A 110,919-nucleotide genomic window follows, 5' to 3' on the forward strand; every position below is an offset into this window, starting at 1 on the left:
GTCCTCGATCACGGGTTGCGGCTGGGTGTCCACGTCCTTCTCGTCGACGCGCGGGTGGACCAGGACGTCGGTCGGCTTGATCCGGTCGCCCCAGCGGACGGGGCGCGTGGGGCGGCGCTCCGGCGCTTCTTCGTTCTGCACGGGCCACTCCGCCACCTGCGCCGCCACCGGGACCTCGGCAGGGGCCTCGGCGACCTCCTGGACGGGCCTGGGAGCTTCCTGGACGGGTCTGGGGGCTTCCTGGGCGGGCTCGGGGGCTTCTTCCTGGACCGGCGGTGCCGGTCGCGGCGTCTCGGAGAGCCGTTCCGAGTAGATCTCGACGGGCGGCCGCTCCGGATCCGGATGGAAGGGGACGATGTCCTGCTCGGCCGCGGTCTCCGTGCTCTCCGCCTGATGCGCCTGCACGTGCTTGATCAGCAGCAGCCAGAGCCACAGCGCCACGGCCAGCATGACCCAGGGAGCCAGGGCCACGCCCACGGCCGTCGCGCGCACGTCGAACGCGAACCGCACCGCCGTCGCCACGTTGGCCGCCGCTGCCGCGACGATGAGCACGACCAGCACGAACGCCGCCTGCACGCGTACCAGCAGCCGCGCGGAGCGCAGCAGCAGCACGTCGAGCAGCGCGATCACCAGGAGCGCGTCTAAGGCCGCCGGATAGAGGAAGGCGAGATCCTGGCGCGCCTCGCCGGTGATGGCCAGCGCGCGCAGGTCGTCGAAGGAGAGCGCACACGCGGCCCCGGTCAGGGCGGCGACCGCGAGCCCGGCCAGGGCGATGCCCAGGCGGCGCAGCATAGAGGGGGGAGTCACGTCCATGGCGGTTCGAGCCTACAGAAGAATGAGGGTCAGGACCGATCAAGGGAGATTCATGGCCGAGCTGTCGGAAGATGCGCGCAAACTCTTGGATGCCCCGAATTATGCGACGGTGACCAGCCTCAACCCCGACGGCGGGCCGCAGTCGACGGTCGTGTGGGTACGCACGGACGGCGACGACGTGCTGTTCTCGACCGTGCGGGGGCGCAGGAAGCCGCGGAATTTCGAACGTGACCCGCGGACGAGCCTGCTCGTCATCGATCCGGAGAATCCGTACAGGTATCTGGAGGTGCGCGGGCGCGTGACCATCACGCCCGACCCGGAAGGGGCGCTCATTCAGGAGCTCTCGCACAAGTACCGAGGGCTCCCATGGGAGGACAAACCGGGCGTCGAGCGAGTAATCGTACGGATCTCGCCGGACAGAGTGACGTTGCGAGGCTGATTTATCGACGTGACGGCGGGATTTATCGGCGTGACCAGCCCTCTGAGGCGTTAGCCTTGCCTTCGTGAGCCTGCACATCTACGACACCAGCACGCGCGCCATCCGTGAATTCGTTCCGGTCGAAGCCGGCCGGGCGTCGATTTACCTGTGTGGGGCGACCGTGCAGGCTCCTCCGCACATCGGGCACATCCGCTCGGGCGTGAACTTCGACGTGCTCCGGCGCTGGCTGACACGATCCGGCTATGACGTGGCGTTCTGCCGCAACGTCACCGACATCGACGACAAGATCATCAGGGTGGCGGCCGAGGAGGGCGTGCCCTGGTTCGTCGTGGCCGAGCGCAACCAGCGTGCCTTCACCTGGGCGTACGACACGCTCGGCTGCCTCCCGCCGACCGTCGAGCCGCGCGCCACGGGTCACGTGCCCGAGATGATCACGCTGATGGAGCGGCTGATCGCCCGCGGCCACGCGTACGCCTCCGGCGGTGACGTCTACTTCGACGTGCAGTCCTACGCCGATCGCTACGGCGCGCTGTCCAACCAGAAGCTCGACAACATGCGGGCCGCGGCCGACACCGACGACGAGTCCTGCAAGCGCGACCCCCGCGACTTCGCCCTGTGGAAGGGGGAGAAGCCGGGCGAGCCGACCTGGCCGACCCCTTGGGGTCCCGGCCGCCCCGGCTGGCACCTGGAGTGCTCGGCCATGGCGACCAAATACCTCGGCCCGGCCTTCGACATCCACGGCGGCGGGATCGACCTGATCTTCCCGCACCACGAGAACGAGATCGCCCAGTCCCAGGCGGCGGGCGACGGGTTCGCGCACTACTGGATGCACAACGGCATGCTCAAGATCGGCGCGGAGAAGATGAGCAAGTCGCTCGGAAACTCGCTGCTGATCCCCGAGATGGTGCAGAAGGTCCGGCCGGTGGAGCTGCGCTACTACCTGGCGGCGCCGCACTACCGCTCCTCGATCGACTACTCCGAGGAGGCCCTGCTGGAGGCGGCCGCCGCGTACCAGCGCATCGAGGGCTTCGTCACGCGCGCCGCCGAGGTCATCCACGACGTCGACGCGGACGCGCCGCTGCCGCAGGCGTTCGTGGACGCCCTCGACGACGACCTCGGCACGCCGCAGGCGCTGGCGGTCGTGCACGAGGTGGTGCGCGAGGGCAACGTGGCGCTGTCGCGCGGCGACAAGGAGGCCGTGGCCCGGCTGCTCGCCGAGACGCAGAACATGCTGGACGTCCTGGGCCTCGACCCCCGCTCACCGCAGTGGCGGGGCGCCGGCTCGGACCTCTCACCGGTGGTGGACGCGCTGGTGGCGGTCGCACTCGAACAGCGCAAGGCGGCCAGGGAGCGCAAGGACTACGCGGCGGCGGACGCGATCAGAAACCAGCTGGCGGCGGCGGGGATCACGGTGGAGGACACCCCGCACGGGGCCCGCTGGGAGCTCACCCGCTAGCCGGGCGTTCGGTGGCAGCGGTGGTCCTGTGCGGTGTGCACGGGGCCGCCACTGCCGCGAAAGCCTGGCCTCCGCCAAGACGCCGGCCGCGCAACCCGGGTGTCATGCGGAAGAAAAGTGGTTTGTCTCGGGGCCAGAGCTCATGTTGGCTGGGCAACATGGCCGAACTGCGTACCGATCGCCTCATCTTGCGCCGATGGCGTGACTCCGACCTTGAACCGTGGGCGGCGATGAATGCCGATCCCGAGGTCCGGGAGCACTTGGGCGACCTGCTTACCCGCGAACAGAGCGAGGCCTCCGTGTCGCGCTTTCAGGCCGAGTTCGACCAGCGAGGCTACGGGTGGTGGGCGGTTGAGGTGGAGGCCACGGGCGAGTTCATCGGCTTCGCAGGCTTGGATGAAGTGGACGACTACATGCCGTTCACAGGAGTGGAGATCGGCTGGCGGCTCGCCCGTTCGGCCTGGGGCCAGGGCTACGCTACCGAGGCTGCGCTGACAGTTCTGGCCCATGGCTTTGACGCTCTTGAGCTTCCTGAGATCCTCGCTGTCACAACGGCCACCAACCTTCGTTCCCAGGCAGTGATGCGCCGGATCGGCATGACCCGGGACCCGGCCGACGACTTCGACGACCCCACCGAGCCCGAAGGGCCACTGCGTCCGAACGTGCTGTATCGCATCGCCCGTAGTGCGAGAATCTGACGTTCTCCGCTGGGGTCGTTCGATCAGGCTGCGGCGGCGACGGAGCGTCCGGCGGCACTGGGCGTTCTGTACGGAATCTTCCGCATCCCGGCCCCGGAGGAACGCGGCATTCCCGGTGTGGGATAAGGCGCCCGGCGGTCCGAGTACCCTTGTTGGCATGGCAGCAGGCGGTAGGGCTTCGGGCAGGCCCGCGAAGAAAAAGGGCCCGTCCAAAGGCGCCGGAGGGCAGGGCCGCCGGTCGCTCGAGGGCAAGGGCGCGACTCCGCCTGCCGAAATGCGGCATTGGTACAAGGAGAAGGCCCGCACCGAGCGCATCGCCCGCGAGGACCGCGGCGGCGCCCGACGTCCCGCTCCGGCGCGGCAGCGGCGCTCCGAGGACGCGCCCGAGTACATCGGCGGCCGCAACCCCGTCCTCGAGGCCCTGCAGGCGGGCGTCCCGTCCAACGCCCTCTACGTCGCCCAGCGCGTCGACAACGACGACCGCGTACGCGACTCCATCAGGATCGCGGCCGAGCGCGGCATCGCCCTGCTCGAAGTCTCCCGCGACAAGCTCGACCGCCTGACGGAGGGCGCCGTCCACCAGGGCGTCGCGCTCCAGATCCCGGCGTACGACTACGCGCACCCGTCCGACCTCGTGGAGCTCGCGCAGGACGCGGCCGAGGTCCCGCTGATCGTGGCCCTCGACTCGGTCACCGACCCGCGCAACCTCGGCGCCATCGCCCGCTCGGCCACCGCCTTCGGCGCCCACGGCCTCCTCATCCCCTCCCGCCGCTCGGCCGGGGTCACGGGCGGGGCCTGGAAGACCTCCGCGGGCACCCTCGCCACCATGCGCGTGGCCCGCGCGGCCAACTTGACGGCGGCGCTGCGGGAGTACCGCGAAGCGGGCCTGTTCGTCATCGGCCTCGACGGCGCCGGCGAGACCGACATCGGCGACGTCGACCTGCTCGCCGAGCCGCTGGTGGTGGTCGTGGGCTCGGAGGGCAAGGGGCTTTCGCGGCTTGTCCGGGAGCAGTGCGACGTGGTGACCCGGATCCCGATGCAGGCGGCCGCGGAGTCGCTCAACGCGGGAGTGGCGGCCGGAGTGGCGCTGTACGAAGTCGCTCGTCACAGGCGCCTCTAGCGTCTACACTGGTAGGCCGCGCCGACGTAGCTCAATCGGCAGAGCATCTGTCTTGTAAACAGAAGGTCAGGGGTTCGATTCCCCTCGTCGGCTCTGCAACAGGAAGCCCCTGAACAGGCGATTCGCCGTCAGGGGCTTCCTGTTTGTCAGGACAATATCGCGATCTTGCTAACGGGAGATCTCGTGGCTCTGGAAGAGCACCCGGGTACATGGACCTACGATCCTGAGGCCAAAGCTGCGTACGTCTACCTGCGAGGTCCGATCGCCGAGGGTGGGGTCGCGAGGACGGTCACGATGGATGAAGCGATGGTCAACTTGGACCTCGATGCCGATGGGCGTGTGATCGGTATCGAGATCCTTGCTGAGTGGCCCGGACAATAGAAAAGAGGGCCCTTCCAAAGGTGGAGAGCCCGCTTTGTGCGTGACATCAGGCGGTGCTTCTGAGTGCTTCGGCGAAGACGTCCGCGGCGGTCGCCGCTTGCTTGGTGATGACGTGCGCGTAGACCCGGAGCGTGATGGCGGGATCGGCGCGGCCGAGGCGGGCCGCCACGACGTGGACGGGGACGCCGGCCAGGATCAGGGTCGTGGCGTGGATGTGGCGGGCCATTCTCGGCACTGAGCAGCCCAAGCGCATCCCCGGGAACTGGGCGGCTCAGTATGCCGTGGGTTTTATGCTCGCCCGAGTAGTTCTTGCGGTTGTCTTTCCCGCTGCGGCGCTCCGTGCGGATCAGGGTGCCGTAGATCAGCACGACCTCGCCGCCCTGTCTGGCGATTTTGGTCATGGCGCAGCACGGCGAGCACGATGACCGCGATCTTCCCCGCAGGCAGCTTGCGCCGGCGCGATCCGATCGCCTTGAGGTGGCCGCGCAACAGGTCGGCGACGAAGGCGAGGGGAGGATGGCAGTGCTTCTCGCCGCCAGAGGGAAGTCAGGAGTCGGCTGTCGGACGGCTCCCCTCAGGCAGGCTCTCCCAGAGCGCGTAACCGTGGGTAACGAACTCATCCCTAAGCGGTGACCTTATAGGCCCATAAAGGTGGACCATTAACCAAATTTCGGGCATGCTTGTCTAGATCTTCAGTCAAATCGAAGGGACATCACGTGCGAGTTCCTCGCAAGGCCATCCTCTTCACGACGGCACTGTGCCTGAGCGGCGTCTTGGCGACTCCAGCGAACGCTGCCGCCCAGAGCCCAGAGGGCATCTGCGGGGCGGGTTTCGGCCGCGTCACCGGCGGTACGAAGGCCGTCACGACACCCAGCGGACGCCGGTACGGCACGGTCTACCTGCTCTACAACAGCAGGACCCAGCAGAACTGCGTGGTCACGATCAAGTCAAGCTTCACCGGTACGAAGACTCCGGTGAGCGCCGAGCTCACCGTCATGCCCAAGGCGATCAAGGACACGAAGCAGAGCCCGACCGTGCGCCGGGACAGCGGCAATTTCAAGTACTATGCCGGACCGGTGAAGTACTGGGCCAAGCAGGCCTGCGTGAAGTTCTGGGGCACGATCAAGCCACTCGGGCACGACCCGGCCGTGGCACGGGGCGGACGTCAGAGCTGGGGTAACTGCGGCGGATAGGCGGGCGTTCGATCCCGCCTGACCCGAGTTCAGGTGCCGCGCCATGCGGGGGTGTTCTTGCCGGTGAGGCGGCAACCTCATCTCTCACACTCAGGCGTCACCGGCCGGAGGTAACTGGCGAGGCGCCCGCCCTGCCCTTGTAAACAGAAGGTCTGGGGTTCGATTTCCCTCGTCGGCTCTACAAGCTGAAGGCCCCTGAGCAGGTATTACGCTGTCAGGGGCCTTGCGCTTTCCGATCTTCAATCGGTTGCCGGCGTCTATGGAGCCTGTGCGAACGTCGCGGGCATGGGCCCTTGGATTGCCGGCGTGCTCGCCTCGGCGCATAAGGGGTCAGCTGCGAAGCAGCTCCGTGAGTGGCCCGCGCACATCCACGGGGTACAGGTTCAGCTGCTCGAACTCGGCGGCCGTCGCCCATCTGAGCTCAAAACTGTTGTTCGGTCCGTGTTCCGTGGCCTCCTCGCCGGAGAGCAACGGGGCGCCGTTGACGTCACGCATGAGGAAGTAGAAGGCCGGCCGGCCATTGTGTGAGCCGGCGAAGAGCAGCCGGTCGATCGTCCCGGTGAGAGTCGTCTCCTCGTGGAGTTCGCGAACCGCCGCGGTCTCTGGTGACTCGCCGTCCTCCACATGGCCTCCGGGAAGGACCGCGTAGTGGTGCCCGGGGCATGCCGGCCCTTCCCAGCCTCCGGCGTCGCACATGACGCAGGTGACGCCAGGGCCGCGCCGGAGGAACCGCTTGATGACCAGGACGCGGACACCGTCGACGACCACGGCGACCGCTCGGGGGATCGGCATGAAACGGATCATACGATTCGGTCCGGCGGAGTCGGACGAGTTCCGCCGGGCCGTCGAACTCAAGACCGGCTCACTAGGGCTGACTGGTCGGGCAGATGTCGCGGTAGGGCACGTCCTTGAGGAAGGCGGCCCAGTCGGCCGGGGAGAGAGTGTGCCCGGCACGGCGGCACACGTCCTGGACGATCCGCTCGGCACCGATCGGGATCTCGTGGACGGAGCCCCAGTCGGCGGCATAGAGGGTGGAGTCGTCCGGGCTGAAGGCGAGCGAGGTGATCTGGGAGCCGTGCAGGTTGAACGCGCCGCCGAGCCGCCGCATGGCGTTGACGTCCCAGACCTGGAGGATGCCGTCCGTGGTCACGCTGGCGAGGAGATCGCCCTTCGGGGAGAAGGCCAGTTCCGCGATCTCACCCGTCGTACCGCGCAGAACCGGCGTGATCTGGTCCGGCCCCTGGACCGTCCACATCGCGATGCGGCCGGCCGGACCGGCGCTGAACGCCAGCCGCCCCTGGTCGCTGACGGCCAGTGCCGAGGCACCGCGTACGACGTCGAAGGCCGCGTCGACCGGCCTGCCGGCGGTGAGGTCGATGAACCTTCCGAAGGTCGAGGCGAGGCGTCCGTCCGGCGTGTACGGCCCGCCGTCGATCTGCGAGCTGAACGTGCGCAGGACGCGCCCACTGGCGGAGTCCAGCACGAGTAGCCGGAAGCTGCCCTCCTGGGAGGATGGCTGGAGTGTGAGCGCGATCGTCCTGCCGTCCTGGCTGAAGTCGGCACGCCCGGGGTTGTTCGTGTTCGTGTGGGGTGTGGAGATCTGCCAGAGCTTCTCGCGTGTCGCGAGGTCGATCAGCCGCACGCTCTTGATGTCGGCGATGAGCATGCGTGTGCCGGTCCGGTCGAATCCCCATGCTCCGAATTCGCCGAGCGGGAACGTCGCCACCTCCTTGCGGCCGCGCAGGTCCCAGAGCCCGAGGCGGTTCTGATCGGGATCCTCCATCGCCACCCACCGTCCTGCGGGACTGAGTTTCGCCACTCCCTTCCGGACATGGGTGGCGTCGGCTCTCGGCGACAGGTCGAGGCTGATGACCATGTTGTCGTAGAGGTAGCGCAGGGTTTTGCCGTCGGGGCCGAACCGAAGGTCGGTCAGTTCGTCCTCGGCCCGGTAGGTGAGGATCGGCTTCCGGCCGGCGACCTTCCACACGCGCAGCTCGCGTTCAGCGAAGGCGGCCAGGTAGCCGCCGTCCTGGCTGAAGCGCAGCCGGGCCCCGGACTTGGTGCAGATGTCGCAGGCCCAGTCGTCATCGCCCTCTTTGCGCTCACGACCGGTCGCCGCGTCGACGAGCGCGATCGTGGCGTTCGCACAGGCGATGGTCTTGCCGTCCGGGGTGAAAGCCGCCACGTCCGAGTGAATCCGGCAGGGCGCCAGGCGCCGCTCCGGGGTCCAGCCCGGCAGCGCCAGCTCGTCGAAGCGCCCACCCGTCAGCAGCAGGTGTTCGCCTGTCGGATCGACGAGCGGAGGCTGCGACGGGACCATGCTGCCGTCCGTGTACGGAGTCTTGCCGAACTGCTTGCCGGTCGCCACGTCCAACAGGTAGACGATTTCGCCTTGGTACATCACGGTGAGGATGGATTCGTGCTCACCCCAGATCGCGCTGAACCCGCCGCGTTCCGGCAGGGAGCGCCGCACCAGTTGCTTGCCCGAGGCGAGGTCCCAGACGCCGAGCTCTGAACCGATGGTCAGGGCGAGCAGGCGGCCGCTCTTGTTGAGCGCCGGCTCCTGGAAAGTCTCGTCCTTCAGCCTCAGCCCGGCCCAGCCACCGGTGCGCTTGCCGGTGCGGACGTCGTAGACGTTCACGCCGGCCTCGCTGACGCTGACGAGGGTGCGGCCGTCATGACTGAGGGCGCGATGGGCGATGCCCTTGACCGGGGGATCGCGGAAGACCGCCGTCTCCTGCTGCTGCAGGGAGGCGATGAGACTGGATCGGGTCTCCAACTGCGGTGAGACCCGCCAGGCGGCCACGCTCAGCAGCATCGCCTTGACCGGGTCGGTCGTGCGCATCCGGTCGGCCTCCGTCGCCACCTGCTTGGCGGTGAGGATGTCGCGCTGTTCGGTGGCCTGCTGCCGCTGATAGACGGCCAGCCCTCCGGCGACCATGGCCACGACCAGCAGCCCGGCCAGCGCGATCGTGGTCAGCGTCCTGCGACGGGTTCGCTTCCTGGTCAGTTCGGTGCCTGCCCGCAGGAAGTCCCGCTCGGCGGGGGTGAGCGTCACGTGACGGCGGCCGGTCGCCGCCCAGCTGAGCACCTGCTCCAGACGGCTGCCCTGGAGCAGGTCGCCGTCCCGTCTGCCGTTGTCGGCCCAGTGCCGTGCCGCCGCGGAGACCTGGCCCAGTACGGCCAGGCCGTCGCGATCGGCGTCGACCCACATGCGTAACCGCGGCCAGGCCCTCAGCAGCGCGGGCCTGGACAGCGCGACCGAGGTGTCCTTCGTGGTCACCACGTACGAGAACGCCCGCAGGATCCGCTCGACCGCCGCCGCCTCGCGCTCCGGACGCCCGCCGTACAGCTCCTCGTGCGAGGCCCGCCGCCCGCTCTCGTACCCGTCCTCACCCACGGTCACCATCCGCAGGAACACCTCGGCGGCCAGCTCGCGCTCCTCTGGCGTGAGCGCCGCGTAGGCGTCCTCCGCGATCGTCCCCAGCGCGGGGTCACCCTGGTCGAGCCCGTGTACGCCCTGCGCCGAGCGGCTGCCCGCGGCCAGCAGGCCCTTGGTGTCGGCGGCGTTGCCGCTGACCAGCGCGAGCAGCAGGTCGCGTGCCGCGGGCCGGGCGGCGGGATCCTTCGCCATCGCGGCCGCCACCAGCGGGGCCAGCCGCGGCGGCAACCCCCGCAGATCCGGTGCGGAGGACAGCACCTGGTGCATCATGCCGCCCAGGGTCTCCGCCTTGAACGGGTCCTGCCCCGTGGCGGCGAACACCATGACAGCCCCCCACGCGAACACGTCGGCGGGCGCCCCCGCGCGCTCCCCGATGAACACCTCGGGCGCCATGTAGCTGGGCGTGCCCGAGACCTCCCCCGTCTTCGTCAGCGACATGTCCATGGTGCGGGCGATGCCGAAGTCGATCACGCGCGGGCCGTCCGGGCCGAGCAGCACGTTGTCCGGCTTCAGGTCGCGGTGGATGACGCCCGCGTCGTGGATCGCGGTCAGTGCGGTGGCGATCGCGGTCGCCAGCCGGTGGAGGTCGTCCTCGGTGAACGTACGCCCCTCCATCACGGCCTTGCGCAGGCTCGGCCCCGCCACGTACTCCGAGACGATGTACGGCTTGCTCGCCTCCAGGTCGGCGGCGAGCACCCGGGCCGTGCAGAACGAGGCCACCCTGCCGGCCGCGGTCGCCTCCTTGGCGAAGCGGTCGCGGCTGCCGTTGTTGTCCGACGCGTGCAGCACCTTGATGGCGACCCTGTGTCCCTCGGGGTCGTAGGCCTCGTACACGACTCCCTGGCCGCCCGAGCCGAGGCGTCCGGCGAGCCAGTAATCCCCGATGTGCTGCGGATCCCCCGCGCTCAGTGCGTCCACGGCGCGTTAGATGAGGATTCTTCGCCCAAAGTTGTTATCGCCGACCGCCTTGCCCCGTCTTGTCGGCGTAACCCGCTCGCCGCCGAGCTCTACGCCTGTCGGGGTGATCGACTGCCGTGATCGGAAGGTCACTCTCCGCTCCAGCCCTTGCTTCACCTATCGAGATTCGATAGATTCTCATCGTAACTCGATGGAAGGGGCGGGTCATGGGGAATCTGGCAGTGCGTGCGCTGCGCGCCGTGCTCGTGGTGGTGCTCGCCGGCACCGTGTTCGTACAGGCGTTGACGGCGTGGGTGTTGGTCAGCGGGAGCGACCCGGAGGACGGGTCGCTCCCGCTGACCGCGATGCGCGTGATCACGATCCTGGGCATGGTGTCGGCCCAGGTCGCCCTGGTCAGCGTGTGGCGGCTGGTGGCGATGGTGCGACGCGGGACCGTGTTCTCCCACGCCGCCTTCCGGTACGTGGACGCCGTGATCGGCGCGATCGTGGCGGCTGCCCTCCTGTGGTTCGCGGTCACGATCCTCAACGCGCCCGGTCAGCGGGACGACCCGGGTGTCACCCTCATCATGGGCGGGATCGGCGTGGCCATCCTGGGGGTCGCGCTCATCGTGTTCGTGCTGCGGATGCTGCTCGCCCAGGCCGTCGCCCGCGACGTCGAAGCGGCGCAGATGCAGGCCGAGCTGGACGAGGTGATCTGATGCCGATCGCCGTCGACATCGACGTGATGCTGGCCAGGCGGAAGATGTCCGTGGGCGAGCTCGCGGACCGCGTGGGGATCACGCCCGCCAACCTGGCGGTACTCAAGAACGGCCGCGCCAAGGCGGTGCGCTTCACGACGCTCGCCGCGCTCTGCGAGGTGCTCCAGTGCCAGCCGGGCGACCTGCTGCGCTGGGAGGCCGAGGACGCCGCGGACGTATCACGTACCCCAGAGCGGGCGTGACAACGCCTGGCGCCACCGGCCTGACACGGTACGTCGACCGAAAGGTGAGCCGGGTCCAGATCATGCGCATTCGGCGGAGTTGTTGGGAATCAGAGTCCGAGCGGGTGTGTGGAGAGCCAGTCGGCATGAGCGTTCTTCAGGGCGTCCCGTTCTTGGGGACCGGCGAGGATGACGTCGGCACCGCCGTCGTAGGGAAGGTAGAGGCGTCGCAGGTCGGTGTCCATGATGATGACGCCGGCGCATTCGTCATCGGCGACCGCCCGCAGCAGGGGGTCCAGGATTCGTGACTTCCAGCGCTGCTCGCTGACGTGTAGGTGCAGGGTTCCGCCGGGATCGGAGTCCTCATCTTCGCGGAGCCTCATCCACGGGCGTGAGCCGGGATTGAGGGCGTGCGGATCGGTGGAGGACCACACCTCGATGCCTTCGTCGGGGACGAGGCTCATGGTCACGACGTAGACGGGTTGGCCGGCGAACAACTCGGTGAGCACAGTGTTGTAGCGGTTGAGCAGAATCTCGTATTCAGCGGCGGTGTCGGCGTACCGCTTGGATTCCGGCAGGCTGTGAAAGCGCACCCAGCAGTCCGTAGGGCAGCGGAGTTCATAGCCGATGGGCGGACTGTCCGGCCAACGCGACCACCACAATGCTGACAGCTCAGGTAAGGCAGGGGTCGGGAGTTCCCGGTAAGGCATCTGGCCAGAGTAACGCCGGCGGCCGCCGATGAATGCCCCCGCGGCCAGGTCACCGCGCTCCAGGCCGACCGGCCGATGCGGATGCGGATGCGGATCGAGCACCACCTCACTCGAACTGGCCCGCAATACATCGGCGGAATTGTCGGAAGTGATGGCTAAGGTCGCGGCCATGGCTTCGTCGCCCCGTTACCCCTGGCTGGACCGTCTCCGCGCCGTGAACGACAGCGCTCAGGAGTACTTCGCGCAGTTCAGGGCTTCTCTTCCGCCCCACCAGGCGCAGTTCGACGATGGATTCGGCCGTGCTTCCTGGCTCGGCGCACCAGGGGCCGCGCAGGCCGAGATCGAGCAGCTTGAGGAACGTCTCGGCATGCGGCTGCCGCCGAGTTACCGGGAGTTTCTCCAGGTCACCAATGGCTGGGATGAGTACAGCCACGCGACTCTCCGGTTGCTGACGACAGCCGAGGTCGGCTGGACCCGTGACGTTGACCCGGAGCTCGGCCAGATCTGGGATGAGCTGGACGGCCCTTCCGGACCGCAGGGGCGGGAGTCCGTGTCGGACAGCCTGTTCATCGCCGAGTACATCGAGGGGCAGGTCTATCTTCTCAACCCGTACGTGGTCGGGCCGGATGGCGAATGGGAGGCCTGGGATTTCGCGACGTGGCATCCGGGGGAGTTGCGGTTCAGATCGTTCTGGGATCTCATGGAGCGGGAATTCAGCCAGTACTTATCGGGGCGTTGACGTGCCTCCATCGAGCCGTTTCCCGTGCAGGTGGTGCGGGTGGCCGGCCATTCCTGCCGGAGCCGCTCTTCTCGCGCGGAGCGGAAGACGCTACGCTGATCACGATGAATACCTCCTACATCAGATTGGGGGCCCCGTTCACGCAAGGTGAGTGCTGATGCCGCACTCGACCTCGAACGAGGATCCCCGCCTTACTCTCTGGCTGCGCGTGCGCGAGTTCGCCGTGCCGCCCTCCATGATCGAGTCAGCGACCGCCCGCCGTACCACCGGAGATTGGGCAGCAGCGTGTGCGGCAGCACACGTGGACGTCGATCTCAACCTGCGCCACATAGCGCGCCTCCACGGCCAGGAACTGGCCACCCACCTCCGCACCGACCTCCGCCATCTGGCACCTGACCTGCTGCGCTGGCACATGCCGAGGATCGCCCCCAACGGTCTGATACGTCCGGGCCTGACCTTCTCGCTGGCCCGGTACCGCGAGGGCGACGACACGGTTCACCTCGTGGCCAGAACCCCGCCGGCCTGGGCGGATGCCGGTCAGCGGATCAGCCTGGCGCTCTGGGACGGCTCCCGGTCCGGGCCGCATCCGCACCCCCATCCCCATCCGAACCGACGCTTCCGCCTCGACCTGCATCGCCACTTGTGGGATGCGCGCAGGGCCGGTGAGCTGCGTACACGTTCCGAGACGGCGCCGCACGCACGGGGCTGGGCCGTCGATCGGTGGCCGGCCGAGGCCCGGTTGCTGCTCGGCGCCGAGGGGCAGGACGCGGGTACGGTCGCCGTCCGCGTCGGCGGGCGGCGACAGCTGCTCCTCGACGTGGGCGCGTCCCAGGTCGGCGACGAAGGCCCCGCGCCGCCGCCGATCTTGCCTGATGCGGCGACCTGGGTGCTGCCCGACCTGGCGTTGCTGCGTGCCGGGCTGATCGAGGCCGGCAGGCTGCACCCGCTCGTCGCGGCGGCGCTCGTACCAGGGCATTCGCCGGACGCCAAGCCATCCGGCCACCAGGGCGAGAACGGGCCGCGCATGGTCGAGTGCCGCGGCGCCTGGCACAGGATCGCGCTCGTGAACGGCGTGCTGGTCGCCCTCGATCACGACCCGGCCGAGATCCGGCGCGAGAAGCTGCTGGCCGAGTTGACCGGCACCCCGTTGCCCTGTTTGCGGCTGATCGAGGAGGCCCACCGTTCCCCGGAGTGCCTCCTCGACGTCCGCGCGCGGCTGGAGCACGGCGACGCCGCCGGTGCTCAGGCCACCCTCGACGGTCTCCTCGGACCTGGTGCGCGGCTGCCCGAGGGCGCGCTGCGCGACGTGCTCGAGGAGGCGGCGCTGCGGCGGATCGACCACGGGCTGTTCCGCGCCGGGCTCGGGCCGGAGCCGGGGCCGGCCGAGCGACCGGACCGCCGCTCCCGTAAAGGCCGGGCGCGCCCGCGCCACGCCACACACCGCTGACTCTTTCCTAGACCTCCAAGGTGATTCATCATGCTTTCGTCCGTTCACGCCTCGCGCCTTGAAGTCGCCGGCGATCTGCTGTCCCTGCTCCGCGACACCACCACGGAGCCACGTACCGACACGCAGTTGGAGGCCCTGACCCTGGCCGTGGCGGCCGACCTGCCCGTCCTGCTGTGGGGGGAGCCGGGGATCGGCAAGACCGCGGCGCTGCAGCAACTCGCCGAGGCGCTCGACCTGCCGCTCACGACGGTGATCGCGAGCGTGCACGAGCCGTCCGACTTCTCCGGCCTGCCGGTGGTCGGTGACGACCCTGCCGCGCAGGGCGTCCCGATGGCGCCGCCGGACTGGGCCGTACGCCTGGCTCGCGGGGGCCGGGGACTGCTCTTCCTGGACGAGCTGTCCACGGCGCCGCCCGCCGTACAGGCCGCCCTGCTCCGCCTGGTCCTGGAACGGCGGGTCGGGGCCCTGCGGCTCCCGGCAGGTGTCCGGATCGTGGCGGCGGCCAACCCGCGTTCCTCCGCCGCTGATGGCTGGGAGCTGAGCCCGCCGCTCGCGAACCGGTTCGTCCACCTGCAATGGCGTCACGATCACGATGTCGTCGTACGCGGCCTCGGCGGGACCTGGCCGCGCGCGAGCCTGCCGTGGCTCGACCCGGAGCGGCTGCCCGAGGCGGTGACGTTCGCCCGGCGCGCGGTGTGCGGGCTGCTCACCGCCCGCCCCGATCTCGTCCACCGGCTGCCGAACAACGAGGCACACCGGGGCGGCCCGTGGCCCTCACCTCGCAGCTGGGAGATGGCGTTGTGCCTGACCGCCTTCGCCACCGCGGCCGACGCGTCCAAGGACGCGCTGTCCATGCTGGTCAGGGGCACGGTGGGGGACGGGCCTGGGCTGGAGCTGCTTGCCGCCATGGATCGGATGGACCTCCCCGACCCCGAGGCGCTGCTGGCCGACCCGGCGACGGCCGAGCTGCCCCAGCGGGGTGACCTGCGCCAGGCCGTACTCGACGGTGTGGTCGCGGCCGTGCGGAAGCGGCCGGAGAAGGAGCGGTGGGACGCGGCATGGGCGCTGCTGGTGCGAGCGCTGGAGACCGGCGCCCCGGACCTGGTGGTCGTGCCCGCCTCCACGCTCGCCGCGCTGCGCCGCCCGGACTGGAAGGTCCCGGCCGCGATCGAGCGGCTCGCCGGGGTGGTCTCCTTGGGCAGGAAGGCGGATGAGGTCGCGGCGCGGGTGGCGGGCTGATGGACCTCGAGAAGCTCTTCACCGCCCGGCTGTACGCCGCGCGGGCCCGGCCCTATCTGGCGACGGCGCTGTTCGCGCTGCACCCGGTGGAGTCGCGGTACGTGCCCACGATGGCCGTGGACCGGCACTGGCGATGTTATGTCTCACCGGCGTTCGTCGCACGAACCCCTGTCGAGGAGCTGGCGAGCGTGTGGGTGCACGAGGTCTCCCACCTGCTGCGCGACCATCACGGCCGCAGCGACCGGGTCGCCCGGCAGCAGGAGCTGACGGGACGGGGAGAGCGGCTGCGGATGAACATCGCCGCCGACTTCGAGATCAACGACGACGTGTACGGTGACGGGCTGGCCTGGCCTGATGGCGCCGTCCAACCGAAGATGCTGGGGCTGCGCGAAGGCGAGCTCATGGAGGACTATCTGCGCCAGTTCCGGCTCGGGCCGTACATGCAGGATCTGGTCTGGCTGGACTGCGGCAGCGGCGCCGACGGACTCGAGCGGGAGTGGGATCTCGGGCCGGAGGGCGCGAACGGGCTCAGTGACCACGAGCGGGAGGCGGTCCGGTTCCGGGTGGCGCAGGGCATAAACGCCCATCCGGGGAACGTGCCGAAGGGATGGCGACGGTGGGCGGAGGAGGCCTTCCACCCGCCGCAGCCGTGGCGGGAACTGCTCGGCACGGCCATCCGCTCGGCGGTGTCAGGACCCGGCGTGGGCGAGGACTACACCTACGGCAGGCCGCCGCGGCGCTCGGCCGGCCTGCCCGGCGTCATCCTGCCGAGCCTGCGGCGCAGGCCGCCGCGGATCAGCGTGGTCATCGACACCTCCGCGTCGGTCAGCGACGCCGAGCTGGGGAGCGCGTTGCTGGAGGTCGCCGCGATCGTCCGCGCCGTGGGCGGCCGGCGCGACCTGGTCAGCGTCCTGTCCTGCGACGCGGCGGCCCGGGTCGCGCAACCGCTGTGCCGGGCCGAAGGGATGACGCTGGTGGGCGGCGGCGGCACGGACCTGCGTGCGGGCATCGCCAAGGCGCTGCGGGCGAGCCCGCGGCCGAACGTCATCGTGGTCCTGACCGACGGACAGACCCCGTGGCCGCGGGAACGGCCGGCGTCCCGCATGGTGGTGGGGCTGTTCTCCCGGCCCAAGCGGTCGTACGAGAGCGATCCCGACTACGTGCCGGACACGCCGCCTTCATGGGCACGGACGGTCGAGATCGGCTAGGCAGGCCGGCCTTGGTGGTCCTACGGCCCGGGCGCCACCGAGCTACGCGGGCCCCGTCGGCGGTCCCTTCTTGGCGCGGGTCAGAAGGGGCCGCTCTCCGGATAGCCGGCCTTTATGACGGCCTTGCGGGTCTTCGGGTCGAGCTTCTTCTCGCTGATGACCTTGCCGGCCGCCGGTGCGGCGATCTTCACCTTGGCGCCCCAGCCCGAATACCTGGTATCGGTGTGGAAGGCCATCTGGTCATAGGCTGAGGTGTCGTCATCCGGGTAGGTCGTCGTGTCGACGACCGAGCGGGTGAGCAGGTTGCGTGCATCGAAGTACAGGTGAAACTCGACGTCGCCTTCCCCGGCGGACTTGTCGTGCCGGAAGTCGGCGAGTGTGGCGGTGCCCTTATAGTGGCCGGTCGCTACTTCTGACGCATTGTCCACCATGAACTGCAGTTCTGCCGGAGTGACGCCGCTGTTGAGCAGGGTGTTTTCGCGCGCGCTGGTCTTCGACCGGATCCAGGAAAGACCGGAAGGCAGCGCCTTGGCGATGCCGGCGTTGGTCACGTAGGCGTTTCTGCCCTCGGCGATGACGCGGTAGGGAGAGTTGGACTCTTTCTGGCGTGAGGACATGCGAACACGCAGGTCAGCAGCCGCTACGTTGCCTTTGCCGAAAGCCAGGGTGCCGGCCGTGTGGGTGTTCACCTGTACCTGCATTGCCTGGTCGTCGGCGGTGAAATCGAGAGTGATGCCGCTTGATTCGGTGATCTTCACGCCTTTGCCCGGGACCAGTTGGGCTTTCAGGGCTTTCACCGGGTTCACCGGGGCGGCCTGCACGGATGCGACAGAGGCCGCCTGAGCGGGTACGGCCACCGTGCACACGGTCGCGGCCGTTGCCGCGAGGCCTGCGAAGAAGAGTTTCATCGGTTTCCTTGCTCGGGGGATATAGCAGGGAAAAGAGTAAGAGGGTGGTGTTGGCGAGATAAGGGATTTCTTATAACAATCTGTGCATCCCCGTGGTGACAGTTCCCGATGAAGGCGGGCGGGATACTCCTTGCGCCGCTCTCGTATTTTCCGCCGCCTCCTCGCTTTGCGGCTTTCAGACCTGGGCCAGGCCGCCGTCGACGAAAAGCTCGGCGCCGGTGGTGAACGAGCCCTGGTCGCAGGCCAAGAAGACCGCCGCGGCGGCGACCTCGTCGGGATCGCCCATGCGGCCAAGGGGGATTGGCCCGGCGAAGGCCGCCTTCATTCGCCGCTGGGCATCCAGGTCCTCGCCGATCAGACCATCCGTGCCTGGCGTCTGGATATAGCCGGGAGCGATGGCGTTGACCCGGATCCGGAGGCCTGCCGGCCCGCTCCAGCGGCCAGTACATGGCGCCCGCGTGCACCTCGGAGATGGGGAACAGGCCGAACTTCAGCTCGGTGACCACCGCGAAGCTGCCGTCGCCACCGCGGATGGCCCAGAACAGCTCCGGTGATCCACGGCCAGTTGCCAGGCAGAGCGCCCGGCATCCCAGCCCGGATCGCCGGGCAGGATCAGCGCGCCGTCGAGATACCGGGCCAGATACACCAACTCGTGAGAGGAACCGTCAGGCACCTTGATCGTCCGTTCCGATCGGGTTCGTTGTCCCGATCGAGCGTGCCGGGGTGCATGAGTGGGGCCCATCCCACGGGTGGAGGGTTCTCCGCCCCGCCCACCCCGCAAATGAGGGACGCGCCCCGCAGCCCGGCCGGCGAACCGTGGGACCTTTCGAACCCGGAGGAGATCCGACGCCGTGCTCCCCGGCTTGCCGCGCTCTTCCTGCACAAGGTGAGATGAGGCGCAGGGCACGGTGAGGTGTCGAGCGATCTAGGTGAAATCGGCGTATGCCAAATGAGATCCGCATTTTCGGCACTTGAACAGGTAGGCCGTGGGATTGCCATCCTTGTCGAGGGCCGCGAGGAAGTCGTCCACCTGCTCGGGCGACCATCCGCCGGTGGAGTGCTCAAAACGAAGCATTTCCCGCGCATCCGGGAAGGCCGCCAACTCCGGCGCCCCGATCGGCCCAAGGAACGCGGCGCCGTCACCGCAGTGGAACAGCCAGCGTTCCTGCTGCCACCCAGAGAAGCCAGGGGTTCTCCGGCTGACGGTCTCGATCGTGTCTTTCGGCACGTTGGCGGGGGCGTCGCAGACGTCTACGAGTTCGGCGTCATAGCGGGCTGCCAGGCTCCCGTCGGCAATGCACCAGGGGCATGGTTCGCTCTCAAGGGTCTCGACGCAGTAGACCGGTCCCGTGTACACGTAGCCTCGCCGTTGACCGCAACACGCGCATGCCGCATCGGAGGCCTTCACCGACCCCGTGCTGAGCGGATCCGGATGGTAGTCGAAGCCAGGCAGCATGGCGGCAGAATACACACGCACCTGCTCGGCCGGCTCTCGGAGCCGGAGCGCCCCCGCCGGAGGCGCTCTTGGCGTCGCCCTCAGGCGAGCGCATCGGCCTCATCGAGCAACGCCGACAAGCGAGGATAGCGGCGGCTCATTTCCTCGACGTCGCCGAAGTCTGGCCGTCGAATGCGACAATATCCGGCGGGGACAGCCGGCTGAGCGTTGAGATCAGTTCGTCGCAGTAGTCGTCAGGGCCTGTCGGCGGCGGGCATCCTGCGAGAATCGCCCAGAAGTCGTCGGGAGTCATGGTCGGCATTCTGGCGGTGGCGCCGGAGCACCGTCTATCTACCCCTAACCGTCCTGCGGAACAAGAGCGGCGTGAGCTCCCGGGGCCGCCGCCGGGTGGGGAGAATGGGGCTGTGGCCAACACCGTCAAGGCACCCGCGATGCCGGGCACCATCAAGGCGGCTCAGTTCATCATCACGCTCGACGCGGCTTTCTGCCTCGTGGGCCTGGCGCTCACGCTCGTGGGCTTTTTCTCCACCTTCGATTCGGGCATCCTGCCTGCCCTGATCTACGCCGCAGGAAGATCCGCTCTTCTCGGGTGGTTGTTGAGCCGATGGTCGAGCCGCCGGAGGTACTTACGCTGGGCGATCGTCGCCGCGCAGTTGCTGGTGATCGGCGCCACCGTCCTCGACTCGGCGCTCTTCTCCACTGTGACGTGGAAGGCGATATTCGGCTCTCAGCTACTCACTTGGGCCGTCATCGTTCTGCTCCTTCTGCCCTCGGCTGGGCGCTGGTTCAACGAGCCCCGCGCCTGATGTAGCGGCAGGTGGTGGCGGTGTAGAGGCACTGGGCGGGTCGCGTGCAGACGGTCCCGCAGGTGGCGCATCGCCCGTACCGTCGCTGGATATGCGGACAGTACTGGTCGTGGGGACTGCGGGACGCCCAGGGCCTTGACGACGGCCGGGCGTCCTGGCCGCCCCTTCGCCTTCCCGGCCGTGCTCGCAACGCCGACACCTGTTAGGGTCACGGACCATGGTCTACATGTTCGTCCGTCTGCGGACTTTCTAAGACGGTGTGCTCCGCCGGTCGCTCAGCGACCAGCGGCAGTTGAGGCGAGCCCGCCAGTAGGTGCTGCGATCTGGAAACCGCACACCGTCCGGGTTCCGCTCGACCTGACCCGTCGACTCCGTATGGCCGCCGGCCGCCCTGTTGCCTTCTGTCCTTGGTAGCCATCACGGGCTGAAACAGCGCCGCCGGCGAGTTCCGACTGCCTGTGTCATCGCCGGACCTGTGCGAGCTCATGGGCAGGTCGGCCCAGCCACTCCCATCACCAGCGGCCCCGCGTCGCCCCTGACATCAGGCATGTTGCCATGCCTCAATCCGAACGGACTGTTCCGTATGCCATCCACCTCAAACAACTCATCGATCTCTGGACCCGCGTCCGGTGCCGCCCCGACGTTCGTGCTCGTTCACGGTTCCGGCTCGAGTTCCTTCATGTGGGCTCCCGTCCAGCGCGAACTGGCGTTGCTCGGTCACCGCAGCTACGCCGTCGATCTCCCAGGACATGGCCTCGACGCGCAATACCCGGTCGCCTACCAGGCGCCGCAGGACCTCGACGCGTGGGCGGTCGAGCCGTCCACATTGGGCGGGGTCACCCTGCAGGACAACGTCGACCTGGTCGTCGACGTAGTCCGCCGCCTGGCGGAACACGGGCCGGTGGTGCTGGTGGGCGCCAGCCTCGGAGGTACGACCATCACCGGGGTCGGCAACACGATCCCTGAGCTGGTGAGCCGGCTCGTATACATCTCCGCGTGGTCGTGCGTGCAACGGTCGAACCCGATCGAATACATGCAGGAGCCCGAGTTCGCCGACAACCTGATGGCCCCGCTCTACGCCCTCAACGTCGGAGACCCGTCTCAACTCGGTGCCGGCCGGGCCAACTACCGCACCGCCGACCCGGCACTGCTCGCCGCTCTCAAGGCGGCGACCATGGCGGATGTCAGCGACGAACAGTTCCGGGCCTTCCTCAACATCCTGCAGCCGGACGAATCGATAGCGGTGATGATGGCCAACGCCCGGGTGCAGGCCGACACCTGGGGCACGATCGCTCGCACCTACATTCGCCTCACCGAAGACCGGTCCCTCCCGGTGGCCATGCAGGACAGGCTGATCGCCGAAGCGAACGCCCTGACGCCTGACAATCCGTACGACGTTCACACCTTGGACACATCACATGTGGGATTCGTGTTCAGGGCCGGAGAGGTGGCCGCCATCCTCGACAAGCTGACAATTTAGCGGCACTTCAGAACGGCTCCGGGTGGCCGGCGTGCGACCCGGAGCCGGTCCATCAGAATGGGGCTGTGACGACCACCGTCAAGGCAGTCACCTGTCGGCGAGAGCGGCGGAGCGGTCCGCGGGTCCCGAGTGTGGTGACGGTGTAGAGGTACTGGGCGGGTCGAGTGCAGATGCTCCCGCAGATGGCGCATCGCCCTTAGCGTCGCTGGATATGCGGACAGTGGATGTACTGGTCGTGGGAGCGGGACTGGCCGGTCTGCGTACGGCTCGGCTGCTCGCGCTGCGAGAGCTGGATGTGATGGTGGTCGACCGGCGCAGGTCGCTGTCGGCGGGCATCCGTACGACCGGGATCTTCGTGCGTCGTACCCTTGACGACTTCGACCTGCCGGACCAGCTGCTCGGGCCCGGTGTACGGGACGTCCTGCTGTATCCGCCGTCGCGGCGGGCGCCGATCCGGCTGACCAGTGAGCGGGACGAGTACCGCGTGGCTGACATGGCGGGCGTCTATGAGCACGCGCGCCGGGCGGCGGAGTCGGCCGGGGCGCGGGTCCTCCTGGGCGTACGGTACGTCGGCGCGTCGATGGGATCTGTGCAGTTCGAGGGTGCCGAGCCGGTGAGGGCCCGGTTCATCGTCGGCGCGGACGGTGCCCGCTCCCGGGTGGCGCGTGATCTCGGTCTTGATGTCAACCGGCGCTTCTTGGTCGGTGCGGAGATCGTCCACCCGATCGCGTCAGGCACGAGCGCCCCCGCTTTTCACTGTGTGCTGGACCCTCGGGTCGCTCCGGGGTACCTGGGGTGGGTCATCGACGACGGCCGGCACGCGCATGTCGGCGTCGCGGGATATCCGGGAGCGATGCGCGCCGGCATCCGTCACCTGCTGGACGCCTTCGCCGCGGACGCGCCCGGCCGGGCGGCGCCGACCGGGCCGGTCGAGCGCCGAGGTGGTCCGATCCCGGTCGGCGGTGTGCTGCGTCGGTTGGCGTGCCCCGCCGGGCTGCTCGTCGGAGACGCGGCGGGCGCGGTGTCGCCGCTGACGGCCGGTGGGCTGGACCCGTGCTTACGCATGTCCGAACTGGCCGCGGCGGTCGCCGCCGGGTACCTGCGCACTCGCGATCAGCGCATGTTGAGCCTGTACGACGGGGGCGCGTTGCGGAGCCGGTTCCGAGGCCGGCTGTTGTTGCGCCGGGTGTTCGGCGGTATCCGATCCCGCGCCGTGGCGGAGGCGGCGGTGGGCGTGCTGCGTGGTCGTGCCGGTCGTGCCGTGGCGGCGCGGATCCTGTTCGGTGACGGTTCGTTTCCGGGGGTCAATCCACACCTTGTGGACGCTGCGATCGACCGTGCCTGGGGGTGACGCGATGAAGCCGGTTCGAGGTGCGAGTGGCGGGGTCATCTGGGCATTTCACGGCACGCCCGGCACCACCTCGCGGTCGTGGGTGCCGGTCCAAGCCGGCTGGCTGGGTGCCGCCGACGGGGTTATCGTCCTTGGGCATGACTGAGTCCGCCTACCTGCATGCCACCCAAGTGGCCTACGACACCGTCGCTGTCGACTACGCCGAGCTCCTCAGGGACGAACTCGATACCAAGCCGCTCGATCGCGCCATGCTGGCGGCGTTCGCCGAATACGTGCGGGCGCCGGAGGCCGGGGAGGTCGCCGATCTCGGCTGCGGCCCGGGGCGCGTCACCGCCCATCTGCAGTCTCTCGGGGTGAACGCCTTCGGCATCGATCTGTCGCCGAAGATGATCGCTGTCGCGCGCCGGAGCTATCCGGATCTGCGGTTCGAAGAGGGGTCGATGACCGCTTTGGACCTGGCGGACGAGGCCGTCGGCGGTGCCGTCGCGTGGTACTCGACGGTCCACACCCCGCCAGAGGTGTTGCCGACGGTGTTCGCCGAGATCCATCGGGTGCTGGCGCCGGGCGGCCGTTTCCTGATCGCGTTCAAGGTCGGTGACGAGCGTCGCCACCTGCCCAGAGGCTACGGCCATGAGATCTCGCTCGATGTCTACTGGATGCCCCCGGAGCGCATCGCCGAGCTGCTGGGCAGTGCCGGGCTGGTCCTGGACGCCCAGCTGATCCGCGAGCCTGACGAGAGCGAGAGGCCACGCTCAGGCCGGCAAGCCTTCTTCCTGGCCCACAAGCCCGACAAGTCGTCTTAGCGGTCTGATGGTCAACGTGTGGTCTGCGGAGAGTCGTCGTGGGGGCGTATGACGATGGTGCTGATTGTGCCGTTGCCCCAGACAGTGGTGTTCAGCATCATGCGAAGAGCCCATATTCGGCCGCCGTCCGGAACCAGCCCGCATTGACCTTGTCAGGGTGTCGTCGACATCGGGTATCTCGTCCGGACGGGAGTCGAACCGGCCGTGCTCGGGGCCCGCGCTCGCGGCTGAGTGTCCCGGTGGCAGCGGAGGCAGCCGGACGTCCTCCTGGTTCATCCGCTTGATGAAGCGCAGGCCGGCGGGGGCGAGCAGAGTGGCCATGTCGGCGTCGGTGAGCGTCACAGCCGCACGAGAGGGCAATATCTGCGGATGGTTCCGGAGCTCTGCCATGGTGTGAGCATGGAACCCACTCCACCGGCTCGAGGCCCAGGACGCGTCATCATTCTCAACGGGGCCTCCAGCTCCGGGAAGTCGACCCTGGCCAAGGCGCTACAGCGCTCACTCGATGAGCCGTTTCTCTATGTCTCTTCCGATCAGTTCGTGGAGAGCGGCATGCTCCCGGAGCGGCGTGACCCCGAGGGCCCCTTCTCGTGGTGGTACGAGATGCGGCCGCGCTTCTTCAAAGGCTTTCACCGGTGCCTGCCCGCCCTCGCGAGCGCGGGTAACGACCTCATCGTGGAGCACATCATCGAATTCCCGGCCTGGCGTGAAGAACTGTCACAGCTGCTGGCGGGTTTCGATGTGTTTCTTGTCGGGGTGCATTGCGACCTTGGGGAAATCGACCGGCGAGAACGCGAGCGCGGGGACCGCCATATCGGGGAGGGGCGGGGGCACGTCGAGGTTGACGGGATCCACACGTTCGGTCCGTACGACTACGAGCTGGACACCAGCCAGGGCGTCTCGGACGCACTTGTGCGGTCGGTGGTGACCGCCTGGCGATCGAGGGGCCCGCGGCGCGTGCTGACCTCGGGAGGGTACGTGCCTCACGAGATGGCCTGAGCCAGCGCGTTGCCCCCTTTGGGGTCACCGGTTCGGTCAGGAAGACGGGCGTCTGGGCCATGAACCCCGGCTCGTCCCTGGACTGCGACGGCGCCGGCCCGGTCGCCGACTCGGTGTCCTACCGGCAGGGCACGCTGTGGCTCAGCCCGGACGAGCTCGCCGAGATGCTCACCGATCTGCTCACGGTGCTGCGGGAGCGGGTCGGCAACGCTCCCGCGCCGGGCCGCGCGCCGTACCTGCTCAGCGCGATCCTCTTCCCGCCGAGCAGCCGCCCCCGGACGCCTCCAGCCGCTGAGGGTGGCCGAATGGCCTACTTCCCGAGGGGGAGACCGCCGGCCGACATCAGGGTTTCCGCGGGTGCCTTCTCCGATGCCGTACCACCCCGCCATGGCCGATCTTGATGGGGCGGAGGCCGAGAGGCGGGCTCCGGGAGGAGGGCGACGTGAAGGGGAAGAAGTACGTCAGCGTGGTCGTCGCGGCGGGTCTGGTCACGGCGGTGGCGGCGGCGCCCGCCGTCGCCGGGACGGTGGGTCCTCGTGGTCGGGCGGATCTGCAGGCGATGCTGGACAGGATCGTCGATGCCGGCGCGGTCGGGGCGATCGCCGAAGTACGCGACGGGAGCAGGACCTGGCGCGGCACCAGCGGCCGGGCGAGGATCGGCAAGGGCCAGGCGGCTCCCGTGGACGGGCGGTTCCGGGTGGGGAGCGTGACCAAGTCGTTCACGGCGACCGTGGTGCTCCAGCTCGTCGGCGAGGGCAGGCTGGAGCTGTCCGACAGCGTGGAGCAGTGGTTACCCGGGCTCGTGGACAAGGGGGCCGACACCACGATCAGGCACCTGCTCCAGCACACCAGCGGCCTGCCCGAGTACACGACGGACATGTTCGACGAGGCGGGCATCCCCAAGGAGCGCTTCCGCTCCTGGACGGGGGAGGAGCTGGTGGACAGGGTGCGGAGGCTCCCGCGCGAATTCCCGCCCGGGGACAAATACAGCTATTCCAACACCAACTACATCGTGCTCGGCCTGCTGATCGAGCGCGTCACCGGCAGGCCGTACGCGACGGAGGTCAGAGAGCGGATCCTGCGGCCGCTCGGCATGGTGCACACCCGCGTGCCGGGCGCCTCGCCGGAGGTCCCCGGGCCGCACGCCCACGCGTACGTGCCGGTCAGGAAGGGGGGCAAGGTCGTCCCGGTTGACGTCACCCGGTTCAATCCCACGATCGCCGGTGCGGCCGGTGAGATCATCTCCACGACGGAGGACCTCAACCGGTTCTACCGCGCCCTGTTCCAGGGCAGGCTGCTCCCCGCTGCCCTGGTGAAGGAGATGCAGGACCCCGGCATGACCAACAAGGCGTACGGGCTGGGCCTGGAGCCGGCGCCATTGCCGTGCGGCACCGCGTGGGGGCACGGCGGGGGCGCCCCGGGCTACCTCACGGTGGCGTTCAGCTCGGCCGACGGGTCGCGGCAGGTGGCTCTGTCGATGACCCCGTACTCGGGGGATCCCGAGAAGGCGGCCGTGGCCCTGCTGACCTCCGCGCTGTGCCCATAGGCCGGGGATTCACCAGGTGACGGGGAGCCGGTGTACGCCGTAGATGGTCATGTTCGTACGCATGGGCACCTCCTCCGGCGGCACTGCCAGCCGCAGGGCGGGGAAGCGCTCGAACAGCGCCCGGTACGCGATGCGCATCTCGAGCCTGGCCAGCTGCTGGCCCAGGCACTGGTGGATGCCGTGGCCGAAGGCCAGGTGCCCGGTCGAGGACGGACGGGTGACGTCGAGGGTCTCGGGATCCGGGAACCGCTCGGGGTCGCGGTTGGCGGCCGGGATCGACAACGTCACCACCTGGCCCTTCCTGATGGTCCGGCCGGCGATCTCCACGTCCTCCAGCGCGGCCCGCATCGGCCCGAGGTGCGGGACCGAGAGGTATCGCAGCAGCTCCTCGACCGCGCCCTCCATCAGGGCCGGGTTCCCGCGCAGCGCGGCGAGCTGGTCCGGGTTCTCCAGGAGGACGTACGCGCCCAGGCCGAGCATGGACGCCGTGGTCTCGTGACCGGCCACCAGGAGCAGCAGGCCGATCCCGGTGATCTCCTCCAGCGTCAGCTCGCCACCGGTGACGAGGCCGGAGAGCAGGTCGTTCGCCGGGTGTGCCTGTTTGGCCGCCGTGAGCTCGTACAGGTAGCCGAACAGGGAGGCCGCCGCGCCGGCGACCTCCTCCTTGGTCGATCCGTCGCGCAGGACCGTGGCGGAGTCGTGCTGGAACCGTGCGCGATCGGCGGGCGGCACGCCCAGCAGCTCGCAGATCACCAGGGACGGGACCGGCAGGGCGAACTCGCGCACCAGGTCGGCGGGCGCGCCGCCGCCTTCCATGGCGTCGAGCGTCTCGGCGGTGATCTGGGCGATCCGCGGCTCCAGGGCCTGCAGCCTGCGCACGGTGAACTGGGCGGTGAGCCGGCGGCGCAAGCGGGTGTGGTCGGGCGGGTCCAGCTGCAAGAAGAAGCCGGGCGGCTGGACGAAGCTCGCCAGGTCGATCCCCTCCCAGGCGACGGGCCAGCGCAGGTGCTCCAGGCGGCTGCTGAACCGGGCGTCGGCCAGCACCGCCCGGGCCGCCGCGTGGCCGGTCACCAGCCAGCCGTCGTGACCGTCGGGGTAGCGCATGGGCTGGATGGGCGCCTCCTCGCGCCACTGGCGCAGCTCTAGCGGAGGGTCGAACGGGGTCGGGCGTTTTGTGGGGAAGGTGATGGTCACGCTCTTACTCCTCTACACCTATAGAGCCTCTACGAATGTAGAGTAGCGAGGGAGCGTGGCGGTCCTGATTTCAGCCCTCGCCGACGGTGGCGAGCAGCGCGCGGATCTTGGGGCGCAGGTCGGGGAGTTCGCCCGGGTCGCTGAGCAGGTGGTCGAGGAGCAGGCCGTCGCCGTACGCGATGAGGTCGCGGGCCCACAGGTCCGCGTCGGGCACGCCGGAGTCGGCCAGCAGGCGGGTGATCAGGGCCCGCACGCGAGCGCCGCCGGCCAGGAGTACCTCCCGCAGCTCGGGCCGTCTCGTGGCCTCCAGGGACAGCTCGTACCTGGCGAGCTGGCGGTCGCGGCTGGTCGTGAGCCACTGCCCGAGGAGCCAGGCCGCGGCCTCGACCAGGTCGTCCGCGCCGGTCATGGACGGCGCTCGCTCCTGCAGCGCGGCCAGGTCGGCGGCGGTGTGGTCGGCGAGCCGCTCGACCGTCGCCTGGAGCAGCGCCTGCCGGGTCCTGAAGTAGTAGGAGGTCGAGCCTTCCGGCAGCTCGGCCACCCGGTCGACGGCGCGGTGGGTCAGGCCGCGCATGCCCTCCGCGGCGAGGAGCCGGATCGCCGCGTCGGCGATCTCCTGTCGTCTCGACACGGGCCGAGTCTAGTGACGACCCGCCGAGCCCAGTGATGGCCCGCCGGGGCGGCGGGCCGGTGGTTCACCGTACGGGGACGCCGAGTTCGCGGCCCTGGTAGAAGCCTTCGCGCTCCTCGAGGACGTAAGGGCTCATGATCTCGCGGCGCCGGTTCTCGGCCTCGGAGCTCCGCCAGGAGTCGCAGGCCTCCTTCGAGTCCCAGAACGACACCCCGGTGATCTCCTGCCCGTCCTCCGACCAGTACGCGTACGCGTGGCGCAGGCCCTCCGGGTACGGGTCCGGGCGCCAGGCCCTCTCGAACTCCTCCAGCGCCCCCGGCCTGATGCGGCGCGTCGTCACCCAGACGAAGTGCTCTCTCATCGCAGCCTCCTCAGCGGCTTTCATTCCACCATAGGCGCCCCGGGCGGCGATATAAGGGAAAATATCGGCGGGAAAGGCTGCGGTTTCCATGCCGCGGCTTGGGATTACCTTGACGATCTCGGGTGACCGACGTCATCATTGATCCAAGCGATGACACGACGCCCGGATTGAGGCCCGCAGAGATGCGGGCCTCAATTCTTTCACAGGTCGGTGGCGATGATTTTCTCGATGTTCCGCTCGGCCAGGGCCGTGATGGTGACGAACGGGTTGACGCTGGTGTTGCCCGGGATCAGCGCCCCGTCGATGACGTACAGGCCGGGGTAGGCGGTCAGCCGCCCGTAATTGTCGGTCGCCTTGTTCAGGACCGCGCCCCCGAGCGGGTGGTACGTCAGATGGTCGCCCCAGATCTTGTAGAGGCCGAACAAATCGGTCCGGTAAATCGTCCCCTCTTTCGCGTTGATTTTGTCGAAAATGGTCTTCGCCATGTCGATGGCCGGTTGTTTCCAGGCCGTCTGCCAGTTCAGCTCCACCTTTCCCGTCGCGGCGTTCCAGGTGAACTGGGCGCGGTTCGGGTTCTTGGTGATGGAGAGATAGAACGACGCGAAGGTCTCGATCCCGGTGGGGAGCGGGGCGATCTCCGCGAAGGCGCCGCCCGCGGCCCAGTTGTCGATGCCGCTGCACGGGATGGACGACTGGAGCGATCCGGTCGGGTCCCAGAGGTGGTTGGCGCGACCGCACATGACGTTGCCGTTGTCGCCCCAGCCCTTGCCGATCTCGCCGTTCAGGTTGGGCAGCGCGCCGGTGGCCTTCAGCCTGACCAGTAACTTGCTGGTGCCGACGCTGCCGGCCGCGAAGAACACCCGGTCCGCGGTCACGGTCTTGGTGGCCGTGGTGTCGCCGCTCGTGTTCAGCTGCTCGATGGTCACCGTGTAGGCGCCGCCGGACGCGGGAACGACCGAGGCCACCCGGTGCAAGGGGGAGACGGTGACCCTGCCGGTGGCCGCGGCCCGGGCGAGGTACGTCTTCTGCAGGGATTTCTTGCCGTAGTTGTTGCCGTAAAGGATCTCGCCGGCCAGGGCCGACTTGGTGACCGTGCCGGCGGCCTCCTGCTTCATGTAGTCCCAGTCGTACACGTCCGGCACGAAGGTGAACGGGAAGCCGGAGCGCTGCGCGTGCTTGCGGCCCACGCGGGCGTACTGGTAGCAGTCGGTGGAGTCGAACCAGGCGGGGTCCACGGTGCCGACGCCGAGGCCGGAGTTCGCGCGGGGGTAGTAGGTGTCGTACATCTCGGCGGGGTTCACCGAGGGGAGGATGGCGGCGAAGTTCTCGCGCTTGGGGGTGACGGCCATGCCGCCGTTCACCAGCGAGCCGCCGCCGACGCCGCGGCCCTGGTAGACGGTGATGCCGCTGAACTCCTCGGCGTCCAGCACGCCGGTGTAGCGGGTGATGTCCCGGTCGATGGGGAAGCCGAGGAAGTAGTTGAGCGGGGCTTTCGTCCGGGTGCGGAGCCAGTAGGAGCGGTTGTCCGGCTGGAGCGTGTTGCAGAAGATCTTGCCGTCGGAGCTGGGGGTGTCCCAGGCCATGCCCATCTCGATCATGTGGACGTCGACACCCGCCTGGGCCAGGCGCAGGGCGGCCACGGAGCCGCCGTACCCGGTGCCGATGACGAGGGCCGGCACGTGGGCCCCGTCGGCGATCGGACCGGCAGCGGCGGCGGCCGGCCGGCCGAGGGCCGCCGCGCCCAGGAGGGACCCGGTCCCGATGAGGAAGCCGCGGCGGGAGAGGTCGGAGGTCGAGGTCTTTCCGGTGCTGCGCATGCGGTCCCTCACTTCTCATAATCGGGGGGTGGGCGATGAGCCGCCGGTCAGCGTGCATGCGGTGTCGAGGCCCAGGACGTGGTTGAGGCGGCCGAACGCCAGCCACGAGCCGAGGCACATGCTCAGCTCCACGATCTCGAGCTGGCTGTAGTGCGCCGTCATCCGAGCCCAGAACTCCTCGTCCAGGCCGTGGTGGTCCAGGGCGTACCGCTCGGCGTACTCGGCCGCCAGGCGGGTGCGGTCGTCGAACGCGTCGGTCGTGCGCCACTGCGTGACCGCGTCGTCGAAGGTGTCCTCGACCTTCTGCCCGTCCCGTTCCGTACGCCAGTCGAGGCAGAAGGCGCACCCGTTGATCTGCGCGATCCGCAGCCGCGCGGCCTCGAACTCGCGCAGTCCGAGGGTCGTGTGGGTGTAGACCGACATCGAGAACTTCGAGGCGGCGATCCCGATGCCGGGGACCATCTCGCCCCACACGTACGAGATCGGGTCCTTGCCTGCGGGAATGTCGATGTTCACGGTCGTTCTCCTCCGAGTCTGCCGGGTCGCAGGGGGACGTCGAGCGCGTCGTACAGACCGGGTCCGGCGTCCGCGAGCCAGTCGATGGCGCCCACCAGGCGGGCGACCGCGGTGGCGTTCCCTCCGGCGGACAGGTTGCCGCCCTCGTCCGTGGCCTCCACCGTGACCTCGATGCGCGGCCGGCCCTCGATGATCACGCGGTGTGCGCCCACGCCGTTCGGAGGCATCGGCCAGTCGGGCGCGCAGGAGGGGTGGATGCGGGTGACGTGCTCGACGACGATGCGGGGCTCGCCCCCGACGACGCCCTGCACCTCGAACCGCACCGCGCCCTGCGTCCCCGCCTCGAACTCGCCCACCGTGGCGTCGAGCGCGCGCCGCTCACAGGTCTCGCGGAGCTCGTCGAGCTCGACGCCGAGCGCCCTGGCCATCAGCCGTACCTGGCCGCCCCACACCATGGTCGGGACGGTCGGCGCGATCATCGGCGGCTCGTAGTCCATCGGCTGGCCCATGCCGACCAGGTAGCGGACGGAGTCGGGCTGGTCGTACGTGGAGTAGTCGAAGATCTCCTGGCAGCGGATCGCGTCGATGGCGGAGCCGAGCCCGCTGACCAGCAACGGCAGCACGTCGTTGCCCCAGCCGGGATCGATGCCCGACACGAACAGCGAGCCGCCGCCCTCGCCGATGGCGGCCAGCACCGGCTCACGCAGCTCGGGCGGGGCGTTGCGCTGGTCGTAGAGCGCGTAGAGGGAGGGGGTGACGACGACGGCTCCGGCTCGGATCGCCCTGGTCACGTCGGCGAGCGCCTCCTGGGGGCGCAGGTCGCCGGAGGCGGCGTAGACCACCGCGCGGGGGCTCGCGCCCAGCACGGCGTCGACGTCGTCGGTGGCGGCGACCCCGAGCTCGTGGCCGAGCCCGCCGAGGTCGCCGGCGTCCTTGCCGACCTTGTCCGGATCGTGGACGAGTACGGCTGTGAGCTTCAGCCCCGGATGGGCCTCGACCGCACGGATGGCCGCGCGGCCGACGTTGCCCGTGCCCCAGACAACCGTGGACATCATGGGCGGAGCGTAGCAAGCGCTTGGTTAGTCGTATAGGGGTCAGCTCCGTACGGCGCACAGCAGGCGGTTGTTCCCCCGCTGCCAGAGCGTGCCGACCTCCGCGAACCCGGCCTCCCGGAGCGCCTCGACGTGATGCGAGAGCAGGTGCGACTCCGAGCCGTGGTGCGAGGCCCCGGCCGTGGTGCGGCGCGCCTCGTTGAGCTCGGCGAAGGCCGGGTCCGCCTCGATCGCGTCCCACCAGGCCCGCCAGTCCTCCGGCGGGTTCGCGCCGAACGCCCGCTCCGTCTCCCTGTCGTGGACCGCGCGCTCAAGGCGGGACAGGGTGGGGGCGGTGTCGTCGGTGTCCATGTGGTCGCCGTTGAGCAGCAGCCCGCCGGGCCGCAGCACGCTCGCCACCTCGCCGTACACGCCCTTGAGGTCGGCGGCGGAGATCCAGTGCAGCGCCGTCGTGCTGATCGCGGCGTCGGCGGGCCCCTCCAGCCCGAGCAGCTCCGTCCAGCCGCCGGTACGCAGGTCCGCCGAGACGAACGTCAGTTGCGGGTACGCGGCCCGCCCGAGCCCGAGCAGCAGCGGGTCGGCGTCCACCGAGATCACCCTCGCCTCGGGCAGGCGGTCGAGCAGCCGGGCCGACAGGGAGCCGGGGCCGCACCCCAGGTCGATCACCACCGGATCCGGCCGGTTCAGCGCCTCCACGGCGTCGATCAGGGCGGTGAAGCGCTCCTCGCGGTCGGGGAGGTAGCCCTCCTGCTGGCGGTCCCAGCGCGCGAGCCACTGCGATGCGGCATCGTGAGTGAGCACGTACGTCTCCTTGTGACTGTCATTTATGCTTTGGGCAGTTACAAGCTAGAACATGAAGGTGTAACCGGTCAATTGGATTACAACAGTCACACGGATGGCGTGGTCAGAACCACGGTGGCCCTCGTCAACGCGCTGACCCCCGGCGAGCAGCGGGGACGCGCTTATCCGGCGCCGAACGCCCCCGGTGTCGCCGCCGCCGAGAGCCTGCGTACGGTCTATCCCGATCACCGCGAGGTCACCGACGCGGAAGGCGCCGAGCTGGCCGAGGTGGCCGCCCGCCTGCGCACGGTCTTCGCCGCCGTGGCCGCCGACGACATCGACGCCGCCGCCACCGAGGTCAACGCACTGCTGGAGGAGAGTCACGCCAGGCCGATGCTGGAGCGGCACGACGGCGAGCCCTGGCACCTGCACTTCCACGGCCCGGGCGGCACGCTGGCGGGCGAGTGGGCGGCGAGCTGTGCCACCGGGCTGGCGATCGTGCTGGGCAGCGAGTTCAGCGACCGCCTGGGGGTCTGCACCGCGCCGCACTGCGACCGGGTCTACGTGGACGTCTCGCGCAACGGCACCCGGAGGTTCTGCTCCACGGCCTGCCAGAACCGCGTCAAGACGGCCGCCTTCCGCGCCAGGAGCCGGGCCGACTGACGGGTGGCAAGCCGGCCCCCTGCTCCAGCTCCCCGGCACGCCGGGGAGCTGGAGCCCGTTCATTGGGCAGTGAGCTGCTCTGCCTCTTCGTGCAGCGCCAGGATCAGGAGCAGCTCAAGCTGGAGCTCCTCCAGATCGGGCGCCGTGAGCCCGTGTAGGACGCGCATGTCGGGCCTCCCTGACCATAAGACGTCCCACACGTCACAACGGTTCACCTGTCAGGTCTCGCTCCTGAACCGTTCCCACGCGGACTGCCGCGTCATGCCGAGCGAGACGCCGATGCGTTCCCAGCTGACGTCCCTGCCGCGAAGGTGGGCCACCCAGTCGCGCAGGTTGTCGTCCACCTGTGCCTGCACGGCGGCGATTTTCGGAAGATGCTCGAGTATTTGCTCCTCTGTCATGGACTCCCACATCGGGAGACGGGGCTCGGTAGAGGTGGCGAGGCGCTCCTGCGCGAGGATTTCATTGCACAGTTCGATGCATTGGTCACAAATGTGCACACCGGGACCGGCAATCATCTTCTTCACCTCCGCGCTCTTCTTGTGGCAGAAAGAGCAGCGGATCTTGTCCTTCCAGTCGTCAGGCATGCCCTGACACTAGCCCGTCAGGACGCACCTGACAACCCCAACTGCTCCTGCAGGATGGCCTGACGCTCTTCGGCGATCTTGCGACAGATCGTCACGTAGGCGTTCAGCACCTTGCCGTACAGCCCGCGCGCCTGTTCGAGCTGGGCGCGCAGCTCCAGGACGCGGCCGGTGTCGCCGCGTTGCTCGGCCTCCGCCAGCAAGGTCCGTGCCTCGTCCACGATCTCCTCGGCGCGCAACCTCGTACGGCGAAGCACGGCGGAGCACTGATGCAGCTCTTCCAAGCGAGCCGCGGAGACGATGAACTCAGCAGAGTGCACGGGCGAGTCGTCCGACGCCCGCCTGCGGAGATCCGATGCCATTTGCCGCCACCTCCCGGTCAAGGTTGCCTAACTGTAGACGCGCAAGCCCCTGGAGAGGATCACCGGGCGAGGTCCGGGGGTGGCTGAATGATCCTGGCGGAGAGGTTTCTATTCCTCGGTAGGAAAACCTCATTCCTGAAACGCATTCGGTCGCAGGATAAATGTGGTACTGCCAGGGCCTATTGGTGGAATGCCGTATATCTCCGTTGGCTGCAAAAGCCGGGGATGAAGACATACGATCGGCCCTCGCGGAGGCCGGGGCTCGTCACATACTGAAGCGATACGGCAGCGCAACGTGACTCTCTCTAGTGGTGGCGGTGGTGGCGATGTCTGCAACGGGGAACGGTGACGACGCGGTCGATGTGAGCGTCGTCATCCCTGCCCACAACTGCCGGGCCTACCTCGACAGATGTCTCACCTCCGCGCTCGTGCAGCGCGTGAAGAAGGAGATCGTCGTCGTCGACGACGGCTCCACCGACGGCAGCGCCGAGCTCCTCGACCTCTACGCCGCCTATCACCGGGCCAGCGTCAAGGTCGTCCACATCGACGGCAGCGGCGGCGCGGGCCGGCCGCGCAACATCGGCATCGAGCACGCCTCCGGCCGGTACGTGTTCTTCTGCGACGCCGACGACTACCTCGGCCCCGAGGCGCTGGAGCGCATGGTCGCCATGGCCGACAGGAACGGCTCCGACATCGTCCTCGGCAAGATCGTCGGCCATGGCAGGCGGGTGCCGACGTCGATGTTCCAGCAGAGCGCCGACCGGGTGACCATCGGCGACAGCAACGTCTACAACAGCCTGTGCTGCTTCAAGCTGTTCAGGAGGGAGTTGCTCGAACGCCACCGCATCAGGTTCGGCGAGGGCATGCTCGTGGGCGAGGACATCCTCTTCACCGTCCACGCCTACTGCCACGCCGGGACCGTCTCCGTCGTGGCCGACTACGACTGCTACCACCTCGTGTCCAGGCCCGACGGCACCAGCATCATGCAGCAGCGCGACAGCAGGGACCCGCTCGCCTGGCTGGCCATGATCAGGGCGCCGATCCGGCTCATGGCCCGGCACGTCGAGCCCGGCCCGCTCCGCGACCACCTGCTGCGCCGGCACTTCAGGCTGGACGTGTTCGCCCAGCTCGGGCAGGTGTTCCTGGAGAGCGACGACGTGCGGCGCAAGGACATCGCGCGGGAGGTGGCCGCCCTGTGCGACGAGTGGTACACCCCCGGCGTCCACGACCTGCTCGACGGCGTCGACAGGCAGCGGGTGGCGGCGCTCGACGACATCGACCGCCTCGTGCGCCTGGCCCGCATCGAGAACGCCGCCGTGCGGCGCAGGCTGACCGGGCTGAGCTGGGACGGCGACACCCTCGTGGTGACGGGGTCGGCCGGGCTCGACGGCATCGGCGGGGACGACGGCCTGGCCGTGGTGCTGCGCGCGCGGCACGACCCGGCCGCCGAGGTGGTCGTCCAGGCCGAGCACAAGGGGGGCGACTTCACCGCGCGGGTGGAAGTGCCCGCGCTCGGCTCGGGGATCTGGGACCTGCGGGTGGCCGTCGAGGTCGAAGGCGTGGTGCGGCTCGGCAGGCTCGGGGCCGAACGCGACAGTGGCGTCAACCGCCCGCCGCCCCGGCTGATCGGCGACGCCGTCGCGCTGCCGTACTTCACCAGGGACAACGGCAACCTCAGCATTGACGTCGGCGGCCACGTGGTCGGGGTTCCCGGCTCGGTGCGGCTCATCAGGACGAGGTGGGCGCTGGGGCACCGGCTGCTCGTCGACGGCGAGGTCCGCGTCGCGGGCGCCGCCCCCGCCGCCTCGGCGGTCAAGCGGGTCGTCTGGCGCGAGCGGCGCAGCGGCCGTGAGCGGGCCGAGCCCGCCGTGGCGCTGCCCGGCGGCGGTTTCGTGGCCAGGCTCGGGGTGGGCTGGCTGCCGCCCGGCACCTGGGACGCGTACCTGGAGCTGGACCTGGGCGGGCCGCCCGCGCGGTTCAGGATCGAGACCGACGCCGAGACGGTGGCGGCGCCGCGCCGGTGGTGGGCCGCGGCCGTGCTCAGGAGCGTGCGGCCGTACGCGACGTCGGGCAAGGGCCGGCTGAGCACCGTGGTGCGGCGGCTCACGGCCAGGATGATCATCAGGAGAATCATGCGCTAATGCCATCCATATGCAGGTGCAAGACGATGTCCTAAAGTAGGACCGTTTGCTCTTGCAGGAGGTGTGCCGTGCACGTACCAGATGGCTTCTTCAATGCGGCGACATCCGTCTCGGCCGGGGTGGTGGCGGCGGCCGGGGTCACCGTCTGCCTGCGCGGCGCCCGGCGCGAGCTCGACGACCGGACCGCTCCCATGGCCGGGCTCGTCGCGGCCTTCATCTTCGCCGTCCAGATGCTCAACTTCCCCGTCGCCGCCGGCACCAGCGGTCACCTGCTGGGCGGTGCGCTGGCCGCGATACTCGTCGGGCCGTACACGGGCGTGCTGTGTATGGCCGTGGTCCTCCTCGTGCAGGGCGTGTTCTTCGCCGACGGCGGGCTGACCGCGCTCGGCATCAACATCACGATCATGGGCATCGTCACCGTGCTGGTCGGCTGGGGAGTCTTCCGGCTGGTGACCGGGCTGTCCAGGGGACGCGTGGCGGTGGCGGCGTTCCTGGCGGCGCTGGTCTCGGTGCCGGCCTCCGCGCTGGCGTTCACGCTGCTGTTCTGGATCGGGGGGACCGCGCCGATCGAGGTGGGCGCGGTGGCGGCGGCCATGGGAGGCGTGCACGTCCTCATCGGCATCGGCGAGGCGCTGATCACGGCCGTGACCGTCAGCGCGGTCCTGGCCGTGCGGCCCGACCTCGTGTACGGCGCCCGCGGCCTGGCCAAACCCCTGGTCCTACGCGGCGCCGAGGGCACGAGCACCACCGTGGGCGGGCAGGAGCCGGCCGCCGCGCCCGGCAGGCTCAAGCCGTTCCTGCTCGGAGGGGTCGGCCTGACGCTGGTCCTGGCCGGGGTGGTGTCGTTCTTCGCCTCGTCCTCGCCCGACGGGCTGGAGGCGGTCGCCGAGAACAAGGGCTTCCTCGGCCAGGCGACCGACCACCTGGTGACGTGGGGGCTGGCCGACTACGGCGAGGTGGGCGGCATCCCCGTCGGCGTGGCCGGGATCATCGGCGTCGGGCTCGTGCTGCTCATCGCCGGGGCCGTGGCGTACGCCGCCCGCGGCCGCGACGCGGCCAAGGTGTGACGCGTGGGCGCGGGGCACCATCACCAGCTCTACCTGCCGGGCGACTCGGTCGTGCACCGGCTGCCGCCGCAGTGCAAGCTGCTGGCCGTCTTCGCCTTCGCGATCGTCGTGGTGGCCACGCCTAGGGAAAGGTTCTGGGCGTTCGCGCTCTACGCCGCCCTGCTGGGGGCCGTGGCGGTGGCCGCGCGGGTGCCGCTGCCGTACGTGCTGCGGCGGATGGTGATCGAGGTGCCCTTCGTGCTGTTCGCCTTCCTCATCCCGGTCATCGGGCTGGGGGATCGGACCACGGTCCTCGGGGTCTCGCTGAGCGTGCCCGGCCTCTGGGCCGCCTGGAACATCCTGGCCAAGGCCACGCTCGGCGTGATCGCCTCCATCCTGCTCGCGGCCACCACCGAGCCGCGGGTGATCCTGATCGGCGCCCAGCGGCTGCGGCTGCCGGCCCTGCTGGTGCAGATCGCCATGTTCATGCTGAGGTACATGGACGTGATCGTGGACGAGATGCGGCGGATGCGGGTGGCCAGGGAGTCGCGCGGGTTCGTGGCGCGTGATCTGCGGCACGTCCCGGTGATCGCCCGGTCCGCCGGGGCGCTGTTCATCCGTTCGTACGAGCGGGGCGAGCGCGTGCATCTGGCCATGCTCAGCAGGGGATACACCGGCACGATGCCGATGATCCAAGATATTTCGGCATCTGTACGTCAATGGGGCATCGCTCTGGCTCTGCCGGCCGCGGCCCTCGCAGTATGGGGACTTTCGTGGTGAACTCTCTCGACGTCCGGCAACTCGCCTACGCCTATCCCGACGGCACGCAGGCGTTGTTCGGCGTGGACCTGTCGATCGGCCGCGGCGAGCGCGTGGCCCTGCTCGGCCCGAACGGCGCCGGCAAGACCACCCTCGTCATGCATCTCAACGGCATTCTCACCCCGGGCCACGGCACTGTCACCGTGGCCGGCACGCCGGTGCGCAAGGACACGCTCAAGGAGGTCAGGCAGCGCGTCGGCCTGGTCTTCCAGGACCCGGACGACCAGCTCTTCATGCCCACGGTCCGGGACGACGTCGCCTTCGGCCCGGCCAACGCGGGCGTGCGGGGCGAGGACCTCAACCGCGTGGTCAAGGACGCCCTGGAGCGGGTCGGCATGCTGGAGGCCATCGACCGGCCGCCGCATCACCTGTCGTTCGGGCAGCGGCGCCGGGTGGCGGTGGCGACCGTGCTGGCCATGGCGCCGGAGATCCTGGTGCTCGACGAGCCCTCCTCCAACCTCGACCCGGCCGCCCGCAGGGAGCTGGCCGAGATCCTGCGCTCGCTCGACGTGACGGTGCTCATGGTCACGCACGACCTTCCGTACGCGCTGGAATTGTGCGAACGTTCGCTGATCCTTTCCGGCGGCGTGATCGCCGCCGACGGGCCCACGCGTGAGCTGCTCTCGGACGCGGAACTGCTGGCCGAGCACCGCCTGGAGCTGCCATACGGATTCGCGATCCCTGCGGTGTGAGGGAATTTATCCGCCTCCCGTCCGCCTCTTCATAGTTTGTGCATGCCCGGGACCCGGGGATGTCGAAGTACAGTGGCTCATCGAGGAGGGGCCAAATGAAGCTGCGGCTTGCGCGACACGCCCTTGGCGATGCCGTGGTGGTGGCCGTTGAGGGAGAGCTCGACCTGTTCACCGCACCGTTCCTGCGCGACGAGGTGCGTGACGCGATCAAGCAGGACAGCGCCAGGCTGGTGCTCGACCTGCAGCAGCTGTCGTTCATGGACTCCAGCGGCCTGTCGGTGCTGATCGAGGCCTGGCGGCTGGCGACGGGCGAGGGCGGCGGCGTGTCCCTGGCGGCGCCCCAGGCGCCCGTGGCGCGCATTCTCCGTACGACGGGGCTGGACCGGCGCATCAAGGTCTATTCCGACGTCGACAGCGCTGTGGGTGAGATTTGACGCCCCCCGAGTAGAACTTCATTCGGTCGGCGGGTTAGGGTCCGGGATATGGACGTGAACGGATCTGCAGCAATCATCTCCGGCGGCGCCAGCGGCCTCGGCGAGGCCACGGCCCGCGAGCTGGCCCGCGCGGGCGCCACGGTCGTCGTCGCCGACCTCAACGAGGAGCGCGGCAAGACCGTCGCCGACGAGATCGGCGGGGTGTTCGTCAAGACCGACGTGTCGGACGACGAGCAGGTGCAGGCCGCCGTGGACGCCGCGGTGGCCACCGGCAAGCCGCTGCGCGTGGTGGTCAACAGCGCCGGCATCGGCTGGGCCGAGCGCACGGTCAACCGTGACGGCAGCCCGCACAACCCGGCCACGTACCGCAAGGTCATCGAGGTCAACCTGATCGGCACGTTCAACCTCATGCGCATCGGCGCCGCGGCGATCGCCAAGACGGAGCCGGCCGACGCGGACGGGCAGCGGGGCGTGGTGATCAACACGGCCTCCGTGGCGGCGCTGGAGGGCCAGACGGGGCAGCTGGCGTACTCCGCCTCCAAGGGCGGCATCGTGGGCATGACGGTGCCCGCGGCGCGCGACCTGGCCGCGATCGGCGTGCGGGTGAACACGATCTGCCCGGGCATCATCGACACGCCCATCTACGGCTTCACGGCGAACTCGGAGGAGTTCAAGGCCAAGCTCGTGGCGCCGGTGGTGTTCCCCAAGCGCATGGGGCGGGCCGACGAGTTCGCGCACCTGGTGCACTCGCTGATCCAGAACGACTACATGAACGCCGAGGTCATCCGCTTCGACGGCGGCATCCGCTTCCAGCCCAAGTGAGGTCTCGTTGTCTGACGAAGTGCTCGTCGAGGAATCCGAGAACGTCGCCGTAATCACGATAAATCGCCCTAAAGCGCGGAATGCCGTGAATGGGGCGGTGGCGCGGGGGATCGCCGAGGCGCTGGACGCGCTCGACGCCCGCCCCGACATTTCCACCTATGTCCTGACCGGTGCCGGTGGCACCTTCTCCGCGGGCATGGACCTCAAGGGGTTCCTGTCCGGCGACTTCCCGGTGGTCGAGGGGCGCGGCTTCGGCGGGCTCGCCGAGTCGCCGCCGAAGAAGCCGCTGGTGGCCGCCGTGGAGGGCTACGCGCTCGCGGGCGGGTTCGAGCTGGCGCTGTCGTGCGACGTCATCGTGGCCTCGTCGGAGGCCAAGTTCGGCCTGCCGGAGCCCAAGCGCGGGCTGGTGGCGGGCGCGGGCGGCGTCATGCGGCTGCCGCGCCGGATCCCGTACCACGTGGCCATGGAGATCGCCCTGACCGGCGACCACTATCCGGCGGCGCGGCTGTACGAGCTCGGGCTGGTCAACCGGATCACCGAGCCGGGGCGGGCGCTGGAGGGCGCGCTGGAGCTGGCTCGCAAGATCGCTGCCAACGCGCCGCTGGCGCTCGCCGCGACCAAGAAGGTGATCATCGAGTCGCAGGACTGGTCGCTGGAGGAGATGTTCGCCAAGCAGGGGGCGATCGTCGGGCCGGTGTTCGGCTCGAAGGACGCCATGGAGGGCGCGGCCGCCTTCGCCGAGAAGCGCGCCCCTCGCTGGACGGGCGAGTAACCGCCCGACGCCAGGCCCCTCACGGGCGGGAGAGCCCACCCCACCGCCCTCCCGCCCGAGCCACCCCACGGCTCCGCCTTTTCGTCACCCTCCCCAAGCGCCGCCGGGGCGGCCCGCTTGCCCTGCCATTCCTCCCCCCAAAGGACCTCAGCCCGCTCCTGCGGATGCCTGCGTGCGGTCAGGGACGGCTTTTAGCGCGTGCATAAGTGTTCCTGGCTACGGTAAAGAAAGAGAAGGCAACGTACCGGGAGAGCGCATGAGCGACTATTCGGGTCACAGGTTCGAGTCGGCCAAGCGTGGCGCCGGGGCGCTCCTGTCCGGTGCGCTGAGCGCGCTCGCCGTCGTGGTCGCCATGCTGGTCGTGATGTGGGTCGTCGAGGGCTTCGACTTCGTGCTGAACGGCAGGCTCGACCGCGAGTTCGGCATCATCGGATGGGAGCCCGACGGCCTGATCGGCATCCTGTTCGCCCCGTTCCTGCACGGCGGCTTCGGCCATCTCATGGCCAACTCGCTGCCGCTGCTGGTCCTCGGCTTCCTGGCCGGCCTGCGTGACCTGCGCAAGTTCCTGTGGGCCAGCGTGCTGATCATCCTCATCGGCGGCTTCGGCACCTGGCTGACCAGCCCCAACGTCTACACGGTCGGCGCCAGCGGCCTGATCTTCGGCTACTTCGGGTACATCCTGGCCCGCGGCCTGTTCGACCGCAGGCTGCTCGACATCGTCATCGCCGCCGGCGTGGGCTTCGCGTACTGGGGGATCCTGGCGGGGCTGCTGCCCAACCAGCAGGGCATCTCCTGGCAGGGCCACCTGTTCGGGCTCATCGGCGGCGTGGTGGCAGGCTGGGTGCTGCGCCGCAAGCGCCGCGAGATCCCGGCGTACTGAGCCTCAGAGATGTGACCGCGTGTGCTCCGCCGGGGAGGTGGACAGCAGGCGGTCGATGTAGGCGAGGCCGATGGCCGAGGCCACGAAGGCCAGGTGCATGATCGTCTGCCACATGATCTTGTCGTTGGGCGTCGACTGAGCCCTGATGAACGTCTGCAGCAGGTGCACCGAGGAGATGCCGATGATGGCCGTGGCCAGCTTGACCTTCAGCACGTTCGCGTTGACGTGGGAGAGCCACTCGGGCTCGTCGGGGTGGTCGTTGAGGTTGATGCGCGAGACGAACGTCTCGTAACCGCCGATGATCACCATGATCAGCAGGTTGGAGATCATCACCACGTCGATCAGCGCCAGGACCGTGAGCATGACCACGACCTCGGGCGACGGCGTCGCCGCGGTGACCGGCGCGGTGTGCAGGAACACCGTCTCGATCAGGTGCCAGAGCTCCAGCGCGAACTGCCAGACGTACACCGCCTGGGCCACGATGAGGCCCAGGTAGAGCGGGACCTGGAGCCAGCGGCTGGCGAACATCAGATAGCCGAGGCTCTTCGGGCGTGAGATTCCCTGGCCGGATCTGACTTTTTCGGGCAACAATGTTTCCTACTAATCGAGCCGGGAGGATTGGGTCAGTTGGCGAACCTGGGGTCCCTGGAACGCGCGATCATGGACGTGCTGTGGGATGCCGGGAAAGCGATGCGCGTCAGGGAGCTGCTGGTCCGGCTCAACGAGGAGCGCGAACTGGCGTACACGACGGTGCAGACCGTGGCCGAGCGGCTGGTGAAGAAGGGCCTGCTCGAACGTACGCCGTACCGCAACGCGTTCCGCTACGCCGCGGTCAAGTCGAGGGACGAGCACGTCGCCGACCTCATGCTCGAAGCGCTCTCGGCCAGCCCCGACAGGTTGCCGGTGCTGGCCAGGTTCGCGCAGGGCGTCGAGGAGGAGGACGCGCTCGCCCTCATGGAAGAGCTGTCACGCCGTCAGAGGCGCTCGACCACGTAGTCGACGCAGACCGTCAGCGCCTCGATGTCGGCCGGGTCGATGGCCGGGAACATCGCCACGCGCAGCTGGTTGCGGCCCAGCTTGCGGTAGGGCTCGGTGTCGACGATGCCGTTGGCGCGCAGCACCTTGGCCACGGCGGCGGCGTCGACGGACTCGGCGAAGTCGATCGTGCCGACCACCTGGGAGCGGAACTCCGGAGCGGCGAACGGCGTGGCGAACGCCGACTTCTCCGCCCACGTGTAGAGGCGCTGGCTGGACTCGGCCGTGCGGGCGGTGGTCCAGGCCAGGCCGCCCTTGGAGTTCATCCAGTCGAGCTGGTCGGCCAGCAGGAACAGCGTGGCCACGGCCGGGGTGTTGTAGGTCTGGTCCTTCGCGGAGTTGTCGATCGCGACCGGCAGGCTGAAGAACTCCGGCACGTAACGGCCGGTCGCGGCGATCTCCTCGACCCTGGCCAGCGCCCGCGGCGACATGATCGCGATCCACAGGCCGCCGTCGGAGGCGAAGCTCTTCTGCGGGGCGAAGTAGTAGACGTCGGTCTCGGCGATGTCGACGGGCAGGCCGCCGGCGCCGGAGGTGGCGTCCACGAGCACCAGCGAGTCATCGGAGCCCACGCGCTTGATGGGCATGGCGACGCCGGTCGAGGTCTCGTTGTGGGTGAGCGCGTAGACGTCCACGCCCTCCTCGGCCACGGCCGTCGGGTAGGTGCCGACCTCGGACTTGATGACGCTCGGCTCGCCCAGCCACGGGGCCTTCTTGGCTACCGTCGCGAACTTCGAGGAGAACTCGCCGAACGACAGGTGCTGCGACCTGTCGCGGATCAGCCCGAAGGCGGCGATGTCCCAGAACGCGGTGGTGCCGCCGTTGCCCAGCACGACCTGGTAGCCCTCGGGCAGCGAGAACAGGTCGGCGAGCCCGGAGCGTACGCGGCCGACCAGGTTCTTGACCGGCTTCTGGCGGTGGGAGGTGCCCATGAGGCTCGCGCCGGAGGCGGCGAGCGCGGCCAGTTGCTCGGTGCGTACCTTCGAGGGCCCGCAGCCGAAGCGGCCGTCGGCGGGCTTGATGTCAGCGGGAATCACGATGTCAGCCACCTGACCAGGGTACTGATCCCGCGGGACTGACAAGGGACCGGGGCGGGATCTGAGAAGAATTCCACAGCCAAAAGATCGCAATGCCGCAGAATGGAGAGATACGGGGACCTGCCATGTTCGTGACGTGAGAGCGACGGTGGCGCCATGCCCTCTGAACAGGATTCGCGAGAGGTGGTGGAGGGTCTGCTGCGGCGGCCCTTCTGGCGCGACCTCCCGCTGCCCGTGCTGGTCGTCACCGGGGCGCGGGCCGGTGTGGCCGCGCAGCTGGCGGAGCGGTTCAAGGGACGCCTGCCGTACGCGAGGCCGGAGAAAAGCGCGAACAAATCGCTGGTCGAGCTCGTGGACGCGCTGGCCGGAGCCAACGGCGCCCTCGGAGGCAACACGGTCGGCAACACCCTGCTGCCCGCGCCACGCTTCCCGCTGACGGAGTTCGTGTTGTGGGCCCGGGCCCAGCGCGACAAGAAGCCGGAGCAGTGGCCGAAGGTCAAGTGGCCGCCATCCCCTGACTCGCGGCCCGGGCAGGAGGAGCTCAAGCATCGCTTCAGCGCCAGGTTCGGGGTGCGCCCCAGCCTGCGGGCCGACAGCCGCAAGCGGTGGGCGGCGGGCGACTTCCTCGTGCGGGCCGCGGTCTTCTTCGTGCCGGTCGCCACTGTGGTCGCCTGGTGGCTGGACACCGGGATCACCGACCTGATCCCGCTGGCGCCCGGCCTGCTCGCATTGCTGCTGGGCGTCGGCGCGATCGCATTACAGGCGGTGCGCTTCATCCGCGGCACGGCCTTCTCCCGGTGGTTCCGCCGCCACCAGTACAAGGACCTGCGGCGCGCCGCCGGCGAGAGCCGCCCCAGGTACGCGCTGCAGCTGATGAGCGCGTCAGAGCCGGAGATCGAGAAGCTGCTGGTCTACGCGATGCTGGAGGACCTGCGCCAGGCGTACCGCAAGTGGCCGCGGATCCCGTGGCCGAGCTGGGGGCGCGGGCTGTACGCGCTGCTGGTGCTCGACGAGGGTGATCCGGTCCACGCGCGGTTCCTGCGGGTTCTCGATGAGGTCCGGTACGAGACGAACATCGTGCCGCCGCTGCTGGTGATCGTCGATGGCCCGGGGCAGCCGGTGCCGCCGCCGGCCGACCGGGAGCCGCGGAGCATCGGCGAGGACGTCGAGGACTGGCGCTCGCGCGTGGCGCTGCGCGGGCCGGAGCCGCGGCTGCGCCTCGCCGGCGACAAGCTGGTGCTGACGGACACCTACAAGCCGCGGCTGAGGGGGGTCAAGGCCCGTGCCGTCGGCTACTGGCTCGCGATGGTGGCGCTGCTGCTGGCCCCGCCGCTGTACGTCTACGGCAGCAACTGGTTCGGCTGCGGCCCCGGCATGACGTGGGCCGAGCAACAGTGCGTCGGCCTGAGCGACAACCTCGCCGAGATCGCCCCCGACCCGTCCCTCATGCCCATCCTCGAGCGGATCAAGCAGCAGAACGAGGCCATCGACACGAGACAGCGGGTCATCACGGTCTTCTATCTCGGCGTGCTCACCACGTCGCACCCGGGCGACGACCAGACGGGCGGCTCGGCCGGCGAACTGTCCGGCATCGCGGCCCGCCAGGGGGCCTACAACCGGCTCGGCAGCTGGCAGATCAAGGTGGAGCTGGCCAACAGCGGGCAGTACTTCCGGCACGCCGAGTTCGCCGCCAGGATGATCAGGCAGCGCGCCGCCGGCGACCCGGACGTGGCCGGCGTGATCGGGCTCGCGTGGAGCAGGACCGAGACGCAGGACGCCATACGAGTGCTCAGCGACGCGCACATCCCGATACTCAGCACCACGAATTCGGCCGACCTGACGCCGCTGGTCTACCACGGCCGTCCCTCGCCGTACTTCTTCCGCATGGCGGCTCCCAACTCCGCGCAGGCGCGGGCGTTCGAGCTGTGGCTCGCGCACGGGCTCCCCGGAGGCAAGCCGGTCGCTCCGCGGCGGGTCGCCGTCCTGGTCGAGCGTGACGCGGAGGACCACGAGCTCTACAGCAGGGACCTCGCGGACGGGCTGGCCAAGGGCCCGTACGCGTCCGCCGGGCAGTACCCGTTCGCCAACCAGGACGAGCTGGCCAGCAAGGTCGATCTGGCCTGCCAGGACGGCGCGGAGGTGCTGCTCTACACCGGCCGGGCCACCTTCCTGAACACCGTCGCCGACACCCGTGAGCACCAGTGCGCGGCCAAGGTGCAGATCCTGGCGGGCGACGACGTCACCGAGAAACTGGCGCAGCTCCTGGTCAAGGAGGACTTCACCAACAAGCCGGCGATCTCGTTCGTGGCGCTCAACGACATGCGACAGGGGCAGGGCGGCAACCGTACCCAGACGGAGATCGAGAACTGGATCGCGAGCGTCAAGGCGACGGGCGTGTCACGCGTGCACGCGTGGATGGGCTACGACGCGCTGCTGGCCGTCACGTCGGCGATCAACAAGATCAAGGCCTCGGACGTCGACGAGTCGGTCAACATCGCCGAGAGCGTCGCGTACAACCTGCGTGGGCTCGGCGTGGGCGGCCTCATCCAGGGTGCGAGCGGGAAGTTCTACTTCTCGGAGGACGCGGAGTCGCACGCCGCGCTCCCTCGGGGGCTCTGGCTGTTCTCCACGGACCCCGCCGCGGGTTCCTCCGACAACGGTCCGGTGCCGCGGGGGAGCTGCACGGTCGACGAAAAGGCCCCGGGCACCGCCGAACTTGAGGTGAAGTGCTCGTTCGGCTGAGGCTCCGGGGCCGATCCCGTCAGTTCTTGCCGGTGACCTCGGCGGCGCCGGGGACGTCGCTCAGGGGACGCGAGGCGGGGCCGACGTAGTTGGCGCTCGGGCGCACGAGGCGGCCCGTGAGCTTCTGCTCCAGGACGTGCGCGGCCCAGCCGGCCGTGCGGGCGCAGGTGAACATCGAGGTGAACATGTGGGAGGGCACCTCGGCGAAGTCCAGGACCACGGCCGCCCAGTATTCGACGTTGGTGGCCAGCACCCGGTCGGGCTTGCGGGCGTGCAGCTCGTCCAGCGCGGCCTGCTCCAGCGCCGCGGCGACCTCGTAGCGGGGGGCGTCGAGCTCCTTGGCGGTGCGGCGGAGCACGCGGGCACGCGGGTCCTCGGCGCGGTAGACGCGGTGCCCGAAGCCCATGAGCCGGTTGCCCTTGTCGAGCTCGCTCTGGACGTACTTCTTGGCGTCGCCGAGCTGCTCGACGCCCTCGATCATGTGCAGGACGCGGGCCGGGGCGCCGCCGTGCAGCGGGCCCGACATGGCGCCGACGGCGCCGGAGAGCGCGGCCGCCACGTCGGCCCCGGTGGAGGCGATGACGCGGGCGGTGAACGTGGAGGCGTTCATGCCGTGCTCGGCGGCGGAGGTCCAGTAAGCGTCGATGGCCTTGACGTGCTTGGGATCAGGCTCACCGCGCCAGCGGATCATGAAACGTTCGACGATGGTCTCGGCCTCGTCGACCCGGCTCTGCGGCACCATGGGCAGGCCGAGGCCGCGCGCGGACTGCGCGACGAAGGAGAGGGCCATGACGGAGGCGCGGGCGAGCTGGTCGCGGGCCTCCTCGTCACTGATGTCGAGCAGGGGCTTGAAGCCGTAGGCCGGAGCCAGCATGGCCAGGGCGCTCTGCACGTCTACGCGGATGTCACCGGAGTGGACAGGGATGGGGTACGGCTCCGCCGGGGGCAGGCCCGGCTGGAACTTGTTGTCGACCAGCAGGCCCCAGACAGCCCCGAACGGGACACGGCCGACCAGTTCCTCAATGTCGACGCCCCGGTATCGAAGGGCGCCCCCTTCTTTGTCCGGTTCCGCGATCTCGGTCTCGAAAGCTACGACGCCTTCGAGCCCGGGTTTGAAGTCGGACATACTCGGCCGCCTCCCTTTCCCTTGCCATGTTTGGGCAATGCCTTGATGTCGAGATACCGGCGGGTCAATTTAACCCCTTCCCAGGTCGTGCTCGGTCTCGGGACCCGCCGTAAGGCCAAACCCGCTGGTGAGGGGGGTTGCATGGGATCTACCACACAAGCGCGCAAGAATACCGTCTCGTGGATGCCACCCCGCGCCCGCCCGTGCTGGCGGGGCTACGCCGAACGTACGAGGGCCGGCCGCTGCTCGAATCCGACCTCGCGTCCGACCCCATGGAGCAGTTCACCTTCTGGCTCCAGGACGCGCTCGAGTCCGGCCTGCCCGAACCCAACGCCATGGTCCTGGCCACCGCCTCGTCCGGCGGCCGCCCGAGCGCCAGGACGGTCCTGCTGAAGGGCTATGACGAACGCGGCTTCGTCTTCTACACCAACTACGAGTCGCGCAAGGGCCGCGACCTGGCCGAGAACCCCCGTGCGTCACTGCTGTTCCCCTGGCATCCGATCCGCCGCCAGGTACGCATCGAGGGCACCGTGACGCGGATCTCCCACGAGGAGTCGGCCGAGTACTACAACTCGCGCCCGTACGGCTCGCGCATCGGCGCCTGGGCGTCGCGGCAGTCGGCCGTCGTGCGGTCAAGGGAGGAACTGGACGAGCGCTACGCCGAGCTGGCCGAACGCTGGCCGGAGAGTCCGCCGGTGCCCGACTTCTGGGGAGGTTTCCGGGTCTATCCGATCGAGATGGAGTTCTGGCAGGGACAACTCGACCGGATGCACGACAGGCTCCGTTATCGGCGGACAAGACCCGGTTGGGCCCTGGAAAGGCTGGCACCTTAATGTTCATGGAGTGGCGATCGCGGAACTGGTCAAGCGTCATCTTGTAGACACCCGGCCACTTGGCGTACCCGAGTACCGGCGGCTCTGGCTCGGCCAGGCCGTCTCTCACGTCGGCGTCGGGGCGACCGTCGTGGCCGTGGGCAAGCAGGTCTGGGACCTCACCCACTCCTCGCTGTACGTGGGGCTGCTGGGGATGGCCAACCTGATCCCGCTGATCGTCTTCGGCCTGTGGGGAGGGGCGGTCGCCGACGCCGTGGACCGGCGCAAGCTGCTCATCGCCGGCTCGCTCATCGCGTGGTCGGCGACGCTCCTCATCCTCGGGCAGGCGCTGCTCGGCCTGGGGAACGTCTACCTGATCTTCGGTGCGGTCGCCCTGAACGCCACCGGCTTCGCGATCACCAGCCCGACCAGGGGCGCGATCATCCCCAGGATCCTGGACAAGGAGCTGGTGCCCGCCGCGAACGCGCTCAACTCGCTCGTCTTCAGCATCGGCGCGGTCGTGGGCCCGATGATCGGCGCGGTCGCGCTCAGCTCGGGCGGGTTCGCGGCGACGTACGCGATGGACGCCCTGCTCTTCACCGCGAGCCTCTACGCGGCCCTCAGACTGCCCTCACTGCCCCCATTGGGCGAAGTGCGACGTCCGGGTGCCGGGGCGGTGCTGGAAGGGCTCAGCTTCATCGTCAGGAGCCCGGTGCTGCTGATGTCGTTCGTGGTGGACATCATCGCGATGGTGTTCGCCCTGCCGCGCGCCCTCTTCCCGGAGCTGACCGATGACAGGTTCGGCGGCTCGACGATCGCGCTCGGCTGGATGACCTCCGCCATGGCCATCGGCTCGGTGGCCGGGGCGCTGTTCTCCGGCTGGGTGGGGCGGGTCTCGCGGCAGGGGGTCGCGCTCGTCGTCGTGATCGCCGTCTGGGGCCTGGCCGTGGCCGCCGCCGGGCTGGCGGGCGAGCTCTGGCTGGTGGTGGCGTTCATGGCCGTGGGCGGGGTGGCGGACGTGATCTCGTCGGTGTGGCGGCAGTCCATCCTGCAGCTGTACGCGCCCGACGAGATGCGGGGGCGGCTGCAGGGGGCGTTCATGGTGGTCGTGGCGGGCGGGCCGCGCCTGGGCGAGCTGCGGGCCGGCGCGATGGCGACGACGCTCGGGGTGAGCGGGGCCTGGGTGGGCGGCGGCATCGCCTGTGCCGTCACGGTGCTGGTCGTCGGCCTGTCCGTGCCCGCCTTCCGCAATTACCGGGCTCGTTAAAGATCAGAGGTCAGACGACCTGGGCGGCCACCTTCAGGTCGGCCAGGAAGCCCGCGTACGCCTGGTCCCTGTCGGGCGCCCGCAGCACGGCGGACGGGTGGACGGTCGCCACGGCCAGCGCGTCGCCGAGCGGCACCGGCTCGCCCCGGTAGTGCGTCACCCTGAACTCCCGGCCGAGCAGCGCCCTGGCCGCCGTCGCCCCGAGCACCACGATCACCTCCGGCCGCACGAGGGTCAGCTCCGCGTCGAGCCACGGATGGCAGGCGTCGATCTCGCCGGCCGTCGGCTTCTGGTGGATCCGCCGCTTGCCGCGAAGGACGAAGGAGAAATGCTTGACGGCGTTGGTGACGTAAACGTCCTCCCGCTCGATTCCCGCCTCTTCCAATCCTTTGTCCAGAATGCGGCCGGCCGGGCCCACGAACGGGTGTCCCTGCCGGTCCTCCTGATCTCCGGGTTCCTCTCCCACGAGCATGAACCTGGCCCGCTGCGGACCCTCGCCGAAAACGGTCTGGGTGGCGTTCGCGTAGAGCCCGCAGCCCTGGCAGCCGGCGGCCGCGCGCCGCAGCGAGTCGAGATCGAGCTGGTCGGGAAGGAACTCGGCCGCTCCTTTGTTTCCGTCCTTAACCATCGTCGGTCGTTCTCCCAATAGGGTTCCTGTGACTTCTGTGCCCGCTGCGGACGGGCCCAGTCCCCGCCACGACCGGCGTAACATTTGATTGGGAGGACTGCCTTGACCGCACACGGCCTGATCGACACCACGGAGATGTACCTCCGCACGATTTACGAGCTCGAGGAGGAGGGCATCGTCCCCCTCCGCGCCCGCATCGCGGAGCGCCTGCAGCAGAGCGGCCCCACCGTGAGCCAGACCGTCGCCCGCATGGAGCGTGACGGCCTCGTCCGCGTCGAGGGCGACCGCCACCTGTCCATGACTGACCTGGGCCGCACGCTGGCCACGCGGGTCATGCGCAAGCACCGGCTGGCCGAGTGCCTGCTCACCCAGGTGATCGGCCTGCCCTGGGAAGAGGTGCACATCGAGGCGTGCCGCTGGGAGCACGTCATGTCGGAGTCGGTCGAGGCCCGCCTGGTGACCCTGCTCGACAACCCCACCGTCTGCCCGCACGGAAACCCCATCCCCGGGCTCGCGGAGCTGGGCGCCAAGGAGCCCCCCGAGGGCGGCGCCGGGGTGCTGACATCGATGTCAGACCTGGCGGGGCCGAGGGACACGCCGGTCGTCGTGCGTCGAATTAGCGAACAAGTGCAAAGCGATCCTGCTGTGATGCTTAAACTCAAGCAAGTTGGGATACAACCCGGACGCGAGGTGACGCTCGCGGCGAGCGACGACGGTGTGCGGGTGACAGGTGACGGTGACGCGAACGACACTCCCGCGGAGCTTCCGCGTGATGTCGCCGCGCACGTTTTTGTCTCCAAGCGCTGACGCGCGCGCAGCGGCTTGGTTGAATCCCTCCTGGGAGGCCCTCCACTCCCCTCTGGCCAAGACTGTTGCAGGAGCGCCCGTGGTCCACTTTGCGTGCATGCCACCCCAAGGAGTGGTCTCCGGATGAATCGATGGGGGGATCTGTCACAGGAAACGGCTGATCACCTTGGTGCCGGATCTGTGCTCGATCACGCTGAGATGGCGGTGATCGTCACCGACCGTTTCAGCAATCTCCTCTACTGGAACCCCTTCGCCGAGAAGCTCTTCGGCCGTCAGGGCAAGTCACCTTCGCGTGACGCGTCGGTCCTGTCCCTCGGGATCATGGAGAAGGACCACCCGCTGGCCGTCGAGCTGGCCAAGCACGTGCTCAAGGGCGGCGTGTGGGAGGGCACGTTCGACGTCAGGCGCGGCGACGGGACCATCGTCTACGTACGCGCCCAGGCCGTGCCGCTGCGCCACTCCTCGGGCTCGGTGACGGGCATCGTCATCATGGCCCGCGAGGCGCTGCGCAGCAACGAGCGGGAGAAGGACCGCTTCGGCCTGCTGGAGCGCATCGGCGAGCGGCTGGCGGGCTCCCTCTACGTCGAGGAGACGCTCAAGCGGGTCGCCGAGATGCTGGTGCCCCAGTTCGCCGACCACTGCTTCATCGAGCTGATGGAGGGCGACCGGCTCGTGCGCCGGGTCTCCCAGCACGTCCAGGGATGGACGCCGCCGTCGGGCACCTGGAAGCCGGTGGGCGCGGAGATCCGCTATCCCTCCGGTCACTACGCCGACACGGCGCTGCGCCGCCAGGAGACGATCCTGGTCGAGAGCTTCGCCACCAGCAGCTACCCGGCCACCAGCGAGGGCAGCGCCCGCCTGTGCGGCGAGATCGGCATGACCTCCGCCATCGTCGCCCCCCTGCTGGTGCGCGGCGAGACGCTCGGGCTGATGTATCTGGGCCTGTCCAACCTCACCGACCGGCGCAGCCCCCACTACGACGCCTTCGACCGCGACTTCGTCGGCGCCATCGCCACCCGGGTCGCGCTCGCCATCGACAACGCGCTGCTGTTCGAGGAGGAGCGCCACACGGCGGAGTCGTTCCAGAAATACCTGCTGCCCCGGGCGCTGCCGCAGCTCGACGGGCTGCAGATCGCGGTGCGCTACTACCCGGCGGCCCCGCTCGCCTCCCACGGCCAGGGCATCCAGACCCAGGTCGGCGGCGACTGGTACGACGTGATCCCGCTCTCGGCCGGCCGCGTCGGCATCGTGATCGGCGACGTCGAGGGCCGGGGCGCCAAGGCGGCGGCCATCATGGGCCAGCTCAGGGCCGCGCTGCGGGCCTTCGCTCAGGACGACAAGTCGCCGGCCGACATCCTGGCCAGGCTCGACGAGTGGACCCGCATCATCGCCACCCCCGAGCACGACGACAACGGCACCGAGGTCAGCATCCCGCCCATCGTGACCTGCCAATATCTGGTCTACGACGCCTGGTCGCGCCAGCTGTCCTTCGCCAACGCGGGCCACGCGCCGCCGCTGCTGCTGGTCGACGGCCAGTGCGTGGAGCTCGACATCGAGGAGGTCGGCCAGCCGCTCGGCGTCCACGCCAAGGGCCTGCACGCCGACCTGGTCTACAAGGAGGAGACGCGCACGCTGCCGCCGGGCGCGGCGCTGCTGCTCTACACCGACGGCCTGGTCGATCGCCGCCCGGCCCGCGACAGCCAGGTGCCGAGCGAGGAAGAGACGCTCGGCGTGCTCTGCGACAAGCTCGCAAAGATGTCCGGCGCCGAAGTCGAGCGCATCGCCGACGCCGCCACGGTGGCCGTGCCCGGCGAGATCGACGACGACATGGCGATCCTGGTCGTCCGCTCCAGCGACGTCGACCTCGACGTCGAGGAGCGCACCTTCCCCGCCCAGCCGATCATGGTGGGCGAGGCGCGCCGCATGGCGTCGGAGGCGTTCTCGAGCTGGAACGTGCCCGAGGAGCGGGCCGAGCTGGCCTGCCTGCTCGTCTCCGAGGTCGTGACCAACGTCGTGCTCCACGCCGCCACCGCCACCGTGCCCCGCAGGGAGCTGGTCGTGGAGGGGCCGCCGCTGCCGTTCGACGAGTCCTGGGACATGCCGGGCTTCGAGGACGAGGTGGTCGGCGACAAGGAGTTCACGCTGAGGCTGCGCAGGGGCGAGGAGGCGGTCTGGGTCGAGGTCTTCGACCAGGACCTGCGCCTGCCGCGCATCCGCAGCGCGGGGGAGAACGACGAGGGCGGGCGCGGCCTCTACCTCGTCGACCAGCTGGCCAGGCGCTGGGGATCGCGTCCTACCAGGGAAGGCAAAGCCGTCTGGTTCGAGATTCCCACTCGCGGCAGGTGAGTGGTTAGCTGGCCATATGGAGCTGGCCTTCGAACGACGGGGCACCGGCGCGCCGCTGATCCTCATCCACGGGATCGGCCATCACTGGCAGGCGTGGTTGCCGGTGCTGGACCGCCTGGCGGCCGCGCGTACGGTGATCGCGCTCGACCTGCCCGGCTTCGGCAGATCCCCGGGCCTGCCCGACGGCGTCACCTACACCGCGGAGTCGCTGGCCGACGCGGTCGAGTCGTTCTGCGCGGTGCTCGGCGTGCGCGAGCCGCACGTGGCGGGCAACTCGCTCGGCGGCTACATCGCGCTGGAGCTGGCCTCGCGCGGCGTCGTACGCTCGGCCACCGCGCTGTCGCCGGTCGGCTTCTGGTCCCGGCCCGAGCTGCTCTACTGCCAGTCCGTGCTGCGCGCCCTGCGTGCCTCGGCCCGGTCGATCCCCTCCAGGCATGCCGCCAGGGCCGCCGAGCACCCGCTGCTGCGGGCCGTCTCGACCGGGATCCTGGTCGCCCACCCCTCCAGGCTCTCCGCCACCGCGCAGGTCGCGGCCACGCAGGCGCTGGCCTGGGCGAACGGCTTCGACGAGACGCTGGAGTCGTTCGCCGGCCTGATGCCGCCCGCCCCGCCGAAGTCGCCCATCACGATCGCGTGGGGCGAGCACGACCGGCTCCTGCTGCGCCGCCAGGCCGTGCGCGCGGCCCGCTGGTCGGGGCAGCGGGTCAAGCTGTTGAAGGGTTGCGGTCACGTGCCGATGAGCGACGACCCCGATCTCGTCGCCCGCGTCATCATGGAAGCCAGCGCTATTTCGTGAGATTCGCGGACATGCGGCGGAGCACGTCGACAGTGGCCAGGTACTCCTGCGAGCTCACGCCTTCGAGTACCTGTTGCCTGAACTGACCGACCTTCTCGGAGATCTCGCCGTGCGCGGCCCTGCCCGCGTCGGTGAGCTCGCCGTCGGCCAGCCAGCCCTTGGCGGTGAGCCGCTCCACGGCCTCGTCCACGCCGGTGAACGGCATGGCGTCCGTGCTTTCCTGGGCCGCCCGGTTGAGCACCTGCCACTCCCGGCGGGTGGTGGTCTGGAGCGCCTGGTCCATGGCGTCCTCCAGCAGGTTGTCGAGCTGCTTCAGCCAGTGGCCGATGGGTTTGTCCATGAATGTAGGATAACAACAACATGTACGAAGACAAGTATATTGCCGCGGTCGAGCGCGCGATGGTCGCGATCAGGCGGCGGCAGAGCCGGCGGGCACTGGCGCGGCAGCACGGCGCCGTGGGGCCGGAGTACGAGGTGCTCGACGTCATCGAGGGCGGCGACGGGTCCGTGACCGTGTCCACGGTCGCGCAGGCGCTCAGCGTCGATCAGCCGAGGGCCAGCCGGCTGGTGGCGGCGGCCGTGACGGCGGGCCTCGTCAGGCGGGAGGCCGATCAGGCCGACGGGCGCAAGTCGTGGCTGGTGCTGACCGAGGCCGGGCAGGCGGCGCTGGAGCAGGCCCATCGGGCCAGGCAGGCGGCGTTCGCGGCGGTCATGGAGGAGTGGCCGGAGCAGGACCGGGCGGAGTTCGCCCGGCTGCTCACCCGCTTCGTCGAGGGTCTGCCCGGTTAGGTCTTGGTCTGGCCCCAGAGGAGGAGCATGACGATGATGAACACGATCATCACGCCGCCGTAGCCCACCGGCCCCAGACGGATCGCCCGGCGCACGCGGTTGAGGCCCCAGGCGAACAGCAACGCCAGGAAAGCCAGGAGGATCAGGCCGCCGTCCATGCTGTCCAGTATGGGGCGCGGACCGCCTTCCCGCGCGGCCACAGTCCTCGCGCGGTCAGAATCCGAAGGACCGGCCGATGATCTCCTTCATGATCTCGGTGGTGCCGCCGTAGATCGTCTGCACCCGGCTGTCGAGCCACGCCTTGGCGACCGGGTACTCCATCATGTAGCCGTACCCGCCGTGGAGCTGGAGGCAGCGGTCGATGACCTTGGTCTGCAGCTCGGTGGTCCACCACTTGGCCTTGGCCGCGTCCACCGCGTCGAGCTGCCCGGCGTTGAGCGCCAGGATGCACTTGTCCACGTAGTGGCGGGCGATCTCGGTCTCGGTGGCCAGCTCCGCCAGCACGAACCGGGTGTTCTGGAACGAGCCGATGTTCCGCCCGAAGGCCTGCCGGGTCCTGCAGTACTCGATGGTCTCCTCCAGCACGGCCTCCGCCGCCGCCACCGCCCCCACGGCGATCGACAGGCGCTCCTGCGGGAGGTTGTTCATGAGCTGGAAGAAGCCCTCGCCGTCGCGCGGGCCCAGGCGGTTGGCGACGGGCACGCGGACGTTCTCGAAGAACAGTTCGGCCGTGTCCTGGGCCTTCATCCCGATCTTCTCGAGATTGCGCCCCCGCTCGAACCCGTCCATGCCGCGCTCGACCACGATCAGCGTGGTCCCGCGGGCGCCCGCGTCGGGGTCGGTCTTGGCCACGACCACGACCAGGTCGGCGTTGATGCCGTTAGTGATGAACGTCTTCTGCCCGTTGACCAGGTAGTGGTCACCCTCGCGCAGGGCCGTGGTCCTGATCCCCTGTAGATCGCTGCCGGCCCCCGGCTCGCTCATCGCGATGGCGCTGATCAGCTCCCCGCTCGCGAAGCCCGGCAGCCACCGCTGCTTCTGCTCGTCGTCCGTCAGATCCACCAGGTACGGCGCCATGACGTCGTTGTGCAACGAGAACCCCAGCCCGGAGGCGCCGTGCCGGATGATCTCCTCGACGATCACGGCGTTGTACCGGAAGTCCTTGACCCCGGCCCCGCCGTACTCCTCGGGCACCGAGAACCCGAACATCCCGACCTCTCCCGCCTTCTTCCAGACCTCGCGCGGGACGATGCCGTCCTTCTCCCACTGGGCGTGGTGCGGCACGACCTCGCGGGCCATGAACTCGCGCACGGTCTCGCGGAAGAGCAGGTGCTCCTCGTCGAAGAGGTCTCGCCGCATAGGGTCCTCCCGAATAGAGTTCTGTTACTGGCAGGTATACCCGCTTTCCCGGTGCGGCGGATACCTGTGGACACGGGTTCATCACAAGTGCCGGACGTTGCGGCAATCGGCATGTGTTGGGGGTGTTTTCGACTCTAAGATCTACCCTCGGTCTATTTGTGGCGTGATCGGAGTCTCCCGTGAGTCGGTGGCGCAAGGCGTTGATCGCCGCATCGGTCGGATCGGTGGCGGCTTTAGCAATCGTGGTGTTGCCGGGTACGCCGGCAGCCGCCGCGCCGGCCGACCTCGTCGTCGAGTACGACTGCGTGGCGTCCGGCCCCAACAGCATCGTCAGGCACGGTCCCGTCCGGCTGAAGACCAACCTCACCTTCGCGACGGACCTGGTCGTCGGAGACCCGCTCAACTTCACCTGGAAGCTGCACTACGCCAACGACAGCCGGTTGCAGTCGCCCGGCTACTTCCCCCCCGGTGGCCAGGTGCACGGCACCGGCAACGTGCAGCTCACCAGCAGCTGGCAGGGCATCCTGCAGCCCAGGGGCAGCGCCGACCCCGAGAAGGCGCTGCGCCCCGACAGCCACCTGTCCCTCCCCGCGACCATGAACGACCCCGGCCTGACCGACAAGCCGGGCACCATCACGGTCACGCCCAAGGACATCGAGCTGGACTTCACCCCGCCGGACGGCAGCGTGGTGGTCAACGACGGCGACGACGCCGACAACCCCTCCGACATGGGGATCGTCTACAGCGGCAGCTGGATCTCGCTGGACGACCGCCCCGGCTCCGAGAACCACGTGCACAACGACCTGCACCAGACCGACCAGATCAACGCCTCCGCCGAGCTGACCTTCATCGGGACCGGGGTGGAGTACATCGGGCCGACCGACAAGGACGCGGGGCCGGTCGACATCTACATCGACGGCGTGAAGCGGGCCAGGGTCGACCCCTCCCGCTCCGACGACGACGTGCCGGTCAACGACGACATGGACGGCGGGCAGACGCTGTGGACGTCCGCGCCGCTGACGTACGGCCAGCACAAGATCAAGATCGAGAACGCCTCGAACAAGCTGGCCTGGCTGGACGCCTTCCGCGTGACCACCAACACGTCCAAGACCCCCACCGGCTACCACGGCGCGAAGTGCAATCTGGCCAGCTCGCCGGTGTCGGTCGTGGTGACCGTACGGGACAAGTCGGGCCCCACCGTCACGCAGTCGCCGAGCCCCACCGTCAGCCCGACTGTCAGCCCCACCGTCAGCCCGACGACCAACCCGACCAACCCGACGCCCACCGGGACCCACACCACCCCGAACAACCGGACCACCGACATCGGCCTCGGGCGGGTGATCGTGGTCCCCAGTGCCACCGGCACCAGCTCGGCCACGGCCACGCCCAAGGCCACCGGGCCGACCGCGACCAAGTACTACCGGGCTCAGGTCGCCAACACCCCCAAGGGCGGCGTGGACAGCGGTGAGGCGCCGGATCGCGAGGACAGACCGTACGGGCTGATGGCCGCGCTGGTGATCGGCGGCGCGGGCGGCGGATTGCTGCTGCGCCGGCGCAGGGCCGCGCACGCGGGAGGAGCGCACTGATGACCGACCAGACACCAATGCAGCGGGCGCTGCCCGGACTGCTGATCGCCGGCTCGCTGGGCGGCGTCGGCCTGGTCATGGTGGGCATGCTCTCGCTGTGGCCCACCACCACGGAGGACGCCTCGGGCTCGCTGGCGGCGGCCCAGGACACGCCCACGCAGATGGAGGTGGCGAACGCGGGCGCGTTCGTGCTCCCGCCCACCGTGGGCCCCGGCGGCAAGGGCGTCCCCCTGACCCCGGCCCGCCTGGACGCGCCGCCTCCGCTCCCGGCGGTCCCGGTCGTGTCCCCGATCCCCTCGGCCAAGGCCAAGTCCACCCGGCCCAGGCCCACCCGCATCAAGATCCCCAAGCTCAAGGTGAACGCGCCCATCGGGGCCGTCACCGTGGACAGCAAGGGCAAGCTCGGCACCCCGCCCCTGACCAGGCCCAACCAGACGGGCTGGTACAAGGGCTCCCCAGTGCCCGGCGAGCTCGGCCCCTCGGTCATCAACGGCCACGTGAGCACCCGCAAGGGCCCGGCCGTCTTCGACCGCCTCCGGGAGCTGGCCAAGGGCGACCAGATCTACGTGTACCGGTCGGACGGCAAGGTCACGCGGTTCACGGTGAGCGGGATCGAGCAGGCGAGCAAGTCGTCGTTCCCGACGTCGAGGGTGTACGGGAACACGACCAACGCCCAGTTGCGGCTGGTCACGTGCGGCGGGGTCTTCAACAAGACGGCGCACAGCTACACGGACAACATCGTCGTTTACGCCACGTTGTCCAAGAAGAAGGGCTAGGGTTTTGGCGGTTTACGGGAACTTGACAGGGTGAGTTCGTAGGATCTCAACCTAACCGTGACCAACGGCTGGAATTCTGGCACGACTGTTGAAACTTGGCTTGAACGGAGATGGACCCGTGCTTATGTCCCAGGCGTGGCGCCGCCTCGCCCATAAGACGTCGGCCCTGGGGCTCGTGAGCACGCTGGTCCTCTTTGTCGGTTCGGTGTTAGCCCTGTCGTCCCCGGCCCAGGCCGCCGCCGTCGACCCGCTGAAAGTTACATACAAGTGCACCGGCGGCTACCTGGCCGCCGAGTCGGTGCAAGTTACGGTCACCGCGCCCACCTCGGTCGAGCCCTCCAAAGCGGCGTCGATCAAGTGGACCTTCCCCCCGATCACGGCGACGAAGGCGATTGCCGCCCAGGCGTCGGTCACGACCAGCGGTGGCGACCTCACGGTGACGGGAGGCACGCCGACACCGCTGAAGGGCAGCGGCAGCGGCACGGTGACCACCGCAGTAACGACCGGCCAGACGTATACGCCGCCGGAGATGACGGGCTCGGTCAACGTGACTGCCACCACTGGCGGCAATCTGGTCCTGGCTCCGGTGACGACCGCCAGCACGACTGTGCTGACCATCACCGTGGCCGGCGAGGCAACCACCTGCACCTATGTGTCGGCGACGCCCACCAGCATCTCGGTCCCTGTCCAGACCGGTGGTGGAGGTGGCGGGACCGATGACGTCGTCGAGTATGACTGCGACGTCGCCAGCGGCGGCGGCGACGCCGACTACCCGGCCGACGTCGACATCAAGGTCACCATGACGCCGCCCACCAGCGCCACGGCCAACGCCGACGCCTCGATCACCTGGGCCGGAGTCATCCAGTCCACCGGCCAAACGCTGAAGGCCCCCACCGGCTTCCCCACCACCAGCCCCAAGATGTTCGTCACCGTCAAGGCGACCGGCGCGGGAGCCCCCGCCACCGCCACCGGGGAGGCGACGCTGGGCACGGTCACCATCGGCCAGGCCATCACGCTTCCCACCAGCGTCACCGTCAAGATCAAGCCCACCACCACGGGCACCGTGACGCTGACCGCCGGCGACCTGGCCTTCGGCACCTCGGCGTCCTCGCCTGCGATCAAGTGCCTGGCCCCCACGACGGGCCTCAAGACGTACACCTTCCAGGTGGGCTCCTCGACCGGCACCCCGACCACCTCCCCCACCCCGACCAACACGACCTCCAGCCCCAAGCCCACCAAGACCAGCACCGCGACAGTGACGGTCACCCCCTCCACCAAGAAGTCGAAGACCCCCAAGGCCGGGGCCGACACCGGTGGTGGCGGTGAGGCGGGGCCCGACGGGCGGATGTTCATCCTGACCGGCACCGCGCTGGTGGGCGCGGCGGCCGTCGGCGGGCTGGTCATGCGGCGCCGTAACGCCACCAGGGGCTGACGGGCATGTCGGGGCACTATCCGTACGGCGGCGGCGGTGGCGGGCAGGTGCCGCCGCCCGCGGACAGGGGGAGTGCGGCGCTCAGGACCGTGCTCATCGGGGCGGCCATCGCCGGCGTCGTCACCGTCGTGGCCGGGCTGCTGATCGTGTTGAACTCCCCCCAGGAGTACGGCCTCGCGAGCAGCAACCGGGAGACCCTGAAGCTGCAGGCGCAGCCGGACGGGAAGGCCACCGGGCAGCCCGAGCAGGCGCTCTTCCAGGCGGCCCCCGACGTGCCGCCGCCGCTGCCGCAGATCAACCCCGCGCCCCCCATGCTGCCGTCCACGCCCAAGCGGATCGTGATCAAGAGGCTCGGGATCAACGCGCCGATCATGTCCGTCGGGCTGAGGAAGGACGGGACGATCGAGGTGCCCCCGTCGGAGAACCCCAACCTGGCCGGGTGGTACCGGAACATGTCCACCCCGGGTGAGGCGGGGCCGGCCGTGATCCTCGGGCACAAGGACACCAGGACGCGCAGCGCCGTGTTCAGCAGGCTGCCCGAGCTCAAGAACGGCGACACCATCGAGATCCAGCGCCAGGACAAGACGACCGCGGTGTTCACCGTGGGCGGCATCGAGCAGGCGAGCAAGAAGACGTTCCCGACCCAGCGCGTCTACGGGCCGCAGGAGAACGCTCAACTGCACCTGATCACCTGCGGTGGGGCCTACGATCGCACGATCGGCCACTATGACGACAACGTCATCGTCTATGCGACGATGACGAGCTCCTATCGAAGCTGACAAGCGCGGAGGCGGGCTATGGGCTGGATGGCCAAGCGGAGACTGCGTACCGGCCCGACGGCGGCCCTGCCCGCCAAGCCGGATCCGGCCGAGCTGCTGCGCATCGTGCGGCTCGCCGACCCCGGGGCGAAGAAGGACGGCGACGACATCGTGGCCACCGACGTGCGGGTGTACGCGCCCGTGGAGGCCGAGCCCGAGCTGACCGGTGGCGAGCTGGAGAAGGTGTGGGCGGTCAGGGTGGCCGCCGAGGGGCCGCTGCCGCTGAACTTCTTCGACCGCTATCTCGCCGAGGGCCTGGCCTTCCGGCTCAAGGGGCTGGCGGTGTGCCGGGGCGAGGTGAGCGACCCGGCCGACGAGGAGGAGAGCGGGCCGGCCGTCATCCTTCCCACGCGGCCGACCGCCGAGGAGCTGGCGCCGCTGCTGGAGCAGGACGAGGAGGACGAGTTCGCGTTCAGGGCCGGTGACATCAGGGCCGTGCTCGTCCCGGAGAAGGGGCAGCCGCCCGCCGTGCAGGAGCTCCTGCCCTTCGCCGTCGAGCTGACCGCGATCGAGTTGCGCGGCGACGAGCCCGCCAAGCTGGGCGCGCTCGCCCTGGAGCTGGCCGAGGCGCTGAACGGGCTGGTCGTGGACCGCTGGCGGTTCCGGATCGACGCGGCGGAGGAGCTGGTCCCGCCCACGCGTGAGTAGAACCTCATTCTGTTGTAGTCTGCCCCTAGTAACCGAATAATGCTCGGTTTCCAGGAGGCACTGTGGCAGAGGCGTACATCGTCGGGGCGGTCCGCACCCCGGTCGGCAAGAAGAAGGGCGGCCTTTCCACCGTCCACCCCACTGACCTGGCCGCGCACACGCTGAAGGCGCTGATCGACCGCACGGGTGTCGACCCCGCGGCGGTCGAGGACGTCATCATGGGGTGCGTCATGCAGTTCGGCCCCCAGAGCATGGACATCGCGCGGAACGCCTGGCTGTCGGCGGGCCTGCCGGAGACCACCGCCGGTGTCACGATCGACCGGCAGTGCGGCTCCTCGCAGCAGTCGATCCACTTCGCCGCCCAGGGCGTGATGTCCGGCACCCAGGACCTGGTCGTGGCCGGCGGCGTGGAGTCGATGAGCATCGTGCCGATGGGCTCGTCGATCACGGCCGCGCTGGAGAAGGGCATGCCCTTCCCGTTCGGCGAGAAGTGGGTCGAACGGTACGGCAAGCAGGAGATCTCGCAGTTCCGCGGCGCGGAGCTGATGTGCGAGAAGTGGGGCTACACGCGGGAGACGCTGGAGCGGTTCGCGCTCGAGTCCCACCAGCGCGCCGCCAAGGCCATCGCCAACGGCTACTTCAAGGACCAGATCGCCCCCGTCAACGGCGTCGAGGACGACGAGGGGCCGCGGGCCGACACGACCCTGGAGAAGATGGCCACGCTCAAGACCCTGAAGGAGGGCGGCCAGATCACCGCCGCCACCTCCTCGCAGATCTCCGACGGCTCCGGCGCGGTGCTGATCGCCTCGGAGCAGGCGGTCAGGGACCACGGCCTGACGCCGCGGGCCCGCATCCACCAGCTCGCCCTCATGGGCGACGACCCGGTCTACATGCTGACCGCGCCGATCCCCGCCACGCGGCGGGCGCTGGAGAAGGCCGGCATGTCGATCGACGACATCGACGTGGTGGAGATCAACGAGGCGTTCGCGCCGGTGCCGCTGGCCTGGACGCACGAGCTCGGCGCCGACCCGGTCAAGGTCAACCCGAACGGCGGCGCCATCGCGCTCGGCCACCCGCTCGGCGGCACGGGCGCGATCCTGATGACCAAGCTCCTGCACGAGCTCGAGCGCACGGGCGGCCGGTACGGGCTGCAGACGATGTGCGAGGGCGGCGGCCAGGCCAACGTGACCATCATCGAGCGCCTCTAAAAAGCCTCTGAAAGGCATGAAAAGCGCGAGCGCCGCCTCCTGGCGTACGGTGGAGGCGGCGCTCGCCTAACTACCATCCTGGTAGTTGTCTAGCGGCCCTTCGGCGGGATGCGCCGGGGCGGCATGATCGGCCGTTGCGGCATCTTGGGCATCGGCCGCGTCACGGGCAATCCGGGAAGGTTCTTTTTCCGGGATGAACGGACTCGCATGAGGGAGCTCCTTTACACAGATTCACGACGCGGCTCATCGAGGCCGGTCGGCAAGCCGCGTCTGGACGGATGACGGGCTGTCTCGCTGCTGAGCAGCGGTGAATCACAGGTAAAGGCGCATGTCCATGACAGTACGGGCCGGCCGTAATCCCGTGCAACCGAATTAACGCCGGGCGGCCATCAGCCGGGACACCGCCACCGCCGCCCCCGACAGCGCCGCCACCAGCAGCGTGATCGACAGGGGCGCGGCGAAGTAGGTGAGCTGGGCCCACGTCACCGCCCGCCCGTTCATGAGGAACGAGATCAGGTCCGGATAGGCCGCCAGCACGGCCACGGGCAGCAGCACCGGCACCAGTCGCCACCAGACCCGCTTGCCCGCGCGCCGGGCCGCCCAGCGCCGGGCGCGCAGCACGCCCAGGACGCCGAGGCCCGCCGCGGCCGCCGCGAGCACGCCCAGCACCAGCTCGAACAGCTGCCGGTCGCCTCCGGGCACCTCAGGGGCGTGGCCCTCGCTCAGGGCGGTCAGTCCCTGCATGACGGTGTAGGTGTCGTCGGTCAGCGCCGCCCCGTTCGCCATGACGGCGAAGCCGTAGCCGGTCTTGGGCGAGACAGCCTCGACGGCGTTGTACGTGAACAGGTTCCCCGAGTGCACGAGCTGGCCGGTCTCCCGCTCGACGCCCCAGCCCATGCCGTAGTCGCGGATCTTGCCGGGCGTGTGCATGGCGTCCAGGCTCTCCCGCTTGACCAGCGGGCGCCCGTCGCCCGACTGCGCGATCAGCCACTTGCCCATGTCGGCGGCCGTGGTGATCACCCCGCCCGAGCCGCTGTCGTTGAGGAAGCCGGACAGCTCGGGTCGCGGGAGCCAGGCGCCGAAGATCGAGTTGTAGCCGTCGGCCGGCCGGACGACCTGGTCGCTGACGGCGCTGGACTTCATGCCCAGCGGGCCGAACACCCGCTCCCGCAGGTAGTCGCCGAACGGCTGCCCGGAGGCCACCTCGACCAGCCGGGCGGCCAGGTCGTAGTTGACGTTGCAGTACTCCCAGCGGGTGCCGGGGGCGGCGCGCAGCTCGGAGCCGGACAGCCGGGAGGTGTAGTCGGCCAGCGAGGTGGCGCCCTCCACCGCGGCGATGTCGACCGTCGTGTCCGACAGGCCGGAGGTCTGGTTCAGCAGCTGCCGTACGGTGATCGCCGCCGCGCGCGGGTCCGCCATCCTGAACCCCGGCAGCTGCGCGGCCACCGGCCCGTCCAGATTGATCTTGCCGCGCTCCACGAGCGTCATCACGGCCATCGCGGTGAACGACTTGCTGACCGAGGCGACGCGCATCGGGGTGTTCGCGGTGACGGGACGCCCCTCGGAGTCGTGGCCGTAGCCGGCCGCGTGCACGACCTCGCCGTTGTGCGTCACGACCACGGACATGCCGGGCAGGCCGGTGGAGTCCATGGCCTGGCGCAGGTAGGCGTCGATGGACTGGGAGGTCGGCTGCGGGGCGGGCGCGAGGGTCAGCGCCGTCGAGAGGCCGATCAGGAGGGACTTCACTGCTATCACGGAGAGAAACCTAGGAAGTCACCCCCGTCCTCCGGATCGGCCGACCGTCCAGTACCACCCCTGACGAAAGTCAGGTCAGGCGCTCCGGGACGGTGTTGTGGACCTGCTGGAAGATCACCGACGTGCGGAAGCCGACGATCTCCTTGCGCTTGCTCAGCCGGTCGAGCAGGAACGAGTGCAGGTGGTCCAGGTCCTGCACCGCCACGTGCAGCAGGAAGTCGTCCCCGCCCGCCAGCACGAACACGCTGAGCACCTCCGGCATCGCCGCCGCCGACGACTTGAACGCGTTGATCACCGCCCGGCTCAGCGGCCGTACCTGGACCGAGACCATGGCCTGCACGCTCCGGTTGAGCGCGGCCGGGTCGATCTCGGCGTGGTAGCCGCGGATCACGCCGCGCCGGGTGAGCGACCTGACCCGCTCCAGACAGGTGGAGGGCGCGACGCCGAGCTGCCGGGCCAGCTCCCGGTTGGACTGCCGCGCATCCGTTTGGAGCAGGCGCACGATCTCCGAATCAAGTTCGTCCATGGCTGGATGGTCTCATGCGGTTCCGGCCATTCGTTCGGCTCGCGGGGGTTGGCGCCGAATGGGTGCATTACTTTCGGCGGCATGTCGGAACATCGCATAGGCGCAGCACACGGCACGGCACTGCTGGTCGGGGCGGTCCTGGGGCCGGGGATGCTGGTGCTGCCGCACCTCGCCGCCGATGCCGCGGGGCCCGCGTCCGTGCTGGCCTGGGCCGGGCTGATCGCGCTGAGCGTGCCCGTCGCGCTGACCTTCGCCGCGCTCGGCGCCAGGTACCCCGACGGCGGGGGAGTGGCGAGCTTCGCCGGGCTCGCGTTCGGCCGGCACGCCTCCGCCGTGGTCGGCTGGTGGTTCTACGGCGCCGTCCCCATCGGCACCGTCGCCGGCGCGCTGGTCGGCGGCCAGTACGTCGAGGCCACGCTGGGCATGGACGCCACCCTGGCCGCCTGCCTGATCCTGGGGGCCGCCTTCGCCGCCAACGCCGCCGGGCTGCGCGCCTCGGGAGGGCTGCAGATCGGCCTCGTCGTCCTGCTCGTCGCGCTCCTGGCCACGGCCGTGGTCACCGCCGCGCCGCACGCCGACCCGGGCAACTTCACCCCCTTCGCCCCGTACGGCGCCGCGGGCGTGGCGGACGCGGCCGGCGTGCTGCTGTTCGCCTTCGTCGGCTGGGAGGCGGCCAGCCACCTGTCGGCCGAGTTCGCCGGAAAGGGGAACGGCCTGGTCAGGGCCACCGCGGTGGCGCTCGTCGTGATCGGGATCCTGTACGTGGGCGTGTCGGTCACCTCCGTCGGCGTGCTCGGCCCCGGCATGACCGGCGTGCCGCTCACCGCGATGCTGGAGACCGGCATCGGCCCCGCCGCGCGGCCCGTCACCGGGGTGGTGGCGGTGCTGCTGACCTTCGGCGCGGTCAACACCTACCTCGCGGGGGCCTCCCGGCTGGGCGCGGCCATGGCCAGGGACGGGGCGCTGCCGGGCTGGTTCGCCAAGGGCGGGGCGCCGGGCGAGACGCCGTACCGGAGCCTGGGGCTGCTCGCCGTGCTCAGCGTGCCCGTGCTGGTGTGGGCGGTGGACCTGGACCTGCTCATGCGGGCCACCTCGGCCTGCCTGGCCGCGGTCACGGCGGCGGGCGTGGTGGCGGCGGTGCGGATGCTGCCCGCGGGGCGGCACCGGAACACGGCCGTGGTGGGCGCCGGGCTGTCGTTCGTGGCGCTGGCGTTCTGCGGCGGCTATCTCGTGGTGCCCGCCGTGCTCGCCTTGGTCGCGGTCGGGGCTCTGAAAGCGAATGTTCGTCGTTCGTACAGAATCAGGCGATGAGGCGCCGTCAGGCGGGCAGTACTCCTAGCACAGGACGGCGGATCGTCGGGAGGTGCTATGACCGAGCACGCCAAGTACGCGGAGTCCAGGGAGGTCGGCGAGCAGGCCCGCGAGAAGGAGTGGACGCGGCCCAGCTTCGCCAAGCAGCTCTTCCTCGGCGACTACCGGCTGGATCTCGTGTACCCCGTGCCGACGCTGTCCGACGAGGCGACCAAGCGGGGTGAGGAGTTCGTCAGGGCGGTGCGGCGCTACCTGGACGCCCACGTCGATCCCGCGCTCATCGAGCGGACCGCGCAGGTGCCCGACGAGGTGGTCAAGGGGCTGGCGGCGCTCGGGGCCTTCGGCATCACGATCGGCGAGGCGTACGGCGGGCTCGGGCTGCCCTACCTGTACTACTGCCGCACCCTCATGCTCGTCGGCTCGTACTGCCCGGCGCTGGCCACGCTGCTGTCGGCGCACCAGTCGATCGGGGTGCCGCAGCCGATCAAGCTGTTCGGCACCGAGGAGCAGAAGCGGGAGTTCCTGCCGAGGTGCGCGGCGGGCGAGATCTCAGCGTTCCTGCTGACCGAGCCCGACGTGGGCTCCGACCCGGCCCGCCTGTCCACCACCGCCGTGCGCGACGGCGACGACTACGTGCTCGACGGCGTCAAACTGTGGACGACGAACGGTGTCGTCGCCGATCTCCTGGTGGTCATGGCCAGGACCGGCAAGAAGATCAGCGCGTTCGTGGTCGAGGCCGACACTCCCGGCATCACGGTCAAGCGACGCAACGGCTTCATGGGGCTGCGCGGCATCGAGAATGGGGTCACCGAGTTCTCCCAGGTCAGGGTGCCTGCCAAAAACCTGATCGGGCGCGAGGGACAGGGCCTGAAGATCGCCCTGACCACGCTGAACACCGGCCGCCTGTCGCTGCCGGCCACCTGCGCGGGCAACGCCAAGTGGGCACTCAAGATCGCCCGCGAGTGGGGCAACGAGCGCGTGCAGTGGGGGCGCAGGGTCGGCGAGCACGAGGCCGTGGCCACGAAGATCGCGTTCATCGCGGCGAGCGCGTACGCGCTCGAAGCCCTCTGCGAGCTCACCAGCCGCCTGGCCGACGACCGGCGCAACGACATCAGGATCGAGGCGGCGCTGGCCAAGCTGTACGCGTCGGAGCTGTCGTACCAGGTGATCGACGAGCTGGTCCAGATCAGGGGCGGGCGCGGCTACGAGACCGCCGAGTCGCTCGTGGCGCGCGGCGAGCGCGGCGTGCCCGCCGAGCAGATGCTGCGCGACTCCCGCATCAACCGCATCTTCGAGGGCTCCTCCGAGATCATGCGGCTGATGATCACCCGCGAGGCGGTGGACGCCCACCTGTCGGCCGCCGGGGAGCTGATCAACCCCGACGCCTCCCGCCAGGAACGCGCCCAGGCCCTGCGCCGGGCCGGCGGCTTCTACGCCAGGTGGCTGCCCACGCTGGTGGCCGGCACCGGCAACCTGCCCGCGTCGTACGCCGACTTCGGCCCGCTGGCCACGCACCTGCGCTTCGTGGAGCGGACCAGCCGCAAGCTGGCCCGGTCCACCTTCTACGGCATGTCCCGCTGGCAGGGCCGGCTGGAGCACAAGCAGTCGTTCCTCGGCAGGCTCGTGGACATCGGGGCCGAGCTGTTCGCCATGACCGCCGTGTGCGTCAAGGCGGAGGAGGACTCCAGGGACCTCGGGCGGCGGCCGTACGAGCTCGCCGACACCTTCTGCCACCAGGCACGACGCCGCGTGGACGCGCTGTTCGCCCGGCTCTGGGACAACAGCGACGCGGGTGACGTGCGCCTGGCCGGCTACGTGCTCGACGGCCGCTACGGGTTCGTCGAGGAAGGCATCCTCGACCCCTCCATCGAGGGCCCGTGGATCGGCACGCCGCAGGGTGGGGAGAGTATCCGGAGAAAGATCCTCTGACGCCCGGTCTAGACCGGTTGTGAGGTTTTTCGGGTCTTAGCGTTTTCAAACTGATACGAGCCGGTATAGACCGGCTCGCAGATCCGGGCTTACGCTGGCGCAAACGCGTCGAGCTCCACGCTCGCGTGCCCCATCCCCCAGGACGGGGTCCGTTGGCTGGTACGGACCAGCACCCGTCCGACGAGAAGGCGGTATCTCCAGTGAACATGAAGCTTGTGGGCGGCGCCGCTCTCGGCCTTGCCACGATGCTGGTCCTGGCCGGCTGCGGCTCCGGCGGTTCCGGCGGCTCCGGCGACGGCGGGGGCAACACGCAGGCGTCGGGCGGCGGGCAGGTCACCCTGAAGATGGTCGCCGCCGACTACGGCGACGGCCCCGGCAAGCCGAACTCGGGCGAGACGTTCTGGAAGGGCGTCGTGGACGAGTTCCAGGCCGCCAACCCGAACATCAAGGTCGACGTCCAGGTCATCAACTGGAACGACATCGACAAGCAGGTCGCCACCATGGTCCAGAACGGCCAGGTGCCCGACATCCTGCAGACCGGCGACTACTCCGGCTTCGTCAAGGACGGGCTGCTCTACAAGGTGGACGAGGTGCTGTCGCCGAACGTCTCGGGCGACATGCTGCAGAAGTTCGCCGAGTTCGGCAAGGTCGACGGCACCGCGTACGGCATCCCGTTCGTCTCCTCCGCGCGGGCGCTGTTCTACAACAAGGACCTGTTCCAGAAGGCCGGCATCGCCGAGCCGCCGAAGACGTGGGACGAGCTCAAGGCCGACGCCGAGAAGCTGAAGAAGGCCGGCGTCACGCAGCCGTTCGGCCTGCCGCTCGGCCAGGAGGAGGCCCAGGGCGAGTCGTTCCTGTGGATGCTGGGCAACGGCGGCGGCTACAAGGACGCCTCCGGCAAGTGGGCGATCAACTCGCCGCAGAACGTCGAGACGTTCACGTACATGAAGGGCCTGGTCGACGCGGGCCTGACCACCCCCAACCCGGGCACCAAGGACCGCAAGACGGTCTGGGAGGACTTCGGCGCGGGCAAGGTCGGCATGGTCAACGGCGGCCCCATGTCCATCCCGATCTTCGACGCGGCCGGGCTGAAGAACTACGGCGTCGCGCCGATCCCCGGCAAGAGCGGCCCGCTCGACACCACGCTCGGCGTCATGGACTGGATCATGGCGTTCAACAAGAACGGCCACGCCGCCGAGATCAAGAAGTTCTTCGACTTCTTCTACACCGGCAGCGCCGCCCAGAAGATCTCCGACACGTACAAGCTGCTGCCCGTCACCAACGGCGGCATCCAGAAGCTGTCGGGCGACGAGAAGCTCAAGCCGTTCCTCGACGCGCTGCCCAACGCCAGCTTCTACCCCTTCCAGGACCCCAAGTGGGCCGAGGTGAACCCGGCGATCAAGCAGACCATCGGCGGGGCCGTCAAGGACGACCCGGCCAAGGTCCTCGGTGAGCTGCAGAAGACCGCCGAAGCGGCCGGCTGACAGGTCGGGGGCCCGTGCGGCCGGCGCTCTCAGCGGTGCCGGCCGCACCGTCTTGGAAGGTTGCTCATGAGAAGGTTGCGCGCCCTGGAGCCCCTCGCGTGGGTCGGGCCCGCCGTGGTGCTGATCGCGCTGGTCGTGCTCTGGCCCGTGATCGAGATGATCAGGTCGTCGTTCCTCAAGATCAGCCGCTTCGGGGTGGTCCAGGGAGGCAACGGCTTGGCGAACTACGAGAAGCTGTTCGCCGAGAAGGACTTCGCCGACATCATGGTCCGCAGCGTGATCTGGGTGGTCGCGGTCGTCGCGCTCACCGTGCTGATCTCGCTGGCCCTCGCCCAGCTGTTCAACCAGAACTTCCCGCTGCGCAAGGCGGCCCGGTGGGCGCTGATCGCGCCGTGGGCCGCGTCGGTGCTGATGACGGCGATCATCTTCAAGTGGATGCTCGACCCCGAGGTCGGCGTGATCAACCAGATCCGGCTGAAGCTGGGGCTGATCGACGCGATGGGCGGGGCCTCGGCCGACCAGCTCGGCGACGCCTCCACCGCGATGCCGTGGCTGGTGTTCGTGGCCGTCTTCGTGTCGGTGCCGTTCACCACGTACGCGCTGCTGGCCGGGCTGGCGACGATCCCCGCCGACGTCTATGAGGCGGCCAAGATGGACGGAGCCGGCCGGCTGCGGACGTACTGGTCGATCACGCTGCCGCTGCTGCGGCCCGCGCTCACGGTGGCGGCGCTCATCAACGTCATGAACGTCTTCAACAGCTTCCCGATCATCTGGGCCATGACGCACGGCCAGCCCGGCTACTCCACGGCCACCTCGACGATCCTCATGTTCATCCTCAAGGGCTCGAACATCGGCGAGTCGGCGGCCATGTCCGTCGTCAACTTCGGCATGGTGATCATCCTGACCGCGATCTTCCTCAAGGTCTCCCGCTGGAACAAGGAGGTGGCGTGATGGCGATCAAGACCCTGCCGTCGCAGGCCACCCGGCCGCGCCCCCACGTCAGGCCGGCGCCGCGGCGCGGCATGCCGAAGCTCAAGACCGTGCTCGTCGCGGCCGCCGCGTACGTCGTCGCGTTCGTCTTCCTGTTCCCGTACGTGGTGATGCTGCTCACCTCGCTGCGCTCGCAGGAGTCGCTGCGCGAGGTGTCGTTCTGGCCGAAGGAGTGGGTGTGGTCCAACCTCGCCAACTTCTGGACCAGCGGCCTGGCCGGCAACCTGTGGGTGACGCTCAAGGTCGCCGGCGGCTCGACCGTGCTGGTGCTCCTGGTGGCGCTGCCGGCCGCGTACTACTCGGCCCGGCACCACTTCAGGGGGCGCACGGCGTTCCTGATCCTCGTGCTGATCACCCAGATGTTCCAGCCCACGGCCATGCTGGTCGGCATCTACCGCGAGTTCTACCAGTTCGGGCTGGTGGACTCGATCTGGTCGCTGATCCTCGTGAACGGCGGGTTCAACCTGGCGTTCGCGGTGTGGATCCTGAACGCGTACTTCGCCTCGATCCCGCGCGAGCTGGAGGAGGCGGCGTTCATCGACGGGAACGGGCGCTTCGGTGCGCTGTTCAGGATCACGCTGCCGCTGGCCATGCCCGGCGTCATCACGGCGCTGATCTTCACCTTCATCGCCGCCTGGAACGAGTTCGTGGTCGCCCTGACCCTGACCACCACGCCGGAGAACCAGCCGCTCACGGTGGCGCTCAACTCGTTCATCGGTCAGTACCAGGTGGACTGGCAGAACCTGTTCGCCGGGTCGGTGATCGCCACCATCCCCGTGATCATCCTCTTCGCGCTGATCGAGCGGAAGGTGGTGGGCGGCCTCACGGCCGGGTCGATCAAGTAGCGCCTACGCCTTGGGCTGGGGCACCCGTGCCACGCAGAAGACCGTCTGGCCGAACGGTGGCCTGATGAACCGCTCGATGAAGCGGGTCGTCGGGACCACCGTACGGTCGTAGATCTTGACCAGGCGCGGGTCGGGGTAGCCGACGCCGCCCCGGCGCACGGCGGCCCACCAGGCGATGCCGCCCAGGAAGTTGATCGGCTTGAGCACCTCGACGTCCAGGCCCGCCTTGGCGACCGTCGCGCCGAGCGTCTTGGGCGTGTAGCGCTGGACGTGGCCCACCTTGCGGTCGAAGTCTCCGTAGAGCTGCATGTAGCCGGGCACCCAGATGATGATCCGCCCGCCCGGCAGCGTGACCCGGGCCAGCGAGCGCAGCGCCTCGGCGTCCTCCTCGATGTGCTCCAGGACGTTCATCATGACGACGGTGTCGACCTTGTCCTCAAGGGGGATGTCGGTCGGCAGCCCGAACTGCAGGACGTCGATGTCGTCGCGGCCCGCGAACCGCTTTTCCAGCTGCTCGACGCAGTAGGGGTCGAAGTCACTCACGACCAGCCTGTCGAGCCGCGGCAGGAACTGCTCGGCGAAGTGGCCGAGGCCCGAGCCGATCTCCAGCATCGAACGGCCGACATGCGGGGCGACCATGTCCAGCTCGTACTGCCGATAGTTCTTGGCCTCGTCCCCACCCAGGTGGTTCTCCAGGGCCTCGTCACCGGCCGCCGGTTGCACTACACGGTCATACCCAGACATAGTCCCGTTCCTTCTCGGGGGGCTCATGGATTGCCCGAGTCTAATGCCCCGATCACTGGTGACGTTCACCCGATACGCGAAAGACCCTTCCCCGGGGCGCCTCGAATGGGGTGGAATCTGACTCGCCATGAACGACGACGAGGCGATCGAGCGCTCGCTCGCCGGTGACCAAGCCGCCTATGAGGTGCTGGTCGCCCGCTACAGCGCGCTCGCCCACCGTACCGCTTTCATGCTGGGGGCGGGGGACGAGGCCGAGGACGTCGTGCAGGAGGCGTTCGTCAAGGCGTACCGGCACCTGCCGGGTTTCCGCAGGAGCTCGCCGTTCCGCCCGTGGCTGCTGCGGATCGTGGCCAACGAGACCCACAACCTGACCCGCTCGCGGGGCCGCCGCTCCGAGCTGGCCTTACGGTTGAGCGCCACGACGTCCGCGGCCGCGCCCGACGACCCCGAGGGCACCGCGGTGGCCGGCGACCGGCGCTCGCGCCTGCTGGAGGCGGTACGCCGGCTGCCCGAGCGGGAACGCCAGGCCGTCGTCTGCCGGTACTTCTTACAGCTGACCGAGGCGGAGACGGCGCAGGTGCTCGACTGGCCCGTGGGCACCGTCAAGTCCAGCACGCATCGGGGGCTGGCCCGGCTGAGGGAGGAGGTGGGCAATGAACTCGCGTGAGCCTTCCGACGACCTGGAGGCCGAACTCCTGGCGCTCGGCGACCTCCTCGACGTCCCCTCCGGCCCGCCGCCCTCCGACGTGGCCGCGGCCGTACGCGCCCGCCTGGAGGACGCTCACGGTGAGGCGCCCGATCCCCTCCGGTCTCACCCCCCGGCGCGGCGCCGCCGGCGCGCGAGGTGGAAGGTCGTCACGGCCGTCGTCCTCGTCGTCATCGCGATCACGGCCGCGACCCCCCAGGGGCGGGCGGCGGTGGTACGGATCCTGCGCTTCGCCGGGATCGAGCTCCGGGTCGGCGACGCGCAGCCCAAGCCCGTCATCAGCGTCACGCCCCTGCCGTACGAGCACACCGTGGACCAGGACGGCCTGAAAGCCGAGGCGAAGTTCCCGGTCAGGACGCCGAAGGCGCTGGGGGAGCCCGAGCGCACCACGGTGTCCGACAGGGGCCGCGTCGTGTCGATGTTCTGGCCGGGCGGCGTCCGGCTCGACCAGTTCGACGGCGGCCTCGACCCGGTGCTGTTCAAGAAGCTCGGCCCGCCCTGGCCCGACTACGCCAAGGTCGGCCCCTACCAGGCCTGGTGGATCCAGGGGGCGCACCCGCTCGGCTACCTCACCCGCCAGGACGGCACCGAGATCCCCCTGCGCCAGGCCGGCCCCACCCTCATCTGGCAGCAGGACGCCCTGAACTACCGCCTGGAAGGCGTCAAGACCAAGGAAGAGGCCGTCCGCGTCGCCGCGTCACTCGGCTGAGCCCGTCAGCCACTCGTCCACGCCCGCGAGCAGCTCCTTGCGCACCGGCTCGGGAGCCGCGGAGGCGCGCAGGGACTGGCGGGCCAGCTCGGCCAGCTCCGCGTCGCTGAAACCGTAGACGTCCCTGGTCAGCTCGTACTGGCTCAGCAGCCGCGCGCCGAACAGCAGCGGGTCGTCGGACCCCAGGGCGATCGGCACGCCCGCGTCGAACAGCCGCCGCAGCGGCACGTCGGCGGCCCGCTCGGCCACGCCCAGGCCCACGTTGGAGGTGGGGCAGACCTCGCAGCAGATCTGCCGGTCGGCCAGCCGGTGCATGAGCCGCTCGTCCTCCGCCGCCCGCACCCCGTGCCCGACCCGGTCCGCGTCCAGGTCGTCCACGCACTGCGCCACGCTGCGCGGGCCCAGCAGCTCGCCCCCGTGCGGCACGGACAGCAGCCCGCCCCGCTTGGCGATCCTGAACGCCCGCTCGAAGTCCCTGGCCGCGCCCCGCCGCTCGTCGTTGGACAGCCCGAACCCCACCACGCCCTTGCCGGCGTACTGGGTGGCGAGCCGGGCCAGCGTGTTGGCGTCGAGCGGGTGGCGGGTCCTGTTGGCCGCCACGACCACCGCGATCCCGATCCCCGCGTGCTCGGCCGCCAGGCGCGCCGCGTCCAGCGTCAGCTCCAGCGTCGCCGTCAGCCCGCCGAACCGCTGCGCGTACCCCGACGGGTCCACCTGGATCTCCAGCCACCGGGACCCGGCCGCCGCCTCGTCCTCGGCCGTCTCGCGTAGCAGCCGGTAGACGTGCTCCGGGCGGGTCAGCACGGACCTGGCGATGTCGTACAGCCGCTGGAACCTGAACCACCCGCGCTCGTCGGTGGCCCGCAGCTTGGGCGGCCAGTCCTCCTCCAGCGCGTCCGGCAGGTGCAGCCCCTGCTCCCTGGCCAGCTCGATAAGCGTGGAATGCCGCATCGATCCGGTGAAGTGCAGGTGAAGATGCGCCTTGGGCAGCGTGTTCAGGGGCCTTGCCATTTGCATATCTTGCCACTCAACCCCGGGACCGCTTCGCGCGTTGGGGAGGGCGAAAGGGGACCTTCGCTCATGACAGATGACGATGAGGCGGCCTTCGACGAGTTCCTGGCCGCCCGGAGCACCTCGCTGCTGCGCACCGCGATCCTGGTCTGCGGAGCGACCGAGCACGACGCCGAGGACCTGGTGCAGCACGCGCTGGAGAAGGTCTACCGGCACTGGCCGCGGATCAGGCGCGACAACCCGGAGGCGTACGCGCGCAAGGTCGTCGTGAACGCGGCGATCAGCAAGGCGCGGCGGCGCAAGATCGTGCAGGAGATCACCTTCGCCCGGCCGCCGGAGACCGCCGCCGACGCCCCCGACCTCGACCTGCGCCACGCGCTCATCAGGGAGCTGCGCAGGCTGCCGCCCAAGATGCGGGCCGTGCTCGTCCTGCGCTACTGGGAGGACCAGTCGGAAGGGGACACCGCGGCCCTGCTGGGCTGCTCGGCCGGGACCGTGAAGAGCCAGGCGGCGCGGGGGCTCGCCAGGATCCGCGAAAACATGAATGTCGCAAAGGAAGTGACCAGATGAGGATCGAGGACGACCTCGCGGACGCCATGGCGGCCCACGTCGCCGACGTGCAGGCCCCGCCGGACCTGGGCAGGTCCGTACGGCGCCGCAACCGCTCCCGCGTGCTCCGCTTCCGGGTGGCGGGCGCGGCGCTCGTCACGGCGGCCGTGGCGGTGGCCGTGCCCGTGGCACTGAACTCCGGGGAACCCGCCGGTGGGCAGGCCGCGACCGGTCAGGACCGGGCCGTGGTGCGCGACGACGTGACCGTGCCGGACGTGACGGGCAAGCCCGCCACCGAGGCGGCGTCCCTCCTGCGCGCGGCCGGGCTGCTGGCCGACGTGGCGGCGACGGAGGTGCGGGACAACCGGGTGATCGGGCAGAAGCCTGCCGCCGGGGAGCAGGTGGCGCCCGGCAGCCATGTCGAGCTCACCCTGGAGCCGCCGCCCGTCACGATGCCGCAGGACCTGGGCGATCTGGGCGACGGGCGGGAGTTCGGCGGCATCCGCCTGGATTACCTGCCGGAAGGGCTCGAATGGGGCAAGTGGTCGGGCAAGGACGGGTTCGGCAAGCACAGTTTCACCACCACCTATGACAAGCCGGGCAACGAGCCGGGGCACTACTCCGTACAGGTGATCGTGTACGAGGGAGAGGCCGCCAAGAGCGCCCTCGCCCGCTTCCCCAAGGCCGGCGCCGAGACCGTGGACGTCGGCGGCAGGAAGGCGCGCCTGGCGACGCTCGGCGAGGGCGGCGGGATCATGACGGACGGCTCGGAGGGCACGCTCACGATCTCCTGGAAGCTGCGCGACGGGCTCGCGGTCGAGGTCTGCTTCAGTCCCGACTACGTCAAGGACGTGGACGGCCCCGCCGAGGCCAGGAAGATCGCGGAAGCCATCCGCGCGACCGGCTGAACCCGCGGTACGGATGAGCCCGAACGGGGGATCAACCTTGCATGATCCCTGAGGGGCCTGCCGGCATCGGGCAGGGAGGCCGCGCGGCGCTCACGGCGCTGGCGTTCGCGGCGACATCTCTGATCATCTACACGCTGTTCTCCTCGGGGTTCGGGCGTCCGCGCCCGGCCCCTGTGGAGGGCCCTGTCATGGTCGGGGCCCCCGTCGCCGAGGCCACCCTCGGGGTGGTCTCCGACGATCTCTGGCTCACCTACCTCCCCGCGGGGCTGGAGCGCAGCGACGGGGGATCCGTCAAGCCGAAGGGGTCGTGGGCCAGGTTCGGCGACGCCCGGCGGTTCGTGGAGGCCCAGGTCGAGCCCGCCGCCGACTGGGTGAGCTACACCAGGAAGGCCGCCCTGCTCGACGCCCGCCCCGTCACCGTGCGCGGCAGGCCCGCGGTGGTCGGCAGGCACCCGAACGGCGGCCGGGAGATCGTCTGGATGGAGCGCGCGGGCACGGGGGCGTGGATCCGGGTCAGCGATTCCCTCGGTGGCGAACTCGTGGCAATTGCTGCCTCAGTCAAGAGTCCTGTAGGAGACTAGGAGCCTTTTCCGTGCGTTTCTTGGGGGGTCGATGCGGCGTCTGGCAGCGGTGCTCCTCATGTTCGCGCTGAGCGGGTGCGGCGCGGACGACGTGCTGCCCGCGCCCGAGGCGATCGCCTCGCCGCCGCCGGCCGAGCAGGTCCCGCACAGGGGCGTCGCGCTGTCCTGCGGCCAGACCAGGGTGGGGCTGCCCGCCATGCCCGAGGGGCTGACCAGGGCGGGCTCGTTCGGCCGACTGGGGTCGCTCACCCGCCCGCTGGAGGTCAAGGGCGTGATCTGGCGGCGGGAGGACGAGCAGCTGTACGTCGGCGTCGTGTGCGGGGCGCGGACCGCCGAGGAGTTCGTCACGCTGGTCGCCAGGTCGTCGCTGACGGCGTACAAGGGCATGCCGGCGCTGCGCTGGAACACGCGCACCGGCGTGCGCAACTTCATGTGGCTGGAGCGGCCGGGCACCGCGATCTACATCGCCGCGACGCCCGGCCTGGCCGCCCAGATCAAATACGTCGCCGCCCGCGTCGCCCTGAACCAGACGCCCTGAACGGCTGTGGCCCTGAACCAGGCGCGCTGAACGGCTAGCGCGCCTCCGACAGCAGCTTGGCCATCCGGCTGACGCCCTCGACCAGGTCGTCGTCGCCCAGCGCGTAGGACAGGCGGAAGTAGCCCGGCGTGCCGAACGCCTCGCCCGGCACCACCGCCACCTCGGCCTCCTCCAGGATCAGCTCGGCCAGCTCGCCGGACGACTGCGGCCGCCGGCCGCGCAGCTCCTTGCCGATCAGGTCCTTGACCGACGGGTACGCGTAGAACGCCCCCTTCGGTTCCGGGCAGAACACGCCCGGGATCTCGTTGAGCATCCGGACCATCGTCTGGCGGCGCCGGTCGAACGCCGCGCGCATCTCCGCCACCGCCGACAGGTCGCCGGACACGGCGGCCAGCGCGGCCGCCTGGGAGACGTTGGCGACGTTGGAGGTGGCGTGGGACTGCAGGTTGGTGGCCGCCTTGACGACGTCGGAGGGGCCGATCAGCCAGCCCACGCGCCAGCCGGTCATCGCGTAGGTCTTGGCCACGCCGTTGAGGATCACGACCCGGTCGCCCAGCTCGGGCACGGCCGTGGCGATGCTGGTGAACTCGGCGCCGCCGTACACGAGGTGCTCGTAGATCTCGTCGGTGACGACCCACAGGCCGTGCTCGGCCGCCCAGCGGCCGATCGCCTCCGTCTGCTCGCGGGAGTAGACGGCGCCCGTCGGGTTGGACGGCGAGACGAACAGCAGGACCTTGGTCCGCTCGGTGCGTGCGGCCTCCAGCTGCTCGACGCTCGCCAGGTAGCCGGTGGACTCGTCGGTCACGACGTCGACCTGCACGCCGCCGGCCAGCTTGATCGCCTCGGGGTAGGTGGTCCAGTAGGGCGCCACGACCAGAACCTCGTCGCCCGGGTCGAGCAGCGTCGCGAACGCCTCGTAGACCGCCTGCTTGCCGCCGTTGGTGACCAGCACCTGCGACGCCTCGACCGCGTAGCCGGAGTCGCGCCGGGTCTTGTCGGCGATGGCCTGCTTGAGCTCGGGCAGCCCGCCCGCCGGCGTGTACTTGTGGAAGCGCGGCTCGCGGGCGGCCTGGACCGCCGCCTCGACGATGTAGCCGGGCGTCGGGAAGTCGGGCTCGCCCGCGCCGAAGCCGATGACGGGGCGCCCGGCGGCCTTCATCGCCTTGGCCTTGGCGTCCACGGCGAGCGTGGCGGACTCGGAAATGGCGGAGATTCTCGCGGAGACGCGGGGTCGGGTGGACATGGTTCCATGGTCGCATGTGCGCAATGACCTGGGCGATCGGGATTCGGTTCGACGTACCCGGCAATCACCCGTATGCTTTCGATCGGTCCTTCCGCACAGCATGTCGGCGAGCGGTTCGGTCCAGGCAGTGGGTCGATCAGGGTAGTCTGGTCTAGCGACATAGGGCACTGGCGCAATTGGTAGCGCACCGGTCTCCAAAACCGGCGGTTGGGGGTTCGAGTCCCTCGTGCCCTGCGAGTGCGGTCCGCGCAATAATGGGCGTGTAAGCGCGCCGCAAAACTGCGTTGGATACGACAGATTTCAGGTGAGGACTGTGGCGATCGACACGCGCGGCGAGACCGCAGACAAGCCGAGTGGCGAGAAGAAGACGCGCACTTCGCCTGCCCTTTTCTATCGGCAGGTCGTCAACGAGCTCCGCAAGGTCATCTGGCCGACACGCAAGGATCTCATCACCTACACCACGGTCGTTCTGGTATTCGTTCTGATCATGGTGGCGATCGTCTACGGGCTCGACAGCGCCCTGGGATGGGCAGTCCTCAAGGTCTTCGGCGGCAGCTGATCCAGGCCCCGCCGGTGACAGTGACGGAGTCGCCAGTTCGATACGACGAAAGAGGAAGAGTCACCGTGTCCGAGTCTTCAGTTCCGGCCGGCGAGTCCCGCGAGGAGTGGGACGACGAGCTGGAAGAGGCCACTGAGGAGTCCTCCGAGGAGGAGCTCCAGGAGGAGGCCGAGGTCGCGGAGGGCGACGAGGCAGCCGAGGCTTCCGACGTCGAGGACGAGACGGTTCTTCCCGACGTCGATCCCGTCGAAGAGTTCAAGAGCTCGCTGCGCGGCCTTCCCGGTGAGTGGTACGTCATCCACTCCTACGCCGGTTACGAGAATCGCGTGAAGTCCAACATCGAGAGCCGCAACGTGTCGCTCAACATGGAGGACTACATCTACCAGGTCGAGGTGCCGACGCACACCGTCCAGGAGTTCAAGAGCGGCAAGAAGGTGCCGGTCAAGGAGCGCGTGCTGCCCGGCTACGTGCTGGTGCGCATGGAGCTGACCGACGAGTCCTGGGCCGCCGTGCGTAACACGCCCGGTGTGACCGGCTTCGTCGGCCTGTCCAACAAGCCGAGCCCGCTCAGCCTCGACGAGGTCGCCAAGCTGCTGGCGCCCGAGCCGACCGAGGAGACCAAGAAGGCCACGGCCAAGGCGAGCGCCGGCCCTTCGGTCGAGTTCGAGATCGGCGAGTCCGTCACGGTCATGGACGGCCCGTTCGCCACGCTGCCCGCCTCGGTGAGCGAGATCAGCCCCGAGTCGCAGAAGCTCAAGGTGCTCGTCTCGATCTTCGGCCGCGAGACCCCGGTCGAGCTCTCGTTCAACCAGGTCTCGAAGATCTAGGACAATCACATACACTGAGACGTTCGGTCGGCCGCCTGATCGCGAGGGCGGCCGCTGACGTGTCAGGGCTGCAATCCGTTGGCCCTGACAGGCATCGCAATCAGGACCCGGAGAAGGACAAATGCCTCCGAAGAAGAAAATCGCCGCTCTGGTGAAGGTCCAGCTCCCCGCTGGACAGGCCACCCCGGCGCCGCCGGTGGGTACCGCGCTCGGTCCCCACGGCGTCAACATCATGGACTTCGTCAAGCAGTACAACGCTGCGACGGAGGCCCAGCGGGGCAACATCATCCCCGTTGAGATCACCATTTTCGAAGACCGCAGCTTCACCTTCATCACGAAGACGCCGCCGGCGCCCGAGCTGATCAAGAAGGCCCTCGGTCTCGACAAGGGCAGCGCGGTCCCGCACCGCGACAAGGTGGGCAAGCTCAGCCGCGAGCAGCTGCGCAGCATCGCCGAGACGAAGATGCCCGACCTCAACGCCAACGACATCGAGGCGGCCGAGAAGATCATCGCCGGCACCGCCCGGTCGATGGGCATCACCGTCGCCGAGTAACACCCTTTCCCAGACATCGTGGGAGGGCCCTCGGGCCCGCGTACCACTAGGAGTTCAGCAATGAAGCGCAGCAAGGCGCACAAAGACGCGGCCGGCAAGGTCGACCGCGACAAGCTCTACACGCCCGTCGAGGCAGCGAAGCTGGCCAAGGAGACGTCGACCACCAAGTTCGACGCCACCGTCGAGGTCGCGCTGCGGCTGGGCGTCGACCCTCGTAAGGCCGACCAGATCGTGCGCGGCACGGTCAACCTCCCGCACGGCACCGGCAAGACCGCCCGGGTCCTGGTCTTCGCGACCGGTGAGCGTGCCGAGGCGGCCCGCGAGGCGGGCGCCGACATCGTCGGCGCCGACGAGCTGATCGACGAGATCTCCAAGGGCAACCGGCTCAACGAGTTCGACGCCGTGGTGGCCACGCCCGACCTGATGGGCAAGGTGGGTCGCCTGGGTCGCGTGCTCGGTCCGCGTGGTCTCATGCCCAACCCCAAGACCGGCACGGTGACGCCCGACGTCGCCAAGGCCGTCACGGAGATCAAGGGCGGCAAGATCGAGTTCCGCACCGACCGCCAGGCCAACCTCCACTTCATCATCGGCAAGACGTCGTTCCCCGAGCGCCAGCTCATCGAGAACTACGCCGCCGCCCTTGACGAGGTGCTGCGTCTCAAGCCGTCCGCGGCCAAGGGGCGCTACCTGAAGAAGGTCACGTTCTCCACGACCATGGGCCCCGGCGTCCCGGTCGACCCGAACGTCACGCGCGGCCTCACCGCTGAGCTCGACGCTTAAGCGTTCCTCTGATCGAGCCTCGCCCAGTTCCGGGCGGGGCTCTTTCTTTTTCCCACGGCTGGCCGTGGCTGCCCGGGGCGGGCCGTGACCACCGTCCCGCCGTACGGAACCGCCTCCTTGCGGCGACGAGACCGGGCGCTCGGATCTGCGCCCTCTCGGAAGCCCACCACGACCCTCGCCTCCGTGATCACGGCCCCGCCCGCCGCCCGCCGCCGGCAGCGCTGTGCGCGCCCGCCTCACGGCGCCCGGCTCTCGCTTGGGGCTGCCTGCGCGCGAGGCTGAGGGCCGTTACGAGTCTCGCGATCACGGCCCCACACCACCGCCCGAGCGCGGCCGTCTCGAAGCCGCCTGCAAGCCGCATCAGGGCGCCAGGCCCGGCGCGGGTGGCAGGCCGCCGTCACAGCCCTCGCCCTCGCGATCACGGTCCCAGCCGCCGCCCGAGCGCAGGCGACAGCGCCGTGCGCGGCCGCGTCAGGGCGTTCGGCCCCGCGCGGTGGACGTGGTGCGGATCCGGGGCCCGTCGTGCGTCCGAGGAGTCCGGGCGTGCGGGACCTGGGCTGAGTCGGATTGTGCAGGGAATGTGTGAGGGGTGTGGGGGATAACCCTGGGTTTTCCCTTATTTGTAAGGGGAAGTCGCTACGGCGATGCTACTTAAAAGTAGGGTCAAGACATGCTGAAGCGCACGATAGGACTCACCGCGGCCGGTGCCGCGCTCGTCGTGGCGGCGGTCGCCGGTTGTGGATCGAACGCCCAGCCCATCCAGGTCAACCTGGCCGCCTCTGAGGTGCTCGCGCAGGCCGCGCAGAAGACGGCCGAGGTCAGCAGCTACACGGTCGACGCCGTGGTGAACGTCACCCACTCGCAGGAGGGCTCGGGCAAGGTGCAGGGGCGCATGCTCTACCAGAGCAAGCCCCAGCTCGCCGTGGACCTCACCCTGGACACCGTCGACATGGGCGGCAGGAGCCTGCCGGGCGGCGTGCGCGCCGTGCTGCAGGGCGACACCGTCTACGTCAAGGTGGAGGCGCTCAAGGACCTCGTGGGCGCGACCAAGCCCTGGATCAAGGTGCCGCTCAGCGAGATGGGCGACTCCTCGCAGGTGAACGACTACCTGAGCAAGATCCAGCAGTTCGACCTGGGCAACGTGACCAAGCTCGTCACGGCTTCGAAGGACGTGAAGTCGGCCGGCAACGAGAGCGTCAACGGCACGGACACCACGCACTACGCCGGCACGTTCCCGGTGGACGCGGCCGTGCAGCTGCTCCCCGCCGACCAGCAGGAGCAGGCGCGTACGAACCTGGCGGAGCTCAAGGACGTCAAGTTCGACATCTGGGTGGCCTCCGACGGCCTGCCGCGCAAGCTCGCGCTGAACGGCTCCAAGGAGGGCACCACGCTCGACGCCACCCTGCTCTTCAAGGGCTTCAACGAGCCGGTCACCATCGAGACCCCGCCCGCTGACCAGGTCGGAGACATCCCCAAGGGCACGACCAACTGAGAACGATTTGGAAACTCGGCGGCCAGGCCGTACTCTGGTCGTTGCCGAAGACCGCCGGTCGTCGTCAGGTGCCTCAATGCCTGGCGACCGAAGGATCCACATCATGTGGACGGCCCGCGCAGGTGTGATGCGAGTTTCCCACATGGTGTGACCCATGTGCGTGAGCCCCGTGTGCGCCCTGCGCCCGGGGCTGTTCTCATTTTCAGGGCCTTCGCCGGTGGCACATCTGGAAGGAGGCCCATGGCGAGGGCGGATAAGGCGACAGCGGTTGCCGAGCTCAAGAGTGAGTTCGAGGGCAGCGCTGCCGCCGTTCTGACCGAGTACCGCGGTCTCACCGTCGCGCAGCTCAAGGAGCTGCGTAAGTCTCTCGGTGAGAATGCGAAGTTCGCCGTGGCGAAGAACACCCTGACCAAGATCGCGGCCACCGAGGCCGGTTTCTCTGGTCTGGATGACCTGCTCACCGGTCCGACCGCGATCGCCTTCGTCAACGGCGACGTTGTCGAGGCCGCCAAGGGTCTGCGTGACTTCGCCAAGGCCAATCCCCTTCTGGTGATCAAGGGCGGTGTCCTCGAGGGCAAGACGCTCGACGCCACCGAGATCACCAAGCTCGCCGACCTCGAGTCCCGCGAGGTCCTCCTCGCGAAGCTTGCTGGCGCGCTCAAGGCGAAGCAGAGCGCTGCCGCTGCTGTGTTCGCCGCGCTGCCCACGCAGATGGCTCAGCTGGCCGAAGCCCTGCGCGCGAAGCGCGAAGAGCCGGGCGAGTAGCACGGGGGTTGCCGCAACACCCGCGGTCCCGTTTCTAGTTTCAGCAAGTCCCGAACGTAAGGAAAAAGCATCATGGCGAAGCTCAGCACCGACGAGCTGCTCGACGCGTTCAAGGAGATGACCCTCCTCGAGCTGTCCGAGTTCGTGAAGCAGTTCGAAGAGGTCTTCGACGTCAAGGCCGCCGCCCCCGTCGCGGTCGCCGCCGCCCCCGTCGCCGGTGGTGGCGCCGAGGCTCCGGCCGCCGAGGAGCAGGACGAGTTCGACGTCATCCTCGAGGCCGCCGGCGACAAGAAGATCCAGGTCATCAAGGAGATCCGCGCCCTCACGTCCCTGGGCCTCAAGGAGGCCAAGGACCTGGTGGACGGCGCTCCCAAGCCCGTCTTCGACGGCAAGGTCAACAAGGAGCAGGCGGAGAAGGCCAAGGCTGCCCTCGAGGGCGCCGGCGCCACCGTGACCGTCAAGTAAGACGGTTTCTGTTCGCTGAAAAGGGGCGGGGACATCCTGGTGCCGGATGTCCGCCGCCCCTTTTTCGTGCCCTGAGCGGCCTCGCTCAGGAGATTCTCATGTCCGTCTCATCGCGCCGCGAAGCGGCTTGCCTAGCGTGCGAGCTGTGGTTACCGATGCGAAGTCCCGTTGGGCGCTGACCGCCCTGCTCATAGGCACCGGAGTGCTCTACATCTGGGGTCTCGGCGCCTCCGGATGGGCGAATTCGTTCTATTCGGCGGCCGTCCAGGCGGGCAGCCGGAGCTGGACCGCGTTCTTCTTCGGGTCCTCCGACGCCGCGAACGCGATAACCGTCGACAAGACGCCCGCCTCCTTGTGGCCGATGGCGCTCAGCGTGCGGTTGTTCGGGCTCGATTCCTGGGCCGTTCTCATTCCTCAGGCGCTCATGGGCGTGGGCACGGTGGCGCTGGTGTACGCGTCCGTGCGCAGGTTGACCAACGTGTGGGCCGGGCTGCTGGCCGGGGTCGCGATGGCGTTGACGCCGGTGGCCGTGTTGATGTTCAGGTTCAACAACCCCGACGCGCTGCTGGTGCTGCTGCTGACGGCCGCCGGGTACTGCGTGGTGCGGGCGCAGGAACGCGGGGCTACGCGGTGGCTGGTGCTGGCGGGGACGGCGATCGGGTTCGCGTTCCTGGCGAAGATGTTGCAGGCGTTCCTGGTGCTGCCGGGGTTCGCCCTGGTCTATCTCGTCACGGCGCCGGTGCCGTTCTGGCGGCGGATGTGGCAGTTGTCGCTGGCGGGTGTGGCCATGGTGGTCTCGGCCGGGTGGTGGGTGCTGGCGGTGGCGCTGGTGCCGGCCTCCGAGCGGCCGTACATCGGGGGTTCCCAGACCAACAGCGTGCTGGAGCTGGCGCTCGGCTACAACGGGATCGGGCGGCTCAACGGCGGTGACTACGGCGGGCTGGGCAACCTGAACCAGCAGGCCGGGTGGCTGCGGCTGTTCGACACCGAGGCGGGCGGGCAGATCTCCTGGCTGCTTCCGGCGGCGCTGGTGCTGCTGGCCGCCGTCACGTGGGTGACCCGGCGGGCGCCGCGGGTCGATCCGGTCCGGGCCGCCGTCTGGGTCTGGGGGAGCTGGCTGATCGTGACCGGGCTGGTCTTCAGCCTGATGCAGGGCATCTTCCACGCGTACTACACCGTCGCCCTGGCTCCGGCGATCGCGGTGCTCGTGGGCATGGGGGCGGCCGTCCTGTGGGAGCGGCGGGCGTACCGGGCGCTGGCGGTGATCACGGCGGGGACGGCCGTGTGGTCGTACGTGCTGCTGTCGCGCAGCGCGGAGTGGAACTCCTGGCTGGGCGTGGTCGTGCTGGTGGCGGGGCTGGGGGCGGCCCTGGCGATGTTGTTCGCGCGGCGGGCCCTGGTCGTGGTGGCCGTCGCCGTGGTGGCGTGCCTGGCGTCCTTGGCGGGTCCGGCGGCGTACGCGGTGGACACGGCCGCGTCCGCGCACACCGGGGCCATCCCGACGGCCGGACCCTCCACCGGTGGCTTCGGCAGGGGGTTCGGCGGGTTCAGGGCCGGCGGGCCCGCAGGTGGCGGCCGGCAGTTCCGCGGGATGCCCGGGAACGGCTGGTCGCCGGGCGGTCAGGCGTTCCAGGCGCCGCCCGGTGGCCGGGGGATGGGGCGTGGCGGCATGGGCGGGCTGCTCAACGCGGGCACTCCGGCCGCCGAGCTGACCGCGCTGCTGAAGACGGACGCCTCCGCGTACACGTGGGTGGCGGCGACGGTGGGCTCCAACAACGCGGCCGGCTACCAGCTCGCCGCCGGACAGCCGGTGATGGCGGTGGGCGGCTTCAACGGCACCGACCCCGCGCCGACGTTCGAGCGGTTCAAGCAGTACGTCGCCGAGAAGAAGATCCATTACTTCATCGGCACGGGGATGGGGATGGGCGCTCGCGGCACGGGCGGCAGCGACGACGCGGCCAGGATCGCGGCCTGGGTGCAGGAGAGCTTCACCGCCACCACCGTCGGGGGGACGACGGTCTTCGACCTCACCCGGCCGTGAGGGAGGCGGCGGCGGCGCGGACCTGGGTGACGGCGCCGGTGTCCATGTAGTCCCGGGTGTGGATGATCCGGCCGTCCCTGATCCTGAGCACGAGGAGGCCCGGGACGGTGATCGACTGCCCGGCGACCGTGACGAACGTGTCCTGCTCCACCAGCACGACCTCCGGGTCGGTCGCCTGGTGGAGCGAGACGCGCCGTACCTCGTCGGGCTTGAACGGCAGCGCGCCCCACATCGCCCGGTATGCGGCGCGGATCTCCTCCCTCCCCTTGAACGGCGCCAGCCCCCCGAACGGGAACTCGTGCAGCGCGTCCTCCGCGTAGAGGTCGGCCAGTTCGTCGGCGGACTTGTGGAGCATGGCCGCGTGGTAGGCGGTGACGATCTCTTCGATGGACATGGGGGATCCCTCCCGTTTCACTCAACAGGCGTTGACTCAACGAGCGTAGAGCGAAGGAGGGAGGTCGGTCAACGCATGTAGAGTCGGGGCGTGGTCGAGAAGGGGCTTCCGCGGGCCGAGCGGCGGCGCAGGAGCGAGGAGAGGATCCTGGCGTCCGCCCGGGCGCTGTTCGCCGAGGTGGGGTTCGAGCGGGCCACCATCAGGGCCATCGCCGGGCGGGCCGAGGTCGATCCCGCCCTGGTCATGCAGTACTTCGGCAGCAAGCAGGAGCTCTTCCAGCGGGCCGTGCAGGCGACGCCGGTCGCGCACGGCGAGCCGGGCGCCGACGAGGTGGTCGAGCAGGTGCTCGGCACGCTCGGCCTGAAGCTGGGCGAGCTGCCGCAGAGCTCGCTGGCCATGATGCGGTCCATGCTCACGCACCCGGAGGCGGCCGTCTCGGCGCGCAAGGTGCTGGGTGCGCAGATCGACCGGCTGGCCCAGGTCGTACCGGGCGAGGACGCGAGGCTGCGGGCGGCGCTGATGATGATGATCATGCTCGGCGTGACCGTCGGGCATCAGCTGCTCGACCTCGACGAGCTGCGCGGGGTTCCGCAGGAGGAGATCGCGCGGCTGCTGCGGCCCGGCCTGCAGGCGCTCGCCGGCCCGGAGGGCTCATAACCGCGCCGTAACAAGTTATTGGAACGGGTTCCAATCCGGTCGGCCGCCGTTACGGTGGAGAGGCCCCTGAATACTGCCTGCGATCGGAAGGTGTCCAGTGGGAGTCGAGGTCGTGGTCGACGGGCTGACCAAGTCGTTCGGCCGGCAGGTCATCTGGGAGGACGTCTCGCTCACGCTCCCCGCGGGCGAGATCTCCGTCCTGCTGGGCCCCCCGGGCACCGGGAAGTCGGTCTTCCTCAAGACGCTGGTGGGCCTGCTGCGGCCCGATCGCGGCCACATCTGGATCGACGGCTACGACCTGGCCAACTGCAACGAGAACAAGCTCTACGAGCTGCGCCGGCTGTTCGGCGTGCTGTTCCAGGACGGGGCGCTGTTCGGCTCGCTCAACCTCTACGACAACATCGCCTTCCCGCTGCGCGAGCACACCAAGAAGACCGAGTCGCAGATCCGCCAGATCGTGATGGAGAAGGTGGAGCTGGTCGGCCTGGTGGGCGCGGAGTCCAAGCTGCCCGGCGAGATCTCCGGCGGCATGCGCAAGCGCGCCGGGCTGGCCAGGGCGCTGGTGCTGGATCCGGAGATCATCCTGTTCGACGAGCCCGACTCCGGCCTCGACCCGGTCCGCACCGCGCTGCTCAATCAGACCATCGTCGACCTCAACGCCGAGATCGAGGCGACGTTCCTGATCGTGACGCACGACATCAACACCGCCCGTACGGTCCCCGACAGCATCGGGATGCTGTTCAGGCGCGAGCTGGTCATGTTCGGCCCGCGCGAGATGCTGCTGTCGAGCGACGAGCCGGTGGTGCGGCAGTTCCTCAACGCCAGGAGGCACGGGCCCATCGGCATGTCGGAGGAGAAGGACCTCTCCGAGCTGGAGGCCGAGGCCCAGCTGGGGCTCGACCCCGGCGTGCTGCCGCCGATCCCGCCGCAGCTCATGCCGACCGGCAACAGGCTCCGTCGTTCGCAGCGAGCGCCGGGGGCGTGGCTGGCGGCCAACGGCGTGATCCCGCCGCAGGGGTCGTTCGTGGACGAACGCGGGCGTAACTGGCTGGAGGAGTATCCCCGCCTCGTGAACGCCCACCTCCACGGCGTCCAGTGAGTCCTCGGTCTTTCGGGCCGGTGGGACGGTGTCAGGCCCTCAGCGGGCCGCTGAGGGCCGCCTGAGGGCATATCGGGGAGATCCTGGCTCGTTGCCCCGGTTTGTGCCACCTCTTCTACCGTCTCGGTTGGTTCGGGGGCTCCGGCGCGGAGCCGGGGGTTATGATCCGGCGACCGGCTGGGGAAGGGGTGAGTGACGTGGCAGGACTTGCCGCCCGGCCCGCCCGCATCCTGATCGCCGCGCTCAGCGGAGTGCTCGCGGTGCTGGTCGGCACGGGCGTGTGGATCGCCGCGCAGGCGCGCGAGGAGCAGGGCAGGGCAGGCGACAAGCAGGCGGCGCTCCTGGCGGCGGGGACCCACGCGAAAAACCTGGTCTCGCTCGACTACAAGACCGTCGACGCCGACATCAGGCGCATCCTCGACACCTCGACCGGGCCGGCCAGGGCGGAGTACGAGGCCAACGCGGCCAAGCTCAAGTCCACCACGGTCGAGAACAAGGTCGTCCAGCACGGCGTGCTGCGCGCGACGGGGCTGGCCTCCTTGGCGGGCACCACGGCCAAGGTGCTGGTCGTGGCCGACGTGGAGATCCGCTGGGAGGGCTCCAAGAGCCCGCCGCAGGAGCGGTACTACCGGTGGTCGATGGAGCTGGCCAAGGTCGGCGGCGCCTGGCTGGTGTCCAAGGCGGTGCAGGTCTCATGAGGCGGTGGAGGGCCAGGTGAGGACGGTCACGATCGTGCTGCTGGGGATCCTCGTGGTGGTGGCCGGCGTACTGGTGCCCACGATGTGGTTCAACCTGCGCGACCTGCGCGCGGCCGACGCGGCCGGGACGCAGGCCATGGCGGAGGCCAAGGAGGTGGCGCCCGACCTGCTCTCCTACGACTACCGGACGGTGGAGGAGGATCTGGCCCGGGCGGGGACGCACACGACCGGGGAGCTGACCAAGCACTACAAGGACCTGACCACGTCCCTGGTGTCCAGGGCCAAGGCGCAGAAGATCGTGCAGACCGTGGCCGTGGCGGGGGCGGCGGTCGAGCGGGCGGAGCCCGATCGCGTAGAGGTTCTGCTGTTCGTGAACACGGGTATGGTCAAGAACGTTCCGGGCGAGGCCGCGCCACAGCAACAGTTCACCCAGAACCGCGCCAGGTTCGTCATGGTCCGGCAAGGATCTCGCTGGCTGGTGGCCGACCTGTCGACCCTGCTGGGGACCGCCTGAGCCTCGGGCGCGCCGCTTCGTTCAATTGTTACCAAAAATCAGGTTTAGCGAAGCCATTGGAGCGGGTAACTCAGTCACAGCTACACCGGTTGTCGGCATGGGTTCGGCCCCCGGTGTGACGGAGCGTTAACCGCCCCCGTTCGCGGGTATCGTCTTGGGGCCTGGCGGTAGGCGCCCGGTCACACAGGGGAGAAAACCCAGCGTCCGGGCCCCTAGTCGGCTAAAAGTCGGGCTTGTGGGCTTGACGTTTCCGCCTGAACGGGCGATGCTGCGACCAACGTGGAGCATGCAGCGAGAGCGAAGTGGACAGGCGTGTGCCGTTCGGCTACACTGCCCCTTTGCGCTGCCCTTTGACGACCCGCTCCGCTTGCTCACGTTGCGAGGTTGTCTGGCGTGCGTGTAGTCAGTCCGCCGCGAGCCCTCGGAAGGACATCTGTTGGCAGCCTCGCGCAACGCCTCCGCCGTACCCGCTGGTCCCCGTCGCGTGTCATTCGCGCGCATCCAGGAGCCCCTCGAAGTTCCTGACCTTCTCGCTCTGCAGACAGAGTCGTTCGACTGGTTGCTCGGAAACGAGAAGTGGAAGGCCCGGGTAGAGGCGGCTCGCCAGGCCGGGCGCAAGGACGTCCCGACTCAGTCGGGCCTCGAAGAGATCTTCGAAGAGATCAGTCCGATCGAGGACTTCTCGGGGACCATGTCCTTGTCGTTCCGCGACCACCGATTCGAGCCGCCGAAGTACTCAGTAGATGAGTGCAAAGACAAGGACATGACCTTCTCCGCCCCGATGTTCGTGACGGCGGAGTTCATCAATAACACCACCGGTGAGATCAAGAGCCAGACGGTGTTCATGGGCGATTTCCCGCTCATGACGCCGAAGGGCACGTTCATCATCAACGGCACCGAGCGGGTCGTGGTCTCGCAGCTGGTCCGTTCGCCCGGTGTCTACTTCGAACGCAATGTCGACAAGACGTCCGACAAGGACCTGTTCGGCTGCAAGGTCATCCCGTCGCGGGGTGCCTGGCTGGAGTTCGAGATCGACAAGCGCGACAGCGTCGGTGTGCGCATCGACCGCAAGCGCAAGCAGGCCGTCACGGTGCTGCTCAAGGCGCTGGGCTGGACCAGCGAGCAGATCCTCGAGAAGTTCGGCCAGTACGAGTCGATGCGGGCCACCCTGGAGAAGGACCACACGGCCGGCCAGGATGACGCGCTGCTGGACATCTACCGCAAGCTGCGGCCGGGCGAGCCGCCGACCAAGGAGTCGGCGCAGACCCTGCTGGAGAACCTCTACTTCAACCCCAAGCGGTACGACCTGGCCAAGGTCGGTCGTTACAAGATCAACAAGAAGCTGGGTGTTGACTCGGAGATCTCGCAGGGCACCCTGACCGAGGACGACATCGTCGCCACGATCGAGTACATCGTCCGCCTGCACGCGGGCGAGGAGTCGATGCCGGGCGCCAACGACCGCGAGATCATCGTCGAGGTCGACGACATCGACCACTTCGGCAACCGTCGTCTGCGCAGTGTCGGCGAGCTCATCCAGAACCAGGTCCGCCTGGGCCTGGCCCGCATGGAGCGCGTCGTGCGCGAGCGCATGACCACGCAGGACGTCGAGGCGATCACGCCGCAGACCCTGATCAACATCCGCCCGGTCGTGGCGTCGATCAAGGAGTTCTTCGGCACCTCGCAGCTGTCGCAGTTCATGGACCAGACCAACCCGCTGGCCGGCCTGACGCACAAGCGGCGTCTGTCCGCGCTGGGTCCCGGTGGTCTGTCCCGTGAGCGGGCCGGCTTCGAGGTCCGTGACGTGCACCCGTCCCACTACGGCCGGATGTGCCCCATCGAGACCCCTGAAGGCCCCAACATCGGCCTCATCGGCTCGCTGGCCTCCTACGGCCGGATCAACGCCTTCGGGTTCGTCGAGACGCCTTACCGCAAGGTCGTCGACGGCAAGGTGACCGACCAGATCGACTACCTCACCGCCGACGAGGAAGACCGCTACGTCAAGGCGCAGGCCAACACGGTGCTCAACGCGGACGGTTCGTTCGCCGAGCCCCGCGTCCTGGTCCGCACCAAGGGCGGCGAGACCGAGCTCATGCGGGCCGAGGAGGTCGACTACATCGACGTGTCGCCGCGCCAGATGGTGTCGGTCGCCACCGCGATGATCCCCTTCCTCGAGCACGACGACGCCAACCGCGCGCTCATGGGCTCCAACATGCAGAGGCAGTCCGTGCCGCTGCTGAAGAGCGAGGCGCCGCTGGTCGGCACCGGCATGGAATACCGTGCCGCGACCGACGCCGGCGACGTCATCAGCGCCGAGAAGGCCGGTGTGGTCGAGGAGGTCTCCGCCGACTACGTCACCGTCATGAACGACGACGGCACGCGCACCACCTACCGTGTCGCCAAGTTCAAGCGCTCCAACCAGGGCACCTCGTTCAACCAGAAGCCCATCGTCGCCGAGGGCGACCGGGTGGAGGTCAACCAGGTCATCGCCGACGGCCCCTGCACCGACAAGGGCGAGATGGCGCTGGGCAAGAACCTCCTGGTGGCGTTCATGCCGTGGGAGGGCCACAACTACGAAGACGCGATCATCCTGTCCCAGCGACTGGTGCAGGACGACGTGCTGTCCTCGATCCACATCGAGGAGCACGAGGTCGACGCCCGCGACACCAAGCTGGGCCCCGAGGAGATCACCCGGGACATCCCGAACGTCTCCGAGGAGGTCCTGGCCGACCTCGACGAGCGCGGCATCATCCGCATCGGCGCCGAGGTCGTCCCCGGTGACATCCTGGTCGGCAAGGTCACGCCCAAGGGAGAGACCGAGCTGACGCCGGAGGAGCGGCTGCTGCGCGCGATCTTCGGTGAGAAGGCCCGCGAAGTGCGTGACACCTCGCTGAAGGTGCCGCACGGCGAGCAGGGCAAGGTCATCGGCGTACGCGTGTTCTCCCGCGAGGAGGGCGACGAGCTGCCGCCGGGCGTCAACGAGCTGGTCCGCGTCTACGTGGCCCAGAAGCGTAAGATCACCGACGGCGACAAGCTGGCCGGCCGGCACGGCAACAAGGGCGTCATCTCCAAGATCCTGCCCGTGGAGGACATGCCGTTCCTGGAGGACGGCACGCCGGTCGACATCATCCTCAACCCGCTGGGCGTGCCCGGCCGGATGAACGTCGGCCAGGTGCTGGAGACCCATCTGGGGTGGATCGCCGCCCGCGGCTGGGACATCTCCGGCATCGAGGAGGCCTGGGCCGAGCGGCTGCGCGACAAGGGCTTCGAGAAGGTGGCCCCGCGCACCAACATGGCCACGCCGGTCTTCGACGGCGCCCACGAGGAGGAGATCGTCGGTCTCCTCGACAACACCATCGCCAACCGCGACGGTGACCGGATGGTGCAGGCGACGGGCAAGGCCCAGCTGTTCGACGGTCGTTCCGGTGAGCCGTTCCCGTATCCGATCTCGGTCGGCTACATCTACATTCTCAAGCTGCTGCACCTGGTCGACGACAAGATTCACGCGCGTTCGACGGGCCCGTACTCGATGATCACCCAGCAGCCGCTGGGTGGTAAGGCGCAGTTCGGTGGCCAGCGCTTCGGTGAGATGGAGGTGTGGGCGCTGGAGGCGTATGGCGCCGCCTACGCCCTGCAGGAGCTGCTGACCATCAAGTCCGACGACGTTCTCGGCCGGGTGAAGGTCTACGAGGCCATCGTCAAGGGCGAGAACATTCCCGAGCCGGGCATTCCGGAGTCCTTCAAGGTCCTCATCAAGGAAATGCAGTCGCTGTGCCTCAACGTCGAGGTGCTCTCCAGCGACGGCATGTCCATCGAGATGCGTGACACCGACGAGGACGTCTTCCGCGCGGCGGAAGAGCTCGGCATCGATCTGTCCCGGCGTGAGCCGAGCAGCGTGGAAGAAGTCTGAGGGGGAGATCGCACAAAATGCTGGACGTCAACTTCTTCGACGAGCTCAGGATCGGCCTCGCGACGGCCGACGACATCCGTCAGTGGTCGCACGGCGAGGTCAAGAAGCCCGAGACCATCAACTACCGCACCCTCAAGCCGGAAAAGGACGGGCTCTTCTGCGAGAAGATCTTCGGTCCGACCCGCGACTGGGAGTGCTACTGCGGCAAGTACAAGCGCGTCCGCTTCAAGGGCATCATCTGTGAGCGCTGTGGCGTCGAGGTGACTCGCGCCAAGGTGCGTCGTGAGCGGATGGGCCACATCGAGCTGGCCGCGCCGGTCACGCACATCTGGTACTTCAAGGGCGTCCCGTCGCGCCTCGGCTACCTGCTCGACCTGGCCCCGAAGGACCTGGAGAAGGTCATCTACTTCGCGGCCTACATGATCACACATGTCGACACCGAGATGCGTGAGCGTGACCTGCCCTCGCTGGAGGCGAAGATCTCCGTCGAGCGGCAGCACATCGAGCAGCGCCGTGACGCCGACGTCGAGGCCCGGCAGAAGAAGCTCGAGGCCGACCTGGCCGAGCTCGAGGCCGCCGGTGCCAAGGGCGACCAGCGCCGCAAGGTCCGCGAGGGCGCCGAGCGCGAGATGCGTCAGCTCCGCGACCGGGCCCAGCGCGAGCTGGACCGGCTCGAGGAGGTCTGGAGCCGCTTCAAGAACCTCAAGGTCCAGGACCTCGAGGGCGACGAGCTGCTCTACCGCGAGATGCGTGACCGCTTCGGCCGCTACTTCAAGGGCGGCATGGGCGCGCAGGCGATCCAGGACCGCCTGATCAGCTTCGACCTCGACGCCGAGGCCGAAAACCTGCGCGAGACCATCCGCAGCGGCAAGGGCCAGAAGAAGGCCCGTGCCCTCAAGCGGCTCAAGGTCGTGTCGGCGTTCCTCAACACGACCAACTCGCCGCGCGGCATGGTGCTCGACTGCATCCCGGTCATCCCGCCGGACCTGCGCCCGATGGTGCAGCTCGACGGTGGCCGGTTCGCGACCTCCGACCTCAACGACCTCTACCGCCGGGTCATCAACCGCAACAACCGCCTCAAGAGGCTTCTCGACCTCGGCGCGCCCGAGATCATCGTGAACAACGAGAAGCGGATGCTGCAGGAGGCCGTCGACGCGCTGTTCGACAACGGCCGTCGCGGTCGCCCGGTCACCGGTCCCGGCAACAGGCCGCTGAAGTCCCTGAGCGACATGCTCAAGGGTAAGCAGGGTCGTTTCCGGCAAAACCTGCTGGGCAAGCGAGTCGACTACTCCGGCCGTTCGGTCATCGTCGTCGGCCCGCAGCTCAAGCTGCACCAGTGCGGCCTGCCCAAGCAGATGGCGCTGGAGCTGTTCAAGCCGTTCGTGATGAAGCGGCTGGTCGACCTCAACCACGCCCAGAACATCAAGTCGGCCAAGCGCATGGTCGAGCGCGCCCGGCCCGTGGTGTGGGACGTGCTCGAAGAGGTCATCACCGAGCACCCGGTGCTGCTCAACCGCGCTCCGACGCTCCACCGTCTGGGCATCCAGGCGTTCGAGCCGCAGCTGGTCGAGGGCAAGGCCATCCAGATCCACCCGCTCGTCTGCACCGCGTTCAACGCGGACTTCGACGGCGACCAGATGGCCGTGCACCTGCCGCTGTCGGCTGAGGCCCAGGCCGAGGCACGCATCCTGATGCTCTCGACCAACAACATCCTCAAGCCGGCCGACGGCAAGCCCGTGACGATGCCCACCCAGGACATGGTCATCGGCCTCTACTGGCTGACCACCCAGAAGGAAGGCGCGATCGGCGAGGGCCGCGTGTTCGGCTCGATCGCCGAGGCGCAGATGGCCTTCGACCGCCGCGAGCTGGAGATTCAGGCGAAGATCCAGATCCGGTTGAAGGACATCCTGCCGCCGCGCGACTGGGTTGCGCCCGAGGGCTGGGAGCAGGGTGACCCGATCCGGCTGGAGACCACGTTCGGCCGGTGCCTGTTCAACCTGACGCTGCCCGACAGCTACCCGTTCGTCGACTTCCAGGTCGGCAAGAAGCAGCTGTCCACGATCGTGAACGAGCTGGCGGAGACCTACCCCAAGATCGAGGTCGCCGCTTCGCTCGACGCGCTCAAGGACGCCGGCTTCCGCTGGGCGACGCGCTCCGGTGTCACGATCTCGATCGAGGACGTCGTCGCGCCGCCGAACAAGACCGACATCATGGAAAACTACGAGCGCCGGGCCGACAAGGTCCAGCGGGAGTACGAGCGCGGTCTGATCACCGACGAGGAGCGCCGTCAGGAGCTCATCGAGATCTGGACGCACGCGACGGCCGACGTCGAGACCGACATGGTCAACGCCTTCCCGGCGACCAACCCGGTCTGGATGATGGTCAACTCCGGTGCCCGTGGTAACAAGATGCAGGTCCGGCAGATCGCCGGCATCCGCGGCCTGGTGTCCAACACCAAGGGTGAGACGATCCCGCGGCCGATCAAGGCCTCGTTCCGCGAGGGCCTGTCGGTGCTGGAATACTTCATCTCCACCCACGGTCAGCGGAAGGGTCTGGCCGACACCGCCCTGCGTACCGCCGACTCGGGCTACCTGACCCGTCGTCTGGTGGACGTGGCGCAGGACGTCATCGTGCGCGAGATCGACTGCGGCACCGACCGCGCCGTCCCGCTGCACGTCGGCGAGCGCGACGCGTCGGGCAACCTGGTCAAGGCCGAGAACGCCGAGTCCAACGTGCACGGCCGCATCCTGGCCGAGGACGTCGAGGTCGACGGCAAGGTCATCGCGGCGGCGGGTGTCGACATCAACGACAACCACGTCACCGCGCTGGTCCAGGCCGGCATCGAGACCGTTCGCACCCGCAGCGCGCTCGTCTGCGAGGCCAAGATCGGTGTCTGCGCGACCTGCTACGGCCGTTCGCTGGCCACCGGCAAGCTCGTGGACGTCGGCGAGGCGGTCGGCATCATCGCCGCCCAGTCGATCGGTGAGCCGGGCACGCAGCTGACCATGCGTACGTTCCACACCGGTGGTGTGGCCGGCGCCGACATCACCCACGGTCTGCCCCGTGTCACGGAGCTGTTCGAGGCGCGCATCCCCAAGGGTGTCGCCCCGATCTCCGAGGCCGAGGGCCGGGCTCGCATCGACGAGACCGACAAGACCAGGAAGATCGTCATCACTCCGGACGACGGCTCGGAGGAGATCGCCTACCCGGTGTCGATGCGTTCGCGCCTGCTCGTGCAGGACGGCCAGCGGATCACGGTCGGCCAGCAGCTCGTCGCCGGTGCGGTCAACCCCAACGAGGTGCTGCGCATCCTCGGCCCGCGGGCCGTGCAGCTGCACCTGGTGGCGGAGGTCCAGCAGGTCTACCGGTCGCAGGGTGTGTCGATCCACGACAAGCACATCGAGATCATCGTGCGGCAGATGCTCAAGCGCGTGAACGTGCTCGAGTCCGGTGACACCGACCTGCTGCCCGGCGAGCTCGTGGAGCGGCCGCGCTTCGAGCAGATGAACCGCGAGACGGTGGCGGAGGGCGGCTCGCCGGCCGCCGGCCGTCCGGTCCTCATGGGCATCACCAAGGCGTCGCTGGCCACCGAGTCGTGGCTGTCGGCGGCCTCCTTCCAGGAGACGACCAGGGTGCTGACGGACGCGGCGATCCACGCCAAGTCCGACTCGCTGCTGGGCCTGAAGGAGAACGTCATCATCGGTAAGCTCATCCCGGCCGGTACGGGCATGCCGCAGTACCGCAACATCCGGGTGGAGCCGACCGAGGAGGCCAAGGCGGCCATGTACACCGTGGGTGGTTACGACGGCTCTGCCGCCGACTACACCTTCGGGACTGGCAGCGGCGAGGCGGTTCCGCTGGAGGAGTACGACTTCGGTCAGTACAACCGGTGATGTTCTTCTAGTCACTGGGTGACGCGCCCGGGCTCCCGATTTCGGGGTCCGGGCGCGCTGCTTTCCACGATCAGCTGGTGCGGTGGCTCAGGCTCATTCGGTGCGGCGGGGTGCGGTGGCTCAGGATCATCCGGTGCGGCAGGGCGCGGTGGCTTGAGGATCAGCTTGTACGGCGGGGCACGGTGGGCGCCACTCGCCGTACGGGGCTGATGGCCCTCCAGGAGACGGCCTCTGACTCTTCACCGGTTGCCCGCCGCAACGGCGCCCGTTTGACCTGCTCCGTGGCTCCCACCCCACTCGCCGCACGTCGGGCACCCACCGTACACCGCCGCACACCGCCTGTCGGGTGCCCGCCGCACACCGACGCATGGCGAGCGCCCGCCGCACTTCGCGCTCCCGCCGCAGGCCGCGCACTGGTGGCATGGCGTGGCCCGCCGTGCACGGGCCACATGGCGCGCAGCCGCCGCAGAACCGGGCTCTGGTGGCATGACGTGGGCCCGCCGTGCATGGGCCGCATGGTGCGCAGCCGCCGCGCAGTGAGCGCCTACCTAACGCCGGGCGCGTCGCACACACTCCGCGCAACTGCCGCGCATAGGCCCTCATGCCGAGATCCGCTGCACGTCGGCATCCCGCCGCGCGGGCCGCATATATGTGCGCCCTCCGCACGCCAACCGCAGGCCGCACCTCAATCGCACGCCGCAGGCCGCAGGCCGCACGCCGCAGGCCGCACGCCGCACGCCGCACGCCGCACGCCGCACGCCGTGCATCCGCGCAGGTCGCGCGCAGGTCGCGCGCTGGCCGCACGTCGGCCGCAGTCGGTCGTATGGCGTGCACTCGCCGCAGGTCGGGCCATGGCACGCACCTGCCGCATGTCGCGCTCCCACCGCATACGGGGCGTAGGCCACATCGGCCGCATGCCGCGCCTGGCCGCGCCAGCGCTGCTTGGCGGTGGTGCCGACTCGTGCCGCACTGGCAGCGCTGTAGCCTGCCTGGTGCCTGGTGCCTGGTGCCTGGTGCCTGGTGCCTGGTGGCCGCTGTGCGCCGCCCCCGGCACCACTCGCCGTGCCGCCCTGGCGCCCCTCGGCGCGCCGTGCCGCCCACTGCGCCGCCGCTGTGCCACCGCCCCTGCTTGTGCGGCCCCCTACGTCCCGTCTAGCCCTGCTGGGCCGCGTGGCGTCGCCTCGTAGCAGCCAGGGGTGAGTTGTGTCCGTGCGTGGTCGGTGGTGGTCGTAGGGGGCTTCGGGGTGGCGTCCCTGGCAATGCCGTACGCCTGGAGCTGGAGGTTGAGGTCCAGCTGGGCGCCTCGGTGGACCTGCTTGCGCGGCACCGTGCCGGGGCCGGCCCGGTAGGGGTAGATCGAGAAGTGGTTGATGGGCAGGGTCAGGGCCGTGCGGACCGAGTCGGTGACCTCCTGGCCGCTCTGCCCCAGGAAGCCGACGATCAGGTCGATGTTGGTGTTGGTGAAGCCGGTCTCGTGGGCGTCTGGGTAGTTGGGAAGCCGACGCCGACACGTCGGTCTGGCTCGGCGAGATCGGAGTCGCCTGGCACACTGACGCTCTGGCCGATCCCCACCAGGAGCACATCGTGGCCAAGCGCGGCGAAGACCTCGTGGGATTCGCCGTGCTCGCGGGCCTGCACGCCAGCGACGGCATCGAGCTGCGCCGGGTGGCGATCGCTCCGACTCAGCGCCGTGCACGCCTGGGGCGCACCTGCTCAGAGCCGCCCTCACACGGGCCTACCAGCACCACGGCACCCATCGGATCTGGCTGGACGTGAAGGCGCACAATCACCGTGCCCGAGCCCTCTATGGCTCCGAGGGTTTCGCCTCCACCGAAACCCTTGCCGGGGCGGTCACCGAAGCGGACGGCACCCTCGCGGACCTCATCGTCATGGTTCACAAGTCCTGACCGCCGCAGGGCACTCAGGCCCCCTCACTCGCTTCCGTCACTTCTGGACACGCCAAAGGAGACCCGGAACCCGAGAGGTCATACGCCCTATCCCGACAAGGCGACCCCAAGCCGCCGACCTGCACAGCAATACCCCGATAGTTTCATGCTGCTGGGGTCTTCTTACATCGCCACATCTTCATCTTGGATGACCTCGTTCAGAGCTCGCGGTCGTGGATCGGGATGCCGGGCAGCTCGGCGATGACCATCACGGGCAGCGGGCGCGCGATCTTCTCGACCAGGTCGAACTCGTCCTCGTCGATCTCGTCCAGCAGCGCCGTGGTGAGCTCGGCGATCCGCGGCACCATGTCCGACGACATTTTCGAGGTGAACGCCTGGCTGATGAGTTTGCGGAGTTTTCGGTGCTTCTGCGGGTCGTTCGACATGCCCGGTGTACGGCCGCATGAAGGAAAACATGGAAGATGCCGAATGTGTCGCGTCAGACCGGTTGTTCGTCCCGCATCGTGCCGAGCCACTTGAGGAGGGCCTTGCCGCCGTCCTTGATACGCGGCCGGGAGTCGACCGGGCATTGTCATTGTCGGGTCCGGCGGGACGTGGGTCTCGTTCACAATTTGCTTCTCAGTCTTTGATGTGGCTGCGCGCACGCCCTGCGGGCGGGAAAATCGGGCGTGGTTGCCCGCCGACGTCGTCTCCGCCTGGTGCCTGGTCGAGGCCGGTTTTCAGTCTGACGCCGGGAGCCACCTTTAGGGGCCCTGGATTGTCGCTTCGAGCACGAGAGCCCGGCTCTTGACTTCCCCTACCGGCTCCCCGGGCAACCGCTTCTGGCAGCTAGTACGCGGGAGCGAGGGAGATAGGTGCAGGAGACGAACGAGCCGGTGGAGTTCGTGGAGCGGGTCGCCGCGATCGACATTGGCAAGAGCGGCGTGGTCGTGTGCGTGCGCGTCCCGAGCGAGGACAAGCCCGGACGGCGTCGGCAGGAGGTGCGGGAGTTCACCACGTTGACCGCCTCCCTGCTCGCGTTAGCCGATTGGCTGCGCTGCCAGAGCGTGAGCTTGGTGGCGATGGAGGCCACCTCGGACTACAGGAAGCCGGTCTACTACCTGCTGGAGGCGGAAGGCTTCACCTGCTGGCTGCTGAACGCCAAGCACGTCAAGAACGTGCCCGGCCGCCCGAAGACCGACAAACTGGATGCGGTCTGGCTGGCCAAGGTGGTCGAGCGGGGCATGTGCCGGCCCAGCTTGGTCCATCCCAAGCCGATCCGGCAGCTGCGCGATCTGACCCGCTATCGGCGCAGCTTGGTCCGCGAACGCAGCCGCGAGAAGCAGCGTGTGGAGAAGCTGCTGGAGGATGCGCAGATCAAGCTGTCCAGCGTGATCAGCGACGTGTTCGGCGTCTCCGGGCGTGAGATGTTGCAGGCGCTGATCGATGGCCAGCGCGATCCCAAGACGCTTGCGCAGATGGCACGCGGCCCGACGCGCTCCAAGATCACGGTCCTGCAGGAGGCGCTCACCGGCCACTTCAGCGACGAGCACGGCTTCCTCTGCCAGATGATGACCGACCGCATTGACGACCTGTCTGCCCGAATCGAGGCCGTCTCCCGCCGGATCGAGGACCAGATCGCTCCTTACGCCGCTGCGGTCGCCCAGCTCGATGAGATCATCGGTGTCGGTGCCATCGCCGCCCAGGAGCTCATCGCCGAAATCGGCATCGATATGAGCCGCTTTCCCACCGCCGGCCATCTGGTGTCCTGGGCCAAGTTCGCGCCCATCGACAACAACTCCGCCGGCAAGAAGAAAGGCGGCTCCACCGGCAAGGGCAATCCCTGGCTCGCCGCCACCCTGGCCGAGATCGTCGCGGTCACGTCCCGATCCAGTACTTTCTTGGGCGAGCGCTACCGGCGCCTGTCTAGACGGCGCGGTCGAAAACGGGCGATCGTCGCCCTTGGCAACTCTGTTTTGACGATCGTCTGGCATCTGCTGTCCGACCCTGACGCCCGCTACCACGACCTCGGCCCTGACTTCTATCAATCCCGTATCGCCACCCAGCGCCGCGAACGCGATCTCATTCGCCAGCTCGAACGCCTCACCGGCAAGACCGTCACCCTGCAACCATCCGCCTGACCAGGCCGCGCCGCACAGACCTCACCCGAGACCGTGGTCGAGGTTCGCTGCCGCCTGCCCGCGAACTCACCGATTTTCGAGCCAGGCGGAGGCGGCCGGGGGCTGGGGAATGAGTTTCACCCGATATTTCGCGGCGGCGCCGTGGAAGATCTCGACGGTGCGGCGGACGGGGGTCGGTCAGTTCTCCGATCGGGACCTGGTCGGCGGACTCGAAAGAGCTGCTGATGAGGCTGGCCAGGCTGTCAGGGTGGGCCGCCAGACCGGGTCGCGCCTCGGGCGATCTCGGCGTGCAGATGAAGTTTGATGAAACCGGAAAGCAGGGCGTCGAGCGCGAAACCGTGGGACGGGTCCGGCTCTCATGGAGCATCCGGAGATAATCGCGAAATGGCGTGAACGTGGTGAAGCGATAACACTGGAAGCCGAGCTGAGGATCGTCGCGGGCTCTTCCGAGCGTTTCCTTGTCATAGGTGTAGAGTGCTCGGAAGAGTGGATACTTGAACGCGAGGGTGAATAGCTCGCGAGAGAGCTCTGAGAGTCGCGCGACGGGAGAATGAAGCACCGTTATCCGCGAAATACCCTGGCAGACTCCGATAATTTCCTGAATGACGAGCGTTCTTATGAGATCGTCTTTCGTGTCCCAGCTGAGATAAATAGTGTCCTTGCCGATGTCCGCCCGCCGGGCGCTCTCGTCCATCGTGGTCCGCTTGTAGCCGGATCGCAGGAGCAGGCTCCTGGTGACGTCCAGGGTCCGGCGTACGCGATCGGCCGACGTGGAGGGGCTGGCCGCAGCCGGGCGCCTCGACCGGCTGAGCGCCGAACGCGGCCTGCCCATCGCGCACGTGCTGCTGCGCGAGGGCGAGGCGTGGTGGAGCGAGACCGGCGTCGTCGGGCGCGACGTCCCGCCGTGGGCGCCCGGGTGGCGGCGGCTGGCGGCGGCTGGCGGCGGCTGGCGGCCATGGAGGTCGTCCCGCCTGCCGCCGGGCACGTCTCCGTGTCGCCCGTCGCCGCTGACGTGGTCGCCGAGCAGGTGGTGCCAAACCTGGGCGCTACCTGTCCGGAACACCCCGGGTGTCCGGCGGTCCGTGCCTGCACGTGGTGGATCTGGACGGGTGCGGCACGCGTACGCACCCCTTCCTGCCGCACCTGTCGGCGCTGCCGCCCGGCACGGGGGGCGAGCGCGGGGCCGCTCGGGGAGAAGGAGTTCTCGCGGCGGGCGGCCAGGTTGATGGACTCGCGGACGGGGGTGTTCGCGGAGATCGAGGAAGGGGAGTACGGGCAGCTACCGCTGCACGTGTCGGTGACCATGGCGGCCGACCCGATGGGGGCACTTGGGGGCGCGGGTGCGGGCGAGCGGAGTGGGGGGCGGACTTCGCCGCCGCGCGATACCGGGCGGCGCTGAAGGCTCTGATCGTGCACGGGCTGCTCGCCCTCGATCCCGTCGCCTGGTCACGGCCGAGGCGACGCCGCTGACCGGCGCGGGAGAACCCGTCGGCGGCTTCCCGGCGGATCCGGGCGCGGGGGAGCGGTCGGGTGACGGCCTCCTGGACGACCCGCTGATGGGCGACCCGCTGATGGGCGACCCGCTGGTGGGCGACGTCGCGGCGGGAGGGGGTGAGGCGTCGTGCGCGGCCGTGACCTCGTCGAGGGCGATGAGGTGCTGCTGCCCCGCCCGCGCGGTGTTCCTGGATCTGCACGCCACCGGGGCCGCCGCGGGTTATTCGACCCGAGGAGGCGCTGGTCGCGGGGTTGCTGGACCACCGCGCGGCGTTGGCCGGGTTCGGTGGGCCGCTGCCGCCCGTGGACGGGGCGGCGCGAGGGCGACCGACGACGCGAGCGCGCGGTGGGCGGCGTTGCTGGACGTGATCGGGCTGCCGGAGCCCCACCGACTGCGGCGATCTGCCGGACGACGACCGCGCGTCCGCCGTCTTCGAGCCCGGCGCCGCCCCGCGACCTCCCGGCTACCGGTCAGGGCCGCCCCGCGACCTCCCGGCTACCGGGTCAGGGACGTGTCGGCCGAGCGCGGGCCTCCTACACGGAGGTGGCCGCGGACGCGCTCGACCCGCGAACGCTGGGCGAGCACGACACCTCGTCCTATGAGACGGACGGGTTCGCGTTCCGGCCGTTCACCGAGGACGCCGTCTGCGACTGGGTGTGGGGGCACTCCTTCGGCCGGCGCGCGCCGATCCTCGCGCCGGAGAGCCTGGCCTATTACTACGTACGGGGGTAGGAGCGGGCGTTCCTGTTCGTGATCTCGAACGGGTGCGTGCTCGGCGGCAGCATGGCGAGGCCCTGCTCTACAAGCTGCTGGAGACGGTCGAGGGGGACGGGTTCCTCATGACCTGGTACGAGCGGCTCCCGGTGCCGCGGATCGATCCCGGCGCGGCACGGGATCGCACCATCCCGCTCCAGGCCGCCGCGATCACCGCGGAGACCGGCTACCGGGTCGAGCTGTACGACACGACGGTGGAGCACGGCATCCCCAGCGTGTGGGCGACTGGCGTGGGGCAGGACGGCGACCCGGGCAGGCCGCGTATGGTGTGCGCAGCGCCGCCGGGGCCCGTCTGGCTGCGGAGAAGGCCGTGCTCAGCGCGCTGAGCGAGCTGGGGTCGCTGCTGGTCGACCTGATCCGGCGATATCCGGAACGAGGTACACCGAGCCCAGAAGATGGTGACAAATCCTGATCGCGCGAACGTCGTCCCCACCCTCGCCGAGGCGGACCTCACGGTCAGGGCCGCGACGGAGGAGACGGTGACCTGGGTTGCTCGCGTCGCGCGGCCGGCGGAGGAGACGGTCACCCGGGCCGTCGCTCGCGTCGCGCGGTCGGAGGAGGAGACGGTGATCCGGGCCGTCGCCTGCGTCGCGCGGCCGGCGGAGGAGACGGCGGGAGACGGCGGGAGCCGGCGTCATCGTGGTCTCCAGGGTGTCGCCCGGCGTGGACGACCCCGCCGCCACCGCCCTGGTACGCCGGGCCGACGAGGCCGCGCTCGGCGCGGTCGTCGCCGTCCCCGGCGGCTCGGCCTGCAAGGGCTTCCCCCCTCTATCGGGGCGCCCTCCGTTTACTGGTAAGTGGGCCCGGTACCACCGTACGCCCGCATAGCGGGACGTTCCGCCCCGATCCCGTGCGCACGCGAGGCCAGGCGTCACCGCCATGCAAACGGCTGCCCTGGCAGTCCTTGCGAACCCGTCACAGTTCGCCTCCCCATCCCGATATCATGGACGCGGAGCAGTAGCCGAGCACTGATGAAAACGGTCTCGGCGTCCTGGAGTGGCAAGGCTTGTCCGCTTTGCCGCGCCGCTTTGACGTGTCGCAGAGGCCTGGGTAGTCTTGAGCTTCGTGCCCGTCTCTGGCGGGCTCTCGACCGTGCGCTCGTTACGGGCGCGGGACGGCTTCCTGGCTCGTAAACCTCGCGGGACGTCTGCGTGAATAGCGCGACACGCCCGAGCGCGGGGGCACCGAGACAAGGAAAATCAGCAGGTCATGACACCGGCAGCACCTGCGAAATGCATCACAACTGACGAAACACCGGCCAAGGCACGAAACGGAGTGGCAGTGCCCACTATTCAGCAGTTGGTCCGCAAGGGCCGGCAGGACAAGGTCTCGAAGACCAAGACTCCTGCCCTCAAGGGGAGTCCGCAGCGGCGCGGCGTGTGCCAGCGCGTTTACACCACGACCCCGAAGAAGCCCAACTCGGCCCTGCGCAAGGTGGCCCGCGTTCGCCTCACGAACGGCATCGAGGTCACGGCCTACATCCCGGGTGTGGGTCACAACCTGCAGGAGCACTCCATCGTGCTCGTGCGTGGCGGTCGTGTGAAGGACCTGCCCGGTGTTCGCTACAAGATCATCCGCGGCTCGCTGGACACCCAGGGTGTCCGCAACCGCAAGCAGGCCCGCAGCCGCTACGGCGCGAAGAAGGAGAAGAGCTAACAATGCCTCGCAAGGGTTCTCCTGGCCGTCGTCAGCTCATGTCTGACCCGGTTTACAGCTCGCCCCTGGTGACCGCCCTGATCAACAAGGTGCTTCTCGACGGCAAGCGCTCCATCGCGCAGTCCATCGTGTACGGCGCACTCGAGGGCTGCAGGGAGAAGACCGGCAACGACCCGGTCGTCACCCTGAAGCGCGCGCTCGACAACGTCAAGCCGACCCTCGAGGTTCGCAGCCGCCGCGTCGGTGGCGCCACGTACCAGGTGCCGGTCGAGGTGCGCGCCGCGCGCAGCACCACCCTGGCCCTGCGCTGGCTGGTGCAGTACTCCCGCGCCCGCCGCGAGAAGACCATGACCGAGCGCCTCATGAACGAGCTCCTCGACGCCAGCAACGGCCTTGGGGCGAGTGTCAAGAAGCGCGAGGACACCCACAAGATGGCCGAGTCCAACAAGGCCTTCGCCCACTACCGCTGGTAACCCCGGCGGGTTCGACGAGACGACGAGGACGCGAGAGAAGTGGCCACCACGACCGCTCTTGACCTGGCCAAGGTCCGAAACATCGGGATCATGGCCCATATCGACGCGGGCAAGACCACCACGACCGAGCGCATCCTGTTCTACACCGGTATCAACTACAAGATCGGTGAGGTCCACGAGGGCGCTGCCACGATGGACTGGATGGAGCAGGAGCAGGAGCGCGGCATCACGATCACGTCTGCCGCGACCACCTGTGAGTGGATCGGTCACACCATCAACATCATCGACACCCCGGGTCACGTCGACTTCACCATTGAGGTGGAGCGCTCGCTCCGCGTCCTCGACGGTGCCGTCGCCGTGTTCGACGGCGTCGCGGGTGTCGAGCCGCAGTCGGAGACGGTGTGGCGCCAGGCTGACCGCTACGACGTCCCCCGGATCTGCTTCGTCAACAAGATGGACCGTGTCGGCGCGGAGTTCCACCGCTGCGTCGACATGATGATCAGCCGTCTGGGCGCGACCCCGGCTGTCATCCAGCTTCCGTGGGGCGTTGAGGCCGACTTCAAGGGCGTCATCGACCTCATCAAGATGAAGGGTTACCTCTGGAGCGCCGAGGCGGCCAAGGGCGAGATGTACGACACCGTCGACATCCCGGCCGACCACGCCGAGGCGGCGCGCGAGTGGCGTGACAAGCTGGTCGAGACCGTCGCCGAGAACGACGACGAGCTGATGGAGCTCTTCCTCGAGGGCGTCGAGCCCACCGAGGAGCAGCTGGTCGCGGCCATCCGCCGCGCCACGCTGTCCAGCGCCATCAACCCGGTGCTCTGCGGCACCGCGTTCAAGAACAAGGGCGTGCAGCCCCTGCTCGACGCGATCGTCGCCTTCCTCCCCGCCCCGACCGACATCCCGGCCTTCAAGGGTCACGCGGTCGGCCACGAGGACAAGGTCATCGAGCGTCACGCGGACCCGAGCGAGCCGTTCTCCGCTCTGGCCTTCAAGATCGCCAGCGACCCGCACCTGGGCAAGCTCACCTACATCCGCATCTACTCGGGCACGCTCGAGACCGGTTCACAGGTCGTCAACTCTGTGAAGGGTAAGAAGGAGCGGATCGGCAAGATCTACCAGATGCACGCCAACAAGCGCGAGGAGCGCCCGACGGCGATTGCCGGCCAGATCGTCGCGGTCATGGGTCTGAAGGACACCACGACCGGCGACACCCTGTCCGACCCGTCCAACCAGGTCGTGCTCGAGTCGATGACGTTCCCGGCTCCGGTCATCAACGTCGCCATCGAGCCCAAGACCAAGGGCGACCAGGAGAAGCTGTCGACCGCCATCCAGCGGCTGGCCGAGGAGGACCCGTCCTTCCAGGTTCGCCGCGACGAGGAGACCGGTCAGACGGTCATCTGGGGCATGGGCGAGCTTCACCTGGAGATCCTCGTCGACCGTATGCGTCGCGAGTTCAAGGTCGAGGCCAACGTCGGCCGCCCGCAGGTGGCCTACCGCGAGACCATCCGCCGCAAGGTGGAGAAGCTCGACTACACCCACAAGAAGCAGACCGGTGGTTCCGGTCAGTTCGCGCGGGTGATCATCAACCTCGAGCCGCTGGGTGAGGGCAACGACGGCTACGAGTTCGAGAACAAGGTCACGGGTGGTCGTGTCCCGAGGGAGTACATCCCGTCGGTCGACGCGGGCGCCCAGGAGGCCGCCGAGTTCGGCGTGCTGGCCGGCTACCCGATGGTGGGCGTGAAGGTGACGCTCGTCGACGGTGCCGCGCACGACGTCGACTCCTCGGAAATGGCGTTCAAGATCGCCGGCTCGATGGCCTTCAAGGAGGCCGCGCGCAAGGCCGACGCAGTGCTTCTCGAGCCGATGATGGCCGTCGAGGTCACCACGCCCGAGGACTACATGGGTGATGTCATCGGTGACCTCAACGGTCGCCGCGGACAGATCCAGTCTATGGACGAGCGGGCCGGCGCCCGTGTCGTCACGGCGCTCGTGCCGCTGTCTGAGATGTTCGGCTACGTGGGTGACCTGCGTAGCAAGACGCAGGGGCGCGCGAGCTACAGCATGCAGTTCGACTCCTACTCGGAGGTGCCCCCGGGCATCGCCAAGGAGATCGTCGCGAAGGCCCGGGGCGAATAGTCCTGGTCCCTGGTGGGGTGGTGAGAGCCACCCCACCGCCAAGGGGTTCGGGAGTTCCCGGGCCCGAGTGTGTAGACGAAAGTCAGTCAGATTCTCAAGGAGAGAACCAGTGGGCAAGGCCAAGTTCGAGCGGACTAAGCCGCACATGAACATCGGCACCATTGGACACATCGACCACGGCAAGACCACGCTGACCGCGGCGATCACCAAGGTGCTTCACGACCGTTTCCCCGAGCTGAACAAGGCGACCCCGTTCGACAAGATCGACAAGGCGCCCGAGGAGAAGGCTCGCGGCATTACGATCTCCATCGCGCACGTCGAGTACCAGACCGAGAAGCGTCACTACGCTCACGTTGACTGCCCCGGTCACGCCGACTACGTGAAGAACATGATCACCGGTGCTGCCCAGATGGACGGCGCCATCCTCGTGGTCGCCGCCACCGACGGCCCGATGCCGCAGACGAAGGAGCACGTCCTCCTGGCCCGCCAGGTCGGCGTCCCCTACATCGTCGTGGCCCTCAACAAGGCCGACATGGTCGACGACGAGGAGATCCTCGAGCTCGTCGAGCTGGAGGTCCGTGAGCTCCTCTCCGCTCAGGAGTTCCCCGGCGACGACCTGCCCGTCGTCCGCGTCTCCGCTCTCAAGGCTCTCGAGGGCGACCAGAAGTGGGCCGACAGCATCATCGAGCTGATGAACGCCGTCGACGAGAACGTGCCCGAGCCGCCGCGTGAGACGGACAAGCCGTTCCTCATGCCGGTCGAGGACGTCTTCTCGATCACCGGTCGCGGTACGGTCGTCACCGGCCGTATCGAGCGCGGTGTCGTCAAGATCAACGAGCAGGTCGACATCATCGGCATCAAGCCGGAGAAGACGACCACCACCGTCACCAGCATCGAGATGTTCAACAAGATGCTCGACGAGGGTCACGCGGGCGACAACGCCGCCCTGCTGCTCCGTGGTATCAAGCGCGACGACGTCGAGCGCGGCCAGTGCATCATCAAGCCGGGCACGACCACCCCGCACACCGAGTTCAACGGCCAGGTCTACATCCTGTCCAAGGACGAGGGCGGCCGCCACACGCCGTTCTTCAACAACTACCGCCCGCAGTTCTACTTCCGTACGACTGACGTGACCGGTGTCGTGAACCTCCCCGAGGGCACGGAGATGGTCATGCCGGGCGACAACACCGAGATGCGCGTTGAGCTGATCCAGCCCATCGCCATGGAGGAAGGCCTCAAGTTCGCGATCCGTGAGGGTGGCCGCACCGTCGGCGCCGGTCGGGTCACGAAGATCATCAAGTAGCTAGACCGTCGGGGCGGCGGTCGGCCCCGGACTCGGAGCCGACCGCCGAACCACGTTAGGGACCTCATGTAGAGGCCGTGATCCAGCAGTCGCTTCGGCCGAGGAAATATGACCGAAGTCACTGCCGGATCACGGAAGAAAAGGCAGATCGACTGCGTCTGCCTCGTGGGGTCTAGCAGGCTTGGACCTGCACCAATACAGCGGCAACAGGCCGCACGATACTTTTTCAGACGACAGCGAAGGACACCGAGGCCACTATGGCGGGACAGAAGATCCGCATCCGGCTTAAGGCCTATGACCACGAGGTCATCGACAGCTCGGCCAAGAAGATCGTCGAGACGGTGACGCGGACTGGCGCGAAGGTCGCGGGCCCGGTGCCGCTGCCGACCGAGAAGAACGTGTACTGCGTCATCCGCTCGCCGCACAAGTACAAGGACAGCCGCGAGCACTTCGAGATGCGCACGCACAAGCGGCTGATTGACATCATCGACCCGACCCCCAAGACGGTTGACTCGCTCATGCGGCTCGACCTCCCCGCGGGTGTCGACATTTCGATCAAGCTCTGAGGGAACGCACTGACATGGCTAAGACGATCAAGGGCGTCCTGGGCAAGAAGCTCGGCATGACCCAGGTCTTCGACGCGGACAACCGGCTGGTGCCGGTGACCGTGGTCGAGGCCGGTCCGTGCGTGGTGACCCGGGTCCGCACCGCCGACAAGGACGGCTACTCCGCCATCCAGCTCGGCTTCGGGCAGGTCGACCCCCGGAAGGTCAACAAGCCGCTCGGCGACTACCTGCGTAAGCACGACATCACCCCGCGCCGTTACTTCGCGGAGATCCGCACCGACGACGCGAGCGACTACACCCTGGGCCAGGAGCTGCTGGCCGACACCTTCGAGGCCGGCCAGTTCGTCGACGTGACGGGCAAGAGCAAGGGCAAGGGCTTCGCCGGTGTCATGAAGCGGCACGGCTTCGGTGGTCTGGGCGCGTCGCACGGTACGCAGCGCAAGCACCGTTCGCCGGGTTCCATCGGTGGCTGCGCCACCCCGGGCCGCGTTTTCAAGGGTCTGCGCATGGCTGGTCGGATGGGTAACGTCCGCACCACTGTGCAGAGCCTCAAGGTTCACTCCGTGGACGCCGAGAAGGGCCTCATCCTGATCAAGGGTGCGATCCCCGGCGCCAACGGAAGCCTGGTCCTCGTTCGCACCTCTGCCAAGAAGGGGGCTGCCAAGTGAGCACCACTATTGACGTCCTCGACGCCAGTGGCGCGAAGGCCGGCACCGTCGACCTGCCCGAGAACATCTTCGGCGCCAAGGTCAACGTGCCGCTGATCCACCAGGTGGTCGTGGCCCAGCTCGCCGCTCGCCGGCAGGGCACCCACAAGGCCAAGACCCGCGGTGAGGTCTCCGGCGGCGGCAAGAAGCCGTACCGCCAGAAGGGCACCGGCCGCGCCCGTCAGGGCTCGACCCGCGCGCCGCAGTTCACCGGCGGTGGCACCGTCCACGGCCCCGTGCCGCGCGACTACTCGCAGCGCACGCCCAAGAAGATGAAGGCCGCCGCCCTGCGTGGCGCCCTCTCCGACCGGGCCGGCGGCGGCCGCGTCCACGTGGTCAGCTCGCTGCTCGCGGGTGAGACGCCCAAGACCAAGGCCGCTCTCGAGGCGCTGCGCAAGGTCACCCAGGCTCCGCGCGTCCTCGTCGTGGTCGACGAGGCCGACGAGCTGACGTGGCT

112 protein-coding genes, 2 tRNA genes and 1 pseudogene (2 of these 115 cut by a window edge) are annotated in these 110,919 nt (G+C 69.0%); 82 read left to right on the forward strand and 33 right to left on the reverse strand.

All coding sequences use genetic code 11. The features are described 5' to 3' along the window. On the reverse strand, nucleotides 1–813 hold the 5' portion of the coding sequence (locus H4W80_RS39930) for a DUF2637 domain-containing protein (RefSeq protein ID WP_192789803.1). 162 nt of this gene lie to the left of the window's left edge; the window shows 813 of its 975 coding nt (coding positions 1–813); it begins with the start codon at nucleotides 811–813; the stop codon falls past the left edge of the window. 52 nt (nucleotides 814–865) lie between these two features. On the opposite strand from H4W80_RS39930, the gene H4W80_RS39935 reads away from it, so the two are divergent. The 6 genes from H4W80_RS39935 (at nucleotide 866) to H4W80_RS39960 (ending at nucleotide 4,907) form a co-directional block, all read left to right on the forward strand. Beyond that, complete coding sequence (locus tag H4W80_RS39935; protein WP_192789804.1) at nucleotides 866–1,252, forward strand: PPOX class F420-dependent oxidoreductase; 387 nt, start codon at nucleotides 866–868, stop codon at nucleotides 1,250–1,252. A gap of 64 nt (nucleotides 1,253–1,316) precedes the next feature. Continuing rightward, the gene (gene cysS / locus H4W80_RS39940; protein ID WP_192789805.1) at nucleotides 1,317–2,708 is read left to right on the forward strand and encodes a cysteine--tRNA ligase; all 1,392 of its coding nucleotides are present in this window, start codon (nucleotides 1,317–1,319) and stop codon (nucleotides 2,706–2,708) included. A 158-nt stretch (nucleotides 2,709–2,866) separates the two neighbouring features. Then, nucleotides 2,867–3,406 carry a GNAT family N-acetyltransferase gene (locus H4W80_RS39945; protein ID WP_192789806.1) on the forward strand — a complete coding sequence of 180 codons (540 nt, stop codon included), beginning with the start codon at nucleotides 2,867–2,869 and terminating at the stop codon, nucleotides 3,404–3,406. 157 nt (nucleotides 3,407–3,563) lie between these two features. Next, nucleotides 3,564–4,526: a 23S rRNA (guanosine(2251)-2'-O)-methyltransferase RlmB gene (gene rlmB / locus H4W80_RS39950; protein ID WP_192789807.1), complete on the forward strand. Its 963-nt coding sequence runs from the start codon at nucleotides 3,564–3,566 to the stop codon at nucleotides 4,524–4,526. Between the two features lie 20 nt (nucleotides 4,527–4,546). Further along, nucleotides 4,547–4,619: transfer RNA gene (locus H4W80_RS39955), tRNA-Thr, on the forward strand. A gap of 90 nt (nucleotides 4,620–4,709) precedes the next feature. Next, nucleotides 4,710–4,907, forward strand: coding sequence for a DUF2283 domain-containing protein (locus H4W80_RS39960; RefSeq protein ID WP_318787276.1), 198 nt, complete (start codon nucleotides 4,710–4,712; stop codon nucleotides 4,905–4,907). Between the two features lie 46 nt (nucleotides 4,908–4,953). Here the strand turns inward: H4W80_RS39960 and H4W80_RS39965 are convergent, their stop codons facing one another. Further along, nucleotides 4,954–5,133, reverse strand: a complete 180-nt coding sequence (locus tag H4W80_RS39965) for a site-specific integrase (RefSeq protein ID WP_264086024.1) — start codon at nucleotides 5,131–5,133, stop codon at nucleotides 4,954–4,956. Between the two features lie 490 nt (nucleotides 5,134–5,623). On the opposite strand from H4W80_RS39965, the gene H4W80_RS39970 reads away from it, so the two are divergent. After that, complete coding sequence (locus tag H4W80_RS39970) at nucleotides 5,624–6,100, forward strand: hypothetical protein (RefSeq protein WP_192789809.1); 477 nt, start codon at nucleotides 5,624–5,626, stop codon at nucleotides 6,098–6,100. A 330-nt stretch (nucleotides 6,101–6,430) separates the two neighbouring features. On the opposite strand, the gene H4W80_RS39975 is transcribed toward H4W80_RS39970, so the two are convergent. Continuing rightward, the gene (locus H4W80_RS39975) at nucleotides 6,431–6,892 is read right to left on the reverse strand and encodes an NUDIX hydrolase (protein ID WP_225963911.1); all 462 of its coding nucleotides are present in this window, start codon (nucleotides 6,890–6,892) and stop codon (nucleotides 6,431–6,433) included. A gap of 73 nt (nucleotides 6,893–6,965) precedes the next feature. After that, nucleotides 6,966–10,460, reverse strand: a complete 3,495-nt coding sequence (locus tag H4W80_RS39980; protein ID WP_192789811.1) for a protein kinase domain-containing protein — start codon at nucleotides 10,458–10,460, stop codon at nucleotides 6,966–6,968. A gap of 206 nt (nucleotides 10,461–10,666) precedes the next feature. On the opposite strand from H4W80_RS39980, the gene H4W80_RS39985 reads away from it, so the two are divergent. Together H4W80_RS39985 and H4W80_RS39990 are read left to right on the forward strand one after the other, a co-directional pair. Further along, the gene (locus tag H4W80_RS39985; protein WP_192789812.1) at nucleotides 10,667–11,158 is read left to right on the forward strand and encodes a DUF2975 domain-containing protein; all 492 of its coding nucleotides are present in this window, start codon (nucleotides 10,667–10,669) and stop codon (nucleotides 11,156–11,158) included. Beyond that, complete coding sequence (locus H4W80_RS39990; protein ID WP_192789813.1) at nucleotides 11,158–11,400, forward strand: helix-turn-helix domain-containing protein; 243 nt, start codon at nucleotides 11,158–11,160, stop codon at nucleotides 11,398–11,400. Before H4W80_RS39985 ends, H4W80_RS39990 begins: the two co-directional genes overlap by 1 nt. An 89-nt stretch (nucleotides 11,401–11,489) precedes the next feature. Here the strand turns inward: H4W80_RS39990 and H4W80_RS64750 are convergent, their stop codons facing one another. Beyond that, a complete protein-coding gene (locus tag H4W80_RS64750) occupies nucleotides 11,490–11,972 on the reverse strand; it encodes a DUF3885 domain-containing protein (RefSeq protein WP_192794012.1) in 483 nt (160 codons plus the stop codon). 286 nt (nucleotides 11,973–12,258) lie between these two features. Between H4W80_RS64750 and H4W80_RS40000 the strand changes: the two genes are divergently transcribed. The 4 genes from H4W80_RS40000 to H4W80_RS40015 all read left to right on the forward strand — a co-directional run bounded on the left by H4W80_RS40000 (nucleotide 12,259) and on the right by H4W80_RS40015 (nucleotide 16,722). Then, the gene (locus H4W80_RS40000) at nucleotides 12,259–12,828 is read left to right on the forward strand and encodes an SMI1/KNR4 family protein (protein WP_192789814.1); all 570 of its coding nucleotides are present in this window, start codon (nucleotides 12,259–12,261) and stop codon (nucleotides 12,826–12,828) included. A 157-nt stretch (nucleotides 12,829–12,985) separates the two neighbouring features. Then, the gene (locus H4W80_RS40005) at nucleotides 12,986–14,275 is read left to right on the forward strand and encodes a hypothetical protein (protein WP_192789815.1); all 1,290 of its coding nucleotides are present in this window, start codon (nucleotides 12,986–12,988) and stop codon (nucleotides 14,273–14,275) included. A 30-nt stretch (nucleotides 14,276–14,305) separates the two neighbouring features. Further along, nucleotides 14,306–15,514: an AAA family ATPase gene (locus tag H4W80_RS40010; protein WP_192789816.1), complete on the forward strand. Its 1,209-nt coding sequence runs from the start codon at nucleotides 14,306–14,308 to the stop codon at nucleotides 15,512–15,514. Then, nucleotides 15,514–16,722: a vWA domain-containing protein gene (locus H4W80_RS40015; RefSeq protein ID WP_192789817.1), complete on the forward strand. Its 1,209-nt coding sequence runs from the start codon at nucleotides 15,514–15,516 to the stop codon at nucleotides 16,720–16,722. The genes H4W80_RS40010 and H4W80_RS40015 overlap by 1 nt, the downstream gene beginning before the upstream one ends. 80 nt (nucleotides 16,723–16,802) lie before the next feature. On the opposite strand, the gene H4W80_RS40020 is transcribed toward H4W80_RS40015, so the two are convergent. From H4W80_RS40020 to H4W80_RS40035, 4 genes are all read right to left on the reverse strand, one after another. Continuing rightward, nucleotides 16,803–17,630, reverse strand: a complete 828-nt coding sequence (locus H4W80_RS40020) for a hypothetical protein (RefSeq protein ID WP_192789818.1) — start codon at nucleotides 17,628–17,630, stop codon at nucleotides 16,803–16,805. Nucleotides 17,631–17,805: 175 nt separating this feature from the next. Continuing rightward, nucleotides 17,806–18,042, reverse strand: coding sequence for an SDR family oxidoreductase (locus H4W80_RS40025; protein WP_192794013.1), 237 nt, complete (start codon nucleotides 18,040–18,042; stop codon nucleotides 17,806–17,808). A gap of 513 nt (nucleotides 18,043–18,555) precedes the next feature. Next, nucleotides 18,556–19,086 carry a CbrC family protein gene (locus H4W80_RS40030; RefSeq protein ID WP_192789819.1) on the reverse strand — a complete coding sequence of 177 codons (531 nt, stop codon included), beginning with the start codon at nucleotides 19,084–19,086 and terminating at the stop codon, nucleotides 18,556–18,558. Between the two features lie 136 nt (nucleotides 19,087–19,222). After that, the gene (locus H4W80_RS40035; protein ID WP_192789820.1) at nucleotides 19,223–19,378 is read right to left on the reverse strand and encodes a DUF4240 domain-containing protein; all 156 of its coding nucleotides are present in this window, start codon (nucleotides 19,376–19,378) and stop codon (nucleotides 19,223–19,225) included. A gap of 112 nt (nucleotides 19,379–19,490) precedes the next feature. On the opposite strand from H4W80_RS40035, the gene H4W80_RS40040 reads away from it, so the two are divergent. From H4W80_RS40040 to H4W80_RS40070, 7 genes are all read left to right on the forward strand, one after another. Beyond that, nucleotides 19,491–19,892, forward strand: a complete 402-nt coding sequence (locus tag H4W80_RS40040; RefSeq protein ID WP_192789821.1) for a hypothetical protein — start codon at nucleotides 19,491–19,493, stop codon at nucleotides 19,890–19,892. A 646-nt stretch (nucleotides 19,893–20,538) separates the two neighbouring features. Continuing rightward, nucleotides 20,539–21,372 carry an alpha/beta fold hydrolase gene (locus H4W80_RS40045; RefSeq protein WP_318787642.1) on the forward strand — a complete coding sequence of 278 codons (834 nt, stop codon included), beginning with the start codon at nucleotides 20,539–20,541 and terminating at the stop codon, nucleotides 21,370–21,372. A 211-nt stretch (nucleotides 21,373–21,583) separates the two neighbouring features. After that, complete coding sequence (locus tag H4W80_RS40050) at nucleotides 21,584–22,723, forward strand: NAD(P)/FAD-dependent oxidoreductase (RefSeq protein ID WP_192789823.1); 1,140 nt, start codon at nucleotides 21,584–21,586, stop codon at nucleotides 22,721–22,723. A gap of 137 nt (nucleotides 22,724–22,860) precedes the next feature. Next, complete coding sequence (locus tag H4W80_RS40055) at nucleotides 22,861–23,526, forward strand: class I SAM-dependent methyltransferase (RefSeq protein WP_192789824.1); 666 nt, start codon at nucleotides 22,861–22,863, stop codon at nucleotides 23,524–23,526. 399 nt (nucleotides 23,527–23,925) lie between these two features. Continuing rightward, a complete protein-coding gene (locus tag H4W80_RS40060; RefSeq protein ID WP_192789825.1) occupies nucleotides 23,926–24,525 on the forward strand; it encodes a chloramphenicol phosphotransferase CPT family protein in 600 nt (199 codons plus the stop codon). A 59-nt stretch (nucleotides 24,526–24,584) separates the two neighbouring features. Continuing rightward, the gene (locus H4W80_RS40065) at nucleotides 24,585–24,926 is read left to right on the forward strand and encodes a hypothetical protein (RefSeq protein ID WP_192789826.1); all 342 of its coding nucleotides are present in this window, start codon (nucleotides 24,585–24,587) and stop codon (nucleotides 24,924–24,926) included. A 41-nt stretch (nucleotides 24,927–24,967) separates the two neighbouring features. After that, nucleotides 24,968–26,071 carry a serine hydrolase domain-containing protein gene (locus H4W80_RS40070; RefSeq protein ID WP_318787277.1) on the forward strand — a complete coding sequence of 368 codons (1,104 nt, stop codon included), beginning with the start codon at nucleotides 24,968–24,970 and terminating at the stop codon, nucleotides 26,069–26,071. Between the two features lie 9 nt (nucleotides 26,072–26,080). Here H4W80_RS40070 and H4W80_RS40075 read toward each other — a convergent pair whose 3' ends face one another. From H4W80_RS40075 to H4W80_RS40105, 7 genes are all read right to left on the reverse strand, one after another. Continuing rightward, the gene (locus H4W80_RS40075; protein ID WP_318787278.1) at nucleotides 26,081–27,265 is read right to left on the reverse strand and encodes a cytochrome P450; all 1,185 of its coding nucleotides are present in this window, start codon (nucleotides 27,263–27,265) and stop codon (nucleotides 26,081–26,083) included. 70 nt (nucleotides 27,266–27,335) lie between these two features. Next, nucleotides 27,336–27,896 carry a TetR/AcrR family transcriptional regulator gene (locus tag H4W80_RS63955; protein WP_318787279.1) on the reverse strand — a complete coding sequence of 187 codons (561 nt, stop codon included), beginning with the start codon at nucleotides 27,894–27,896 and terminating at the stop codon, nucleotides 27,336–27,338. A gap of 64 nt (nucleotides 27,897–27,960) precedes the next feature. Further along, the gene (locus H4W80_RS40085; RefSeq protein ID WP_192789828.1) at nucleotides 27,961–28,257 is read right to left on the reverse strand and encodes an antibiotic biosynthesis monooxygenase; all 297 of its coding nucleotides are present in this window, start codon (nucleotides 28,255–28,257) and stop codon (nucleotides 27,961–27,963) included. 200 nt (nucleotides 28,258–28,457) lie between these two features. Further along, nucleotides 28,458–30,074 carry a GMC oxidoreductase gene (locus tag H4W80_RS40090; RefSeq protein ID WP_192789829.1) on the reverse strand — a complete coding sequence of 539 codons (1,617 nt, stop codon included), beginning with the start codon at nucleotides 30,072–30,074 and terminating at the stop codon, nucleotides 28,458–28,460. A 15-nt stretch (nucleotides 30,075–30,089) separates the two neighbouring features. Further along, the gene (locus tag H4W80_RS40095) at nucleotides 30,090–30,590 is read right to left on the reverse strand and encodes a carboxymuconolactone decarboxylase family protein (protein WP_192789830.1); all 501 of its coding nucleotides are present in this window, start codon (nucleotides 30,588–30,590) and stop codon (nucleotides 30,090–30,092) included. Then, entirely contained in the window at nucleotides 30,587–31,645 is a 1,059-nt protein-coding gene (locus tag H4W80_RS40100; RefSeq protein WP_192789831.1) for an NAD(P)H-dependent amine dehydrogenase family protein, read from the reverse strand. The genes H4W80_RS40095 and H4W80_RS40100 overlap by 4 nt, the downstream gene beginning before the upstream one ends. A gap of 39 nt (nucleotides 31,646–31,684) precedes the next feature. Next, nucleotides 31,685–32,443: a class I SAM-dependent methyltransferase gene (locus H4W80_RS40105; RefSeq protein WP_192789832.1), complete on the reverse strand. Its 759-nt coding sequence runs from the start codon at nucleotides 32,441–32,443 to the stop codon at nucleotides 31,685–31,687. Between the two features lie 99 nt (nucleotides 32,444–32,542). Here H4W80_RS40105 and H4W80_RS40110 point away from each other — a divergent pair, with 99 nt between their 5' ends. After that, complete coding sequence (locus H4W80_RS40110; protein ID WP_318787280.1) at nucleotides 32,543–33,085, forward strand: CGNR zinc finger domain-containing protein; 543 nt, start codon at nucleotides 32,543–32,545, stop codon at nucleotides 33,083–33,085. A 218-nt stretch (nucleotides 33,086–33,303) separates the two neighbouring features. Here H4W80_RS40110 and H4W80_RS40115 read toward each other — a convergent pair whose 3' ends face one another. Further along, complete coding sequence (locus H4W80_RS40115) at nucleotides 33,304–33,672, reverse strand: ClpX C4-type zinc finger protein (protein WP_192789834.1); 369 nt, start codon at nucleotides 33,670–33,672, stop codon at nucleotides 33,304–33,306. Nucleotides 33,673–33,689: 17 nt separating this feature from the next. After that, nucleotides 33,690–34,031, reverse strand: coding sequence for a hypothetical protein (locus H4W80_RS40120; protein ID WP_192789835.1), 342 nt, complete (start codon nucleotides 34,029–34,031; stop codon nucleotides 33,690–33,692). Between the two features lie 326 nt (nucleotides 34,032–34,357). On the opposite strand from H4W80_RS40120, the gene H4W80_RS40125 reads away from it, so the two are divergent. From H4W80_RS40125 to H4W80_RS40160, 8 genes are all read left to right on the forward strand, one after another. Then, nucleotides 34,358–36,172: a glycosyltransferase family 2 protein gene (locus H4W80_RS40125; protein WP_192789836.1), complete on the forward strand. Its 1,815-nt coding sequence runs from the start codon at nucleotides 34,358–34,360 to the stop codon at nucleotides 36,170–36,172. A 68-nt stretch (nucleotides 36,173–36,240) separates the two neighbouring features. After that, nucleotides 36,241–37,239: an energy-coupling factor ABC transporter permease gene (locus tag H4W80_RS63960; protein ID WP_192789837.1), complete on the forward strand. Its 999-nt coding sequence runs from the start codon at nucleotides 36,241–36,243 to the stop codon at nucleotides 37,237–37,239. Nucleotides 37,240–37,242: 3 nt separating this feature from the next. Continuing rightward, on the forward strand, nucleotides 37,243–37,998 hold the full coding sequence (gene cbiQ, locus H4W80_RS40135; protein WP_192789838.1) for a cobalt ECF transporter T component CbiQ: 756 nt from the start codon (nucleotides 37,243–37,245) through the stop codon (nucleotides 37,996–37,998). After that, nucleotides 37,992–38,729, forward strand: coding sequence for an energy-coupling factor ABC transporter ATP-binding protein (locus tag H4W80_RS40140; RefSeq protein ID WP_318787281.1), 738 nt, complete (start codon nucleotides 37,992–37,994; stop codon nucleotides 38,727–38,729). Before cbiQ ends, H4W80_RS40140 begins: the two co-directional genes overlap by 7 nt. A gap of 95 nt (nucleotides 38,730–38,824) precedes the next feature. Further along, complete coding sequence (locus H4W80_RS40145; RefSeq protein ID WP_101785558.1) at nucleotides 38,825–39,163, forward strand: STAS domain-containing protein; 339 nt, start codon at nucleotides 38,825–38,827, stop codon at nucleotides 39,161–39,163. A gap of 48 nt (nucleotides 39,164–39,211) precedes the next feature. Next, complete coding sequence (locus H4W80_RS40150) at nucleotides 39,212–39,985, forward strand: SDR family NAD(P)-dependent oxidoreductase (protein WP_192789840.1); 774 nt, start codon at nucleotides 39,212–39,214, stop codon at nucleotides 39,983–39,985. Between the two features lie 7 nt (nucleotides 39,986–39,992). Then, nucleotides 39,993–40,757: a crotonase/enoyl-CoA hydratase family protein gene (locus H4W80_RS40155; protein WP_192789841.1), complete on the forward strand. Its 765-nt coding sequence runs from the start codon at nucleotides 39,993–39,995 to the stop codon at nucleotides 40,755–40,757. Nucleotides 40,758–41,013: 256 nt separating this feature from the next. Beyond that, a complete protein-coding gene (locus H4W80_RS40160; protein WP_192789842.1) occupies nucleotides 41,014–41,637 on the forward strand; it encodes a rhomboid family intramembrane serine protease in 624 nt (207 codons plus the stop codon). A gap of 3 nt (nucleotides 41,638–41,640) precedes the next feature. Here H4W80_RS40160 and H4W80_RS40165 read toward each other — a convergent pair whose 3' ends face one another. After that, the gene (locus tag H4W80_RS40165) at nucleotides 41,641–42,165 is read right to left on the reverse strand and encodes a TIGR00645 family protein (protein WP_192789843.1); all 525 of its coding nucleotides are present in this window, start codon (nucleotides 42,163–42,165) and stop codon (nucleotides 41,641–41,643) included. A gap of 99 nt (nucleotides 42,166–42,264) precedes the next feature. Between H4W80_RS40165 and H4W80_RS40170 the strand changes: the two genes are divergently transcribed. Then, nucleotides 42,265–42,633, forward strand: a complete 369-nt coding sequence (locus H4W80_RS40170) for a BlaI/MecI/CopY family transcriptional regulator (RefSeq protein WP_192789844.1) — start codon at nucleotides 42,265–42,267, stop codon at nucleotides 42,631–42,633. On the opposite strand, the gene serC is transcribed toward H4W80_RS40170, so the two are convergent. Beyond that, the gene (gene serC / locus H4W80_RS40175; RefSeq protein ID WP_192789845.1) at nucleotides 42,612–43,721 is read right to left on the reverse strand and encodes a phosphoserine transaminase; all 1,110 of its coding nucleotides are present in this window, start codon (nucleotides 43,719–43,721) and stop codon (nucleotides 42,612–42,614) included. The two genes, H4W80_RS40170 and serC, sit on opposite strands and share 22 nt — an antisense overlap. A 144-nt stretch (nucleotides 43,722–43,865) precedes the next feature. Here serC and H4W80_RS40180 point away from each other — a divergent pair, with 144 nt between their 5' ends. After that, a complete protein-coding gene (locus H4W80_RS40180) occupies nucleotides 43,866–46,451 on the forward strand; it encodes an ABC transporter substrate-binding protein (RefSeq protein ID WP_192789846.1) in 2,586 nt (861 codons plus the stop codon). A gap of 19 nt (nucleotides 46,452–46,470) precedes the next feature. Here H4W80_RS40180 and H4W80_RS40185 read toward each other — a convergent pair whose 3' ends face one another. Further along, nucleotides 46,471–47,577 (reverse strand): citrate synthase 2, encoded by a 1,107-nt coding sequence (locus H4W80_RS40185; protein WP_192789847.1) that lies wholly within the window; start codon nucleotides 47,575–47,577, stop codon nucleotides 46,471–46,473. Between the two features lie 179 nt (nucleotides 47,578–47,756). On the opposite strand from H4W80_RS40185, the gene pdxH reads away from it, so the two are divergent. Beyond that, nucleotides 47,757–48,410, forward strand: a complete 654-nt coding sequence (gene pdxH, locus H4W80_RS40190) for a pyridoxamine 5'-phosphate oxidase (RefSeq protein WP_192789848.1) — start codon at nucleotides 47,757–47,759, stop codon at nucleotides 48,408–48,410. A 10-nt stretch (nucleotides 48,411–48,420) separates the two neighbouring features. Continuing rightward, complete coding sequence (locus H4W80_RS40195; RefSeq protein ID WP_192789849.1) at nucleotides 48,421–49,656, forward strand: MFS transporter; 1,236 nt, start codon at nucleotides 48,421–48,423, stop codon at nucleotides 49,654–49,656. Nucleotides 49,657–49,666: 10 nt separating this feature from the next. On the opposite strand, the gene H4W80_RS40200 is transcribed toward H4W80_RS40195, so the two are convergent. Then, nucleotides 49,667–50,284, reverse strand: a complete 618-nt coding sequence (locus H4W80_RS40200; protein WP_192789850.1) for a UdgX family uracil-DNA binding protein — start codon at nucleotides 50,282–50,284, stop codon at nucleotides 49,667–49,669. Nucleotides 50,285–50,386: 102 nt separating this feature from the next. Between H4W80_RS40200 and H4W80_RS40205 the strand changes: the two genes are divergently transcribed. The 3 genes from H4W80_RS40205 to H4W80_RS40215 all read left to right on the forward strand — a co-directional run bounded on the left by H4W80_RS40205 (nucleotide 50,387) and on the right by H4W80_RS40215 (nucleotide 54,233). After that, the gene (locus H4W80_RS40205; RefSeq protein ID WP_185070520.1) at nucleotides 50,387–51,091 is read left to right on the forward strand and encodes an iron-dependent transcriptional repressor DtxR; all 705 of its coding nucleotides are present in this window, start codon (nucleotides 50,387–50,389) and stop codon (nucleotides 51,089–51,091) included. 123 nt (nucleotides 51,092–51,214) lie between these two features. Then, nucleotides 51,215–53,437: an ATP-binding SpoIIE family protein phosphatase gene (locus H4W80_RS40210; RefSeq protein ID WP_192789851.1), complete on the forward strand. Its 2,223-nt coding sequence runs from the start codon at nucleotides 51,215–51,217 to the stop codon at nucleotides 53,435–53,437. Nucleotides 53,438–53,453: 16 nt separating this feature from the next. Beyond that, nucleotides 53,454–54,233, forward strand: a complete 780-nt coding sequence (locus H4W80_RS40215) for an alpha/beta fold hydrolase (RefSeq protein WP_192789852.1) — start codon at nucleotides 53,454–53,456, stop codon at nucleotides 54,231–54,233. Here the strand turns inward: H4W80_RS40215 and H4W80_RS40220 are convergent. Further along, nucleotides 54,223–54,573, reverse strand: a complete 351-nt coding sequence (locus tag H4W80_RS40220) for a helix-turn-helix domain-containing protein (protein WP_192789853.1) — start codon at nucleotides 54,571–54,573, stop codon at nucleotides 54,223–54,225. The two genes, H4W80_RS40215 and H4W80_RS40220, sit on opposite strands and share 11 nt — an antisense overlap. A gap of 20 nt (nucleotides 54,574–54,593) precedes the next feature. On the opposite strand from H4W80_RS40220, the gene H4W80_RS40225 reads away from it, so the two are divergent. Then, the gene (locus H4W80_RS40225) at nucleotides 54,594–55,022 is read left to right on the forward strand and encodes a MarR family winged helix-turn-helix transcriptional regulator (protein ID WP_192789854.1); all 429 of its coding nucleotides are present in this window, start codon (nucleotides 54,594–54,596) and stop codon (nucleotides 55,020–55,022) included. Here H4W80_RS40225 and H4W80_RS40230 read toward each other — a convergent pair. Together H4W80_RS40230 and H4W80_RS40235 are read right to left on the reverse strand one after the other, a co-directional pair. Next, nucleotides 55,019–55,180 carry a hypothetical protein gene (locus H4W80_RS40230; protein ID WP_185070534.1) on the reverse strand — a complete coding sequence of 54 codons (162 nt, stop codon included), beginning with the start codon at nucleotides 55,178–55,180 and terminating at the stop codon, nucleotides 55,019–55,021. The genes H4W80_RS40225 and H4W80_RS40230 overlap by 4 nt on opposite strands. A gap of 55 nt (nucleotides 55,181–55,235) precedes the next feature. Continuing rightward, complete coding sequence (locus H4W80_RS40235) at nucleotides 55,236–56,381, reverse strand: acyl-CoA dehydrogenase family protein (protein WP_192789855.1); 1,146 nt, start codon at nucleotides 56,379–56,381, stop codon at nucleotides 55,236–55,238. Nucleotides 56,382–56,560: 179 nt separating this feature from the next. Here H4W80_RS40235 and H4W80_RS40240 point away from each other — a divergent pair, with 179 nt between their 5' ends. The 6 genes from H4W80_RS40240 to H4W80_RS40265 all read left to right on the forward strand — a co-directional run bounded on the left by H4W80_RS40240 (nucleotide 56,561) and on the right by H4W80_RS40265 (nucleotide 62,849). Next, nucleotides 56,561–57,967, forward strand: coding sequence for a hypothetical protein (locus H4W80_RS40240; protein WP_192789856.1), 1,407 nt, complete (start codon nucleotides 56,561–56,563; stop codon nucleotides 57,965–57,967). Next, nucleotides 57,967–58,743, forward strand: a complete 777-nt coding sequence (locus H4W80_RS40245) for a class F sortase (RefSeq protein WP_192789857.1) — start codon at nucleotides 57,967–57,969, stop codon at nucleotides 58,741–58,743. Before H4W80_RS40240 ends, H4W80_RS40245 begins: the two co-directional genes overlap by 1 nt. A 124-nt stretch (nucleotides 58,744–58,867) precedes the next feature. Continuing rightward, entirely contained in the window at nucleotides 58,868–60,175 is a 1,308-nt protein-coding gene (locus tag H4W80_RS40250; RefSeq protein WP_192789858.1) for a hypothetical protein, read from the forward strand. A gap of 5 nt (nucleotides 60,176–60,180) precedes the next feature. Then, on the forward strand, nucleotides 60,181–60,954 hold the full coding sequence (locus H4W80_RS40255) for a class F sortase (protein WP_192789859.1): 774 nt from the start codon (nucleotides 60,181–60,183) through the stop codon (nucleotides 60,952–60,954). Nucleotides 60,955–60,981: 27 nt separating this feature from the next. Next, entirely contained in the window at nucleotides 60,982–61,641 is a 660-nt protein-coding gene (locus tag H4W80_RS40260) for a hypothetical protein (protein ID WP_192789860.1), read from the forward strand. A 62-nt stretch (nucleotides 61,642–61,703) separates the two neighbouring features. Then, complete coding sequence (locus H4W80_RS40265) at nucleotides 61,704–62,849, forward strand: acetyl-CoA C-acetyltransferase (RefSeq protein ID WP_192789861.1); 1,146 nt, start codon at nucleotides 61,704–61,706, stop codon at nucleotides 62,847–62,849. A gap of 372 nt (nucleotides 62,850–63,221) precedes the next feature. Here the strand turns inward: H4W80_RS40265 and H4W80_RS40270 are convergent, their stop codons facing one another. Both H4W80_RS40270 and H4W80_RS40275 read right to left on the reverse strand, forming a co-directional pair. Beyond that, nucleotides 63,222–64,604, reverse strand: coding sequence for a serine hydrolase domain-containing protein (locus tag H4W80_RS40270; protein WP_192789862.1), 1,383 nt, complete (start codon nucleotides 64,602–64,604; stop codon nucleotides 63,222–63,224). Nucleotides 64,605–64,674: 70 nt separating this feature from the next. Beyond that, a complete protein-coding gene (locus tag H4W80_RS40275; protein WP_185070549.1) occupies nucleotides 64,675–65,130 on the reverse strand; it encodes an Lrp/AsnC family transcriptional regulator in 456 nt (151 codons plus the stop codon). 81 nt (nucleotides 65,131–65,211) lie between these two features. Between H4W80_RS40275 and H4W80_RS40280 the strand changes: the two genes are divergently transcribed. From H4W80_RS40280 to H4W80_RS40300, 5 genes are all read left to right on the forward strand, one after another. Continuing rightward, a complete protein-coding gene (locus tag H4W80_RS40280; protein WP_192789863.1) occupies nucleotides 65,212–66,441 on the forward strand; it encodes an APC family permease in 1,230 nt (409 codons plus the stop codon). Nucleotides 66,442–66,498: 57 nt separating this feature from the next. After that, on the forward strand, nucleotides 66,499–68,370 hold the full coding sequence (locus tag H4W80_RS40285) for an acyl-CoA dehydrogenase family protein (protein ID WP_192789864.1): 1,872 nt from the start codon (nucleotides 66,499–66,501) through the stop codon (nucleotides 68,368–68,370). Between the two features lie 206 nt (nucleotides 68,371–68,576). Further along, complete coding sequence (locus tag H4W80_RS40290; protein WP_225963914.1) at nucleotides 68,577–69,854, forward strand: extracellular solute-binding protein; 1,278 nt, start codon at nucleotides 68,577–68,579, stop codon at nucleotides 69,852–69,854. Between the two features lie 66 nt (nucleotides 69,855–69,920). Further along, nucleotides 69,921–70,805 (forward strand): carbohydrate ABC transporter permease, encoded by an 885-nt coding sequence (locus H4W80_RS40295; RefSeq protein WP_225963915.1) that lies wholly within the window; start codon nucleotides 69,921–69,923, stop codon nucleotides 70,803–70,805. Then, a complete protein-coding gene (locus H4W80_RS40300; protein WP_225963916.1) occupies nucleotides 70,805–71,689 on the forward strand; it encodes a carbohydrate ABC transporter permease in 885 nt (294 codons plus the stop codon). Before H4W80_RS40295 ends, H4W80_RS40300 begins: the two co-directional genes overlap by 1 nt. 3 nt (nucleotides 71,690–71,692) lie before the next feature. On the opposite strand, the gene H4W80_RS40305 is transcribed toward H4W80_RS40300, so the two are convergent. Beyond that, nucleotides 71,693–72,433, reverse strand: coding sequence for a class I SAM-dependent methyltransferase (locus H4W80_RS40305; RefSeq protein WP_192789865.1), 741 nt, complete (start codon nucleotides 72,431–72,433; stop codon nucleotides 71,693–71,695). A 127-nt stretch (nucleotides 72,434–72,560) separates the two neighbouring features. On the opposite strand from H4W80_RS40305, the gene H4W80_RS40310 reads away from it, so the two are divergent. Beyond that, a complete protein-coding gene (locus H4W80_RS40310; RefSeq protein WP_192789866.1) occupies nucleotides 72,561–73,100 on the forward strand; it encodes an RNA polymerase sigma factor in 540 nt (179 codons plus the stop codon). Continuing rightward, complete coding sequence (locus H4W80_RS40315; protein ID WP_192789867.1) at nucleotides 73,087–73,848, forward strand: hypothetical protein; 762 nt, start codon at nucleotides 73,087–73,089, stop codon at nucleotides 73,846–73,848. Before H4W80_RS40310 ends, H4W80_RS40315 begins: the two co-directional genes overlap by 14 nt. On the opposite strand, the gene H4W80_RS40320 is transcribed toward H4W80_RS40315, so the two are convergent. After that, nucleotides 73,837–74,859 (reverse strand): adenosine deaminase, encoded by a 1,023-nt coding sequence (locus H4W80_RS40320; RefSeq protein WP_192789868.1) that lies wholly within the window; start codon nucleotides 74,857–74,859, stop codon nucleotides 73,837–73,839. The genes H4W80_RS40315 and H4W80_RS40320 overlap by 12 nt on opposite strands. A gap of 69 nt (nucleotides 74,860–74,928) precedes the next feature. Between H4W80_RS40320 and H4W80_RS40325 the strand changes: the two genes are divergently transcribed. Genes H4W80_RS40325 through H4W80_RS40340 form a run of 4 tightly spaced genes read left to right on the forward strand, consistent with a single transcriptional unit; the run spans nucleotide 74,929 to nucleotide 77,435 of the window. Continuing rightward, nucleotides 74,929–75,429 (forward strand): SigE family RNA polymerase sigma factor, encoded by a 501-nt coding sequence (locus H4W80_RS40325; RefSeq protein WP_192789869.1) that lies wholly within the window; start codon nucleotides 74,929–74,931, stop codon nucleotides 75,427–75,429. Then, a complete protein-coding gene (locus H4W80_RS40330) occupies nucleotides 75,426–76,316 on the forward strand; it encodes a PASTA domain-containing protein (protein ID WP_192789870.1) in 891 nt (296 codons plus the stop codon). Before H4W80_RS40325 ends, H4W80_RS40330 begins: the two co-directional genes overlap by 4 nt. A 41-nt stretch (nucleotides 76,317–76,357) precedes the next feature. Beyond that, nucleotides 76,358–76,897, forward strand: coding sequence for a hypothetical protein (locus H4W80_RS40335; protein WP_192789871.1), 540 nt, complete (start codon nucleotides 76,358–76,360; stop codon nucleotides 76,895–76,897). 31 nt (nucleotides 76,898–76,928) lie between these two features. Next, nucleotides 76,929–77,435, forward strand: a complete 507-nt coding sequence (locus H4W80_RS40340) for a YdgH/BhsA/McbA family protein (RefSeq protein WP_192789872.1) — start codon at nucleotides 76,929–76,931, stop codon at nucleotides 77,433–77,435. Nucleotides 77,436–77,469: 34 nt separating this feature from the next. Here H4W80_RS40340 and H4W80_RS40345 read toward each other — a convergent pair whose 3' ends face one another. Further along, entirely contained in the window at nucleotides 77,470–78,678 is a 1,209-nt protein-coding gene (locus H4W80_RS40345) for a pyridoxal phosphate-dependent aminotransferase (protein WP_192789873.1), read from the reverse strand. Nucleotides 78,679–78,839: 161 nt separating this feature from the next. Here H4W80_RS40345 and H4W80_RS40350 point away from each other — a divergent pair. The 9 genes from H4W80_RS40350 to H4W80_RS40390 all read left to right on the forward strand — a co-directional run bounded on the left by H4W80_RS40350 (nucleotide 78,840) and on the right by H4W80_RS40390 (nucleotide 86,160). After that, a tRNA-Trp gene (locus tag H4W80_RS40350) sits at nucleotides 78,840–78,912 on the forward strand. A gap of 79 nt (nucleotides 78,913–78,991) precedes the next feature. Continuing rightward, the gene (gene secE / locus H4W80_RS40355; RefSeq protein WP_185070572.1) at nucleotides 78,992–79,237 is read left to right on the forward strand and encodes a preprotein translocase subunit SecE; all 246 of its coding nucleotides are present in this window, start codon (nucleotides 78,992–78,994) and stop codon (nucleotides 79,235–79,237) included. Nucleotides 79,238–79,302: 65 nt separating this feature from the next. Further along, entirely contained in the window at nucleotides 79,303–80,064 is a 762-nt protein-coding gene (gene nusG / locus H4W80_RS40360) for a transcription termination/antitermination protein NusG (RefSeq protein ID WP_192789874.1), read from the forward strand. A 121-nt stretch (nucleotides 80,065–80,185) separates the two neighbouring features. Continuing rightward, nucleotides 80,186–80,617, forward strand: a complete 432-nt coding sequence (gene rplK, locus H4W80_RS40365; protein ID WP_127939574.1) for a 50S ribosomal protein L11 — start codon at nucleotides 80,186–80,188, stop codon at nucleotides 80,615–80,617. A gap of 60 nt (nucleotides 80,618–80,677) precedes the next feature. Beyond that, on the forward strand, nucleotides 80,678–81,397 hold the full coding sequence (rplA, locus tag H4W80_RS40370) for a 50S ribosomal protein L1 (RefSeq protein ID WP_192789875.1): 720 nt from the start codon (nucleotides 80,678–80,680) through the stop codon (nucleotides 81,395–81,397). Nucleotides 81,398–82,067: 670 nt separating this feature from the next. After that, entirely contained in the window at nucleotides 82,068–82,889 is an 822-nt protein-coding gene (locus H4W80_RS40375; RefSeq protein ID WP_225963917.1) for an SCO4651 family lipoprotein, read from the forward strand. A 240-nt stretch (nucleotides 82,890–83,129) separates the two neighbouring features. After that, a complete protein-coding gene (rplJ, locus tag H4W80_RS40380; RefSeq protein ID WP_192789876.1) occupies nucleotides 83,130–83,654 on the forward strand; it encodes a 50S ribosomal protein L10 in 525 nt (174 codons plus the stop codon). Nucleotides 83,655–83,726: 72 nt separating this feature from the next. Continuing rightward, nucleotides 83,727–84,119: a 50S ribosomal protein L7/L12 gene (rplL, locus tag H4W80_RS40385; RefSeq protein WP_192789877.1), complete on the forward strand. Its 393-nt coding sequence runs from the start codon at nucleotides 83,727–83,729 to the stop codon at nucleotides 84,117–84,119. A gap of 145 nt (nucleotides 84,120–84,264) precedes the next feature. Further along, on the forward strand, nucleotides 84,265–86,160 hold the full coding sequence (locus tag H4W80_RS40390) for a mannosyltransferase YkcB-related protein (protein ID WP_318787282.1): 1,896 nt from the start codon (nucleotides 84,265–84,267) through the stop codon (nucleotides 86,158–86,160). On the opposite strand, the gene H4W80_RS40395 is transcribed toward H4W80_RS40390, so the two are convergent. Further along, entirely contained in the window at nucleotides 86,147–86,554 is a 408-nt protein-coding gene (locus H4W80_RS40395; protein ID WP_192789879.1) for a nuclear transport factor 2 family protein, read from the reverse strand. The two genes, H4W80_RS40390 and H4W80_RS40395, sit on opposite strands and share 14 nt — an antisense overlap. A 90-nt stretch (nucleotides 86,555–86,644) precedes the next feature. Here H4W80_RS40395 and H4W80_RS40400 point away from each other — a divergent pair, with 90 nt between their 5' ends. The 7 genes and pseudogenes from H4W80_RS40400 (at nucleotide 86,645) to H4W80_RS64755 (ending at nucleotide 99,229) form a co-directional block, all read left to right on the forward strand. After that, the gene (locus H4W80_RS40400) at nucleotides 86,645–87,211 is read left to right on the forward strand and encodes a TetR/AcrR family transcriptional regulator (RefSeq protein ID WP_192789880.1); all 567 of its coding nucleotides are present in this window, start codon (nucleotides 86,645–86,647) and stop codon (nucleotides 87,209–87,211) included. Nucleotides 87,212–87,308: 97 nt separating this feature from the next. Next, a complete protein-coding gene (locus tag H4W80_RS40405; protein WP_192789881.1) occupies nucleotides 87,309–88,310 on the forward strand; it encodes an ABC transporter ATP-binding protein in 1,002 nt (333 codons plus the stop codon). Nucleotides 88,311–88,507: 197 nt separating this feature from the next. Further along, complete coding sequence (locus H4W80_RS40410; RefSeq protein ID WP_318787283.1) at nucleotides 88,508–89,008, forward strand: hypothetical protein; 501 nt, start codon at nucleotides 88,508–88,510, stop codon at nucleotides 89,006–89,008. Nucleotides 89,009–89,024: 16 nt separating this feature from the next. Further along, nucleotides 89,025–89,522 (forward strand): hypothetical protein, encoded by a 498-nt coding sequence (locus H4W80_RS40415; protein WP_318787284.1) that lies wholly within the window; start codon nucleotides 89,025–89,027, stop codon nucleotides 89,520–89,522. Nucleotides 89,523–89,958: 436 nt separating this feature from the next. Next, nucleotides 89,959–93,429, forward strand: a complete 3,471-nt coding sequence (rpoB, locus tag H4W80_RS40420) for a DNA-directed RNA polymerase subunit beta (protein WP_192789883.1) — start codon at nucleotides 89,959–89,961, stop codon at nucleotides 93,427–93,429. A gap of 17 nt (nucleotides 93,430–93,446) precedes the next feature. Then, nucleotides 93,447–97,322 carry a DNA-directed RNA polymerase subunit beta' gene (locus tag H4W80_RS40425; RefSeq protein ID WP_192789884.1) on the forward strand — a complete coding sequence of 1,292 codons (3,876 nt, stop codon included), beginning with the start codon at nucleotides 93,447–93,449 and terminating at the stop codon, nucleotides 97,320–97,322. 1,482 nt (nucleotides 97,323–98,804) lie between these two features. Next, nucleotides 98,805–99,229, forward strand: a pseudogene (locus H4W80_RS64755) (GNAT family N-acetyltransferase). 197 nt (nucleotides 99,230–99,426) lie between these two features. Here the strand turns inward: H4W80_RS64755 and H4W80_RS40435 are convergent. Further along, nucleotides 99,427–99,654 (reverse strand): hypothetical protein, encoded by a 228-nt coding sequence (locus H4W80_RS40435; protein ID WP_192789885.1) that lies wholly within the window; start codon nucleotides 99,652–99,654, stop codon nucleotides 99,427–99,429. Between the two features lie 429 nt (nucleotides 99,655–100,083). Here H4W80_RS40435 and H4W80_RS40440 point away from each other — a divergent pair, with 429 nt between their 5' ends. Next, on the forward strand, nucleotides 100,084–101,349 hold the full coding sequence (locus H4W80_RS40440; protein ID WP_192789886.1) for an IS110 family RNA-guided transposase: 1,266 nt from the start codon (nucleotides 100,084–100,086) through the stop codon (nucleotides 101,347–101,349). On the opposite strand, the gene H4W80_RS40445 is transcribed toward H4W80_RS40440, so the two are convergent. Continuing rightward, on the reverse strand, nucleotides 101,327–102,181 hold the full coding sequence (locus H4W80_RS40445; RefSeq protein ID WP_192789887.1) for a TetR/AcrR family transcriptional regulator: 855 nt from the start codon (nucleotides 102,179–102,181) through the stop codon (nucleotides 101,327–101,329). The two genes, H4W80_RS40440 and H4W80_RS40445, sit on opposite strands and share 23 nt — an antisense overlap. A 72-nt stretch (nucleotides 102,182–102,253) precedes the next feature. Here H4W80_RS40445 and H4W80_RS40450 point away from each other — a divergent pair, with 72 nt between their 5' ends. From H4W80_RS40450 to rplD, 11 genes are all read left to right on the forward strand, one after another. Beyond that, nucleotides 102,254–102,748, forward strand: a complete 495-nt coding sequence (locus tag H4W80_RS40450; protein ID WP_192789888.1) for a hypothetical protein — start codon at nucleotides 102,254–102,256, stop codon at nucleotides 102,746–102,748. 441 nt (nucleotides 102,749–103,189) lie between these two features. Next, on the forward strand, nucleotides 103,190–103,576 hold the full coding sequence (locus H4W80_RS63020; protein ID WP_318787285.1) for a YcaO-like family protein: 387 nt from the start codon (nucleotides 103,190–103,192) through the stop codon (nucleotides 103,574–103,576). Nucleotides 103,577–103,608: 32 nt separating this feature from the next. Continuing rightward, nucleotides 103,609–103,944 (forward strand): YcaO-like family protein, encoded by a 336-nt coding sequence (locus H4W80_RS63025; protein ID WP_192789890.1) that lies wholly within the window; start codon nucleotides 103,609–103,611, stop codon nucleotides 103,942–103,944. Between the two features lie 313 nt (nucleotides 103,945–104,257). Continuing rightward, nucleotides 104,258–104,446 carry a hypothetical protein gene (locus tag H4W80_RS40465; RefSeq protein WP_192789891.1) on the forward strand — a complete coding sequence of 63 codons (189 nt, stop codon included), beginning with the start codon at nucleotides 104,258–104,260 and terminating at the stop codon, nucleotides 104,444–104,446. A gap of 453 nt (nucleotides 104,447–104,899) precedes the next feature. Further along, nucleotides 104,900–105,274, forward strand: coding sequence for a 30S ribosomal protein S12 (rpsL, locus tag H4W80_RS40470; RefSeq protein WP_020542315.1), 375 nt, complete (start codon nucleotides 104,900–104,902; stop codon nucleotides 105,272–105,274). A 2-nt stretch (nucleotides 105,275–105,276) separates the two neighbouring features. Further along, the gene (gene rpsG, locus H4W80_RS40475) at nucleotides 105,277–105,747 is read left to right on the forward strand and encodes a 30S ribosomal protein S7 (protein ID WP_043623423.1); all 471 of its coding nucleotides are present in this window, start codon (nucleotides 105,277–105,279) and stop codon (nucleotides 105,745–105,747) included. 90 nt (nucleotides 105,748–105,837) lie between these two features. After that, on the forward strand, nucleotides 105,838–107,886 hold the full coding sequence (gene fusA, locus H4W80_RS40480) for an elongation factor G (protein WP_378525626.1): 2,049 nt from the start codon (nucleotides 105,838–105,840) through the stop codon (nucleotides 107,884–107,886). A 109-nt stretch (nucleotides 107,887–107,995) separates the two neighbouring features. Further along, entirely contained in the window at nucleotides 107,996–109,189 is a 1,194-nt protein-coding gene (gene tuf / locus H4W80_RS40485; protein ID WP_185070617.1) for an elongation factor Tu, read from the forward strand. A 257-nt stretch (nucleotides 109,190–109,446) separates the two neighbouring features. Continuing rightward, nucleotides 109,447–109,755, forward strand: a complete 309-nt coding sequence (gene rpsJ / locus H4W80_RS40490; RefSeq protein WP_012887830.1) for a 30S ribosomal protein S10 — start codon at nucleotides 109,447–109,449, stop codon at nucleotides 109,753–109,755. A 14-nt stretch (nucleotides 109,756–109,769) separates the two neighbouring features. Beyond that, on the forward strand, nucleotides 109,770–110,423 hold the full coding sequence (gene rplC / locus H4W80_RS40495; protein WP_192789893.1) for a 50S ribosomal protein L3: 654 nt from the start codon (nucleotides 109,770–109,772) through the stop codon (nucleotides 110,421–110,423). After that, nucleotides 110,420–110,919, forward strand: the 5' portion of a protein-coding gene (gene rplD, locus H4W80_RS40500) for a 50S ribosomal protein L4 (protein WP_192789894.1). The gene runs 151 nt beyond the window's last position; the window shows 500 of its 651 coding nt (coding positions 1–500); it begins with the start codon at nucleotides 110,420–110,422; its stop codon lies beyond the right edge, outside the window. Before rplC ends, rplD begins: the two co-directional genes overlap by 4 nt.

The organism is Nonomuraea angiospora (genome assembly GCF_014873145.1).
Lineage (GTDB): Bacteria > Actinomycetota > Actinomycetes > Streptosporangiales > Streptosporangiaceae > Nonomuraea > Nonomuraea angiospora.

Excerpts from the sequence above, each read along its gene's own strand:
- H4W80_RS39935 (WP_192789804.1), top strand. The coding sequence starts at position 866 with ATGGCCGAGCTGTCGGAAGATGCGCGCAAACTCTTGGATGCCCCGAAT.
- H4W80_RS39945 (WP_192789806.1), top strand. The coding sequence starts at position 2,867 with ATGGCCGAACTGCGTACCGATCGCCTCATCTTGCGCCGATGGCGTGAC.
- rlmB (WP_192789807.1), top strand. The coding sequence starts at position 3,564 with ATGGCAGCAGGCGGTAGGGCTTCGGGCAGGCCCGCGAAGAAAAAGGGC.
- H4W80_RS39965 (WP_264086024.1), bottom strand. The coding sequence starts at position 5,133 with ATGGCCCGCCACATCCACGCCACGACCCTGATCCTGGCCGGCGTCCCC.
- H4W80_RS39975 (WP_225963911.1), bottom strand. The coding sequence starts at position 6,892 with ATGCCGATCCCCCGAGCGGTCGCCGTGGTCGTCGACGGTGTCCGCGTC.
- H4W80_RS39985 (WP_192789812.1), top strand. The coding sequence starts at position 10,667 with ATGGGGAATCTGGCAGTGCGTGCGCTGCGCGCCGTGCTCGTGGTGGTG.
- H4W80_RS39990 (WP_192789813.1), top strand. The coding sequence starts at position 11,158 with ATGCCGATCGCCGTCGACATCGACGTGATGCTGGCCAGGCGGAAGATG.
- H4W80_RS40000 (WP_192789814.1), top strand. The coding sequence starts at position 12,259 with ATGGCTTCGTCGCCCCGTTACCCCTGGCTGGACCGTCTCCGCGCCGTG.
- H4W80_RS40005 (WP_192789815.1), top strand. The coding sequence starts at position 12,986 with ATGCCGCACTCGACCTCGAACGAGGATCCCCGCCTTACTCTCTGGCTG.
- H4W80_RS40010 (WP_192789816.1), top strand. The coding sequence starts at position 14,306 with ATGCTTTCGTCCGTTCACGCCTCGCGCCTTGAAGTCGCCGGCGATCTG.
- H4W80_RS40015 (WP_192789817.1), top strand. The coding sequence starts at position 15,514 with ATGGACCTCGAGAAGCTCTTCACCGCCCGGCTGTACGCCGCGCGGGCC.
- H4W80_RS40020 (WP_192789818.1), bottom strand. The coding sequence starts at position 17,630 with ATGAAACTCTTCTTCGCAGGCCTCGCGGCAACGGCCGCGACCGTGTGC.
- H4W80_RS40030 (WP_192789819.1), bottom strand. The coding sequence starts at position 19,086 with ATGCTGCCTGGCTTCGACTACCATCCGGATCCGCTCAGCACGGGGTCG.
- H4W80_RS40035 (WP_192789820.1), bottom strand. The coding sequence starts at position 19,378 with ATGACTCCCGACGACTTCTGGGCGATTCTCGCAGGATGCCCGCCGCCG.
- H4W80_RS40050 (WP_192789823.1), top strand. The coding sequence starts at position 21,584 with ATGCGGACAGTGGATGTACTGGTCGTGGGAGCGGGACTGGCCGGTCTG.
- H4W80_RS40055 (WP_192789824.1), top strand. The coding sequence starts at position 22,861 with ATGACTGAGTCCGCCTACCTGCATGCCACCCAAGTGGCCTACGACACC.
- H4W80_RS40060 (WP_192789825.1), top strand. The coding sequence starts at position 23,926 with ATGGAACCCACTCCACCGGCTCGAGGCCCAGGACGCGTCATCATTCTC.
- H4W80_RS40065 (WP_192789826.1), top strand. The coding sequence starts at position 24,585 with ATGAACCCCGGCTCGTCCCTGGACTGCGACGGCGCCGGCCCGGTCGCC.
- H4W80_RS40085 (WP_192789828.1), bottom strand. The coding sequence starts at position 28,257 with ATGAGAGAGCACTTCGTCTGGGTGACGACGCGCCGCATCAGGCCGGGG.
- H4W80_RS40090 (WP_192789829.1), bottom strand. The coding sequence starts at position 30,074 with ATGCGCAGCACCGGAAAGACCTCGACCTCCGACCTCTCCCGCCGCGGC.
- H4W80_RS40100 (WP_192789831.1), bottom strand. The coding sequence starts at position 31,645 with ATGATGTCCACGGTTGTCTGGGGCACGGGCAACGTCGGCCGCGCGGCC.
- H4W80_RS40115 (WP_192789834.1), bottom strand. The coding sequence starts at position 33,672 with ATGCCTGACGACTGGAAGGACAAGATCCGCTGCTCTTTCTGCCACAAG.
- H4W80_RS40120 (WP_192789835.1), bottom strand. The coding sequence starts at position 34,031 with ATGGCATCGGATCTCCGCAGGCGGGCGTCGGACGACTCGCCCGTGCAC.
- H4W80_RS40125 (WP_192789836.1), top strand. The coding sequence starts at position 34,358 with ATGTCTGCAACGGGGAACGGTGACGACGCGGTCGATGTGAGCGTCGTC.
- H4W80_RS40145 (WP_101785558.1), top strand. The coding sequence starts at position 38,825 with ATGAAGCTGCGGCTTGCGCGACACGCCCTTGGCGATGCCGTGGTGGTG.
- H4W80_RS40150 (WP_192789840.1), top strand. The coding sequence starts at position 39,212 with ATGGACGTGAACGGATCTGCAGCAATCATCTCCGGCGGCGCCAGCGGC.
- H4W80_RS40160 (WP_192789842.1), top strand. The coding sequence starts at position 41,014 with ATGAGCGACTATTCGGGTCACAGGTTCGAGTCGGCCAAGCGTGGCGCC.
- H4W80_RS40165 (WP_192789843.1), bottom strand. The coding sequence starts at position 42,165 with ATGTTCGCCAGCCGCTGGCTCCAGGTCCCGCTCTACCTGGGCCTCATC.
- H4W80_RS40180 (WP_192789846.1), top strand. The coding sequence starts at position 43,866 with ATGCCCTCTGAACAGGATTCGCGAGAGGTGGTGGAGGGTCTGCTGCGG.
- H4W80_RS40185 (WP_192789847.1), bottom strand. The coding sequence starts at position 47,577 with ATGTCCGACTTCAAACCCGGGCTCGAAGGCGTCGTAGCTTTCGAGACC.
- H4W80_RS40200 (WP_192789850.1), bottom strand. The coding sequence starts at position 50,284 with ATGGTTAAGGACGGAAACAAAGGAGCGGCCGAGTTCCTTCCCGACCAG.
- H4W80_RS40210 (WP_192789851.1), top strand. The coding sequence starts at position 51,215 with ATGAATCGATGGGGGGATCTGTCACAGGAAACGGCTGATCACCTTGGT.
- H4W80_RS40215 (WP_192789852.1), top strand. The coding sequence starts at position 53,454 with ATGGAGCTGGCCTTCGAACGACGGGGCACCGGCGCGCCGCTGATCCTC.
- H4W80_RS40220 (WP_192789853.1), bottom strand. The coding sequence starts at position 54,573 with ATGGACAAACCCATCGGCCACTGGCTGAAGCAGCTCGACAACCTGCTG.
- H4W80_RS40225 (WP_192789854.1), top strand. The coding sequence starts at position 54,594 with ATGTACGAAGACAAGTATATTGCCGCGGTCGAGCGCGCGATGGTCGCG.
- H4W80_RS40230 (WP_185070534.1), bottom strand. The coding sequence starts at position 55,180 with ATGGACGGCGGCCTGATCCTCCTGGCTTTCCTGGCGTTGCTGTTCGCC.
- H4W80_RS40235 (WP_192789855.1), bottom strand. The coding sequence starts at position 56,381 with ATGCGGCGAGACCTCTTCGACGAGGAGCACCTGCTCTTCCGCGAGACC.
- H4W80_RS40245 (WP_192789857.1), top strand. The coding sequence starts at position 57,967 with ATGACCGACCAGACACCAATGCAGCGGGCGCTGCCCGGACTGCTGATC.
- H4W80_RS40250 (WP_192789858.1), top strand. The coding sequence starts at position 58,868 with ATGTCCCAGGCGTGGCGCCGCCTCGCCCATAAGACGTCGGCCCTGGGG.
- H4W80_RS40255 (WP_192789859.1), top strand. The coding sequence starts at position 60,181 with ATGTCGGGGCACTATCCGTACGGCGGCGGCGGTGGCGGGCAGGTGCCG.
- H4W80_RS40260 (WP_192789860.1), top strand. The coding sequence starts at position 60,982 with ATGGCCAAGCGGAGACTGCGTACCGGCCCGACGGCGGCCCTGCCCGCC.
- H4W80_RS40275 (WP_185070549.1), bottom strand. The coding sequence starts at position 65,130 with ATGGACGAACTTGATTCGGAGATCGTGCGCCTGCTCCAAACGGATGCG.
- H4W80_RS40280 (WP_192789863.1), top strand. The coding sequence starts at position 65,212 with ATGTCGGAACATCGCATAGGCGCAGCACACGGCACGGCACTGCTGGTC.
- H4W80_RS40285 (WP_192789864.1), top strand. The coding sequence starts at position 66,499 with ATGACCGAGCACGCCAAGTACGCGGAGTCCAGGGAGGTCGGCGAGCAG.
- H4W80_RS40290 (WP_225963914.1), top strand. The coding sequence starts at position 68,577 with ATGAAGCTTGTGGGCGGCGCCGCTCTCGGCCTTGCCACGATGCTGGTC.
- H4W80_RS40295 (WP_225963915.1), top strand. The coding sequence starts at position 69,921 with ATGAGAAGGTTGCGCGCCCTGGAGCCCCTCGCGTGGGTCGGGCCCGCC.
- H4W80_RS40300 (WP_225963916.1), top strand. The coding sequence starts at position 70,805 with ATGGCGATCAAGACCCTGCCGTCGCAGGCCACCCGGCCGCGCCCCCAC.
- H4W80_RS40305 (WP_192789865.1), bottom strand. The coding sequence starts at position 72,433 with ATGTCTGGGTATGACCGTGTAGTGCAACCGGCGGCCGGTGACGAGGCC.
- H4W80_RS40310 (WP_192789866.1), top strand. The coding sequence starts at position 72,561 with ATGAACGACGACGAGGCGATCGAGCGCTCGCTCGCCGGTGACCAAGCC.
- H4W80_RS40315 (WP_192789867.1), top strand. The coding sequence starts at position 73,087 with ATGAACTCGCGTGAGCCTTCCGACGACCTGGAGGCCGAACTCCTGGCG.
- H4W80_RS40320 (WP_192789868.1), bottom strand. The coding sequence starts at position 74,859 with ATGGCAAGGCCCCTGAACACGCTGCCCAAGGCGCATCTTCACCTGCAC.
- H4W80_RS40325 (WP_192789869.1), top strand. The coding sequence starts at position 74,929 with ATGACAGATGACGATGAGGCGGCCTTCGACGAGTTCCTGGCCGCCCGG.
- H4W80_RS40330 (WP_192789870.1), top strand. The coding sequence starts at position 75,426 with ATGAGGATCGAGGACGACCTCGCGGACGCCATGGCGGCCCACGTCGCC.
- H4W80_RS40335 (WP_192789871.1), top strand. The coding sequence starts at position 76,358 with ATGATCCCTGAGGGGCCTGCCGGCATCGGGCAGGGAGGCCGCGCGGCG.
- H4W80_RS40340 (WP_192789872.1), top strand. The coding sequence starts at position 76,929 with ATGCGGCGTCTGGCAGCGGTGCTCCTCATGTTCGCGCTGAGCGGGTGC.
- H4W80_RS40345 (WP_192789873.1), bottom strand. The coding sequence starts at position 78,678 with ATGTCCACCCGACCCCGCGTCTCCGCGAGAATCTCCGCCATTTCCGAG.
- rplK (WP_127939574.1), top strand. The coding sequence starts at position 80,186 with ATGCCTCCGAAGAAGAAAATCGCCGCTCTGGTGAAGGTCCAGCTCCCC.
- rplA (WP_192789875.1), top strand. The coding sequence starts at position 80,678 with ATGAAGCGCAGCAAGGCGCACAAAGACGCGGCCGGCAAGGTCGACCGC.
- H4W80_RS40375 (WP_225963917.1), top strand. The coding sequence starts at position 82,068 with ATGCTGAAGCGCACGATAGGACTCACCGCGGCCGGTGCCGCGCTCGTC.
- rplJ (WP_192789876.1), top strand. The coding sequence starts at position 83,130 with ATGGCGAGGGCGGATAAGGCGACAGCGGTTGCCGAGCTCAAGAGTGAG.
- rplL (WP_192789877.1), top strand. The coding sequence starts at position 83,727 with ATGGCGAAGCTCAGCACCGACGAGCTGCTCGACGCGTTCAAGGAGATG.
- H4W80_RS40395 (WP_192789879.1), bottom strand. The coding sequence starts at position 86,554 with ATGTCCATCGAAGAGATCGTCACCGCCTACCACGCGGCCATGCTCCAC.
- H4W80_RS40425 (WP_192789884.1), top strand. The coding sequence starts at position 93,447 with ATGCTGGACGTCAACTTCTTCGACGAGCTCAGGATCGGCCTCGCGACG.
- H4W80_RS40435 (WP_192789885.1), bottom strand. The coding sequence starts at position 99,654 with ATGTCGAACGACCCGCAGAAGCACCGAAAACTCCGCAAACTCATCAGC.
- H4W80_RS40445 (WP_192789887.1), bottom strand. The coding sequence starts at position 102,181 with ATGGGCAGGCCGCGTTCGGCGCTCAGCCGGTCGAGGCGCCCGGCTGCG.
- rpsG (WP_043623423.1), top strand. The coding sequence starts at position 105,277 with ATGCCTCGCAAGGGTTCTCCTGGCCGTCGTCAGCTCATGTCTGACCCG.
- fusA (WP_378525626.1), top strand. The coding sequence starts at position 105,838 with ATGGCCCATATCGACGCGGGCAAGACCACCACGACCGAGCGCATCCTG.
- rpsJ (WP_012887830.1), top strand. The coding sequence starts at position 109,447 with ATGGCGGGACAGAAGATCCGCATCCGGCTTAAGGCCTATGACCACGAG.
- rplC (WP_192789893.1), top strand. The coding sequence starts at position 109,770 with ATGGCTAAGACGATCAAGGGCGTCCTGGGCAAGAAGCTCGGCATGACC.